The organism is Micromonospora xinjiangensis, assembly GCF_056150165.1.
Map to the genome: position 1 here is coordinate 262,718 of NZ_JAXCFO010000005.1, position 115,343 is coordinate 378,060.

Consider the following 115,343-nt stretch of genomic DNA (forward strand, 5'->3'; position numbering starts at 1 on the left):
CGTCGTGGTCTTCGCCGTCGCCGAGCCGCCCGGCTGAGTCACCGCGCCCGCTCTCTGGCGATCGGCGGCCGCTCACACCGGCCGGCGGCCGGCGAAGCCGCACTCGACGCGGTGGTACCAGCGCACGTCGGAGTCGCCCTCCAGCCAGCACCAGAGCACCGGCCGGCCGTCCCGCTCGCCGGGGAAGTCGAGCAGCACCGGGGCGATGCCCTTGACCTGGATGTCGTGCTGGTGCAGCTCCTCCAGGACGGCGTGCAGCCGCGCCTCCAGCCCCTTGACCTCGGCCCGGCCCCCGAGCGCGCTCACCCCGTGCGCCGCGAGGTCGGCTCGCAGCTCGGCCAGGTCGGCGCGGAGCCGGATCAACTCGTCGATGCGCGGCCGCAGGGTGGCCACCAGGTGCCGGGCCTGGGCGAGGGTGAACACCGGGCCAGTATGGCCGACGCCGGCCGGCGGTGGCGCCCGCCGACACTCCGGCCCGGTCGCCACTCCTGTAGCTATCCTTCCTTGACGGACCATCGATGTGTAGCTAAGTTTCACTCCATCGATGGGAGGTGGACCGTGGAGCGCAGACGATTCCTGGCCGGTGCGGGTGCGGTGACCGCAGGGGCGGTCGCGACGACCGGCGTCGGGTCGCCGGCCGTGGCGGAGCCCGGCGTCCGGCGGGTGGAGACCGGTCTCGATGTGCTCGTCCGCTCCCGGTTCGCGGAGTTGTCCGGCCAGCGGGTCGGCGTGATCTCCAACCCGACGGGGGTGGACTCCGAATACCGGCACCTGGTCGACCTCATGCACGCCTCCGGCGCGGTCCGGCTCGCCGCGGCGTTCGGCCCCGAGCACGGCTTCCGGGGCTCGGCGCAGGCCGGCGGGAGTGAGGGCACCGGCATCGACGCCCGCACGGGAGTCACCGTCTACGACGCGTACGGCGCCTCGCGGGCGAAGTGGGAGAGCATGTTCGCCGAGGCCGGCGTCGACACGGTGGTCTTCGACATCCAGGACGTGGGCGCCCGCTTCTACACCTACATCTGGACGATGTACACCTCGATGGCCGCCGCGGCGCGGGTGGGCAAGCGCTACGTGGTGCTGGACCGGCCCAACCCGGTCGGCGGGCGGGCGCGCGGGCCCATGATGACCACCCCCTACACCTCCGGCGTGGGGCTCAAGGAGATCGTCCAGCAGCACGGCATGACCGTGGGCGAGCTGGCCCGCTACTTCAACGCGGAGTTCCTCCCCGCCGAGGTCGGCCGCCGGGTCGACCTGCACGTGGTGAAGTGCCGGCACTGGAAGCGCGGTGTGCTGGCCCAGGACACCGACCTGCCCTGGGTGATGCCCAGCCCCAACATGCCCACCCCGGACACGGCGCTGGTCTATCCCGGCACCGGCCTGTTCGAGGGGGTCGCCTCGATCACCGAGGGGCGCGGCACCTGCCGGCCCTTCGAGCTGATCGGCGGGCTGGCCGAGGACTTCGACTACCACTGGTCCGACCGGCTCAACGCCCGTGACCTGCCCGGGGTCGAGTTCCGCGAGGCGTACTTCACGCCGACCTCCGCGGGGCAGAAGCCGGCGCTGCTCAACAAGCTCTGCGCCGGTGTGGAGGTGAAGGTCGTCGACCGCGACGCGTACGACCCGATCCGGACGGCGGTCGCGATGCTCGTGGAGGCCCGCCGCTACCCGGCGTTCGCCTGGCGTCAGGACTCCTGGGACGCGGCCCGGCCGTACTGGGTGGACAAGCTCACGGGCTCGCCGCGGCTGCGCACGATGATCGACGCGGGGGCCGACGTGGACGACGTGGTGGGCGCGTGGGCCGACGAGCTGGCCGCGTTCGAGCGGCGCCGCCGCCCGCACCTGCTCTACTAGGGACGGGCGCTCGGCTGACCCACGGGTCAGCCGACGGGTCGCGTGGCGCGCCGGTCCGGCCGGTTGCGCGGAAAACGGCGCGCGTCGACGGGCCGGTCACTACCCTCGGCGGCGGACCCTCGCGATAGGAGCCGCCATGCCAGGGAAGTCACGATCCCCTGTCCTGCACCTCGTCGTCTGCGGCGCCGAGCCGGCCGCCGACCTCGCACCGTTCATCGAGACCTGCCACGAGCTGAGCTGGCAGGTCCACGTCATCGCCGCCCCCGACGCGCTCGACCCCGACAGCCGGGCCGGGCTCACCGACCTCACCCACCACCCGGTCCGCGAGGACGACCGGACGGAGGCGCTGCACCCGCTGCCGCCGGCCGACGCCGTCGCCGTCGCGCCGGCCGGCTTCGAGCTGGTCAACAAGTGGGCGTACGGGCTCAACGACACCCTCGCCCTGCGGCTGCTCAACGAGGCGACCGCCGGCGGCCTGCCGGTGGTGGTCGTGCCCGCGCCGGACGCGGGTCTCGCCCGGCACCCCGCCTTCCGGGAGAGCCTGGAGCGGCTCCGGCACTGGGGTGTGACAGTCACCGGGCCCGCCGAGCCGGTCGACGACGCCGACCCGCTGCCCTGGCGGACCGCCGCACAGGTGGTCTCCGCCTGGACGCGGTTCGCGCACGTCCCGACCCAGGCCACCGCCGAGCGGGACCTGGAACCCCAGCCCAGCTGACGCCACCGGGCCCGACAGCCCCCTCAGTCGTTCTGGGCCGCCAGCTCGCGGGCGCGGTCCCGGGCGGCCTCGAGCGCGGCGAGCAGCGCCGCGCGGACACCGTGCTTCTCCAGCTCGCGCACCGCGGAGATGGTGGTGCCGGCGGGCGAGGTGACGGCCTCGCGCAGCTTCACCGGGTGCTCGCCGGAGTCGCGCAGCATCACCGCCGAGCCGATGGCGGTCTGCACGATCAGCTCGTGCGCCACCTGCCGGGGCAGCCCCAGCAGGATGCCCGCGTCGATCATCGCCTCCACGAGCAGGTAGAAGTAGGCGGGCCCGGAGCCGGAGAGCGCGGTGACCGCGTCCTGCTGGGACTCGGGCACGCGGATCGTCGCGCCGAGCGGCTTGAACATCTCCTCGGCCAGCGCCAGGTGCGCCCCGGTGGCGTGGGCGCCCGCGGAGATCGCGGTCATCGCCTCGTCGACGAGCGCCGGGGTGTTGGTCATGACCCGCACGACCGGGGTGCCCTCGGGCAACCGCCGGTTGAAGAAGCTGGTGGGCAGGCCGGCGCAGAGCGAGATGAGCAGCTTGTCGGCCGGCACCTTGGGGCCGATCTCGTCGAGCAGCGCCGCCGCGTCCTGCGGCTTGACCGCCACGGCCAGCACCTCGGCCTCGGCGACCGCCGTCAGGTTGTCGACCACGCGGACGCCGTAGCGGGTGGCCAGCTCCTCGGCCCGCGCCTGACGGCGGGCGGTGGCCAGCAGCCGGTCCGCCGGCCAGCCGGAGCGCAGCAGGCCGGAGAGCATGAGCTCCCCGATCTTGCCGGCGCCGATCACCGCGACCGTGTGCACCCCGGGTGACATCCCGCCCGTACCCCCTCCCTCGCCACGACCGGCGTCGCGGCGGGCCGTGCGGCCCGCCGCGACGCCGCGGTCGGTCAGCTGCCGAAGAAGACCTCGGCCTCGGCGTAGCGCTCCAGCGGCACGGTCTTCAGCTCGCGGGTGGCCTCGGCGAGCGGCACCCGGACGATGTCCGTGCTCTGCATCGCGACCATCTTGCCCCAGTCGCCCTCGTGCGCGGCGTCGATCGCCTGGAGGCCGAGGCGGGTGGCGAGGACCCGGTCGAAGGCGGTCGGGGTGCCACCGCGCTGGATGTGGCCCAGCACGACGGTGCGGGCCTCCTTGCCGGTCTTCGCCTCCAGCTGCTCGGCGAGCCACTGGCCGATGCCGCCGAGGCGGACGTGGCCGAACGCGTCGAGCTCCTGGTTCTGGAGGACCATCTGGCCCTCGAGCGGCTGGGCGCCCTCGGCGACGACCACGATCGGCGCGTACTGGTGCTGGAAGCGCTTCTCGACGTAGCCGGCGACCTGCTCGACGTCGAACTGCCGCTCGGGCAGCAGGATCACGTTCGCGCCACCGGCGAGGCCGGCGTGCAGGGCGATCCAGCCGGCGTGACGGCCCATGACCTCGACGACCAGGGTGCGGTGGTGGCTCTCCGCGGTGGTGTGCAGCCGGTCGATCGCCTCCATGGCGATGTTGACGGCGGTGTCGAAGCCGAAGGTGTAGTCGGTGGCGCCCAGGTCGTTGTCGATGGTCTTCGGCACACCGACCACGTTTACACCCAGCTCGTGCAGCTTGGTGGCGACACCGAGGGTGTCCTCGCCGCCGATCGCGATCAGCGCGTCCACGCCCTGCGCGGCGAGGTTCTCCTTGATCCGCTCGACGCCGTTCTCGATCTTGAACGGGTTGGTCCGGGACGAGCCGAGGATCGTGCCGCCGCGCGGCAGGATGCCGCGGACCTCCGCGATGCCCAGGGGCTTGGACAGACCCTCCAGCGGGCCCTTCCAGCCGTCCTGGAAGCCCACGAACTCGTGACCGTACGTGGCCACGCCCTTGCGGACCACCGCCCGGATGACCGCGTTGAGACCGGGGCAGTCGCCACCGCCGGTGAGCACGCCGATACGCATGATCTGCTCATCCTCCTGGAGCATCAGGTGAAGCCCGGTTAAGCCCCAGGGATGTGTCGGATCAGACATCGGCGCCGTTGCCGGCCCGGGGCGGGCCGTCACTGCGCACTGTAGTCCGCCGGCCCGACCAGCGACACCGCACCCCGGGCAGTTCCACCCGGGTGCGAACGTTCAGTACCGGATCTCCCGGTTCTCCCCGGGCTGCGGCGGCCGGCCGGTGACCGCCGCCCTGGCGAGGCCGAGCAGCTGCACCACGCTGCTCCCGGGCGAGTCCCAGTACTCGGCCGAGCTGGCGTGGACCTTGATCAGGGTGAGGCCCGGGGTGCCCGGCCCGTCCGGGAACCAGGTCTTCAGCACCGGGTTCCACAGCCGCTCCGCCCGCGCCGGGTCGTGACCCTCGGTAGCGGTTCCCGAGATCGAGACCCAGGCGTGGCGCCGCTGGTCGGAGAAGGCGACGTTGACCTCCGGGTTGACCCGGATCTGGCGCACCTTCGCCGAGCCGGCGTACGCGAAGAACCAGAGGTCGCCGTCGAACTCGGCCTCCTGGAGAGCCATCGGCCGGCTCACCTGCCGGCCGTCCACCGCGATCGTGGTGAGCATGCAGATCCGCGCGGCCCGGATCAGCTCGGTGACCCGGCGGTGGGTGTCGGCGGTGCTGGGCGACTCCTGGCTCATGGCGGTCCTCCTCGCGGGCTCGTCCGACGCGGTGCCCCCGAACGAACCGGTCAAACCTCCGGAACGCTCGCTTTTCGACTGCTCCGGGAGCCGGGCGGCGCCGGGGTCAACGCGAGGTCATCGCTCGCCACCGGGCCAGGTTGTGCCGGGCGTCGACCAGCGCGTCGTGCCGGGCCGACTCGGCCTCCGGCAGCGGCGGGCGGCCCCGCTCGTCCCAGAGCTGGCGCAGCTCCTTGGTGAACCGGGGGATCTCCCGGGGCAGCGCCGGCATGGCACCCCACAGCTGGGCGAGGACCACGTGGTCGTACGCGGCGTACCAGGCCCACAGCTCGAGCTGCTCCCCGGCGCGGCCCCGGATCGGCTCCACCAGGAAGTCGTACAGCTCGTCGCGGATGCGTTCCCGGGAGCGCCAGGCCCGGTCGGCCGGCGACGGCAGCTTGTCCAGCACGTTGCGCCGCACCCACGGCACCGCGCGGGAGTCGTCGAACTCGGTGGAGACCGCGTAGAACTCGCGGCCGTACTCGTCGACCACGCCGATCGAGACGAGGTCGATGACGAGCCCGTCCTCGATGAACTCGCAGTCGTAGAAGTAGCGGTAGACCATCACCGCCATCCTCGCCCACCGCCGGTCGGCCGCGCCCGCCGGGGCCTCGACTCCGCCCGCCGGGGCATCGACCGTCGCCCGCCGGGGCATCGACCGCCGCCCGCCCGCGGCGCGGCCGGCGGCGGCGAGGGACGCGCCGGGCCGCCGGCCGCGAGCGGATGCACCCTCCCCAGGCCCCACCGGGTGGATCCGCCACCTCACCTTGCCGTTTGCCGCAGCTCGGGAGTGTCACGGAAGTGAATTGAGGGGTGTACAGCAAGCGACAGGACCGTCATGATCTGATGTGTACCGCTACCGGCGCCGAACCGGTGTCAGTTCACCTGCCGTAGGGGGCCCGTCAGGTTCACCGGTGTGCGAGTTGTGGTCCTTGACCGGGGAGGGGTTGGGCCGTGGAGGGGGTACGCCTTCCGGAGCCGGGCGACGCGCTCACAGGTGTGGAGATGTTCGCCGGGCTGGAGCCTGAGGTGCGGCAGCGCGTCATCGCCGCCGCCGTGCCGCGCACGTACCGCAAGGGCCAACTGCTCTTCGTGGAGAACGACCCGGGTGAGTCGCTGATCGTGCTGCGCCGGGGCGCCGTCGCGGTGTTCCGCACCGCCCCGACGGGCGAACGCGCCGTGCTGTCGGTGATCCGACCGCCGGACGTGCTCGGCGAGGTCTCCCTGCTCGACGCCTCCACCCGCTCGGCCTCCGCGGAGGCCATCGAGGACTGCACCGCCCTCGCGCTGTCCCGGGGCGCCTTCATGGAGCTGGTGCACTCCAACCCGCGCATCCTCGACGCCGTGATGCGGTCGCTGGGCGCGCTGATCCGCCGGCTCACCGAGCAGAACGCCGACCACGTCTTCCTCGACCTGCCCGGGCGGGTCGCCAAGACGCTGGTCCGGCTGGCCGGCGAGAGCCAGGCACCGATGATCACGATCGAGCTCAACCAGAGCCAGCTCGCGGAGATGGCCGGCGGCTCCCGGCAGAGCGTCAACCAGGCGATCGGGTCGTTCGCCAACCGGGGTTGGCTGCGCACCGAGGGGCGGCGCATCGTCGTGACCGACGTGGCCGCGCTGCGCCGCCGCGCCGGCATGAACGACCGCTGACACACCAACGGGGCCGGCGGGCGCTCGCCCACCGGCCCCGCCGGGCTGCTCAGTTGTCGTTGTCGTCGGCCGGCGGGGCACCGGGCCCCGGGCCGATCTTGGTCGGGTCGGTCGGCTTGGTCGTGGACGTGGTCGTGCTCTGCCCCGACCCGCTCGTCTGCCCCTCGGGCTCTTCCACCATGCCCTGCTCCTCCAGCTCGGCGAGAATGACCGCGTCGACGTCGACCGTGTCCCCCGGAACCCACTCCCTGCCAGCCGGATCGGTCCACGGGGCGGACAGTCGCACCTGCACGGCACTCTCCCTGACGTGAAACTTCCTGGTACGGAAGACTAGTGCCGGCCGATCGGTCGCGATGCCCGCCCGCACGTCGGGTACCCGACTGGCGCCGTCCGCCGCGATACTGAGTTCTCTCGCGTACGGAGTTGGACATCGACCTCAAGTGTGGACACTGCGCGCGCGCAGCCGGTCCGGACGACCGCTTCTGCGGCGGGTGCGGCCAGCCGCTCGCCGTGAGCTGCGCGCAGTGCGGGCACGCCAACAGCACCGAGGCCAACTTCTGCACCGGGTGCGGGCATCCCCTGCGCGAGCACGTGGTGGCGATCCAGGAGGACCGGCGGCAGGTCAGCGTCCTCTTCGTGGACATCGTGGACTTCACCGCGTACGCCGAGCGGGCCGACCCGGAGCAGGCGCGCGGCCTGCAGCAGGCCTACTTCGCCACGGTGCGACGGGTCGTGAACCAGTACGGCGGGGTGGTCGAGAAGTACATCGGCGACGCCGTGATGGCGCTGTTCGGCGCCCCCGTGGCGACCGACAACGACGCGCTGCGCTGCGTCCGCGCCGGCCTGGAGCTCCAGCGCAACCTGGCCCGCCAGCCGGCCGGCCCGCAGCCACCGCTCGGGTTCCGGGTCGGCATCGCGAGCGGCGAGGCGCTGGTCGACCTGTCGGCGGCCCGGGACGGCGGCCAGGCGTTCGTCACCGGTGACGTGGTGAACACCGCGTCCCGGTTGCAGGCGTTCGCCCCGCCCGGCGGTGTGGTGGTCGACGAGGCGACGTGGTCGGCCACCCGCCACGAACTCGAGTACGCCGACCAGCCGCCGGTCACGCTGCGGGGCCGCTCGGCGGTGAGCCGGATCTGGCTGGCCGTACGGGCCCGGCCGCACCGCGACCCCCGGACGGCCGAGCTGACCCCGATGGTGGACCGGGAGCACGAGCGCGGCCTGCTGGTCAACGCGCTGCACCGGATGGTGAGTGAGCGGACGTCGCAGCTGGTCACGGTGTTCGGCCCGGCCGGGGTGGGCAAGAGCCGCCTGCTGCGCGAACTCTCCCGGCACGCCGGCAGCCTGCCGGGGCCGCCGATCACCTGGCTCGTCGGGCAGTGCCCGCCGTTCGGGGAGAACGTCACCTGGGCGGCGCTGACCGACATCGTGAAGGCCTGGGTGGGCATGCCCGAGGCCGACGACCCGGTCGCCCTGCGCGACCGGCTACGGGGCCGGCTGGGGCAGCTCGCCGATCCGCACGCCGTACGGCTGGCCGAGGCGCTCGGTCCGCTGATCGGTGTGCCGGGCGAGCGGCTCACGCTCGCCGAGACCGAGGCGGCGTGGCGGCGGTTCCTGCTCGCGCTGGCCTCCGCCGGGCCGACCGTGCTGGTCTTCGAGGACATGCACTGGGCGGACCAGACGATGCTCGCCTTCGTCGAGCAGCTGGGTGCCACGGCCCGCAACGTGCCGCTGCTGGTGGTCGCCACCGCCCGGCCCGAGCTGCGGGAGCGGCACCCAGCGTGGACCGGCACGATCAGCGGCGCCATGTCCATCTCGGTGCCGCCCATGCACGACTCGGACATCGACACCCTGTACTCGCTGCTGCTCGGCAAGACAGCCCTGCCGGCGACGCAGCGCGTCCCGCTCATCGAGTTCGCCGACGGCAACCCGCTCTACGCCCAGGAGTACGCGCGGATGCTGCTCGACGGCGGCCTGCTCGACGGGGTGGGCTCGACGGGCCAGGTCGGCGCCGCCGAGATGCCCCGCACCGTGCAGGCGGTCATCGGCAACCGGCTCGACCTGCTGGATCCGGCCGACCGGGCGGTCCTGCAGGCCGCCGCGGTGGTCGGCGTGCAGTTCTGGGCCGGCCCGGTGGCGACCGCGCTGGGGCGGCCGGTGGAGTGGGTGGAGCGCGCGCTGGACCGGCTGCAACGCCGCGACCTCGTGTACGAGCAGGCCACCTCGACGATGCCCGGCCAATCCGAGTACCGGTTCCGGCACGTGCTGGTGCGGGACGTCTGCTATCAGCGGTTGCCCCGGGCGGAGCGGGTGCTGCGGCACCAGCGCACCGCCGACTGGCTGGAGCAGCTCGCCGACGGCCGGCAGCACGACCTGGCCGAGGTGCTCGCCAACCACCGCTGGGCGGCACACGAGATCGCCCGGACGGTGGGCCTGGACCTCACCCCGTACGTCCGGCCGGCGCGGGAGGCCCTGCACCGGGCGGCCCGGCGGGCGTACGAGCTGCACGCGCTCGACACGGCCGCGACGCTGGTCGGGCGGGCGCTCACGCTGGACCTCGCGCCGGATCCGGCACTGGAGCTGTTCGACGCCGAGCTGGCGCTCTACCGCGACGGCGACGCGTTCCTGGTCGCCGGTGGCACGGACCGGCTCAGCCGGCTGGCCGAGCGGCTCACGGCGGCCGGTGACCGCACGGGCGCCGCCCGGGCCTGGACCCTGCTGGCCACCGCCGCGTGGAGCCGGGCCGACCGCACGGCGACGCTGCGCTTCCTGGACCAGGCGATCGGCATCTACACCGACCTTCCGGACAGTCAGGAGAAGGCGGGGGCGCTGCTGGAGCTGGCGCGGGTGCACATGCTCAACGCGGAGACCGACCCGGCGTGCCACGCGGCCCGGACGGCGGCCGCCCTCGCCGAGCGCCTCCAGCTGCGCGAGGCGCAGGCCAACGCCCGGATCACCCTCGCGGTCGCGCGCTACATGGCGGGCTCCGCCGAGGCGTACGCGGAGCTGGCCGAGGTCACCGAGCACTGCCGCGTGGAACGGCTGACGAGCCGTCGCCGCGCGGTGCAGAACCTGGCGTGGGCGTTGCAGGAGGAGGGTGACCTCGCCGGGTCGGCGCGCCTCGTCGACGAGCAGCGGACCCTCGACCTGGGCGGCGAGCACAGTCTCGCCACGAGCTTCGAGGACCAGTGGGCCCGGGCGTACTACGCGGGCGAGTGGACCTCCGCCCTGGCCATGGCGGCGGAGTCCACCCGCCGGCCGACCGCCGAGTGGGACCTGCACATCGTGGCGGTGTCGGGGTGGATGCGCGGGCTGCGCGGCGGGCCGCCCGCCCCCCACGCCCCGGTCGCCGCCGTCGCCGGCCCCGGTGATCGCACCCGGACGACGTCCGACGGCGGGTCGGGCGACGCGTCGGCGCACCCGGAAGGAGACGGCCCGGACCTGGTCGAGCAGGCGATCGTCGCCGCCCGCCGCAGCGGGTTCCACCGGGTGCTGCGCTCCACCCTGGCGCACGCCGCGCTCTGCCGGGCCGTGGAGGGCCGCCGGAACGAGGCCATGCGGCTGCTGAGCGAGCTGGACGAGGACTGGCGGCGCACCCGCATGATCCCGTTCGCCGAGTGGGTGCCGGCCGTCGGGCACGTCGCCGGGGTGCTGGGCGCCGACGCGGCCCGGCTGGTGCGGGGCCTGCTGGAGCGGTCGCCCCGGATGACGCCGTGGGCCCGGGCCGCCGGCCAGGTCGCCGAGGCCGTGCTGGCGCGCGACGCCGGCGACGACCGCACCGCCGCCGAGCTGCTGAGCGCGGCGGCGGCGAGCTACGCCCGCATGGCGGACGTGACGGACGAGATCATCACGACGGCCCTGTCGGTCGGGCCGCTGGACGCGACCGATCCGGCCGCCGCGGCCGCCGCCCGGCACCGGCTGCGGGAGTTCGCGGTACGCCACGACGCCACCGGCCTGCTGCGCCTGGCGGAGGCCTAGTCACGGTCGCGCGCTCAGGCGGTCACCGGGGTGGGCGCGGCGGGCTGGTTCTTGACCTTCTGGGCGTACACGTCGACGTACTCGCGCCCGGATAGCTCCATCAGCTCGTACATGATCTCGTCGGTGACCGCGCGCTCGACGAACCGGTCACCGGCCATGCCCCGGTAGCGGGAGAAGTCCAGTGGCGCGCCGAACCGGATCCGCACCCGGGCGATCTTCGGGATCAGCTTGCCCGGCGGCTGGATCTCGTCGGCGTTGAGCATCACGACCGGCACCACGGGCGCGCCGCTCTCCAGGGCCAGCCGGGCCACCCCGGTCTTGCCCCGGTAGAGCCGCCCGTCCGGGGAGCGGGTGCCCTCCGGGTAGATGCCGGCGATTCCGCCCCGCCGCAGCACCTCGAGCTGCGTGTCGAGCGCCGCGCGGGCGGCGCGCCCGCCGGAACGGTCGACCGGGATGGTGCCGGTGCTGACGAAGAACATCCTGGTCAGCCAGCCCTTGATTCCCTTGCCGGTGAAGTACTCGGCCTTCGCCACGAACGTGACCCTCCGCTTGACCATCAACGGTGTGAAGATCGAGTCGGAGAAGGAGAGGTGATTGCTCGCCAGGATCACCGGGCCGGTGGCCGGCACGTGGTGCAGCCCCTCCACCTGCGGACGGAAGACCACCCTCAGCAGCGGGCCGAGGAGGACGTACTTCATCAGCCAGTAGAACACCGGCGTCCTTTCCCAGTGGCGGTCACGACAGCACCGGTGCACCCCCGCCCCGCGAGCGGCACCGTCGTCGATCACGAGCCTACGAAGCGGAGACGTTCGCCACAATGGACGCCCGGTGGCGGCGGAGCTGACCGACCGCGGTTCCCGGAGATCGGGGTGACGCGCGACCCGGGTCACGCCTCGGGCGGGCGCCCGGTGGGTCGCCGGCGGGACAGGTGCCGGGCGACGCGCCGCAGGGTGGCCGGCTGCGAGTGCAGGGCGGCGTTGATCGTCCCGAACGCCACCCCGGGGGCGCGTTGCGCCCGGTCGGGGTCGGCGGCGACCCGCGCGATCAGCGCCAGCCGGCACCGCAGGTCGAACACCTCCCGGCGCGAGCCCAGCAGCGCGTTCTCCAGCCCCTTGACCCGCTCCCGCAACCACGCCAGCTCGACCGCCTCGTCCACACCCTGCTCCCCTCCGTGCCCCCGGCGGCCGCCCTGTCGACCGCCTCCGGAGCGACTGTGCGCCACTCCCGTCCCTCTTGTCAATCGGGTACCCCCTATCGGGGACCCCCGATCGGGAAGATGCGAATGTGCCTACCGTCAGGGCGTGGAGGATCGAGGGCCGGGCGAGCTGATGGGGCCGTGGGAGATCTGCCAGCGGCTGAACGTCTCGCGCACCCGGTTTCAGCAGATCGCCATGCGGCCGAGCTTCCCGAAGCCCTACCAGCGCCTTCACGGGATGAAGGTCTGGCTGCGCGCCGACGTCGAGGCGTGGATCGCCGAGCACCGGCCGCCGCGGGTCACCGACGGCGACGAGCCCGCGTAGCCGCGCTCGTACACCTGTCCGCCGCCGGGCGGTCCCGGCGGGCGCACCGCCTGACGCCCTGCGCACAAACAGACATACAGCCCCCGCTTCCACCAGCGGAACGGCCGCTGACTTTGGAAGACGCGACACAACGCACTCCCGCAACCGGCCCGTAACGTGTCACGATTCAAGGCACGGCGTGCGTGTCGCGTCGAGGGGCTGGGGCGTCGCGCCGATCAGGCGCGTTGAGGAGGGTGTCCGGTGTCAGCGGGTGGGGCCCGCCGGGGGCGGCGGGACAACGGGCTCGACGCGAGCGAGTACGCCGTCGCCGGCGACGTCGATCCGCGCGTCGGCGAACACCTGCTGGACGTGCTGGCCGCCGGCGGCATCGCCGCCTACCTCCAGCCGTCCGCCGACCTCAACCCGGTCACCCGCACCACGACGGTGCCGGCCCGGCCGGTCGACCGGCTCTACGTCGACCGGTCCCACCTGACGACCGCGCGCGACTACCTCAACCAGCTCGCCGACGAGGTCTCCCCGGAGCAGCCCCGCCCCGACGAGCCGGACGTCGACGCCGAGTGGGCGCGGATCGTGGCGGGTTTCCACACCACCCCCACCGGCGGCACCAACCCCTGGCCCGCCGCCGAGGACATCGACGACGAGCCCACCGAGCCGGCCGCCGGCCCGCTCGCCCGGGCGGGCGCCGACGAGGCCGCCCCGACCGCGACCGACGTCCGCCGCCTGCCCTACGCGGCCGACGTCTCGGGTGTCTCGGTGGGGCGTACGGACCGGGACGACGAGCCGTCCCTGCTGGACGGGCTGGACACGTTCGGCGCCGACCTGCCGGACGACGAGGAGGAGCGCTACACCCCGCCTCCCCCGCCGCCACTGCCCCGGATCTCCAAGTACGCCGCGGTGGGTGTGCTCGCCGTGGTGGTCGGCTTCGTGCTGTTCCTCTTCCCGTCGCTGCTGCCGGTGGACCGCTCGATCGTCACGCTGCTGGGCTTCACCGGCATCCTCGCCGGTTTCGTCACGCTCATCTGGCGGCTGCGCCCGGGCGGTGACGAGGACGACCGCGACCCCGACGACGGCGCGGTCGTCTGAGACCTCCCCCGACCCCCGACCCCTGCCGGCCGGTTTCACCCGTACCCTGTGCGCGAACCGGACGTCGGGGACCGGATGTCGGGACGACCGAGGCCTGTCGTCGGCGTGACAGTGGTGTAACTTACGGTCAGTAGGAATACCGCCGTACGTCACTTCCCCCGCTGACTGACCGGTTGTTCCTTGCTCGTGGCGGTCAGTCCTCTGCTGATCGGAATGCCCGAGATGCGCCAGAGTTCTCTCGTGGTGGTGGCCAACCGCCTGCCCATCGACGACAGCGTCGCGCTCGACGGCGCCTGCGAGTGGCGACGCAGCCCCGGTGGGCTGGTGAGCGCGCTGCACCCGCTGCTGCGACATACGCCCGCGACCTGGGTCGGCTGGGCCGGTGGCACCGGTCCCGCACCCGCCCTGCCCGACGTGGACGGCGTACGCATGCGCGCCGTGCCGTTCACCCCCGACGACCTCCGCGACCACTACGAGGGGTTCGCCAACTCGACGCTGTGGCCGCTCTACCACGACGCCGTCGAGCAGCCGGAGCACCATCGCCGCTGGTGGGAGGCGTACCAGCGGGTCAACCGGCGGTTCGCCGAGGCCGCGGCGGACGTCGCCGAGCCGGGCGCGCTGGTCTGGGTGCAGGACTACCACCTGCACCTCGTGCCGGCGCTGCTGCGGGAGATGCGGCCGGACCTGCGCATCGGGTTCTTCCTGCACGTGCCGTTCCCGCCGCCGGAGCTGTTCATGCAACTCCCCCGACGGGCCGAACTGCTGCGCGGGATGCTCGGCGCCGACCTCGTCGGGTTCCAGCGGGTCCAGGCCGCGCACAACTTCGCCCAGCTCGTGACCAAGGTGCTGGAGCTGCCCGCCACCGACCGGCGGATCGGCGTCGACGACCGGGTGGTGCGCATCGGCGCGTTCCCCGTCTCCATCGACACCGCCGAGATGGCCGCCCTGGCCGCCCGCCCCGACGTGGCCGCCCGCGCCCAGCGGCTGCGCCAGGATCTCGGCCGCCCCGAGCGCGTGATCCTCAGCGTCGACCGGATGGACTACACCAAGGGCATCGAGCAGCGGCTCAAGGCGTACAGCGAGCTGCTGGCCAGCGGGCACGTCAAGGTCCGTGACACGGTGCTGGTGCAGGTCGCCGTGCCGAGCCGGGAACGGGTCGGGCAGTACCAGATCCTGCGGGAACGGGTGGAGCGCGAGGTCGGCCGCATCAACGGCGAGTTCGGCCGGGTCGGCGAACCGGCGATCCACTACCTGACCCAGCCGTTCGACCGCGCCGAACTCGCCGCGCTCTACCGGGTCGCCGACGTGATGGCCGTGACGCCGCTGCGCGACGGGATGAACCTGGTGGCCAAGGAGTACGTGGCCGCCCGGGTCGACGACACCGGGGCGCTGCTGCTCAGCGAGTTCGCCGGCGCCGCCGCCGAGCTGTCGCAGGCGTACCTGGTCAACCCGCACGACCTGGAGGGGTTGAAGGAGGGCCTGCTCGCCGCCCTGCACGCCGCCCCGGCCGACGTCACCGAGCGGATGCGGGCCATGCGCGCGCACCTGCACCAGCACGACATCCGCGCCTGGGCGCGCTCGTACCTCAGCGCGCTGGACCAGACCGGCCCCCTGGTGGAACGCCTCGCCGGCGGCGAGGTGGCCGGGCTGCCCACCCAGCCCGACCGGTCCGCCGCCCGGGCCGACCGGCCCGCGGGCGGCTGACCCACGGGACGCGTCCGCGCTCCCGTCCGGTACGCCGCCGTTCGGCAGGGCTCAGCGCGCCGCCGGCTCCTTCTCCAGCCAGTCGAGCAGGGCGTCGATCGGCTCCCGCCAGCGCGCGTCGAGCATCAGGTCGTGCCCCATGCCCGGGAAAAGCAGCGGCGCGGAGCCGTAGCGGCGGGCCACCCGGTTGAGCACACCGGTCGGCACCACCCGGTCATCCGGGCTGCCCAGCACCAGCACCTGCGGTTCACCGACCGCCGGCTCCGGCTCGGGCGGGGCCAGCAGTTGCCACTGGGCACGCCTGCTCGCCCGCCCCAGCGCCGAGACGTACCGCCGGGCCTCGCCGTCGGGCAGCTCCCGGCTGAACAGCTGGGCGCGGCTCAGCCGCAGCCGCCCGCCGACCACCGCCGGCAGCGTGCCGGCCGGGTTGCGGCGCAGCGCCGCGCCGAACGTCCCCCAACCGCCGAAGACCGGCGCGACCAGCACCGCCGCCCGCGCCGGATAGCGGGCCAGCGCGTGCGCCACCACCAGCGCCCCGGCGCCGTGCCCCACCAGCACCGCCTGGCGGGGCAGGCCGGCCGCCACCTGGACCACGTCGTGCACGTACGCCCGAAGCGACGCCCGCGACGCGGGCTCGCTGCCGCCGTGCCCCCGCAGGCTCACGGCGTGCGCCGGGAAACCCCGGGAAGCCGCGTGCCCCAGCCAGTGCTCGGCGAACGCCCACGCCCCGTGCCCGAACCCCGGCACGAACAGCAGCGGCGGCCGCCCCTCCTCCTGCTGCGGGGTGGCGCTGAGCACCTCGCGCCGGGCCGGCCGGACCGGCCGCGCCCACTCCCGCCCGCGCACGATCCGCGTCCTGCTCACGGCGTCAGCCCTCCGTCCGCGACCACGGGACCCGTCAGCTCGCGCCGGTGACTCACTTGCCCTCCAGGGAGTCGAGGGCGCGCTGGACGGCGCGCAGGTAGTCCACGTGGCCGACCTCGAACCAGTGCCGGGTGCTCTCCTTCACCGGCCCCGAGTAGCGCTCCCCCGCCCTGGCCCGCACCGTCGCGGCGAACGCGGCAGCCCGGTCGGGGCGGACCCGGCGCGTGCGCAGCAGCCGCGCGAAGAGCACGGCCTGCCAGTGGGCCAGCGTGAAGACGCCGGAGTCCGGCTGGAGCAGGCCCACCACGGCCAGCGTCGGATGCCCCGGCGCGAACGCGTTGAGCCAGAGGGTGGGGCGGCCCGTGCCCCCGTCGTCGCCGAGCACCTTCGCGTCGAGGAACTCGAAGCGCGGCAGATAGCCGGTGGCGAAGATGACCAGCTCGGGGTCGATCCGCCGGCCGTCGGCCAGCTCCACCCCGTACGGGCCGAAGCGGGCGACGTCCGGCACCGGCGTGATCGCGCCGTGCCCCACGTGGTAGACGAGCTGGCTGTTCGCGATCGGGTGGGTCTCGTAGACCCGGTGGTCGGGCTTCGGCAGGCCGAACCGGGTCAGGTCGCCCACGGTGAGCCGCAGGGTCGAGTGGTAGAGCCACTGCCGCACCCGCAGCGGCACCCGCAGCGCGAGCAGCGCGTCGTTGACCTGGTCCGCGGGCCGGCCGAGGACGTACTTCGGGGCGTACCAGTAGCCGCGCCGGGTGGAGTGCCAGCAGTGCGACGCCTGCTGGGCGGCCTCGACGGCGATGTCGCAGCCGGTGTTGCCGGCGCCGACCACCAGGACCCGCTTGCCGCGCAGCTGCGCCGGGTCCTTGTAGGACGAGGCGTGCATGACCTCGCCACGGAACTCCTCCAGGCCCTCGTAGCGGGGCAGCTTCGGCGACCAGTTGTGCCCGTTGGCGACCACCACCGCCGCGTAGCGCGAGGTGCGCTCCGGGCCGTAGCCCCCGGTGCTGCGGGTGGTCACGTCCCACCGGTCCCCCTCGACCGGCTCGACGCGGATCACCTCGGTGCCGAACCAGATGTGCGAGCGCAGGTCGAAGTGGTCGGCGTACCGCTCGAAGTAGGCCAGCAGCTGGCCGTGGTGCGGGTAGTCCGGCCAGGAGTCCGGCATCGGGAAGTCGGGGAACTGCGTGAACGGCCGCGACGAGATCAGGTGCGTGCTGGCGTAGACCGGGCTGCGGTCGTGGCGCCAGTTCCACGCCCCGCCCACGCCCGTCTCCCGCTCGTAGCAGTCGACCCCGAAGCCGTGCTCCTTGAGGTTCTTCACGGCGGTCAGACCGCTGGCCCCGGCGCCGATGACGCAGACCGTGTCGCCCCGGTCGGAGACCGGGCGGCCGTCGCGGCTCTGGGCGAGCGTGCTCGCCCCCGGATCGGGCCGGTCGGTGGAGGTGGACACCGGAAAATCTCCTTATGTGCGGCACGGGTGCCGGTCGCCGCGAAATCCTCTCCACATCGGAGCCGGTTGTCCAGCCCCGGCGCGCCCCGGTTCAGTCGGTGACCGGCAGCAGCAGATCGACCAGGACCGGGAAGTGGTCGCTGGCCCGGCGGGTCTGCGGCGTGTCCACCACGTCGTAGTCCACCACCGTGATCCGCGGGTCGACGAAGACCGCGTCGATGCGCCGCCGGGGGTCGGCGCAGGAGTAGGTGAGCCGGTCGGCCCGGTCCGCCGCGACCGCCGCGTCGGTCAGCCCCCGCGCGACGGTGGCCCACGCCGGGCCGTCCGGCCCCTCGTTGAGGTCGGCGCCGGCCACCACGGGCGTGACGGCCGCGTCCAGCTCGCGCTTGAACAGGGTGGCCTGCCCGGGACGCTCGGCCGGGTCGGTCGACAGGTGCGAGCCGGCCAGCGTGAACCGCGCCCCACCGGCGACCACGCAATCGGCGTACGCGGCGCCGCGCAGGTGCCGGCCGGGGGTGAGCGGGAAGCGCTGGCACCGGGTGGCCAGCACCCGCACCCGCAGGCTGGTCAGCAGCAGGTTGCCCAGCGCGGGGAGCCCGCCGCCGGCCACCACCAGGCCGAACGACTCGGCGAGCGCGGCCGACTTCCGCCGCCAGCGGAACCGACGCGGCCCCTCCTGCACGATCACCACGTCCGGGGCCGCGGCCCGGACCACGGCGGCCAGCGCCGCCGTGTCGTCACGCTGGCCGTGGACGTTGTAGGACACCACCCGCAGCGGCACGCCGGAGCTTCGCGTCACGGGGCCGGCCCGTCAGATCCGGCGGGCCAGGTCGGCGGCGCCGATGACCCCGGCGCGGTTGCCCAGCTCCGCCGGAAGGATCTCGGCGACGGGGAGCCGGCTGCGCTGGGCGAGCGAATCGGCGTAGGAGCGCCGGGTCGGGCCCATCAGCAGCTCACCGGCGTCGATCACACCGCCGCCGACGACGAGCACCTGCGGGTCGAGGATCTGGGCCATGTCCGCGAGGCTGGTGCCGAGCCAGCGGCCGACCTGGGCGAAGGCCTCGGTCGAGACCGGGTCACCGCTCTTGGCCGCCGCGGTCACCATCGGGCCGGTGATCGCCTCGGCCTCCCCGCCGGCCAGTTCGAGCAGCGCCGCGGCCCGGTGCGGGTCCTGGCGGGCGGCGGCCCGGGCGAACCGGACCAGGGCGCTGCCGCTGGCGTACTGCTCGATGCAGCCGAGCCGGCCGCAGCCGCACTGGTGGCCGTCCGGCACGGTCAGCATGTGACCCAGCTCCGCGGCGATGCCGTGCGCGCCGCGGACCAGCTCGCCGCCGAGCACGATGCCGCCGCCCACGCCGGTGCCGATGGTGAACATGACCATGGAGTCGTCGGCGTGCCGGGCCGCGCCGTGGCGGAACTCCGCCCAGGCGGCCACGTTGCCGTCGTTCTCCACGATCACCGGCAGGCCGACCTTGTTGCTCACGTAGTCGCGCAGCGGCTCGTCACGCCAGGCCAGGTTCGGGGCGAAGAGCACCGTGGAGCGGCTGGCGTCGATCCAGCCGGCCGCGCCGATGCCGACCGCCTCGATGTCGCGCCCGGCGGACAGCTCGCTGACCAGGTCGGTGATGACGTCCCGGGTCTTGGCCACGTCATCGGCGGGAGTGTCCCGTCGGGCCTGCACGAGCACCGCGCCGGTGTCGTCCACGACACCGCCGGCGACCTTCGTGCCACCGACGTCCACTCCGATGGTCAGCGTCACCGCTGCCACTCCCCTCTGCTGTGCTGTCCCGTGCGCGCCGGCACGTCCGGCCGATACGAGATGTCCGTGGTCAGGCGCCCTCGCCCGGTACGTCCGCGGCCACGTCGCCGGGTGCACGCGAGGCGGGCACCACGGGTCGGTCGCCCGGTGTCGGGGCGACCGTCGGCACGGCCGGCCCGGCGTCGTCGACGGGCGGCGCGGTGGCGGGCGGGACGGCCGTGTCGTCCGCCCGGGTCGCGGCGGACCACACGTCCCCCTCCGACGCCGGCTGAGAATCATGCCCGCTCCGGGTGGCCTCGCGCCAGACGAGATCACTGTCTGACGCGCCACCCGCCGGCTCGCCGGCCGGCGGCGCGGGCGGCGTCGCGGAGGCGAAGGCGCGCAGCAGGCTCGCCACCCCGGCGGCCAGATCGCCCGCTCCGGTGGCGAGCCGCTCCGCGAATTCCGGACTCGGGTCGCGTAACGCCGCGATTCCCCGACAGACCGGGCAGATGCAGCACTCGGCCGAGCCCGTGGCGAGACCCGCCCCGTCCGGGTGGGCCGCCCCGCCCGGTCCCGCACTGTGACCCAGGACACCGGCGACGATCCCGCCCAGCGGACCCCAGTTCACCGCCGAACGGTTGGCCGTGGCCAGCCGCGCGGTCGCCAGCAGCGTGGCGACGAGCCGCTCCGCCTCCTCCCGGGCCGAGCCCGGATCCGTTGCCACCATGGTCGACTCCTCTACCGTGGCGGCCGGGCCGCCGGACGCGTCACTGCGCCGCACCGGGTGCTTCTACCCGGCGCTTCAGCTGCTTCAACGCCGTATCCATGATCATTTTCTCGGCCTTGCGGCGAAACATCCCGAGCATCCCCACGGAGAGCTCCACCTCCAGCGTGTAGGTCACCGTGGTCGTGCCGTCCGGGTTGCCCACCAGGTCGTACGAGCCCCGCTGCGACCGCTGCATCTTCGACGGCGCCACCAGGTGCCACTCGATGCGGGTCAGGTCCTCCGCGTACTCGTAGGCGAGGACGTACTCGTCGGCCATCACCCCGGCGTCGATGGTGAACCGGACCTGGCTCGCGTAGCCGTCCTCGTACTCCTCGATCACCTCCACCCGCCGCATGGCCTCGGTCCATTCCGGGTAGCGCGCGAAGTCGGAGATGACCGCCGCCACCTGCTCCGGTGCCGCGTCGATGACGATCGACTGCGTGGAGGAGTCCGCCATGGGGGGAGGCTACCCGGCACGCCGCGCGCCCGGGCCGACCCGCCCCCCGCCACGCCCCACGGTCCACCTGGCTGGCACCCCTCATCGGCCGGACGGGTAGGTTTCGACAGAGCCGACCCGTGGTGGCGGCCGGTCCGACCAGTGCGAGCACGAGGGAGTGCAGGTGCGCGAGTTCTCCGTCCCGCCGATCGTCACCGTTGGCGACTCCGCCAACCTGACCGACCCCGTCTGGGACAACGCCGAGTCCGCGCCCGACACCGTGCAGTTCGTCCGCCCCACCGGCGCCGCCGACGGTCCGGCCTGGGCCGACGTCACCTGCCGGCAGTTCCGCGACGAGGTCGTCGCGGTCGCCCGGGGCCTGGTCGCCGCCGGGGTGCGCCCCGGCGACCGGATCGGGTTGATGAGCCGCACCCGCTACGAGTGGACCCTGGTCGACTACGCCGTCTGGGCCGCCGGTGGCGTCACCGTGCCGATCTACGAGACCTCCAGCGCCGACCAGGCCGCCTGGATCCTCGCCGACTCCGGGGCGGTCGCCTGCGTGGTCGAGACCACCGCCCACGCCACCCTGCTGGCCGGCGTACGGGACCGGCTGCCCGAGCTGGGCCAGGTCTGGCAGATCGACCTCGGCGCGGTCGACGAGCTGGTCGCCGCCGGCGCGTCGGTCGACCCGGAGGAGATCGAGCGGCGCCGGACCGCGGTGCGCTCCGGCGACGTCGCCACCATCATCTACACCAGCGGCACCACCGGCCGCCCCAAGGGCTGCGTGCTCACCCACCGCAACATCTACGCCGACATCGCCAACGCGGTGCCGGTGCTGCCGAACCTGTTCAACCCCGGCGCGTCCACGCTGCTCTTCCTCCCGCTGGCGCACGCCTTCGCCCGGCTCATCCAGGTCGGCGTCGTGTACGCCCGCGCCACCATGCGGCACTGCGCCGACACCCGGAACCTGGTGGCGGAGCTGCAGGAGTTCCGCCCCACCTTCGTGCTCAGCGTCCCCCGCGTCTTCGAGAAGGTCTACAACGCCGCCAAGCAGAAGGCCGAGGCCGACGGCAAGGGCGGCATCTTCGCCCGGGCCGAGCAGGTCGCCATCTCGTACAGCGAGGCGCTGGAGACCCCGGGCGGGCCGGGCCTGCTGCTGCGGGCCCAGCACGCCGTCTTCGACCGGCTGGTCTACCGCAAGCTGCGGGCCGCGCTCGGCGGCCGCTGCCGGGACGCGATCTCCGGCGGCGCGCCGCTCGGCGCGCGCCTCGGCCACTTCTTCCGGGGCATCGGCGTGACGGTCCTGGAGGGCTACGGGTTGACCGAGACCGCCCCGGCCGCCGCCGCGAACCTGCCCTCGGCCACCCGGATCGGCACCGTCGGCCGCCCGCTGCCCGGCGTGAGCATCCGGATCGAGGACGACGGCGAGATCCTCATCTCCGGTGACCTGATCTTCCAGGGCTACTGGCACAACGACGAGGCCACCGCCGACGTGCTGACCTCCGACGGCTGGTTCCGCACGGGCGACCTCGGCCAGCTCGACAACGACGGCTACCTCAGCATCACCGGCCGGAAGAAGGAGATCATCGTGACGGCGGGCGGCAAGAACGTCGCGCCGGCCGTGCTGGAGGACCAGGTCCGGGCCCACCCGCTGGTCAGCCAGTGTGTGGTGGTCGGCGACCGGAAGCCGTTCATCGCCGCGCTGGTCACCCTCGACGAGGAGGCGCTGCCGAGGTGGCTGGAGGCCGCCGGGCTGCCCGCCGACACGCCGGTGGAGGAGCTGCGCGGGCACGAGGGGCTCCGCGGCGAGATCCAGAAGGCCGTCGACGTGGCGAACTCCGCCGTCTCCAAGGCCGAGGCGATCAGGGTGTTCCGGATCCTGCCGAAGGACTTCACCGAGGAGACCGGCGAGCTGACCCCGTCGCTCAAGGTCAAGCGCCAGGTCGTCCACAAGACGTACGCGGCGGAGATCGCGGATATCTATCGAGGCTGACTACCATCCGTCACGTGCCCGCCTCCACAACCGCCCGACCCCACCCGCATCCCCTCGCCGCGGCCGCGCGCCTGGTGATGCTGGCGCTGGTCGCCGTCCTGACCCTCTTCGCCACGCGCGAGCTGACCCAGCTCTGGTGGATCGCGCTGCTCGGCGTCGCCGGGCTGCCCGCCCTGCTCGCGCCGCAGCACCGGCTGATCGGCCCGCTCAGCCGGGTGGCCGAGGTGGTGGTGCTGGGGCTCGCGGCGAGCCAGGTCGCGGCGGTGTCGCTGGTCGGCGGGTCGATCGACGGTCTCGGCGCCTCCGCCGTGCTGCCCTACCTCGCGGTGCCGGTGACCGTCACCGCGCTGCGCCGCCGCTTCCGCGAGGGCGCCGGGCTGCTCGGGGTGGCGGCGGCCACGCTCCTGGTCAGCGGCGCGCTCACCGTGGTCGACGGCGTCCGGCAGGTCACCCAGCCCGGCTACCTGGCGGTCTGCGCGCAGTGGCTGATCCTGGCCGTGCTCGGGCTCTACGCCGCCCGCACCCTGCACCGGGTGATGCAGGCCCGGGGCGACGGCAAGCCGCAGCCGTACGCCGAGGCGACCCGGCTGCTCACCCAGCTGCGGACGGTCGCCCGGCAGCTGCCCGGCGCGACCCTGGACCCGGGCGGCATCGCCGAGCACCTGCTGGAGGAGCTGCGCCCGGTCGCGCCGAGCGCGCGGGCGGCGGTCCTGTCCGCCAGCGGCGGCGGCCGGCTGGTGGTGCTCGCCCAGGTCGGCGTGGACCGGGTCGACTGGGAGACGACCCTCGACGCGGACTCGGCGATCGCCGACGCGTGGGCCAGCCAGCAGCCGCAGACCGCGGCCCGCTCGCAGGCCCGCTCCCACCCGGGCGGGGACGTTTCCGCGCTGATCGTGCCGCTGGTCGCGGGGGTCCGCACGGTCGGCCTCGTGGTGCTGGAGGCCGACGCGGCGCACGCCTACCCGTCGGCCGTCGTGTCCCGGGTGACCGCGCTGACCGGCCCCGCCGCGCTGCGGCTGGAGGCGGCGCTGCTCTTCGACGAGGTCCGCTCGCTGGCGACGAACGAGGAGCGCCAGCGCCTGGCCCGGGAGATCCACGACGGGGTCGCCCAGGAGCTGGTGATGGTCGGCTACGGCATCGACAACGCCCTGGCCACCGTCTTCGACGACGCCGAGGAGACCGCCGAGGCGCTGCGCACCCTGCGCGGCGAGGTGACCCGGGTGATCACGGAGCTGCGGCTCAGCCTCTTCGAGCTGCGCAGCGAGGTGGACCGCCACGGCGGGCTGGCCGCCGCGATCGCCGAGTACGCCCGCACCGTCGGGGCGTCCGGCGGGCTGCGGGTGCACCTGTCGCTGGACGAGTCGACAGCCCGGCTCCCCGCCGCCACCGAGGCCGAACTCCTGCGCATCGCCCAGGAGGCGGTGACCAACGCGCGCAAGCACGCCGGGGCGTCCAACCTCTGGGTCACCTGCGAGGTCGACCCGCCGTACGCGCAGATCGAAGTGTCGGATGACGGTCAGGGGATCGCTGACCAGCGGCCCGACGGACGGTACGGTCTTGCGATCATGGCCGAGAGGGCGGAACGTATCCGGGGCCGGCTGGAGATCAGACCCCGGCAACCGAGCGGTACGACCGTGGCGGTGGTTCTCGGCACCTCGCCCCGGCGCGATAACCTGCGCGGTAGCGCAGCAGCAGAAGGGGAGTAACCCGAGGATGACCACAAGCCCGACACCGGCCACCCGTACCAAGGTCCTCCTTGTCGACGATCATGACCTGATCCGGAAGGGCCTGCGGCACGCCTTCGAGCGCGACCGGCAGTTCGAGGTCGTGGGCGAGGCCGCCACGGCGGCGGAGGGGGTCCGCCAGGCCGGGGCGCTCCAGCCGGATGTGGTGATCATGGATCTCCGCCTGCCCGACGGCAGCGGCCTCGAGGCCACCCGGGCGCTGCGCAAGTCCAGCGCCTCGATGGGCATCGTGGTGTTGACCATGTACGCGGGCGACGACCAGCTCTTCGGCGCCCTGGAGGCCGGCGCCAGCGCGTTCGTGCCGAAGACCGCGCCGGCCGACGAGGTGGTGGCCGCCGCCCGGCACGCCGCCTCCTCCCCCAGCGCGTTCACGGCGGCCGACCTCGCCGAGGCGATGAAGCGCCGGCTGGCACCGTCCGGCCCGCAGCTCTCCCCGCGTGAGGGGCAGGTGCTGCGCCTGCTCGCCGACGGCATGAGCGTCGCCGGCATCGCCAAGCAGCTCTTCGTCAGCGAGTCCACCGCCAAGACCCACATCTCGAAGCTCTACGAGAAGCTGGGCGCGGCCAACCGGGCGCAGGCGCTGATGACCGCCCTGCGGCTCGGTCTGCTCGAGGCTCCGGACGCCCCGAAGTTCTGACGCCCGACCCGCCCCGGGGCTGCGCACCCGTGACTCCGCGTCGGCCGCCCGGCCGGCGCGGGGTCCGCGCATAGACCGACGTCGGCGGCGATCTGCCCGCTCACTATGGTCACCCGGGCACTCGGGGGGGCAGAATACCGCGGTGGTTGCGGGCAACGGCGCCCGCGCCACCGACGGTGAGGGGTGGAGCATGCAGCGGCCGGACTGGGCACCCGAGACGATCGACATCGAGCGCCCCAGCGTGGCCCGCATGTACGACTACTACCTCGGCGGGTCGCACAACTTCGCCGCCGACCGGGCCGCCGCGCAGGCGATGGTGGCCGCGGTGCCGGAGGCGCCGCTGATGGCCCAGGCCAACCGCGCCTTCCTCCGCCGGGCGGTGCAGTTCCTCACCGAGGCGGGCGTACGCCAGTTCCTCGACATCGGCTCCGGCATCCCGACCGTGGGCAACGTGCACGAGATCGCCCAGCGCAGCGCCCCGGACTCCCGCGTGGTCTACGTGGACGTCGACCCGGTGGCGGTGGCGCACAGCCGGGAGATCCTCGCCGGCAACGAGCGGGCCGTCGTGGTGCAGGAGGACCTGCGCAATCCCGAGCGGATCCTCGCCCACCCGGACGTCCGCCGCCTGATCGACTTCGACCGGCCGGTCGCCGTGATGATCGTGGCGGTCCTGCACTTCATCTCCGACGACGACCGCCCCGCGGAGATCCTCCGTACGCTGCGGGAGGCGCTGGCCCCCGGCAGCCACCTCGTGGTCTCGCAGGCCAGCGACGACGGGCGCAGCGAGCAGGAGCGGGCCGAGGCGGAGCGCGTCTACCGGCGCACCGACAACCCGCTCTGGGTGCGCAACCGCGCCGAGCTGACCGCGTTCTTCGACGGGTTCACGCTCCTCGACCCGGGAGTGGTGTGGGTGCCGCAGTGGCGCCCGGAGTCGCCGGAGAGCGCGGAGGACGCCGAGCGGGCGGTCTTCATGGGCGGCGTCGGGCGGCTCGGTGGCTGACGCCGCCGCACTGACCGCCCCGGCCCGTCCCGGGGCGTTCGCCCGGGCCTGGGCCAAGGCGGTCTCCGGCACCAGCTACCTGCCGATGACGCAGGCGCACCTGGAGTCGCTGCTGCAACGGCTCACCGACCGGCTGGCCGCGGCGCTGCTCGCCGAGCCGTTCGACCCCCGCCCCGGCTACCGGGTCGGCACCGAGCTGGTCGCCAACCACATCGCCTCCGCCGAGGGGCTCGGCCGCACCGTGGAGGTGTTCCAGCTGCGGCTGATCCGCGACCTCGGGCTCGTCGGCGACGACGTCGAGGACCGGCTGGCCCGGCTGCTCGCGGCGGTCTCCACCGGCTACGCCCGGGCGCTGCGCGACCGCACGCTCGACGAGCAGGAGTCGATCCGCCGGGCCGCCATGATGGCCCGCACGCAGGCCGAGCGCGCGCTGCGCGAGAGCGAGGCGCGCTTCCGCCACCAGGCCACCCACGACCCGCTCACCGACCTGCCCAACCGGGCGCTCTTCACCGAACGGCTCACCGCCGCGCTCAACGAGCCCGGCCGGGGCGCGCAGCGCATCGGGCTCTGCTTCCTGGACCTGGACCGGTTCAAGGTGGTCAACGACTCGCTCGGCCACCAGATCGGCGACCGGCTGCTGGTCACCGTCGCCGACCGGCTCCGCCGCGCCCTCGACGGGCACCTGGTGGCCCGGCTCGGCGGCGACGAGTTCGTCATCCTGGTCGAGCGGACCGGCGGCACGGACGACGTGGTCGCCGCTGCCGACGCCGCCCTCGCGGCCGTACGGGAGCCGGCGGAGGTGGACGGCAACGAGCTGACCGTCACGGCGAGCATCGGCATCGTGGAACGGCAGATCGCCGGCACCACGCCGGGCGACCTGATGCGCGCCGCGGACAGCACCCTGCACTGGGCCAAGGCGGCCGGCGGCGCCCGCTGGGAGCTCTTCGACGCCGACCGCAACCGCCGCGAGCTGGCCCGCTACGCCCTCTCCGCGGCCATCCCCACCGCCCTGGAACGCGGCGAGTTCTACCTGGACTACCAGCCGCTGACCTCGCTGCGCGACGGCCACCTGCTCGGTGTGGAGGCGCTCGTGCGGTGGCGCCACCCGGAGCTGGGCGTCCTTCGGCCGGACAGCTTCATCGGGCTGGCCGAGGAGACGGGCCTCATCGTGCCGCTCGGCGCGTGGGTGCTGGCCGAGGCCTGCCGCGAGGCGGAGAGCTGGTCGGGTGCCCGCCGCGCGCCGTTCGTGAGCGTCAACCTGGCCGTGCGGCAGGTGCACCGGCCCGGGCTGGTGCAGGAGGTGCGCGGCCTGTTGCGGCGCACCGGCCTGCCGCCGGAACGCCTGCAGTTGGAGATCACCGAGAGCACCATGATGAGCACGACGGAGGAACCGGTGCGGGCCCTGCGGGTCCTCGCCGACCTCGGCGTCCGCATCGCCATCGACGACTTCGGCACCGGCTACTGCAATCTCGCGTACCTGCGGGACCTGCCGGTGACCGAGCTGAAGGTGGCCGGCGAGTTCGTGTCCGGCCTGCGCGCCCCGGCGACCGAGGCGTCCAGCCGCACCGACGAGCGGATCCTCGCCTCGCTGGTGTCGCTGGCGCACGCGCTGGACCTCACGGTCACCGCCGAGGGGGTGGAGACCGCCGGGCAGGCCGAGCGGCTGCGGGCGATCGGCTGCGACGCCGGGCAGGGCTGGCACTTCGGTCGCCCCACGTCGGCGGACCGCATCCTCGAACGCCTCGGCTGACCCGCGTACGCTTCGACGCCCGGCGGTGCCGCGCCGTCGGGCGGTCGAAACGCGTGTTTTCCCGTCCCGGGCGACACGGGTCCGGATTGGACGGCCCCGGGCGCTAGGCTCCCAGGATCCAGCCACAGTTACGGGGGTAAATGTGCGCGTCTGGCGAAGCGGCCTCGTGGTCGCGACAGTCCTCACCGTCCTGCTGGCGACCGCCGGCGTCAGCTCGGCAGCCACCACCAACACCTACCACGTCTGGACCTGGAACGTCGCCGGGTGGACGATGCATCGCGGCTCCACGAGCAACGGCCTGATCGAGGTCATCTCCAACTCCATCCGCAACCGGGGCAGCCACTTCGCCGCGCTCAACGAGCTCTGCTGGGGCCAGTACAAGGCGGTGCAGTGGAATCTCCGCGCGACCGGTTGGGGCGAGGACGAAGAGAACTACTCGCGGTTCACGAGCACCAACGACACGGGCTGCGGTGGGGAGAAGTCCGGCATCGCCATCTTCAGCAAGGCGCCGCTGGGCAAGGCCAGCGAGTTCACCTTGCCCGACGACGGCCGGGTGGAGAAGCGGAAGCTGTTCTGCGCCCCGCTCGAGGCGAAACCGCACATGCGGTTCTGCACGACACACATCACGACCTCGCAGGAGGTCATCGGGGACACCCCGATCAACCAGCAGCAGCTCGACGCCGTCCGTGCCCACGTCGACGCGTACTACGCCGCCGGTGACACGGTGATCATCGCGGGCGACTTCAACGCCCAGCCGAGCTACAACCGCCTGGACAAGTGGTACTCGTCGAACGTCGACACGCCGAACAACCCCGGCAACAGCGGGAAGCACCGGGAGCTGGACGACCTCGATTCGCGCTGCCTCGGATACGGCGAGAACACCCAGGACGACGGCACCCCCGCCGGCCCGTGCGGGCCCGGCAAGAAGATCGACCTGATCTTCGTACGGGAGGAAAAGATCGTCGGCACCTACGACGGCGACTCGCTGAGCATCTCGGACAGCTGCGGCGGCCCCTGCTCCGACCACCGGATCCTCATCGGCACGGTGACGGTGACGGTCGCGGACTGAGGGATCCGCGCAGAACCCGCCAGGTAGGCGTAGACAACGTCTACGCCTACCTGGTAGACACTGTCTATGGCTGACGCGGAGGCGGACGTCCGCACCCGGCTGGTGACCGCCGGTGTGGAGCTCGTTCGGCGCGAGGGGCACGCGGCGGTTTCCCTGCGGGAGATCGCCCGCCGCGCCGGTGTCTCCCACGGTGCACCGCGCCGCTACTTCCCGACCCATTTGGACCTGCTCTCCGCGATCGCCCGCCAGGGCTACGCCGACCTCGCCGCCCGGGTGGCCGAGACCGTGCGCGACGCCGGGCCCGACCCGCGCGACCAACTCCTGGCACTCGGCCGCGCCTACCTCGACCACGCCGCCGCCGACCGCGGCATGTTCGAGCTGATGTTCCGGCACGACCTGCTGAACAGCGGCCGGCTCGGGCTGCGCGACACCAGCCTGCCGCTCTTCACCCAGCTGGTCGACCTCGTGGCACGGGTACGCCGACCGTCCGACGCCGCCGCCCCCGTCCTCGCCGGCGCGCTCTGGGCCAACCTGCACGGCCTCGCCCAGCTCTGGGCCTGGGGCAGCCTCCAGCTCGCGACCGGCGAAACCACCGACGACAGCCTGCTGCGAGCGGCCCTCGACGCGCACCTCGGCCCCGCCCGCGACGCGCACCTCGCCCCCGCCCGCAACGCGCACCTCGGCCCCGGCCGCGGCTGACCGACGCCACCGATCGGAGGAGACAGTGCCCCTGTTGTACGACCTCGGCAAGCTGACCGTGGGCAACGCCCTACGGTTGGGCTGGCGTCCACGCGTGGAAGGGTTGGCGCACGTGCCCCGGCACGGCGGCGCGATCCTCGCCGGCAACCACCTCTCGGTCGCCGACGAGCTGTTCCTGGGCGCCGTCACGCCCCGGCGCATCGCGTTCTGGGCCAAGTCCGAGTACTTCTCCGGCCGGGGCCCGCGCGGCTGGCTCAGCCGCCGGATCGTGAGCGGCATGGGCGCCATCCCGGTGGCCCGCGGTGGTGGCCGGGCCGCGCTCTCCGCCTTCGACGCCGCGGTGCCGGTGCTGCGCGCCGGCGGCCTCGTCGCCGTCTACCCGGAGGGCACCCGCTCACCGGACGGGCGGCTGCACCGCGGGCGTACCGGAGTGGTCCGGCTGGCCCGCGACGCCGGCGTGCCGATCATCCCGGTCGGCGTGCTCGGCACCGCGGAGGTGCTGCCGATCGACGCCCGCCTGCCCCGCCGGCACCCGGTGATGCTGCGGTTCGGCCCGCCGATCCCGGTCGCCGGGCGCATCCACGGCCCGCGCGACATCCGCGCCCTCACCGACGAGCTGATGGCGGCCATCCAACGGCTGACCGGCCAGGAGTACGTCCCCCACTACGCCCCGAAGCGCGAGACCCTCGCCGCCTGACCCGCACCCCGCACCCCGCACCCCGATGATCGTGCTTCATCCTTGATGTAGTGGGATCCCGCGGCGCGGGAGGCCACGACATCAAGGATCGAGCGTGATCTCGCGGGCGGACGTCAGCCGGCGAGCAGTGCGCTCATGCGCTGGGCCTGCGTCTCCCAACGCCACTCGCGCTCCACCCAGGCCCGCCCGGCGGCGCCGAGCTGGCGGGCGAGGTCCCGGTCGGCGAGCAGTCGGGAGACCCGCTCGGCGAGCTGGGCGACGTCCCGCCCGTCCACCACGTAGCCGGTCTCCCCCTCGCGGACGGCGTCCGGTGCGCCGCCGGAGTCGCCGGCCACCACGGGCAGGCCGGTCGCGGAGGCCTCCAGGTAGACGATGCCGAGCCCCTCCACGTCCAGGCCGCGGTTGCGGGTGCGGCACGGCATCGCGTAGACGTCGCCGGCCGCGTAGTGCGCCGGCAACTCGGCCGAGGGCACGGAGCCGGTGAAGACCACGTCCTGGTCGACGCCGAGCTGTCGGGCCAGCTTCTCCAGCGCCGCGCGGTACGGCCCACCGCCCACCACGAGCAGCGCGGCGTCGGGCACTCGCTCGCGGATCTGCGGCATGGCGCGGATGAGCATGTCCTGCCCCTTGCGCGGCACGAGCCGGGACACGCAGACCACCACCGGCCGGTCGGAGAGCCCGAGCCGTTTCCGCACCGGCTCGCCGTCGACGTCCGGATGGTACGTGTCCACGTCCACCCCGGGCGCGAGCCGCTGCAGGTCGGTCAGCCCGTCCAGTGCGCGGGCCAGCCGGATCCGCGTGTACTCACCGAGGTAGGTCGTCACGTCGGCGCCGCTCCCGATGCGGCGCAGCGCGGCCCGGGCGCCGGGCAGCGCGGCCCAGCCGATCTCGTGCCCGTGTGTCTGCGCCACCACCCGGCGGATGCCCGCCCGGCGGCGCAGCCCGGCGGCGAGCAGGCCGAGGGGGGCCGCGGCGCCGAACCACACCGTGTCGCAGTCGTACGCCCGGGCGAGCCGGGCGGCCCGGCGGGCGACCAGCGGGGTGGGCAGCAGTACGCGGGTGCGTTCCCGGATCACCTCGAACGGCTGGTCGGCGTCGAACTTGTCCGCGCCGCGCCAGCTCGACGCGTAGACCACGACGGAGCCGGTGGGCTGGCGTACCGCCAGGTTGTGCACGAAGGACTGGATCCCGCCCGGGCGCGGTGGGAAGTCGTTCGTGATCAGCAGCGTCCGGCTCATCTGCCGGCCTCCCTGGCGTAGGCGCGGGCGGCGGCCATCCGCTCGACGGTGGACGGGTGGGTCGCGGAGTAGAGGTACTCCCAGCGGGGCGGGTCGGGATCGGAGAGGTTGACCGTGGACAACCGGCGCTGCATGGACTCGAACGCGGCCGGGTCGTCGGTGAGGGCGAGCGCGTGCGCGTCGGCCCGCGCCTCGACCCGCCGGGAGATCAGCGCCTGGACCGGCGCGCTGACCAGCCCGACCACGGTGACCAGGGCGACCAGCAGCGGGAACGCGCGCGGCTGGGCGACCGAGTCGACGCCGGCCAGTCGCAGCAGCGGGCCCCACGAGCCGATCAGGTAGAGCGCCACGACCGCCGCCGCCGCGCCGAGCGCACCGGTCAACGTGCCGACGGTGACGTCGCGGTCCCGGGCGTGCCCCAGCTCGTGGGCGACCACCGCGGTCACCTCTTCGGGCGGGGCCTCGCGCAGCAGGGTGTCGTAGACCACGACCCGACGGGTGGGCCCGATGCCCGAGACGTACGCGTTGACCGCGCGGGTCCGTCGGGACGCGTCGGCGACCAGCACATCCCGCACCGGTACGCCGTCGCGGGCCGCCATCGCCATGAGTTCGGTGCGCAGCGGGCCCTGCTCCATCGGCGTGAACCGGTTGAAGACCGGCTCCACCAGGACCGGCAGGACGAAGGACAGGAGCACCACCAATCCGGCGGCGCCGGCCGCGCCGAACGCCCACCACCAGCGCGGCGCGAGCCGGATGACGGTGTAGAAGCCGAGCAGGGCCACGCCGCCGATCACAGCGCTCACCGCGTACGACTTGAGCAGGTCCACGGCCCAGCCGCCCCAGCCGTTGGTGCTCAGCCCGTAGCGGGTGAGCACGGCCTGGCGCCACGCGGCGAACGGCAGGGTGACGAGGTCGGCGACCAGCACGACGGCGAGCCCGCCGACGACCGCCTGCGCGATCCAGTGCCCCCCGAACGGCCGCCCGGCCAGCTCGATCAGCCGGCTGCCCAGCGGGGTGAGCCCGAGCGCGAGGGCGACCAGCAGCCCCACGACGAGGCTCGCGTAGCCGCCGGGGCGCAGCGCGGCCCGGAACTCCCGGCCGCGGGCCACCTGGTCGGCCGGAAGGTCGCGCAGCGCGGCGAGCTGGTCGGCGCGGGGCGCGGGCGGACGGTGCCAGGGAATCAGGAGCGCCACGGCGACGATCAGCGCGGCGGCCAGGCCGGCCAGGGTCAGCAACGCCCAGCCACGCGGGCTCATGCCGGCGCCCCACGCGCCGGCGAGCCGTCACCACGCCGCGTCATGCCGCCGCTCCTCCCGCCGTGAGCGCCCATCCTATTGCCCAGCCGGTGGCCGCACCTACCGCCTCCGCCCGGCCCCGACCGGCACCGCACCGTCGGCCGGCGACGCCCCGGCAGTCGGTGGGCGCACCCGGTGCCACCCCCTCGCGCGTACGCCCGACGGCCGAGGGCGGCGCGTCCGGCTCACGCGCGCGGCCACCGCCGCGTGCCGCTCGCCTGCACTGGCGAGGCCGGCGCGTCCGGCTCAGGCCGCGCGGCCACGCCGCCGGTATCGGGGGCGGGCGGCGGGAATCGGCGCGCCGGGCAGCACCTGCACCTCGAAGCCGGCCCGGGCGAACACCTCGATCGCCCGGCGCTCGGCGGGCCCGACGTCGGCGCCCGGGGACCGGTCGTCGAGCAGGGCGGTCACCAGGCAGTCGGAACAACCGGCTCCCCGGATCTCGCACCGGTCGCAGTCGATGAGCATCAACGCCTCCTGAAACGGGCTGCGGCGACGGGCGCGACCGGAACGTCGCCACCCGACCACCGTCGGTATACAGACCATAGGCCCGGGGTACGACAGAACCGGACAACGGGCATCCAGCCCTCCCGAATCTGATCAAGCCAGCCATCGCCGCGCCGATCCGCGCACCCGACCTCCGCCCCGGACCGGCTGGCACGGCCCGGGGATGGCACGGCACGCCGGCGCGCCCGCGGCAACCAGCCGCGGCGAGACCGGCCGGCGTGGGCGGGCGAGGAGTCTCCTTCGGACGCTGTCGAGCTGCCCCAGATATGAGACCTTCGCCTCGACGTCGACGACCCGTTGTCCGCCGCCGTCTCGCAGAGAGAGTCGCGTCAGATCACGATCGGCAGAGCGCTACCTGAGAGCGCGATCGGCAGAGCGCCGCCCGAAAGCGCGATCGGCAGAGCGCCGCCCCAGAGCGCGATCGGCAGAGCTGCCTCAGATCACGATCGGCAGAGCCCTGCCTCAGATCACGATCGGCGAAGTGGTGCGTCAGTTGTGGGACCAGGGAGCTGTCTCAGACGTACGACCAGCGGGCACGCTCGAAGCTCTCCCGGCTCCCCTCCCCTCCTGCCCTCGAACCAGCCACGCGGTGCTTCCAAGCGTCTTCGGTGGTCTCATTCGCGGGGCAGCTCGACAGTGGCGAAGCCCCATTGCCCCGCCCCCGAGCCCACCTTCGTCTGCCGGCCGGCCGGGACGCCACCGCCGGCCGCCCCTCGAGGATCTCCGTGGCTGGGTTCCAGGCCCGGGCGTCGGCTGCCAGGTCGAGAACGTCCGTGAGTGGAGGCCGACGGCAGCAGCAGCCGCCCCGTCGCAGGAGCGGGCCCACCGGGCGGGGGCGCCCGTCGTGACCGCCGAGCGGAAGCGCAGCGCGGAAGCGCCGAGCACGAGCGCCAAGCCGGAGCGCAGGCGGAAGCGCCGAGCACGAACGCCAAGCCGGAGCGCAGAGCGGAAGGCAGCGCGAAGCGCAGGGCGCGGAAGCAAAGCGGGAGCGCAGGGCGGGAGTACCGAGAGGAAGGGAAACGCGGAAAGGGAGCCCGGGGGGCCGGTCAGGAGCGGGCGAGGCGGCGCAGCAGGGAGTCGGCGCCGAGCGGGTACGCGCCGTGGCGGCGTACGCCGTCGGCGACCTCGCGGTCGGAGGAGATCACGACCACCGGCCGGCCCGGCGGCTCGGCTCGGACGAGGCGCCGGATCAGCTCGTCGGCGGTCTCCCCCTTGCGGGAGAAGAGCACCCGCACGCCGCGCGGGGTGGGCGGCAGCCCCGGGATGCGGTCGGCGCCGTCGAACACCACGGTCACCTCGTCGCCGGTCTGCGCGGCGATACCGCCCAGCCCGGTGATGAGGCGCTTGCGCTGCTGCTCCAGGGACATCTCGCCGAAGCCGCGCTTGGTGACGTTGTAGCCGTCGACCACCAGGTGCGCCCGCGGCAGCGCCAGCAGCTGGTCCAACCGGGCCGGGTCGTCCGTGTCCCGGGCGCGGGTGGCGGCGCCGGTCGCGGCGCCGGGCTGGTCGGCGAACGCCTCGGCCACGAAGTCGGCCGGCAGCGTGTCGACGGGGTCGAGCGCCAGCTCCCGCCGGAGCCCCACGGAGGCCTGGCTGATCGTCTCCAGCAGCAGCCAGAGCCGCGCCTCGTCGACGGAGCGGGACTCCTTGGCGCTCGCCCGTGCGGCGCCCGCCGCGGCCTCGGCCTCGGCGAGTCGGGCCCGCGCCCGACGCAGCTCGGCGTCGGCGTCGGCGGCCGCGCGGGCGGCCCGCCCCCGCTCCGTGGCGAGCAGCTCGTTGGCCCGCCGCTCCCGGGCCTGCGTCTCGCGCAGCGACCGCGCCAGCTGGCGGGCCTCCTCGCGGAGCTGGCCCAGCTCCTCGCGGACCCGGGCCAGCTCGTCGCGGAGCTTCTCGGCCTCGACGCGGGCCACCGCCCGATCGTGCTCGGCCCGGGTGGCCCGCTGCTCCGCCTCGCGGACCAGCTCGGCGACGACGGCGCTGTCCGCCTCGGCGCGCACCGCCGCACCGCTCGCCTCGATGAGATCCCGCCAGCCCCGCGGCCGCGCCAGATAGGCCAGCGCGGCCACCTCGACCGGGTCGGCGGCGGCCGGCGCGGTGCCGTCGATCACGGCGGCGCCCAGGTCACCCGCGTCGGCGAGCACCCGGGCGCTGACCCGCTGCCGGAAGAGCGGATCGGCGGTGAGCTGGGCGGCGATCGCCGGAGCGCCGAGCCGCGCGCGCCGGTTGGGCGCGAACTTCGCCACCCGGCGCAGCGGCACCGGCACCTCGTCGGAGGGAAGGCCGGGCAGCACCGTGGCGGTCAGCGCCACGATGCGCTGGCGCACCGGCTCGGGCAGGACCGGCTCCGGTTCGCCCGTGGCGGTGTCACCGTCCCGGGCGTCCCCGCCGCCCCGGATCGTCCCGTCGTCGATCGGCCCGCCGTCGCCGGCCCGGGCATCGTCGGCCGGACCATCATCGGCCCGGACGTCATCGGTCGGGGCGTCACCAGGCCGGACGCCATCGGCCGGGGCGTCACCAGGCCGGACGTCACCAGGCCGGACGTCATCGGCCGGGGCGTCGACGGGCCCGCCGACCTCACCGGCAGTGCGCGCAGCGGCGGACCGGTCCTCCGGAGGGAGGTGGTCGTCGTACGGCTCGGTGAGGGGCATGTGGCAAGTCTCCCACCGTTACCGGGCCCACCGCCCGGTGAGTGAGCCGATCTCTCATCCTAGCCCTGTGGTGAGCGTTGGGGCTGCTGGGACGGGAGTGTCGGACCGGGGCGCTAGCGTGCCGCGGATGGCACAGGCGGAGTACGTCCAGCAGACGCTGGCCGGCCTCGACCCCACCTCCGGCGGCGGGGTCGACCCGGCCCTGCCGCTCTACGCGACGACGTTCGTCGTCGTCGACCTGGAGACGACCGGCGGCGCCCCGGACGGGGGCGGGATCACCGAGATCGGCGCGGTCAAGGTGCGCGGCGGCGAGGAGCTGGGCGTGCTCGCCACCCTGGTCAACCCGGGGCAGCCGATCCCGCCGTTCATCACCGTGCTGACCGGCATCACCCAGGCCATGGTGGTGCCGGCGCCCCCGATCGAGCAGGTGTTGCCGAGCTTCCTGGAGTTCATCGCCGACGCCGTGCTGGTCGCCCACAACGCGCCGTACGACGTCGGCTTCCTCAAGGCCGCCTGCGCCCGCCACGGCTACCGCTGGCCCAACCCCCGGGTACTCGACACCGCCGCGCTGGCCCGCCGGGTGCTGATCCGGGACGAGGTGCCCAACCGCAAGCTGGGCACGCTCGCCGCCTACTTCCGCACCGCCACCCAGCCCAACCACCGGGCCCTGGACGACGCCAAGGCCACCGTCGACGTGCTGCACGCGCTCATCGGCCGGCTCGGAAGCCACCGGGTGGACACGATCGGCGACGCCATCGAGTTCGCGAAGGCGGTCACCCCCACCCAGCGCCGCAAGCGGCACCTGGCCGACGGGCTGCCGAAGGCGCCCGGTGTCTACATCTTCCGGGCCGCCGACGACCGGCCCCTCTACGTCGGCACCTCCGGCGACATCGCCACCCGGGTGCGCAGCTACTTCACGGCGGCCGAGAAGAGGGCCCGGATCTCCGAGATGCTCAACGCCGCCGAGCGCGTCGAGGCGGTGGAGTGCGCGCACTCCCTGGAGGCGGAGGTGCGCGAGCTGCGGCTCATCGCCGCACACGCGCCGCCGTACAACCGGAGGTCGAAGTTTCCCGAGCGGATGCTCTGGCTGAAGCTCACCGACGAGCACTACCCGCGACTGTCCGTGGTCCGCGACCTCTCCCCCACCGACCAGGCCTACCTCGGTCCGTTCACCTCGCGTCGCACCGCGGAGCTGGCCGCCGCGGGTTTCTACGACGCCCTGCCGCTGCGCCAGTGCACGCACCGGCTCTCCCTGCGCACCGTCACGCCGGCCTGCGCGCTGGCCGAGCTGGGTCGCTGCCCGGCGCCCTGCGAGCACCGGATCACCCCGGAGGAGTACGACCACCGCGCCGCCGCTCCGTTCCGCTCGGCCACCGCCGACGACCCGCAGGAGGTGGTGGAGGCCCTGCTGACCCGGATAGAGGCGCTCTCCCGCGACCAGCGCTACGAGGAGGCGGCGGTGGTCCGCGCCCGGCTGGCCGCGGTGCTGCGGGCCGCCGTACGCATGCAGCGGTTGGCCGCCCTCAGCGGCATCGCGGAGCTGGCCGCGGCACGGCCGGCCGCCCGGGGTGGCTGGGAGCTGGCACTGGTCCGGCACGGCCGGCTGGCCGGCGCCGGGGTCTCCCCGCCCGGTGTCCACCCACGACCGACGATCGCCGCGATCCGCGCCACGGCGGAGACCGTCCCGGCCGGGCACGGGCCGGTCCCCCGGGCCTCGGCCGAGGAGTCCGAGCGGATCCTGTCCTGGTTGGAGCGGCCGGAGACCCGGCTGGTGGAGATCTCCTCCGGATGGTCCTCGCCGATCCGTGGTGCGGCCCGGTTCCGTGACCTCCTGGCGAAGGCGGAGGCCGCCGCGTCCCACCAACTCTCGACCGAACGCTCATGACCAACTGACCGATCGGACTACGTCGACTCCCTTAGTCTGTTAGAGAAGTGCAGTCCTGCCCGTTTCGTGGGCCTGCTCCCGGTTGCCGGTCGTACGGTGGTCGCGGGGCCGGGGTGAGGAGGTGTCCCTCGTGGACGTCGACGCCGGACACGGCGCCGCCCTGGGGGGCGCCCTTCCGACCCGGCCGGGCGAGCTGCCACTGACCCGGCGACTACGGTCGCTGCTCGCGTGGCCGACCGCCGAGACCGACCCGGTCAACCATCTCGTCCGCACCCACCGCACCATCCACGCCGGCGCCGATCCCTCCGTGCTGCGCCGGGCCTACACGATCGCCGACAACATGCACCGGGGTCAGTTCCGCAAGAGCGGCGAGCCCTACATCACCCATCCGCTGGCGGTCGCCCAGATCTGCGCCGACCTCGGGATGGACACGACCACCCTGGTGGCGGCGCTGCTGCACGACACGGTGGAGGACACCCGCTACACGCTCCAGGCCCTCGCGGAGGACTTCGGGCCGGAGGTCGCCCACCTCGTCGACGGGGTCACGAAGTTCGACAAGGCGTTCTACGGCAAGGCCGCCGAGGCCGAGACGATCCGCAAGATGATCATCGCGGCGGGGAAGGACGTCCGCGTCCTGATCATCAAGCTGGCCGACCGGCTGCACAACATGCGCACCCTGGGCGTCCGGTCCGCCGCCTCCCGCGAGCGGATCGCCCGCAAGACCGAGGAGGTGCTCATCCCGCTCTGCGACCGTCTGGGCATCCAGACGCTCAAGCGGGAGCTGGACGACGTGGTGCTGCTGCACCTGCACCCCGAGGAGCACGCCCGCATCGCCCGGCACGTGCACGACCGGCCCGGCTGGGACGCGTACCTCGCGGAGGTGGTCGCCCGCGCCAAGACGGCGCTGCGCCGCAGCCGGGTCGACGCGGAGGTGAGCCCGCGTCCCCGGCACCTCTACTCGATCTGGAAGGACACCGTCGCGGGCGGGCACGGCACCCCCTACGACCTGCCCCGCATCGCGGTGGTGGTGGACGGGCCGGCCACCGACTGTTACGCCGCGCTCGGCGCCATCCACGGCACCTGGCGGCCGATCCCGGGCCGCTTCAAGGACTACATCGCCTCCCCCAAGAACAACCTCTACCGGTCCCTGCACACCAGCGTCCGGGGGCCGAAGGACCGCACCGTCGAGGTGCTCATCCGCACCGAGGAGATGCACCGCTCCGCCGAGTACGGCATCGCCGCCGACTACCGCTTCCCCCGCGCCGGGGGCGGCGCGACGGCCCACGCCGACCAGTTGGCCTGGCTGCACCGGGTGCTCGACTGGGAGCAGGACGCCGCCGACCCGGCCCAGTTCCTGGAGTCGCTGCGCTGCGACCTGGCCGAAGCGCAGATCCAGGTCTTCGCCGAGGGGCGGCAGATCGTGCTGCCGGCCGGCGCGACCCCGGTCGACCTCGCCTACGAGTTGGGCACCGAGCGGGGCGACCACTGCCTCGCGGCGCGCATCAACGGCCGGCTCGTCCCGCTCTCCTCCGAGCTGGAGGAGGGCGACGTGGTGGAGATCTTCACCGAGAGCGACGCCGACAACGGCTTCGAGGCGGAGACCGCGCCGCGCGGGCCGCGCCGGGAGTGGCTCGGCTTCGTGAAGTCCCCGCACGCGCAGATGCAGATCAACCGCTGGTTCGCCGAGCACACCGAGCCGGGCATCTCCATCACCGACAAGGTCCGGCTCGGCCGGGCCACCATCGGGCTCACCCTGCGCCAGCACAACCGGGGCCTCGCGAGCGACCTGCCGCTGCTGCGGCTCGCCGAGGAGCTCGGCTACCCCGACCTGGAGACCCTGCTGGTCGCGGTCTTCGACCGGGTGATCGAGCCGGACGCCGTGGTCCGCCAGCTCATCGACCTCGTGGACCACCGCCAGTGACCGCTGGGCCCCGCCGGGCACGAGCGGCATTCGCGACCACTAGCCTGGAGTCATGATCCCCCGCTCGCGCGCCACCGGCAGGGCCGTCGCGTACCAGGTCTTCTACCGGCTGCCACTGCCGCTGCGCCGGCGTCTGGTGCGGCTGGCCGTGCCGAAGTACATCGTCGGCGCGGTCACCCTGGTCCGCGACTCCGAGGCGGAGGGGGCGGGCCGGCTGCTGCTGCTGCGGCAGCCGCCGGGGCGCGGCTGGACGCTCCCGGCCGGGCTGTTGCAGCGCGGCGAGGCCCCGGTGGTGGGCGCGGCCCGCGAGCTGTACGAGGAGTCCGGCATCCGCCTCCCGCCCACCCGGCTGAGCCCCGCCGTGCCGAACGCCATCGTGCACGCCAAGGGGTGGGTGGACGTCGTGTTCACCGCGGAGGTGCCGGCGTCCACCACGGAGCTGAAGGTCGACGGCGCGGAGGTCTTCGAGGCCGCCTGGCATCCGCTGGACGACCTCCCGCAGCTCAGTTGGCCCACGGCGCGGCTGCTTGCCTACTACGACATCGGCCCGCTGGCGGGGCAGTTCCCCCCACCGGTGCCCGACGCGGAGCAGTGACGTGCCGCCGGGCGGCGTGGCCGACCTCTGCGCCGTGGTGCTCGCCGCCGGCGAGGGTACCCGGCTGCGGCCGCTGACCGGACGGCTGCCCAAGGCGCTCTGCCCGGTGGGGAACGTGCCGCTGCTGGACCGGGCGCTGGCCCGGCTCGCCGGGCTCGGGCTGACCGGCCCGGCCCGCGTCGCGGTGAACGCCTGCTACCTCGGCGGGCAGGTGGTCGCGCACGTCGGCGACCGGGCCCACCTGTCGGTCGAGCCGGGCGACCCGCTCGGCACCGCCGGTGGGATCGCGAACCTGAAGGACTGGATCGGCGGGCGGCCGGTGCTGGTCGGCAACGCGGACGCGTACCTCAGCGACCCGGCCGCCGAACCGGGGCCGGACATCGCGGCCCTGCTGGCGGGATGGGACGGCCACGAGGTGCGGCTGCTGGGCCGGCCCGCCGCCGACCCGGCCGCGCCCGGCACGTTCGACGGGCACGCCTTCACCGGGTTCTCGTTGCTGCCGTGGCGGCTGGTACGCGACCTGCCGGTGGAGTTCGGTGACCTGGTGCGCGCGGTGTGGCGGCCGGCCGAGGCGGCGGGAGCGCTGCGGGTGGTGCCGTACCGCGGCACGTTCTACGACACCGGCACCCCGGCCGACTACCTCGCGGCCAACCTGCACGCCGCCGCCGGCGGCCTGGTCGACCGGACCGCCACGGTCACCGGCACCTGCCGGGAGTCGGTGGTCGGGGCGGGAGCCACGGTGGACGGCGAGGTCACCCGGTCGGTGATCTGGCCCGGCGCGACGGTGCGGGCCGGCGAGCGGCTGCACGAGGTCATCCGGGCCGGCGACGACCTCACCGTGCCGGCCGCCCCGGCATCCGCCAGGATCTAGCATGAGCGACGACGCCGACGAACGGAGAACGACCCCGTGATCACCGCGATCGTGCTGATCGACTGCGCCACCGACTCCATCCCCGAGGTCGCCGAGACCCTCGCCAACCTTCCCGGCGTCAGCGAGGTCTACTCGGTCGCCGGGCACGTCGACCTGATCGCCATGGTCCGGGTCCGCGAGTTCGAGCAGATCGCCCAGGTGATCGCGGGCAGCATCTCGAAGGTCCCCGGCGTGCTCAACACCGAGTCGCACATCGCGTTCCGGGCCTACTCCCAGCACGACCTGGAGGAGGCGTTCGCGATCGGTCTGGCCAACGCCGACTGACGTTCCGCCCCGGCGCCGCGCGCCGGCCCGGCTGGACGAGCCCGGGGCCACGGACAGGCGTCGGTCGCCCGTCCGGCCCCCGGACAGGCGTCGGCCGGCCCGTCTGGCGACGGGCCGGCCGTTGGTGCCTGCCGAGGTCAGCTCACGCCCGGAGCCGGGGCCTCGGTCTCGGTGCCGCCCGGAGCCGGCGACTCGGTGTCGGTGCCGCCCGGAGCCGGCGACTCGGTCTCCGTGCCGCCCGGAGCCGGCGACTCGGTGGTGGCGCCGGGGCTCGGCGTACCGCTGGCGCTGGCCTGCGGAACCGGGATGCCCAGCTGCTCAGCCAGCTGGACCAGCTCGTCGTAGTGCGCCTGGAGCGCCGGCAGCGCCGTCTGCGCCAGCTGGATCACCGACTGCTCGGAGCCCTGCGAGATCTCCGTCTGGGTGGCCTGGATGGCCTGCAGGTGGCCGGCGAGCTGTGCGGTCACCCACTCCCGGTCGAAGTTCTGGCCGCTGGCGTTGTTGAGCCGGTCGATCACGGCCTGCTGGTCCTGGTTCGGACCGTTGGGCAGCTGCACGTTGAGCTGGGAGGCGGTCTGCTGCACCGTCTGGTCCAGCTGGGTGTGGTCGGTCACGAACATCTTGCCGAGGTCCTTGACCCGCTGGTTCTGGCCCTTCTGCTGGGCCAGCTCACCCGTGGTGATCTCGAACAGGTTGACCTGGTGGATCGCCTGCAGGTACTGCGTGTCCTGCGACGACGGCTGCGCCTGGGCCTGTGCCGCGGCGGCGGGCGCGACCCCGACCACCACCAGCGCGGCCAGCAGGCCGAGGCGTTTGATACCCAACATGCTTCCCTCCCCCTGAGACGTTGGACCGCACGGATACCCGGCTCACGGGGGTTATTCCTGCGAGCGCCGCACGCGAGGGGACGGCCCGGTCGGACGCCGGCGTCCGGCTTGGCGCACCTCGGGTCACCCGGGCCCGTCGGGCATCAGTGGCACCACCCGGCCACGGATCCCAGGCGCGCGGCGCGGCGCCGTCGGGAGGCGGAAACGGACGTGGGGCCCGCCCCCGGAGCGGCGGGGCCCCCCACCCCGGGGAGGCGTGGGTGTGGCCCCCCCGGGCCACGGTGCCCTGGCGGGGGGCGGGGCGCCGGGGGGTGGGGGAAAGGGCGGGGGCGCCCGCGGGTGGTCCGGCGGGCCCCACGTCGAGGTGAGTCAGGGTCAGCGGCCCGACTCGCGGCCGCTGCTGATCTCCTCACGCTCCGGTCGGGGCTCGACCGGCGGGTGCCCCGGCGAGACCGGCGCCTCGGCCGGCTTCTCGATCGGGTAGAAGAAGCCCCGGATGGCCGGGCCGAGCGCCCCGAGCCGGTTCATCTTCTTCGGCACCACCCAGCCGGTGTACTCCAGCGCGCCGTGCCCGTCGCCGTGCGCCTGCGAGGCGCTCAGCGGCTGGTGCACCTCGACGAACCGGCCGTCCGGCAGGCGCCGGATGATGCCGGTCTCCACGCCGTGCGCCAGCACCTCACGGTCGTGCTGCTGCAGACCGAGGCAGAGCCGGTAGGTGACGTAGTACGCCAGCGGGGGCGCGATGAGCAGGCCGATACGGCCGGCCCAGGTCATCGCGTTCAGGCTGATCTGGAACTTGTCCGCGATGACGTCGTTGGCACCGGAGAGGGTCAGCACCAGGTAGAAGGCCACGGCCATGGCGCCGACCGCCGTACGGGCCGGGACGTCCCGGGGCCGTTGCAGCAGGTTGTGGCTCTTGTAGTCCTTGAGCTGCCGCGCCTCCAGGAACGGGTACATCGTGGAGAGCCCCACGAGGATGCCGGGCAGCACGACCGTCGGCCAGAACAGCGGCGGGATCACATAGCCGTCGCCGATCGGGATGTTGATCTGCCAGGCCGGCATGAGCCGCGTCGAGCCGTCCAGGAACATGACGTACCAGTCCGGCTGGCTGGCGGCCGAGACCACCCACGCCTCGTACGGGCCGAAGAGCCAGATCGGGTTGATCTGGAACAGACCGCCCATCAGCGCGATCACGCCGAAGACGATCATGAAGAAGCCGCCCTGCTTGATCGCGTACCGCGGGAACATCCGCTCGCCGACCACGTTGCCGTTGGTCCGGCCGGGGCCGGGCCACTGGGTGTGCTTCTGCTTGAAGACCAGGCCCAGGTGGGCGCTGATCAGGGCGAGCAGCAGAGCCGGGATGAGCAGCACGTGGGCGATGAAGAACCGGCTGATGATGATGGTGCCCGGGAACTCCCCGCCGAAGATCGACGAGGTGAGCCAGGAACCGATCACCGGGATGGAGAGCATGATCGCCGAGGCGATCCGCAGGCCGGTGCCGGAGAGGCCGTCGTCCGGCAGCGAGTAGCCGGTGAAGCCGGCCAGGAAGCCGACCCAGAACAGCAGCGAACCGATGATCCAGTTCGTCTCACGCGGCTTGCGGAACGCGCCGGTGAAGAAGACCCGCAGCATGTGCACGACGATCGCGGCCATGAACAGCAGCGCCGCCCAGTGGTGCATCTGCCGCATGATCAGACCGCCGCGGACCTCGAAGGAGAGGTCCAGGCTGGAGGCGTACGCGGCCGACATCGGGGTGCCCCGCAGCGGCGCGTAGCTGCCGTTGTAGACGACCTCGGTCATCGACGGCTCGAAGAAGAAGGTCAGGAAGACCCCGGTGAGCAGCAGCACGATGAACGAGAAGAGCGCGATCTCGCCGAGCAGGAAGGACCAGTGGTCCGGGAAGACCTTGTTCAGCAGCCGGCGCAGCGGGGTCGCCACCTGGAAGCGGTCGTCCACCCCCGCCGCGGCCTTGCCCGGCGCCGCCGCCAGGTCGAACTTACGACGCTTCATGGCCGCTCCCAGAAGTCTGGCCCGACGGTCTCGGTGAAGTCGGACTTCGCCACGAAGAAGCCCTCGGAGTCCACCTCGATCGGCAGCTGCGGCAGCCGCCGGCTGGCGGGGCCGAAGACGGGCCGGGCGTTGTCGGTGATCAGGAACTGCGACTGGTGGCACGGGCAGAGCAGGCGGTTGGTCTGCTGCTCGTAGAGGCTCGCCGGGCAGCCCGCGTGCGTGCAGATCTTGGAGAACGCCGCGTAGTTGCCCCACATGTAGTCACCGTGGCCGACCCGCTCGTTGGCCTGGCGCGACTCCTGCGCGTCCTCGTCGCGCAGGTGGATCAGCAGGGTCGGCGAGTCCGCGTGCCGGTTGCTCACGCCGTGCTCGATGCCGGGGAACACGGTCAACTGACCGCCGGCGCTGATGTCGGCCGGGCGGACCGGCCGGCCGTCCTCGCGGACGAGCCGGATCTTCTCGCCGCCCTCGGCCGGGGCGAAGCCGGTGGTGAACATCTGGTTGTTCTTGTGCGGGTTGGAGATCAGCCCACCCACCAGCGGCGCGGCGGCGACCGCGCCGACCGGCGCGAGACCGGCCAGCAGCGAGATGCCGAGCAGCGGGCGGCGCTTCACGCCGAGCTCGTCGGCCATGTAGAGCATCGTCTGGCCGGTGATGGTGCGGTCGTCGGCGGCGACGGCGCCCTCGTGCCGGTCCTGGATCGACACCTCCTTGGGCAGCAGCTTCTTGCCCCAGGTCAGGATGCCGAAACCGATGGCCAGCAGGGACAGGCCGAGCGTGGCGCCGAGCAGCGGGGTGTACCACTTGTCGCCGCCCCGGCCCGGCGCGTACTCCCACGGCCACCAGATGTAGACGACCAGGAAGGCGGTCGCCGTCAGGCCGGCGATGAGGAAGAGCCAGGCGACCAGGCGGACCAGCCGGCGCTCGGCCTTGCTGCCCGGGGTGACCTGCGGCTCGTAGTGGACGATCTCGATGTCGTCCCGGCGGGCGCCCTCGCGGACGACGTCGAAGCGGGTGATCCCGGGGGTGTTCACGTCGAGCGGTTCCCGGCCCTGCTGGGCCTGGTGCTCGGTGTGCGTGCTCATGCCGTCACCTCGTTACGGGCGGTGCCGAACGGCGGCACCACAGCACTGAATCGAATGATCCGCTCGGTCACGACTTGCCCGCAATCCACAGGCTCGCGAAGACCAGCGCGACGATGCCGACCAGGAAGATCGCCAGGCCCTCGGTGGAGGGGCCGTACCGGCCGAGGTTGAAGCCGCCCGGGTCCTGGTCGTGCTTCAGGGTCTCCTGGATGTAGGCGATGATGTCGGCCTTCTGCTCCGGGCGGAGCTGGTTGTCGCCGAACACCGGCATGTTCTGCGGGCCGCTGAGCATCGCGGCGTAGATCTGCCGGTCGGTCGCCGGGCGCAGGCTCGGGGCGAACTTGCCCGAGGAGAGCGCGCCACCGCCACCGCCGAAGGCGTGGCACTGCGAGCAGTTGATCCGGAACAGCTCGCCGCCGGCCGCGACGTCGCCCTCCTGGTGCAGGTTCTCACCCTCGGGCAGCTGCGGGCCCCCGCCGAGTTCCTGGATGTACTGGGCGAGCTGTCGGGTCTGCTCGTCGGTGAAGAGCGGGGGCTTGCGGTGCGCCTGCGCCTCCTGGCGGGCCAGCGGCATCCGGCCGGTGCTGACCTGGAACTCGACCGAGGCGGCGCCGACACCGATCAGGCTCGGGCCGCGTCCCTCCACACCCTGCGCGTTGCGACCGTGGCAGGTCACGCAGCTAACGTCGAACAGCGCCTTGCCCTCGTTGGCCGCGCTGCTCAGCGTCGGGTTGTCCTGGGCCTGCGCGCCGGGGGCGAAGAGGGTGTAGGCGCCGCCGGCCAGCGTCAGCGCGGCGAGCAGCCGGACCGCGGCACCCAGCCGGCGGCGGCCCCTGCTGCGCGCCACGGGCCGCCCACGCAACCGCGCGAGCAGACCGCGTCGGCGGTCGTTGTCAGAAGTCATGACCTGTGTCCTTAACCGGTTGGACCTTCTCAGGGGACGGAGCAACGGCGCGGTTCGTGACGCGCCAAGATCACTGGAGCCAGTAGATCATGGCGTAGAGCCCGATCCACACGACGTCGACGAAGTGCCAGTAGTACGACACCACGATCGCCGAGGTCGCCTGCGCCGGGGTGAACCGGCCCATGGTGGTGCGGATCATGAAGATGATGAAGGCGATCAGACCGCCGGTCACGTGCAGACCGTGGAAGCCGGTGGTCAGGTAGAACATCGACCCGTAGCCGTCTTCGTTGATCTTCACGCCCTCGTGCACCAGCTCGCGGTACTCGTTCAGCTGACCGAGCACGAAGATCAGGCCCATCACGAAGGTGATCGTGAACCAGCGCCGCAGCGCGTGGACGTCACCCCGCTCCGCCGCGAAGACGCCGAGCTGGCAGGTCACCGAGGACAACACCAGGATCACCGTGAACGTGGTCGCGTAGGGGATGTTCAGGTGCTCGGTGTGCTTCGCCCACTGCTCCGGCGCCGCGGCGCGGATGGAGAAGTACATCGCGAACAGAGCCGCGAAGAACATGAGTTCGCTGGAGAGCCACACGATCGTCCCGACGCTGACCATGTTCGGACGGGTCAGGGAGTGGATCCGGCTCTTGTCAATGGCTGGGGCCGCAGTCACGCGGTCATTATTGCCCCTGACCGGCATCGGCGATCAGCGGGGGGCCAAACCAGCGGTCAGGGTGGCCCGATCGTGGTGGTCCGGTTCGCCTGGCCTAGCCTGAAAAGCGTGCTGCACGCCGATCCGATCTTCGCCGCCACCTCGGCCGTCCCGTCGGGCGTGACCGCCGTGGCCCAGGCCGCGGCGGCGAGCCCGGCCGCGGGCGGGGAGACGCCGCCGCCACCGTTCACCATCAGCGCCGTCCTGACCGAGACCAGGCTGGACAGCTGGCTCGCGTTCGGCCTGGTGCTCGCCGCCGGGCTCTACCTCTACGGCGTACACCGGCTGCGCGTGCGCGGCGACGCGTGGCCGGTCGCGCGGACCGTGTTCTTCCTCGGGCCCGGCCTCGGCGGGATCGCGCTGGTCACGGTCAGCGGCCTGCACGCCTACGACACGGCGCTGCTCAGCGTGCACATGGTCCAGCACATGATGCTGTCGATGGTGGCGCCGATCTTCCTGGCCCTCGGTGCGCCGATGACGCTGGCCCTGCGCACGCTGCCGACGCGGCCACGCAAGCGGCTGCTGGCGATCGTGCACAGCCGGATCGCCCGGATCTACAGCTTCCCGCTGGTGGCCTTCGCCATCTTCGTGGTGAACCCGTTCGTGCTCTACTTCACCGACCTCTACCGGTTCACCCTCGAACACGCGTGGGCGCACGAGCTGGTGCACGCGCACTTCATCATGACCGGCTGCGTGTTCTTCTGGCCGCTGCTCGGCCTGGACCCCCTGCCGGGCCGTTGGCCGTACCCGGCGCGGGCACTGCTGATGGTGCTCTCGGTGCCGTTCCACACCGTGCTCGGGCTCACCGTCATGCAGAGCAGCACCCTGTTCGGCGGCGACTGGTACCCCTCGCTGCGGCTCGGCTGGGCCGACCCCTGGGACGACCAGGTGCTCGCCGGCGGCATCCTCTGGGCCGGTGGCGAGTTCGTCAGTGTGACGATGCTCGCGGTGCTGGTCGTCCAGTGGATCAAGCAGTCGGAGCGCGAGGCCCGTCGCATCGACCGCGAGCTGGACCGCCAGGAGGCCCGCCAGCGCGCCGCGGAATCCGCGGCCTGAGCTGCGCCAGAGGGACGGCCCGAGCGCGACGGCGGGCGGGATGTCGGCTGTGTCACGTCGACCGGTACGATCGGCGGCAGCTACGAGGTGGGAGCCAGTCGAGCCATGAGCGCGCCGCGAGCGGATGAACGCCCGGTGCCTCACGGCAGCACGCAGCGAACCGGAGTGTCGGCATGAGCGATCGTCAGTGCACCGTCCTGCTCTACAGCGACGACCCGCAGGTCCGTGACCGCATGCGGCTCGCCGTCGGCACCCGGCCCGCGCCCGGCCTCCGGCTCGAGTTCGTCGAGGCGTCCTCCTACGAGGAGGTCGTCCGGCTGGTCGACGACTACGAGATCGACCTGCTGCTCCTCGACGGCGAGGCCAGCCCGGGCGGCGGCATCGGCATCGCCCGCCAGATCAAGGACGACCGGGACGACGCACCCCCGACCTGCGTGGTGATCGCCCGCGCCGCGGACCGATGGCTCGCGGCCTACGCCGAGGTCGACGCCACCCTGGTGCACCCGCTCGACCCGGTGACCACCGGCACCACGGTGGCCGAGCTGCTGCGGACGCACGCACCCGCCTGACGTCCCTCCGCTCCGGCACCGCCACGGCGCCGGACCGACCGGCGCCGGTTCATCCCACCCGCATCCGCACGCTCGGGAGGCCCGCGATGGGCGATCGGACCTGGCCGCACCTGCTCAACGCGCTGCTGCGCGGCGAGGAGCTCTCCACCGCCGACACCGCCTGGGCGATGGGCGAGATCATGGCCAGCTCGGCGACCGCGGCGCAGGTCGCCGGCTTCGCCGTCGGGCTCCGCGCCAAGGGCGAGACCTCGGCGGAGCTGGCCGGGCTGGTCGAGGCGATGCTCGACCGCGCCGTGCCCGTGGCGCTCACCGACGAGCTGCGCTCGACCGCCCTCGACGTGGTCGGCACCGGTGGAGACCTCGCCCACACCGTCAACATCTCCACCATGGCCGCGCTCGTGGTGGCCGGGGCCGGCGTGCGCGTCGTCAAGCACGGCAACCGTGCCGCCTCCTCGTCCTGCGGCACGGCCGACCTGCTGGAGTTCCTCGGCGTACCGCTGGATCTCGGCCCCGAGGGCGTCGCCCGCTGCGTGGAGGAGGCCGGCATCGGCTTCTGCTTCGCCGCCCGCTTCCACCCGGGGATGCGGCACACCGGCCCCGTCCGCCGCGAGCTGGGCGTACCCACGGTGTTCAACTTCCTCGGCCCGCTGACCAACCCGGCGCGTCCGCGGGCCGGGCTGGTCGGCTGCTTCGACGCCCGCATGGCCCCGGTGATGGCCGGGGTGTTCGCCGCCCGCGGCGACTCGGTGCTCGTGATGCGCGGTGAGGACGGGCTCGACGAGTTCAGCACCGCCGCGCCCACCCGCGTCTGGGTGGCGCAGGGCGGCAGCGTGCGCGAGGAGCTGATCGACGCCGCCGACCTCGGGGTGGCCCGGGCCACCCTCGCCGACCTGCGCGGCGGCGACGCCACCTTCAACGGTGCCGTGGCCCGCCGCGTGCTGGCCGGGGAGACCGGCCCCGTACGCGACGCCGTCCTGGTCAACGCGGCGGCCGCGCTGGCCACGCAGGGGCCGCTGGACGGCGACCTCGTGGCGGCGCTGCGGGCCGGCATGGCTCGGGCCGCCGAGTCGATCGACTCGGGCGCGGCGGCGGCCGCCCTGGAGCGCTGGATCGACGTCGCCCGGGCGCTCTGAGCGCTCCCCGCCCGCCGCCCGACGCCCCGCCGTCACGGGAGGTGTCGGAGGGGCGTGCCAAACTACACGGGAGTGATTCACCGTCCGCCCGGAACGGCACGCCGGCGGACCGGCGCGAAAGGAGACGCCCGTGTCGGACCGCGAGCTCTACTGCGACAGCTGCCAGGGTGTTGCGCCGTTCGAGGCGCCACCGTGCGTCGACGGGCACGGCCTCGACTGCCCCGAGCTGATCTGCGTCCGCTGCGGCACGGCCGTCCTCATCGCGCCGTTCACGTTCCACCCTCCCCGCCTCACCCGCACGCCTGACCGGCGGTCCGCGCACCGCCGCGCCGCCTGACCCGGATGCGCCCCGGCGGGGCCGGCGCCGCGGCGACCCGAGGCCGCAGCTCGTACACGCGCGAAGGCCCGCCTCCGACGGAGGCGGGCCTTCGCGCGTGGTCCGGGGTGTGCCGGGTCAGTGCTCGGCGGTGCGCCGGGTGCCGCTGTAGTACTCGAAGAGCAGCCCGCACGCGGCGAAGATGACCGCCACGAGGCCGGCGCCGACGAGCCAGAACTGCCAGAACACCAGGCCGAGGCCGGCGACGGCGGCGGCGAGCGCCAGCCCGAAGGGCCAGTAGCTGCCCGGGCTGAAGAAGCCGATCTCGCCCGCGCCGTCGGCGATCTCCGCGTCCGGCCGGTCCTCCGGGCGGAGGTCGATCCGACGGGAGACGAACCAGAAGAAGCCGCCGCACATCGAGCAGAGCAGGAAGGACAGCGCCAGGGCGGTGGTGCCGACCCACTCGACGCGGCCGCTCTCACCGGCGGTCCACGCGCCGTAGAGGACGGTCGCGCCGGCGAGGAAGACGGCGATGATCAGGAAGATGCGCCACTCGGTCTTCATGCCCGCTCCCTCAGCTTCCCGCACCGGCCGGTGCCGGGTTGAAGTTGCTCTCCGTACGCCGGGTCTCGAACGGCCGGGTGGTCTGCGCGTACGGGTCCTCACCGATGGCGCTCAGCGCCTCCTGGGTGGTCCGGCCGTCGCGCTTGGCCGCGAGGAACTGGTCGTACTTCTCCGGCGACACGACCCGCAGCTCGAAGTTCATGAACGCGTGGTACGTGCCGCAGAGCTCCGCGCACCGGCCGACGTAGGCGCCCTCGGTCTCCAGCCGGGAGACCTCGAACACGTTACGGATCTTGCCCGGCATGACGTCCCGCTTGAACAGCAGCTCCGGCACCCAGAACGAGTGGATGACGTCCCGGCTGGTCTCCTCGAACCGGATGGACCGGTCGGTCGGCAGCACCAGGATCGGGATGACCTCGCTGGTGCCGAGGGTCGAGGCGACCGTGTTGGCGTCCGGGCCCTGGCCGTCGCGGTAGTTGAACTGCCAGTTCCACTTGAAGGCGACGACCTCGACGGTGACGTCCGGGTTCCGGCTCGTCTTGTTCACGTCGGTCTGGACGATCGCCGTGTAGTAGAAGAGCACCGAGACGACCAGGATCGGCGCGATGGTGTAGAGGAACTCCATCGGCATGTTGTAACGGGTCTGGACCGGCAGGTCGTTGCCCCGCTTCCGGTAGCGCACCACGCACCAGAAGATCAGACCCCAGACGAACACGCCGACCGCGAGGGCCGCGATGCAGGAGGCGATCCACAGGTCGTACATCCGGTGGGACTCCGGCGTGATGCCGCCCTGCGGCCAGCCGAAGCCGGCGAAGGTCTTGCCGACGTCACAACCCGTGAGCAGGACCAGCAGCGCCACGCCGCCGAGACCGAGCCCGGCGAGCCGACCAGCACCACGCCGCCGGCCACCGCCGGCTCCTGGAGAAGCGCTGTGCCGTACGGCCGAGGGCCGTACCTCCGAACTCCTTGCGACCACCTGGTCCTGCCTCCCTAGCGCGCCGCGGTGTCTTCCTGCCGGTCTCCGACGGTCGGAGCGACAGCACCGGCGGCAAAGGCGTCACCGACGGTCGCAGATTACTCGACCATGACCGGCTGGACCGTGTTGGGGTGGCTGTCCGACCCCCAACGGGGGATCTTGGCTCGTTCGGCGCGCTAGCGTAGTCAGTCGTGAGCGCATCGCCGGTCTACCTGGACGCCGCGACCTCGACGCCGTCGCACCCCGTCGCCCGGCAGGCGTTGCTGGCCGCTCTCGACGACGGCTGGGCGGACCCGGGCAAGCTCTACACGCAAGCCCGTCGGGCACGCCAGCTGCTCGACGCGGCCCGGGCCGCGGCCGCCGAAACCCTGGGCGTACGCCCCGACGAACTCTCCTTCACCGCGAGCGGCACCGCCGCGGCGCACGCCGCCGTGCTGGGTGGCCTGGCCGGGCGGCGCCGGGTGGGCCGGACGCTTGTGCACTCGGCCATCGAGCACTCGGCGGTGCTGCACGCGGCCGAGCGGCACGTCGCCGACGGGGGTGACGCCGTGTCGGTGCCGGTGGACCGGCTGGGCGGGCTGGACGTCGACGTCTGGTCGGCCGCGGTCCGCGCGCCGGGTGTGGCGCTGGCCGCGCTGATCGCGGCGAGCCACGAGGTGGGCACCCTCCAGCCGGTCGCCGAGGCAGCCGCCGCGTGCGCCGACGCCGGGGTGCCGCTCTACGTCGACGCGGCCCAGGCGGTCGGCCGGGTGCCGGTGCCGCCGGGCTGGTCGGTGCTGACCGCCAGCGCCCACAAGTGGGGCGGGCCGCCCGGCGTGGGGCTGCTGGTGGTCCGCAAGGGCACCCGGTGGGAGTCGCCCTACCCGGCTGACGAGCGGGAGTCGGGCCGTACGCCCGGCGCGTTGAACCTGCCCGCGGTGGTGGCCGCCGCGGCGAGCCTGCGCGCGGTGGCCGCCGACGCCGCCGCGGAGGCCGCCCGGCTGGCGCCGCTGGTGGACCGGATCCGGGCGCGGGTGGCGGCGGAGGTGCCGGACGTCGAGGTGGTCGGCGACCCGCAGCGGCGGCTGCCGCACCTGGTGACGTTCTCGTGTCTCTACGTGGACGGCGAGGCGCTGCTGCACGCGCTGGACCGGCGCGGCTTCGCGGTGTCCTCCGGCTCCTCCTGCACCTCGTCGACGCTGCGCCCGTCACACGTGCTGGAGGCGATGGGTGTGCTCTCGCACGGCAACGTCCGCGTCTCGTTGCACCGGGAGACCACGGAGGCGGACGTCGAGCGGTTCCTGGCCGAGCTGCCGGGTATCGTCGCCGCGCTGCGGGCCGAGGCGGGGGTGGTCGGGCTGTGACGCTGCCGAACGAGCTGCTCGACTGCCGGGGCCAGCGCTGCCCGCTGCCGGTGATCGCGGTTGCCCGCCGGCTGCCGGAGCTGCCGGTCGGCACCGTGGTGCGGGTGCTCGCCGACGACCCGGCGGCGGCGGTGGACATCCCGGCCTGGTGCCGGATGCGGGGTCAGGAGTTCGTCGGTCGGGTCACCGGCCCGGACGGGCCCGCCTACGACGTCCGCCGCGTCCACTGACCCGTGCCCCGCGTGGTGGCGGGGCACGGGACGCGGGTCAGGGCAGCAGGTGGGGGCGGATCTCGTCGGCGGCCACGTCGCCGTACGACTCGCCGAGGCGCTTGATGAAGAGGTCCCGGCGCACCTGGTACTCCTGCGTGCCGACGGTCTCCAGCACGAGGGTGGCCAGCAGGGAGCCCACCTGGGCGGCCCGTTCGAGGCCGACGCCCCAGGACAGCGCGGTGAAGAAGCCGGCGCGGAAGCCGTCGCCGACGCCCGTCGGGTCGACAGCGCGGATCTCCCGGGCGATCGGCACGTGGATGGTGTCGAAGTCCCGGCCGGCGATCTCCACGCCGTGCTTGCCGAGCGTGGTGACCCGCACCTTGACCCGGTCGAGCAGCTGCTCGTCGCTGAGCCCGGCCTTGCTCTGCAGGAGCGACTTCTCGTAGTCGTTGGTCATCAGGTAGTCGGCGCCGTCGATCAGCGCGACGACGTCCTCACCGGGCATCCGGGCCAGCTGCTGGGACGGGTCGGCGGCGAAGGCGTAGCCGCGCTCCCGGCACTCGGCGGAGTGGCGCAGCATCGCCTCCGGGTCGTTGGCGCCGACCAGGACCAGGTCGAGCCCGCCGAGCCGGTCGGCGACCGGCGCGAGTTCGATGTTGCGGGCCTCGCTCATCGCCCCGGCGTAGAAGGAGGCGATCTGGCACATGTCGGTGTCGGTGGTGCAGACGAAGCGGGCGGTGTGGGCCACCTCGCTGACGTGCACCGAGCCGCAGTCGACCCCGTGCCGCTCCAGCCAGGAGCGGTAGTCGGCGAAGTCGGCGCCGACCGCGCCGACGAGCACGGGGTGCAGGCCGAGCTGCCCCATACCGAAGGCGATGTTCGCCGCCACGCCGCCGCGGCGCAGCACCAGGTCGTCCACCAGGAAGGAGAGGGACACCTTGTGCAGCTGGTCGGCGATGAGCTGGTCGGCGAAGCGGCCGGGGAAGCTCATCAGGTGGTCGGTGGCGATCGAACCGGTCACCGCGATCTTCATGTCAACCCTCGGGGTCGGGAGCAGGGCGCGGTCAGCCTACCGGGCCGGCAACCGGCATGTGTCCGCTCGGTGGACGCGCGTCACCCGCCGGTAACTTTGGACACCACGACGACGGGGCCGCCCTCATGGGCGGCCCCGTCGGGTTGACGCGGAGGTCGACTCAGCTGAACGAGTCACCGCAGGCGCAGGAGCTGCCCGCGTTCGGGTTGTCGATGGTGAAGCCCTGGGCGTCGATCCGGTCGGCGAAGTCGATGGTGGCGCCGGCCAGGTAGGGGGCGCTCATCCGGTCGACGACGACCTCGACGCCGTCGTAGTCGGTGACGACGTCACCGTCGAGCGAGCGCTCGTCGAAGAAGAGCTGGTACCGCAGGCCGGAGCAGCCACCGGGCTGCACCGCGACGCGGAGCCGCAGGTCGTCGCGGCCCTCCTGCTCGATCAGGGCCTTGACCTTCTGCGCCGCGACGTCGGTGAGGACGACGGTGGTAGGGGCCTTGGCCTCGGTCGACTCGGTCTGCGCTGGCGTGGTCACGTGGAATTCTCCCTGCGCGCTGATGGTGTGGTCGTCCCGACCAACGTCACCCGCCGGTCAGCGATTCCCACTGTTCTCCAATTTCTGATTGTAGGCCGCTTCGGCCGTCGGGGACCCCTCGACGTGACTCGGGGTCCGTCCGGGCGGTGTGGGTCACACCCGCAGCTCACCGGCTCCACTGCCGGGCCAGCCGTGCGCCCAGCTCGCGCAGCCCCTCCGCGGGCCGGCCGAGCGCCGCCGCGAGGCCGTGCTCGTCGCCCCCGAAGTGCTCCACCAGGCTGTACGCGTCGGTCACGCCCGCCGCGGCGGCCTCCCGCCGGCCGGTGCTCACCTGCCCGGCGAGCACCACGCAGGGCACCCCGCGGTCGCGGGCCGCCCCGGCCACCCCGGCCACCACCTTGCCGCGCAGGGACTGGTGGTCGAAGGAGCCCTCCCCCGTGATCACCAGGTCGACCCCGTCCAGCGCGGCGTCCAGGCCGATGGCCCGGGTGACGAGGCCGATGCCCGACTCGCAGCGCCCACCGAGGGCGAGGATCGCGGCGCCGATACCACCGGCCGCCCCGCCGCCCGGGAGCGTGCCCAACGACGGCGGGCAGCCCGGCAGCTCCCGCTCCAGCACCGCCGCGAAGCGCTCCAGCGCGGAGTCCAGCAGCAGCACGTCGGCCCGGTCGGCGCCCTTCTGCGGGCCGAACACGTTGCTGGCACCGTGCAGGCCGAGCAGCGGGTTGTCCACGTCCGTCGCGGCGACCAGCGCGGCACCGCGCAGCCGGGGCGCCCCGTCGAGGCCGGCCACCGCGGCCAGCGCGGCGCCCCCGTACGGCAGGGCCCGGCCGGTGTCGTCGAGCGGGGTGACGCCCAGCGCGGTGAGCATCCCCGCGCCGCCGTCGTTCGTGCCGGAGCCGCCCAGCCCGATCACCACGGTCCGCGCGCCGTGCTCGACCGCGGCGGCGACCAGCAGCCCGAGCCCGAAGGAGGTGGTCGACCTCGGGTCGCGCTCGTGCGGGGCGAGCAGGTGCAGCCCACAGGCCTGGGCGCTCTCCACGTACGCCGTGCGGTCGTCGGTGAGCAGGATCTCACCGGCCGTCGGGCGGCCGAGCGGGTCGACTGTCGGCACCGGCTGCCGGCGGCCGTCGAGCGCGCCGGCGAGCACGTCGACGAAGCCGGGACCGCCGTCGGCGAGCGGCCGGATCAGCAGATCGTCACCGTCGGCGACCTCGTGCCAACCGGCGGCGACGGCGGCGGCCACCTCCGGGGCGGACAGGGTGCCGGCGAACTTGTCCGGGCAGAGCAGCACGCGCATGCCGAGCAGTGTGGCAGCACACATCGGGGGAAGCTGCGCCGCGCCCGCGCTGTGGGACCATGGGGAACGTGACTTCCACCTGGGTAGAACCCTCCAACACGGCCACCGCACTGCTGCTGCTCGGTCGGGGAAGCGACCCGGCCACCGAGCGCGGAGTGGAGTGTCCGGGTGACCTCCCGGCGCCCAGCGACCCCGGTCTGGTGGCCCGGGCGGCGGCGGCGAAGGCCGCGTTGGGCAGCAAGGTGTTCGTGCTGGGGCACCACTACCAACGCGACGAGGTGATCCAGTTCGCCGACGTCACCGGCGACTCGTTCAAGCTGGCCCGGGAGGCGGCGGCCCGGCCGGACGCGGAGTACATCGTCTTCTGCGGCGTGCACTTCATGGCCGAGAGCGCCGACATCCTCACCTCCGACAGCCAGAAGGTGATCCTGCCCGACCTGGCCGCCGGCTGTTCGATGGCCGACATGGCGGTGCTGGGGCAGGTCGAGGCCGCGTGGGACGTGCTCACGGAGCTGGGCGTCGCGGAGCAGACCGTTCCCGTGACGTACATGAACTCCTCGGCCGACATCAAGGGCTTCGTCGGCCGGCGCGGTGGCGTGGTCTGCACCTCGTCCAACGCCAAGCGGGCGCTGGACTGGGCGTTCGAGCAGGGTTCGAAGGTGCTCTTCCTGCCCGACCAGCACCTGGGCCGCAACACGGCGGTGCTGGAGATGGGCTACTCGCTCGACGACTGCGTGCTCTACGACCCGCACAAGCCGAACGGCGGGCTGACCGCGGAGCAGCTGCGCGACGCGAAGATGATCCTGTGGCGCGGGCACTGCTCGGTGCACGGCCGGTTCACCCTCGACAGCGTCAACGACGTGCGGGAGCGGGTGCCCGGGGTGAACGTCCTCGTCCACCCGGAGTGCCGGCACGAGGTGGTCACCGCGGCCGACCACGTGGGCTCGACCGAGTACATCATCAAGACCATCGAGGCGGCCCCCGCGGGCTCGGCCTGGGCGGTCGGCACGGAGCTGAACCTGGTGCGCCGGCTCGCGCTGGCCCACCCGGACAAGCAGATCATGTTCCTGGACCGGGCGGTCTGCTACTGCTCGACCATGAACCGGATCGACCTGCCGCACCTGGTGTGGGCGTTGGAGGAGCTGGTGGCCGGCCGGGTGGTGAACCAGATCACCGTCGACCCGGACACCGCCCGTCACGCCCGCGCGGCGCTGGACCAGATGCTCGCGCTTCCCGGCGCGGTCACCCCGGCCCCGACCGCCAACTGATCACCGTACGTAAGCGTCGTTGCACCCATTAGTGCGGGATCACCGGTTTAACACTCTGCGGGTGGTGTGACCGGTTCCATTCTCGCCACCGAGGACTATGCTGCCGGAGCAACGACGCAGGCGGTCCGTTTCGATCCGACCGCATCCGGGGTAGCGGTGAGCATCGTGGGCCCCATCAATCAACACGGCAGCACCGACGCGCTGGAGGTTGCGTTGACCGACGACGTCCTGGTCGTGCACGGAGGCACTCCGCTCGAGGGGCGGATCCGCGTGCGCGGCGCGAAGAACCTGGTCTCCAAGGCGATGGTCGCCGCTCTGCTCGGCGACAGCCCGAGCCGGCTGTTCGACGTGCCGAAGATCCGTGACGTCGAGGTGGTCCGGGGGCTGCTCGGGCTGCACGGGGTCAAGGTGAGCGACGGCGAGGAGGACGGCGAGCTCGTCTTCGACCCGGCCAACGTCGAGAGCGCGAGCACCGACCAGATCAACGTGCACGCCGGGTCGAGCCGCATCCCGATCCTGTTCTGCGGGCCGCTGCTGCACCGCCTGGGGCACGCCTTCATCCCCGACCTCGGCGGCTGCCACATCGGGCCGCGCCCGATCGACTTCCACCTCCAGGCGCTGCGCGAGTTCGGCGCGACGGTCGACAAGCGCCCGGAGGGGCTGCACCTCTCCGCGCCGAACGGCCTGCGCGGCACGAAGTTCGCGCTGCCGTACCCGAGCGTGGGCGCCACCGAGCAGGTGCTGCTCACCGCGGTGATGGCCGAGGGCGTGACCGAGCTGCGCAACGCGGCCGTCGAGCCGGAGATCATCGACCTGATCTGCGTCCTGCAGAAGATGGGCGCGATCATCAAGGTGCACACCGACCGGGTGATCGAGATCCAGGGTGTGCCGAAGCTGCACGGCTACACCCACCGGCCGATCCCCGACCGGATCGAGGCGGCCAGCTGGGCGGCGGCGGCGCTGGCCACCCGCGGGCACGTCGAGGTGCTCGGCGCCCAGCAGGCCGACATGATGACCTTCCTCAACATCTTCCGGTCCGTCGGCGGCGAGTACGAGGTGACCGACCTGCGGCCGCCGCGCCACGGCGACCCGGGCCAGGAGGGTGGCATCCGGTTCTGGCACCCGGGCGGGGAGCTGAAGTCGGTCGCGCTGGAGACCGACGTGCACCCCGGTTTCATGACGGACTGGCAGCAGCCCCTCGTGGTGGCGCTCACCCAGGCCCGGGGCCTGTCCATCGTCCACGAGACGGTCTACGAGCAGCGGCTGGGCTACACCGAGGCGCTCAACTCGATGGGCGCCAACATCCAGGTCTACCGCGACTGCCTGGGCGGCACCCCGTGCCGCTTCGGGCGGCGCAACTTCAAGCACTCGGCCGTCATCGCCGGTCCGAGCAAGCTGCACGCCGCCGACCTGGTCATCCCCGACCTGCGGGCCGGGTTCAGCCACCTGATCGCGGCGCTCGCCGCCGAGGGCACCTCCCGGGTGTACGGCGTCGACCTGATCAACCGCGGCTACGAGGACTTCGAGGCGAAGCTCGCCGACCTGGGCGCGCACGTCGAGCGTCCGTGACGTCAGCCGAAGTTGGCGCCCGGTGCACCGCGATGTGCACCGGGCGCCGTCGTTTGGCTACCCTTTCCGCGTGCCGTCGCTGTTTCGCCGTAAGTCCGCCGACCTCGTCGACGAGGCCGTCACCCCGGTGACGCCCGACGAGGAGTCCTCGTCCGCCCGCCCCCGCGGCTACACGCCCGGCAAGGGGCGCGAGACCCCGAAGCGGCCGAGTGTCGGTCGGCGTCCGGGTGGGGCCCCCACCAAGCCCCTCACCAAGGAGGAGGCCCGGGAGCGCCGCCGGCAGATGCGCGCCGAGGCGGCGGCCGAGTTCCGCCGCGAGGGCGGCCCGCGCGACCGCGGCCCGGAGCGGCTGCTCGCCCGCAACGTGGTCGACTCCCGGCGCAACGTCGGCACCTGGTTCTTCGGCGGCGCCCTGATCGTGCTCATCGGCTCCAACGCCGCGATGCCGCCGGTGGTCCGGCTCGTCTCGAACCTGCTCTGGGGCGCGCTGGCGCTCGGCGTGGTGGTCGACTCGATCCTGATCTCGCGCAAGATCCGCAAGCTGGTCCGCGAGCGCTACCCCGACACGGGTCAGCGCATGGGCTCGCTCTACCTCTACGCGATCATGCGGTCGATCACGTTCCGCCGGATGCGCGCCCCCACCCCGCAGGTCAACATCGGCGACCGGGTCTGACCGACGCGCGTCGCCGGGTGCGGTGGCGGGTGGCCGAGCGACGTCCCGTCACGGGCCGTTCGGGGTAGCGTACGCATGGTCCACCTTGCGGAACGCGCCGCAGAGACGGAGTGACCATGCCCGCCGAACCGGCTCCCCCGCTGGCCGACATCGCCGCCGCGCTGCGGCGGGAACGGGCGCGGGCCGGGGTGCCGGCCGCCGAGCTGGCGCGCCGGGCGGGCCTCCAGGAGTCGACCCTCGTCCAGTTGGAGAGCGGTCAGGGCAACCCGAACGTGGAGACGCTCTGGGCGCTCGCCGACGCGCTCGGCGTGCCGCTGGGTCGACTGGTCGAACCGACCAAGCCCGAGGTGCGGGTCATCCGGTTCGGTCACGGCCCCGCCGTCCGGTCCGAGCAGGCTGACTTCGCCGGCACCCTGCTCAGCGCCGGGCGGCCCAACACCCGCCGGGACATCTACCTCGTCCGGATGGAGCCCGGCGCGGTGCGTACCGCGGACGCGCACGCGCCCCGCAGCGCGGAGCACGTCGTCGTGGCGGCCGGTCGGCTGCGGGTCGGCCCCGAGTCGGAGCTGGTCGAGCTGGGCCCGGGTGACTACGCCGTCTTCGCGGGTGACGCGCCGCACCGGTACGAGGCGCTGGCGCCGGGGACCTTCGCGGTGCTGGTGCTGGAGCACCCCTGACCGCTCACCCGCCGGAGCGCCCCACCCGGCGATCAAGAGGTTCACGTCGTCGTTGATCCCCCCTGACGCGAACCTCCTGATCACCGCGGGGACCGGGGGGCCGGGGGTTGCGGCACGGCCGGGTCGTCGGCCGGGGTCCGGTAGAGCCGGGTGACCACCTCCTCGATGTCCGGCTCGATCACCGAGATGTCCCGCAGGCTGGCGAGGCCGGCCAGGCCGGAGACCACCTCCGCCACGCCGGCCGACTCCAGCGCGTACACCAGCCGGCGGCCCTCCGCGGCCACCTCGTGCAGCGGCGCGCCGGCCAGCGCCGGCGGGTGCGGCAGCGGGGCGTCCAGGTCGGCGACGACCAGGCGGCGCGACCCGTAGCGGCGGTGCAGCTCGGCGATCGAACCGTCGTGCACGACCCGCCCGTGGTCGATCACCACGAGCCGGCGGCAGAGCCGCTCGATGTCGGCCAGGTCGTGGGTGGTGAGCACCAGGGTCGTGTCACCCGCCCGGTCCAGCTCGGCGAGGAAGCCCCGCACGGCCTGCCGGCTCACCACGTCCAGGCCGATGGTCGGCTCGTCCAGGAAGAGGACCTCCGGGCCGTGCAGCAGCGCGGCGGTCAGCTCGCCGCGCATCCGCTGACCGAGCGAGAGCTGCCGGACCGGCACGTCCAGGAAGCCGTCCAGGTCGAGCAGGGAGCGGCAGCGGCGCAGCCGGGCGGCGTGCTCGGCGGCCGGCACCCGGTACACGTGCCGCAGCAGGTCGAAGGAGTCCCGCAGCGGCAGGTCCCACCACAGCTGCGACCGCTGCCCGAAGACCACGCCGATGCGCAGGGCGAGGCGGGTGCGCTGGGCGACGGGGCGCAACCCGCAGACGCGGACCTCGCCGGCGCTGGGGGTCAGCACGCCGGTGAACATCTTGAGCGTCGTCGACTTGCCGGCCCCGTTCGGCCCGATGTAGCCGAGGGCCTCCCCGCGCTCGACCCGCAGGTCCAGCCCGTCGACCGCGGCCCGGACCCGCTTCTCGCGGCGCAGGCGGCCGGCCTTGACGCGTACCGTGAACTCCTTGCGCAGCCCGTGGGCGGCGATGACCTCTGTCATGAACCCGTACTCCGGTAGTGGCGGATGCCGAAACGCCAGGCCGCCGCGGCGAGTGCGGCGGCGACCACCGCGACGCCGGGCGCGGCCCAGCCCACCCAGGCCGGCAGGCCGAGCGGGTCGGCGCGGCCGAGCAGCGCCAGCGCCGGGTGGTAGCTCACGAAGGCGAACCCCAGGCCGTACGCGAAGAGCGCGCGGAACCAGCCCCCGTAGACGGTGACGGGGTACGAGGTGAAGTCCCGCCCGCCGTAGGTCAACGAGTTCGCCAGCTCGCCCGACTCGACCCAGAAGAACGAGACCGTCGCGGTGGCCACGAAGACCGAGCCGAAGAACACCACCCCGGCGACCGGGGCGAGCACGACGAGCAGGGCCCGGCCCGGCGTCCACTCGACGCCCGCGGCCGCGACCGCCGTGACCCAGACGGCGAGCCCGAACAGCGCCCGCGAGACCTTGCGCAGCGGAAGGTCCATGAGCAGCAGTTGGGGCAGCGCGCCGAGTGGCCGAAGCAGCACCGCGTCGAACAGACCGGTGCGGACGTACCGGGGGATCCGTTCGATGTTGCCGACCAGCAGGTCGGCGGTGGCGAACGCGACGGCGGAGAGACCGACGGTCACCAGCGCCTCGCGCAGCGTGAACCCGCCCAGCTCCCGCGTCACTCCGAAGAGGACCAGCACGGTGAGCACGTCGAACACGGTGGCGCCGACGTTGCCCACCAGGTCCACCACGAACGAGGTGCGGTACGCCGTCTGGGACCGGGCCTGCGCGCCGAGCAGCGCCCGGTACGCGGTCAGCGTGCCACCGGGCCGGTCAGCCACCGTGCACCACCAGTCGGCGCTCGGCGCGACGCTGCACCAGCCGGCAGGCGGTCAGCAGCAGCGCGACCCAGCCGAGCTGGACGGCGACGAGTGCCGACTGCGCGGGCAGCGGATCCCGTTCGACGAGCACGTCCAGCGGGGTCTGGAGGAGGCTCGGGAACGGGGTGAGGATCCACAGTGCCGTGTAGAGCGGCTCCGGCAGGAACCGCAGCGGAAAGTAGAGCCCGCAGAGCACGCCCGAGCCGAGCGTCCACAGGACCAGCGGCCCCCGCACGTCCGCCAGCCAGTACGCGGTGGCGTTGACGAGGTAGCGGCAGGCGAAGCAGAGCACCACCGCGGCGACGACGGAGCCGGCGAAGAGCGGCCCGGTCGGCCAGCGGGCCGGGAGGTAGAGGTCGAAGAAGAGCGGCGCGACGAGCACCGGCGGCAGCATCCGCACCAGCCCGGCGTAGCCGGCGCGGCCCAGGTCCGTGGCGAGGTAGGCGGTCACCGGGTGCACCGGCCGCAGCAGGTCGGCGGTGATCTCGCCGGTGCGGATCCGGTCGGACAGTTCCGTCCAGCCCCAGAGCAGGACCACGGTGAGCAGCCCCTGTCCGACCCAGACGAACGTGGCGAGTTGCCGGCGGTCGTACCCGGCGGCGGATCCGGCCGCGCCCGCCACCGCGAGCAGCACGTAGCAGCGGAGGAAACCGAACACGGTGTTGGTGACGATCCCGGCGAGCGCCGCCTGCCGATAGGTGGAGTATCGTCGGAAACCGGATGCGGATATTGCCCAGAATGTCCGGAACCATAGGATAACGTGTGAGGTGGTGAACGATGCCACAGTGGCGTTGACGGAGCCCACGCCGCTACCCTCCATCCGCAGCCACGCCCTGCCGGAACGGGCGACTCTACCGGCAGGTCGGGTGCCCAGCGCGACAATTGGCAACGAGGTGACAACGCCGTGAGCGAGCGGACGCGGGCCGGCCACCGGAGCGCGGTCCTCGGCGGCCGGGCGCCCGGCGGTCACCGGATCGCGACCGTGGCTGGGCGAGGCCGGGCGGGCACCGGCACACCCCCGGCGCGTGGCGACGGGCACGCCGGATGAGCAGCCGGTACCCGGACCGGTGGCAGGACCCGGCCGAACCGTCCTGGATGGTCGAACCGACCCACGAGTGGCACCCGCAGTTCCCCGGCCAGCGCTACCCCGGCGACATCGGCGCACAGTACGCCCCACCACCCCGCGGCCGGGCCTCCGTCGTCGGCCGCGCCGACGTGCCCCCGCTCGCCCCGACCCGCTCCGACGGCACCTACCTCGGCCGGTCCTGGGACGACGAGCCCCCGCCGGAGGAGGAGCCGTACGGTCGGGACCGCCCCCGGGACGGCTTCGACGGGCGGCGCCACGACGACGAGCCGTACCACCGCCCGCACGCCGAGCCGACGTGGCCCGACGAGCGGCCCCCGGCCCGGAACCACGCACCGGACGGCCGGACGGCGTGGGCCGACCGCCGCTCGCGGGGCGGCGAGCGGCCCGCCCGGCAGGACGAGCGGCACGATCCGCGCCGGTCCGAACGCGACACGTACCATCCGCCGTCCCCGCCGGTCTCGCCCGCCCCCCGGCCGGAGCCGGGCTGGCTGGCGGAGCCGGACGAGGAGCCGCCGCCCCGCCGCCGCGACGCCGGACGGCCCGCCGCCGCGTACGAGGAGCACCCGGCGGACGGCCGGCGCACCCGATACCCGTGGGGCCGCCCCGCCGAACGGGACCGCCACCCGGACGACCTCCGCTACGACGACGCGCCCCGGCACCCCGACCACACCCGGTACGGGGAGGACGCCCGTCGGCCGCGCCCCGCCGACCGGGGCCGCTACGACGACCGACCCCGCTACGACGACCGGCCGCAGCAGCACCCCGTCGTGCGACCGCGGTACGACGACGGCTACGGCCGCCACCCGGACCACGACCGTCACGGTCACCCGAGGTACGAGGACGACCGGGCGTACGACCGAGGCGCACCCCCGCGCCCCGAGGTCGAGCGGTACCGGCCCGCCCGCGAGGCGGCCGGCTACGCCGAGCCGTACGCCGACCGGCCCCCGCGCGACGACACGTACCGCGAGCCCGCCGGCCCCGCCGAGCGGCGTCCGCGCGGCGAGGCGTACCGCGAGGGACGGGCGTACCCGGATCACGACTCCGGTTCGACCTGGCCGCCGCGCCCCGACCGGGAGGCCGCGCGCCGCGCCGAGCCGCGGCCGGACCAGCGCCGGCCGGTCGATCCGGACGTGCCGCACCGCGGGGCCGGCCGCCCCGACCTGCCGCCGCGCCACGACGACGGCTACCGCGGGCCCGGCCGCCCCTACCCCCCGGCGGCCGCCGGCCCCGCCCGCGACGTGCCGATCTCGGGTCCGCCGGTCTCCCCCGCCCCGGCCGCCGGGCGGCCCGTGTCGCCGGCCCCCGCCGCCGGGCGGCCCGTGTCGCCGGCCCCCGCCGCCGGGCGGCCCGTGTCACCCGCCCCCGCCGACCGGCACCACCCGCCGGCCCCACCCGCGCCCCACCGCGCACCCGAGCCCCCCGTCACCTCCCGCCCGGTCTCCCCCGCCGCGACCTCGGGACGACCCGCGCCACCCACCCCCACCGACCGGCACCACCCGCCGGCCCCACCCGCGCACCCGGCCCCGCCCGGGCACCCGGCGCCGCCCGGGCGGCACGGCGTCCGGCCGCCGGACGCCCCGGTCTCCCCGAGCCCGGTCTCTCCCGCTCCGCCCCGACCCGTCTCATCCGCCCCGGTGTCCCCGGCCTCGGCCGGGCCCGTGTCGGGGGTGCCCGCCGGAGTCGACCGGCCGCCGTACGGTCCGGTCTCCGGACCACCGGAGGCCCGCCCCGCTCCGACGCGGCCGATCGGGCCGGACGTTCCCGGCCGCCCGGGACCGGTCCCCCCGGTCGACGAGCGGGCACCGGCCCGCCCAGTCCCACCCGACGCGGACGCCGCGACGCGCTCCCGCCCGGCCCCACCGGCCGACGCGGATCCCGGCCGGCGGGTGCCGGCCGGGCCGGAGGCCGCCGGCCGGGTCGCCCCACCCGCGCCCGGCGGGCGCTCCGCGCCCCCGCCCTATCCCGGGGTACGCGCCGACGACCGCCTCGCGGACCACGCGTCCGGCGGTCACCCGACTCCACCGCCGACCGCCGCACGGCCCGCGCCGGGGGAACCGGCCCTCCCGCCCAGCCCCGGTGCGCCGCGGGTGTACGTCCCGCCGCCCCCGTCGGACTCGGCCGCGCCCGTGCGCCCACCCCAGCCCTCGGGCGGGGCGGACGCCTGGTTCCGGCCCGCCGCCGAACCGGCGGGAACCGTCCCCGCCGAGCCGGAGGGAGCGGCCGGCACCGAGCCGGGACCGGCCGAGCCGACGGTGCCGTCCCGCCCGGCGGCGGACGGGACCACGACGCACGCCGGAGAGCCGGCGAACGCCGGTGCCGCCTCGGCGGCAAGGGCGGCCGACGCGCCTGCCCCCGCACCAGCGGTCGAGGAGCATCGCACGCCGTCCGCCGCACCCGAGCGGCCGCGCACGCCGTCCGCCGCGGTGGAGCAGCCGGTCGGGGCCGGGCCCCGCGAGGAGGAGCCGGCCCGGCCCGCCCAGGACCCGGTCGAGACGTCCGCACCGGGCCTCGCGGCGGCGGGCCCGTCCGCTCACGACCTCCCCGAAGCGGCCTCCGCCACACAGGACCTTCCGGAGGCGGCCCCGGCCACACAGGACCGCCCGGAGGCGGCCCCGGCCACGCAGGACCCCCCGGAGGCGGCCCCGGGCGCGCAGGACTCTCCGGACACGGGCCCGGCCGACGGGGACCTCGCCGCCGCGACCCGGCACGACGAGTTCACCGCGCCGGTCTCCGCGCTCCCGGCGGAGCCGACCCCCGTGCCGTCGGCCGACCCCGTGCCCGCACCGCCGACCGCCCACCGCTCGCCGTCCGTCCAGGGCGACTCCTGGGCGCCCCCGCCGGCCGCCGGATCGGGCGATGTCGCGGTGCCCGTGGCGGACGAGCGGGCCGTCGCGCCGACGTCGGATCGGACCCCGCGCGACCTCGATGAGGAGTCCGACGCGACCTGGCCGCCCGCCGACGCGGAGTTCGCCCGAGCCTCCGGGCCGGCGCGCCCGGCGTGGACGTCCGCCGAGCCGACGCCCGAGCCTCCCGCTGACGGAAGCGACGACACCGTCGGGGCCGAGGCCTCCGACGGTGGGCGGACGCCCGCGCCCGCCGCCGCACCGGTGCCCGGCTCGGCACCCGTGGCCGCTGAGCCCGACCACGCCGCGGCGCAGGCCGAGGGCGAGGATGCCCGCGCCGCCGCCCTCGTCGCGCCGGAGACCGTCGCCGCGCCGCCACCGCCCTTCGACCGGCTACCCGAGCCTTCCACGCCCGCGGACCCCGCGCCGCCGGTCCCCGCCGACCCGACGCCGGCGGTCCCCGGGCCCACCCCACCCGTTCCCGCACAGCTCGCGGCGGCGCACCCCGTGTCGGCACCGCCGGTTCCGATGCCACCCGAAGCGGCACCGCCGGTATCCGCACCGCCCGCAGCGGCACCGCCAGCGGCACAGCCCGTGTCTGCACCGCCCGTCTCCACACCGCCCGCAGCGGCACCGCCAGCGGCACAGCCCGTGTCTGCACCGCCGGTCTCCGCATCGCCCGCAGCGGCACCGCCGGTATCGGCACCGCCCGTGCCGCCGTTCGCGACGCAGGCGACCGGGGCCGACCGCGCCGACGTGGCGGACGCGCCGCGTCCAGCCTCCGGAGCCTCCGTCCCGGCCGAGGACGGCGCCGCGGGACCCGCATCGGCGGAGGCGCCGGCGGCCGGAGTCCCCTCGTCGGACGCGCGCCTGGTGTCCGCGCCGCCCGGCGACCCGCTGCCCGGGGAGCCGGCCGGCCCGGTCTCCGGACCACCCGCGACCCCCGTCGCCGGCCATCCGACCGCTCACGTGTCACCCGGGGAACCGGGGCGGGTGCCGTCGACCGCGGAGACCGCACCGGCGGCTCCGGTGCCCGCACCGCCGGCCGACACCGCTGCGCGGCCGGTCGAGGTGGAGTCCCCGGACGCCCCCGAGCACGGGTTCGCCGAGGACCTCCGAGCGACGAGTCCGGTCTCCGGCGAACCGGCCGCCGAGACGCCGACGCCGCCCTCCGCCTCCACCGGCTCCGGCGAGTCCGGAGTGGACGAGCCCGCGCTGATGGCCACGCCCACGGCGACCACGCCGGAACGCCCGGTGTCCGCGCCGCCGACCGCCGGGGCGGCGGCGCGACCGGTCACCGCACCGCCGCCCGGGCCGGACACCTCACCGGCAGGGCCGGTCTCCGCACCGCCCGCCGCCTCCGTCTCCGCACCGCCCGCGCCGCAGGCCCGGCCGGAGCCGTCGCCGGCCGCGTCGGTCTCCGCGCCTCCCGCCGCCGTCTCCCCACCGCCCGCCGGGCCGACGCCCGCGGAGCAGGGGGACCCCGAGCAGGTGTTGGCGAAGTACCGCTGGCGGATCGACCCCGCCACCCTGCGGGAGGTCGTCGACGACCCGGAGGAGCTGCGGGTCGTGCGGCGTCGGCTGACCGAGAAGCTGGCGTCGGCCGTCGACAACCGGGCCCGCGCCCGGCTGCTCAGCCTGCGCGCGGTCGTGTCACGGGTCCTCGGCGAGCTGGACGACGCGCTCGCCGACGCGCGGCTCGCGCTGACGTACGCGGAGGCGACCGGGGAACTGCGCCGGATCGCGCTCGCCCAGGCGCGGCTGGCGCACGTGCTGCGCTGGCGTGGCGAGTTCGTGGAGGCGGACCAGCTCTTCGCCCGGGCCACCTCGCCCGAGCTGCCCGACCGGCTGCGCGCCGCGCTGCACGAGCACGCCGGGCGGTCCTGCTTCGACCAGGGTCGGTTCATGGAGGCGTGCCAGCACTTCGAGCGGGCGCTCGACCTGCGCGGCGCGGGTGACGCCGAACTGCTGGCCCGGGTGCGCCTCTCGCTGGACGCGGTCGCCGAGCGGGTCACCGCGGAGGGCTTCGGGCCGTACCCCCGCAGCCGGGACGAGGTGCTGGAGCGGATCCAGCCCCCGGTGCCCACCCGCGACGGCGCGGTGTGGGGCTACGCCGACGCCGAGGGTGAGCTGGTCATCCCGGCCCGGTACGCCGACGCCCAGCCGTTCCGGGAGGGGCTGGCCTGGGTGCGCCGGCCGGACACCGACCGCTGGTCGCTGATCGCGCTCACCGGGACGACGGTGATCGGGCCGTCGTTCCTCGCGGTACGCGGGTTCTCCGACGGCCTGGCCTGGGTGGTGCGGGACGGCAACGAGGGCTGGCTGGCCATCGACCCGACCGGCGACGTGGTGATTCCGCCCGGCTTCGCCGACGTACGCCCGTTCCGGCGCGGCGTGGCCGCGGTCCGCCGGGAGGGCTGGGGCGCGGTCGACCGGACCGGCCGGATCGTGGTGCCCACCCGCTTCCACAGTTTCCGCACGCCGCTGGCCGACGGGCGGTACGTCGACGGCTTCACCGACGAGGGTCTGGCCGTCGTCGAGCTGGCCGGTCGGCACGGTGTGGTGGACCACACGGGGGCGGTGCTCGTGCCGCCGGTGCACCCGGTGCTGGTCATCCACCCGGTCGCCTTCCTGGTGGGCACCGGCACCGGCCGGTGGGGCGCGCTCGACCGGCGCGGGAACCGGCTCATCGACCCGATGCACGACACCCACGAGGCCGTGTTGGAGGAGATCGAGCGGTTGCTCGCCGACACCAACCCGGTGCTGTAGCGGGGCCCCCGCACCGAGCGGCGGGACGCCCGGATGATCATCACACCGACCACGGGACGGGGCCGGCCGAAGATCGGGGTTAGGGTCGAGGTCATGGAATTCCGTCACCTAGGCCGCTCCGGCCTGATGGTCAGCGAGATCTCGTACGGCAACTGGATCACCCACGGCTCGCAGGTCGAGGAGGACGCCGCGTTCGCCTGCGTACGGGCCGCCCTCGACGCCGGCATCACCACCTTCGACACCGCCGACGTGTACGCCGGCACCCGGGCCGAGGACGTGCTCGGCCGGGCGCTCGCCGACGAGCGCCGCGAAGGGCTTGAGATCTTCACCAAGGTGTACTGGCCCACCGGCCCGGGCCGCAACGACCGGGGCCTGTCCCGCAAGCACATCATGGAGTCGATCAACGGCTCGCTGCGCCGGCTGCGCACCGACTACGTGGATCTCTACCAGGCCCACCGCTACGACTACAGCACCCCGCTGGAAGAGACGATGGAGGCCTTCGCCGACGTCGTGCACTCCGGCAAGGCGCTCTACATCGGCGTCTCCGAGTGGAAGGCGTCGCAGATCCGCGAGGCCCACAAGCTCGCCCGCGAGCTGCACATCCCGCTGGTCTCCAACCAGCCGCAGTACTCGATGCTCTGGCGGGTCATCGAGGGCGAGGTCGTGCCCACCAGCGAGGAGCTGGGGGTCAGCCAGATCGTCTGGTCGCCGATGGCGCAGGGCGTGCTCTCCGGCAAGTACCTGCCGGGCCAGCCGCCGCCGGCCGGCTCCCGGGCCACCGACGAGAAGTCGGGCGCGAACTTCATCGCCCGGTTCCTCAACGACGACGTGCTGACCCGCGTGCAGCAGCTGCGGCCGCTGGCCGAGCAGGCCGGGCTCACCATGGCCCAGCTCGCCATCGCCTGGGTGCTGCAGAACCCGAACGTCGCCTCCGCGATCATCGGCGCGTCCCGCCCCGAGCAGGTGCAGGACAACGTCAAGGCGGCCGGCGTGAAGCTCGACGCCGACCTGCTCAAGGCGATCGACGACATCGTCGACCCGATCACCGAGCGCGACCCGGCGAAGACCGAGAGCCCGGCCCAGCGCCCCTGACGCTCTCTCCCGGGCCGGCGCGCACCGCGCCGGCCCGGGGTTTCCCGGGCGTACGCGCGCCGACGGCCACCCCGCCGCTGCGCGGCGGCTCCCGGCGCCCGGTCAGCTCCGCCAGAAGCGGATCAGGTCGAGACCGGTGGCGTAGAGCCACGACGGCAGCCCCAGCACGTCACCGACGGTGAAGACCACGTCGAAGAACCAGCCGCTGATCCGCGGGTTCCACAGCAGCGCGAAGAGCAGGATGAACCCGTACGGGGCGAACAGGTCGTACATCCGCCGCCACTGCTGGTTCAGCCAGGGCTGGATCATGTTGCCGCCGTCCAGGCCGGGCACCGGCAGCAGGTTGAGCACGCTCGCGGTGACCTGGAGGAACGCCAGCAGCGCCACCCCGGCCCAGAACTCGATCGACCCGCCCGTCCCGGTGCCGAGCCGCAGCACCAGCACGAGCACCAGCGCGAACAGCACGTTGGTGGCCGGCCCGGCGAGGCTCACCAGGGTGTGCCGCAGCCGCCCCGGGATCCGGTGCCGGTCGACCCAGACCGCCCCGCCCGGCAGGCCGATGCCGCCGAGCAGCACGACCAGCACCGGCAGCGCGATGGAGAGCAGCGGGTGGCTGTACTTCAGCGGGTTGAGCGTCAGGTAGCCGCGGTGGGCGACGCCGCGGTCGCCGGCCCGGAACGCGACGACCGCGTGCGCGTACTCGTGCAGGCAGAGCGAGACCAGCCACCCGGAGACCACGAACCCGAACACGTTCAGGCGGACGTTGCCGATCTGGTTCCAGGCCAGCACCCCGGTCGTCGCGAAGAGCGCGACCAGGGCGACGAAGACCGGGCTCGGCCGGAACGCCGCCCGGGGCACGCCGAGCACGAGCGGTTCCCCGCCCGCGCGCTCGTAGCCCATCACTCGGCCGTCGGCAGCAGGCTCATCCGGTACTCGACGCGGTCGTCCTCCACGAGCGCGACCGAGGTGACGCCGGACGCCGCGAGCTCGCGCCAGGTCTGACCGATCCAGGACTCGGCGTCGGCCTGGCTGCCGAACGACTCCGCCGGACCCTCCGCCGGCTGGCCGTCCGTGCCCTCGTATCGCCAGCTCCACGCCATGCCGCGTCTCCCCTCGCCGCTGTGGTCCCCACGGGACGAACCTCCGCAAGCGTAGTCGCCCCGGCGTGCGACGGCCGCGCGCTCGCCCTCCGGGCGACCGTACGGTCGTCGATCACACCGTCCGGGCCTGCCGGTACGGTGGCCCGGTGCTGACTCGGGGAGTGGTGCTCAGCGACCGGTACCGGCTGGGCGAGCGTGTCGCGACGGGCGGAATGGGGGCGGTCTGGCGCTGCACGGACCTCCTGCTGGAACGCGAGGTGGCGGTGAAGGTGCTGCTGTCGACGCTGGTCGAGGACGCGGAGTTCACCACCCGGTTCCGCGCCGAGGCGCGCATGCTGGCGGCCCTGCGGCACCCCGGCGTCGTCGCGGTGCACGACGTCGGTCAGGCCACCCTCGCCGACGGAAACCCGGTCGACTACCTGGTGATGGAGCTCGTCGACGGCGAGCCGCTCTCCGCCTGGGTGGGCCGCGCCGGCCGGCTGGACGCCGCGTCGACCATGTCGGTCGTGGCGCAGGCGGCGGACGCGCTGCACGCCGCGCACCTCGCCGGGATCGTCCACCGGGACGTGAAGCCGGGCAACCTGCTGGTCAAGCGGGACGGCCGCGTGGTGCTCGTCGACTTCGGCATCGCCCGCTCGCGGGCCCTGGCCGGCCTCACCGCCGCCAACATGGTCCTCGGCACCGCCTCCTACATGTCCCCCGAGCAGGCCACCGGTCAGCCGGTCTCCGCCGCCAGCGACGTGTACGCGCTCGGCGCCGTGGCGTACTACTGCCTCGCCGGCCAGCCCCCGTTCGTGGGCGAGAACCCGCTCGAGGTGGCGCTGCGCCACCAGCAGGACGAGCCGGCGGCCCTGCCGCCCGGCACCCCGCCGGCCGTGGTCGAGCTGGTGAGCCGGGCCATGGCGAAGCGACCCGCCGACCGGTTCGGCAGCGCGGCGGAGCTGGCCCGGGCCGCCGCGGACGCGCGGGACGTCACCCTGGCCAGCATCCCGCTCTCCGCGCGCCCGCCGTGGGCGCTGGCGGGGCCGGCGCCGGCCGGGCCCGCTCCGGCCGCCATCCCCGTACCGTCGCTGCCGACCCCGCCGGCCGGCCCCGCCGAGGCGAACCCGCCGGCCGTTCCCGGCGCCCACACCCCGCCCGCCGGCCCCGCCGCCCCCGCCCCGACCGGTGCAACCGGCCCCCACACCCCGCCGGTCAGCGGCCCACCCCTCGCCTCGCCCGGCGGGACGCCCGCGCCGGGCTTCGGCGGCGGCCGACCCACGCCGGCCGGCGCACCGCCGACCGGCCCTCGGGCACCGGCCGCCGGCCACCCCGGGGCCGGCGCCACCCCTTCCGCCGGCCTGTCGGCCGGGACCACCGGTCCCGGCGGCACGCCGCGGCCGGCCGGCGCGACCGGGCCGGACGGCTGGACGCCGGGCGTGGCGGCCGTGCCGGGGCCCCGACCCGCGGACACGCGCGAGGATCCGGTGTCCGCCGGATCCGACGGACGACGCCGGGGCGTCCTGATCGGCGCCGCCGCCTCGGTGGCGCTCGTGGCGGTGGCCGCGACGGTCGCCGTGGTGGCGTTGCGTCCGGGTGCCGACGCCGACGGCGGGAACCGCCCGCCCGCGCTGACCGGCGAGTCGGTCGCGGCGCCCCCGGTGCAGGCGTCGGTCGTGCCGGGAACCACCGCCACCGCGTCGCCGCGCCCCACCGGCAGGCCGAGCGGCAGCCGCTCCACGGTCCCCGATCCGACCGTGAGCGCCGCGCCGGGCCAGTCGGGCGGGCCGACCGGAGGCGGGCAGAGCGCCACGCCGACCGGCGGCACCGGCGGCCGGCCGACGCCGACGGCGACGAGCGCGAAGCCCGAGAAGCCGAACCCGTACACGGCGACCCAGGTCTGCGGCTCGGGCTACCAGGTGATCGACTCGGCGACGCTCACCGACGGGGACGGGCGGCGGCGCGGCCGGGTCTACCTGCTCTACCACTCGGGCAACGGCAACAACTGCGTGGTCACCCTCAAGGACACCGCCGTGGGCACGAAGACGGCGACCTCCGCGTACCTGGAGGTGAAGGGGCGCGCCCGCAGCACCGACAGCGGCTCGTTCACCTACTACGCGGGCCCGGTGCGCGCCGCCGCCGCCGGCACGTGCGTGAAGTGGGGCGGGTCGACCGGCGGAGCCAGCTACGCGAGCCCCTTCGAGCACTGCGGCTGACCGCCGGGCCGGGCGGCAGCCGCACCCCGGGCGGCCTTAAGGTACGGGCATGTCGGTTGACGGGTGGAAGACGGTCCTGGTGCTCGGCGGCATCCGGTCCGGGAAGTCCGAGTTCGCCGAGTCCCTGGTCGCCGACGCGCCGGTGGTCCGGTACGTCGCCACCGCGCCCGAGGGGGACCCGCAGGACACCGAGTGGGCCGCCCGCCTCGCGGCGCACCGCGCCCGCCGGCCGGGCAGCTGGACCACCGAGGAGACCGCGGACGACCCGCGTCGGCTGGCCGACGTGATCGCCTCCGCGGAGCCGAACGAGACCCTGCTCGTCGACGACCTCGGCGGCTGGGTGACGGTGCTGCTGGACCCGGCGCACCAGCCCGCGGACGACACGGAGACGGTGGCCGAGCTGGCGGCGGCCGTGGCCGGCTGCGCCGCTCGGCTGGTGCTGGTCAGCCCCGAGGTCGGGCTGTCCCTGGTGCCGACCACCCCGCTCGGCCGGGCCTTCACCGACGCCCTCGGCGCGACCAACCGGGCGGTCGCCGACGCCTGCGACGCCGTCGTGCTGGTGATCGCCGGGCAGCCGTCCTGGCTCAAGGGCGGGGACGCCCCGGCTGCCGCCGGGACCACCGCCGCCTCCGCGACGCCCGCGCCCGTCGTGGCGACGGCACCGGCGACGGTCAACGGGGTGCCCGCCGAGCCCACCCCCGACCTCGTCGACCTCTCGGGCGTGGTCGACGCCACGGCCCCACCGCCGCTGCCCGTCGAGCGCGGCGCCGACTGGTCGGCCCCCACCATGGCACTACCGATGGTCGCCACCGGGCTCGTGATCCAGCCCGGCATGGAGCTGCCGATGCCCGACGAGTACGCGGGCCCGCAGGCCGTCGAGCGGCTCGCCACCCTCGACGTGCCCGGCGCTGGGCTGGGCGTGCTGGAGCGGCTGGTCGGCTTCGCCGCCGCCACCCAGGGCACCGCGACCCCCGCCGCCTGGGGCTCGGTCCGCGTGCTGCTGATCAACGGCGACCACACGGGCGGGGCGGCCGCCGGCACCCGGCCCGGCGAGTCGGCGCGCCGCGCCGGGCAGGCCCGCTCGGGCCGGGGCGCGCTGGCCCGGTTGGCCGCCGAGTGCGGCGCCGGCCTCCAGGTGGTGGACGCCCCGACCGCCGCCCCGATCGAGGAGGAGCCGGCGCTCAGCGGCGAGCAGGTCGAGTCCGCCCTGCGCTACGGCTGGCGGTTGGCCGAGGAGGCCGCCGAGGCCGGCGTGCAGCTGCTGGTGCTCGCGGCGTGCGGGGCCGGCACGGAGGCCGCGGCCGCCGCGGTGCTCGCCGCCACGGCCGGCGCGGAGCCGCCGGCCGTGCTCGGACGGGTGATCACCGACTCGGGCGAGATCGACGACGCGGCCTGGATGCGGCGCTGCGCGGCGGTGCGCGACGCGCTGCACCGCAGCCGCCGCTCGTCGCTCGGCGCGAAGGAGGTGCTCGCCGAGCTCGGCGGCGGTGACATCGCCGTGGCCACCGGCGTGCTGCTCGGCGCGACGGCCCGGCGCGTCCCGGTGATGCTCGACGGCCCGGTCGGCGTGGCCGCCGGCCTGGTCAGTCGCGACCTCGCCGGGCAGGCCCGGCACTGGTGCCTGCTCGCCGACCACGGCGGCGACCCGGCCGTGACGCTGGCCGCCGACGTGCTCGGCCTCACCCCGCTGCTCGACCTGCGACTGGACCTCGGCGAGGGCGCCAACGCCCTGGTCGCCCTGCCGATGCTGCGTTCCGTGCTGGCGCTGGCCGCGGCAATGCCCGCGCACCCGTCGCTGGGCGGCGAGGACGAGCAGCCGTCGGAGGGCGAGGAGGACGAGGAGCCCGACTTCGCCGAGCCGGAGCCGGCCGGGCCGGGGCCGACGAGCACCGAGCCGGAGGAGCGGGTCGACCCGTCGGGCCGGCGTGCCGACTGACCGGTTGACCGCCGGGGCGCGGCTCGCGCTCACCACGTTCACCACGCTGCCGGTGCGGGCCGGCCGGATCGACCGGGCGGTGGCGGGCACGGCCATGGCGCTCGCGCCGGCGGTCGGCGCGCTGTTGGGCGCGCTGCTGGCCGGCGTGTTGCTGCTGCTGAACGCGGTCGCTCCCCCGCTGGTCGCCGCCGGGGTGACCGTCGGCGCGGCCGCGCTGCTCACCCGCGGGCTGCACCTAGACGGGCTGGCCGACACCGTCGACGCGCTGGGGTCGTACCGGAGCGGGCCGGCCGCGCTGGAGATCATGAAGAAGCCGGACGTCGGGCCGTTCGGGGTGGTCGCGCTGGTGGTCGTACTCCTGGTGCAGGCCGCGACGCTCGCGGAGCTGGCCGGGCGGTCGTGGCCGGCGTGCCTCGCCGCGGTGGTCGCCGCCACCGCGGCCGGCCGGCTCGGCGTGGCGCTCGCCTGCCGGCGCGGGGTGCCCGCGGCCCGCCCGGAAGGGCTCGGTGCGCTGGTCGCCGGCACGGTCGGCCCCGTGGCCCTGGCGCTGGGCGTGGCCGCCGTCGCGCTGCTGGCGGTCGCCGCCGTGCCCGGCCGGCCGTGGCAGGGGCCGCTCGCCGTCGGCGCCGCGCTCGCCGTCGCGGTGCCGCTGCTGGCCCACGTGGTACGCCGCCTCGGCGGGATCACCGGGGACGTGCTCGGCGCGACGGTGGAGGTGGTCACCACGCTCGTCTACCTGGGACTGGTGCTGTCCGCCTGAACGGGGCGCGCCGCGCCGGGTAGCGTTCGGCTCGACAGCACCGGCACCGCCAACCGGGGGAACGAGAATGCTCATCACGGACGACTTCCTGCCCGTACCGGTCCCGGAGTCGCTGAACGCGACGTACCTGGTGCCCGTCGCGGGTCTGCCGAGGGTCAGCACCAAGAGCGCGGTGGCGGCGCTGGCCGGGCGCATCGCCGAACCGGTGTACGGGCTCGCGAAGCAGATGCTGGACAGTCCGCTGATGAGCGTGGACACCCGCCCGATCGGCGAGTTCCCCGAGCTGCCGCCCGACCTGCTCACCGCGTTCGGCGCCAGCGAGTCACAGCTGGACCGGCTCGCCGCCGCCACCCACCTGGTGGTGGTGCAGGCCGAGTACCGGCCCGGCTGGCCACCGGCGCACGAGTGGGCGGCCCGGGCGGTGGCGGCGGCGGTCGCCGACTCGATCGGCGGGGACGTGGTGGACGTCTTCGGCCTGCAGTTCCTCGACCCGGCGCAGGCGCTGCGCTCCCTTCCCGACGACCACGGCCGGATCCGGCTGGTCGACTGGGTGTTGGTCCCCTACTCGTCCGACGCCGAGGGGCTCTGGTTCACCACGAAGGGGTTGCGCCGCTTCGGCCTGCTGGAGTTGCAGACCCAGGGCGTACCGGACCACCTGACCCGGGCGTGGGGTGCGGTGATGACCGGCGCGGCGCGGCGGCTGCTGCGGGACTGGACCGACGGGCTGTCCGGCGAGGAGGTGCCGGCGTTCGTGCAGCTGCCGGTGCTCGCCACCGTGACCGGGCACGACATCGCGGTCGCGTACGGCAACCCGGAGCAGCACGGCGCCACCGCCCCGGTGCTGCTGCGGCTGGAGCTGGACCCGGCGACCGACCCGGACGCCGACTCGTTCCTCAGCCTCCGGCCGCCCGCGGGCCACCCCGGCCCGGACGGCCGGTACTACGCCGCGGCCTGCGCCACCCTCTTCGCCGGCATCCAGCCGGACGTGCGCTACGCCCGGCCGGGGGACGCGATGAGCAAGGCGATCGCCACGGCCCGGGCGGGTCTGGAGGACGTCCGCGCCCGGTTCGTCGCCGGGAAGCTGCCGCGCGAGTCGCAGCTCGTGGTGAAGTACGGGCTGCCCGGCGAGGACGGCCCCGAGTACGTCTGGGCCGGGGTCACCGAGTGGGAGGTCCCGGAGCGGATCGTGGGCGTGAGCGCCAGCGACGCCGCGTCCGACCAGAGCGTGCGGATCGGCTCGCCGGTCGTGGTGGAGGCCGCCGACGTGGTCGACTGGGCGGTCCTGGACGGCACCGGCGTCATCGAGGGCGGCTGGACCCAGGCCGTCCTCGACGCCGGCGACCACCCGCACTGACCCCGGCCCCTCCCCCGCCGCGCCCCGGTGATCGAGGGGCTTCGCGTCGGGACCGGCGCGGTCCGTGACGGAAGCTCCCGACCACCGGGGAGATCGGCGGCGGGGCTGGTTACCTCACGGAGGGCTGGACGAAGGGGGGGCGGGTGACGCGCATCTGGGCGCGGCGGCCGCGGATGTCGACCTCGACCAGGTCGCCGTCGGCGAGGTTCGCCGCCGTGTCCAGCAGGGCGAGCGCGATGCCCTTCTTCAGCGTCGGCGAGAAGGTGCCGCTGGTGACCGTGCCCACCGTCGCGTCGCCGCTGAGCACCGTCATGCCGGGGCGCGGGATGGCGCGGTCGACGGCCTCCAGGCCGCGCAGCGTACGCCTCGGGCCGGCCGCCTTCTCCGCGCGCAGCGCGTCGCGGCCCCAGAACGCCGGCTTGTCCCAGCCGACCGCCCAACCCGAGCGGGCCTGCACCGGCGTGATCTCCAGCGACAGGTCCTGCCCGTGCAGCGGGTATCCCATCTCGGTGCGCAGCGTGTCGCGCGCCGCGAGCCCGCAGGCGCGCAGGTCGTACGCCTCGCCGGCGGCGAAGAGCGCGTCCCAGACCGCCACGGCGTGCTCGGCCGGCACGACCAGCTCGTAGCCCAGCTCGCCGGTGTAGCCCGTCCGGCAGACCGTCAGCTCGACCGGTACGCCGGCGGCGTCGAGGGTGGCCGTGGAGAAGCTCATGTAGTCGTGACCGGTGGGCAGGCCCAGCGAGCCGAGCAGCTCGGCAGAGCGCGGCCCCTGCACGGCCAGCACCGCGTACGCCTCGTGCTCGTCGGTGACGGTGAGCGACTCCGGCGCGGCGGCGCGCAGCCGCCGGACCACCTCCGCGGTGTTCGCGGCGTTCGGGATCAGGAAGACGTGGTCGTCGGCGTGCAGGTAGGCGATGATGTCGTCCACCACGCCGCCGGTCGCGTCGTCGCAGCAGAGGGTGTACTGCGCCCGGCCGGGCCCGATCCGGCCCAGGTCGTTGCTGAGGCAGGCGTTGACGAACTCCGCCGCCCCCGGTCCCGCCACCCGGGCCTTGCCGAGGTGGGAGACGTCGAACACGCCCACCCCGGTGCGGACGGCCGTGTGCTCCCGGAGCACGCCACCGCCGGCGTACTCCAGCGGCATCTCCCAGCCCCCGAAGGGAGCGAACTTGGCGCCGGCGGCGGTGTGCCGCTCGTGCAGCGGGGAACGGCGCAGCCGGGTCGCGGCGGCGTCGGTGGTCACCTCGGTCATGGGTGGCAACTTACCGGGGGCACACCCGCTGGTTAGCATCGGCGGGACCCGCCGATCCCGGTCGGCGGGACAGCCCACACGTCCGGCGGGTAGGTTGCCGCCGGAGACCTTCACCGCCGGTACGCGACGTCGCGACCGGCCCGGCCCGCCCGGAGTAGCTCAGTGACATCGTCCCGCACCACCCTCAGCCTGGTCGACACCGACCCCGCCGAGCTCGCCGTCGACGCCATCGTGATCGGCGTGCACAGCCAGACCGGGGAGCAGGCCGCCACCAGCGGCCTCGCCGGCACCCTGCTGCTCGCCAGCGGCGCGGAGAGCATCGCCGCCGCCTTCGACGGGAAGCTCACCGAGACGCTGGCGCTGCTCGGCGCGACCGGCGGGCCGGGTGAGGTGATCAAGCTGGCGACGCTGGGCACCATCACGGCTCCGGTCGTCGCCGCGGTCGGCCTCGGCCCCGAGCCGTCGGGCGCCGCGCCGGACCCGGAGGTGCTGCGCCGTGCCGCCGGTTCGGCCGTCCGCGCCCTCGCCGGCGCCGCGCGGGTGGCGGTGGCCCTGCCGCTGCCGGACGACGCCGACGCCCCGGCCGCGCTGCGCGCGGTCGCGGAGGGTTCGCTGCTCGGCGGCTACCGCTTCGCCGGCTACAAGACGCGCCCGCAGCCGGCGCGGCGCGAGCCGGTGAGCGAGGTCCTGGTCGCCGTGCCGGACGCCGACGACAGTGCCGCGCGGGCCGAGGTCGCCCGCGCCACGGCGGTCGTCGGTGCGGTCCTGACCAGCCGGGACTGGGTCAACACCGCGCCGAACGAGCTGCGCCCGCCGACCTTCGCCGAGGCCGTCGCGAACGCCGCCCGGGAGGCCGGTCTCGGCGTCGAGGTGCTCGACGAGGCGGCGCTGAAGGCGGGCGGCTACGGCGGCATCATCGCTGTCGGGCAGGGGTCGGAGGCCCCGCCGCGGCTGGTGAAGCTCACCTACACCCCGGAGGGCGGCGGCTCCGGCAAGCGGGTCGCGCTGGTCGGCAAGGGCATCACCTTCGACACCGGCGGCATCTCGATCAAGCCGGCCCAGGGCATGTGGGAGATGAAGTCCGACATGGCGGGCGCCGCGGCGGTCGGCGCCGCGATGCTGGCGGTGGCCGCGCTGAAGCCGTCCGTCGCGGTGACCGGCTACCTGCCGATGGCGGAGAACATGCCGTCGGGCACCTCGTACCGGCCGGGCGACGTGATCAGCATGTACAACGGCAAGAAGGTCGAGGTGCTCAACACCGACGCCGAGGGCCGGATGATCCTGGCCGACGCGATCGCCCGCGCCTGCGAGGACGGCTGCGACTACCTCTTCGAGACCTCCACCCTCACCGGCGGCCAGGTGATCTCGCTGGGCAAGCGGATCGCCGGTGTGATGGGCACGCCGGACCTCTGCGAGCGGGTCCGCACCGCCGGTGACGCCGTCGGCGAGCCGGCCTGGCCGATGCCGCTGCCGGACGACGTGCGCAAGGGCATGGACTCCGACGTGGCCGACATCTCCCAGGTGAACGCCGGCATGGACCGGGCCGGCCACATGCTCCAGGGCGGCGTGTTCCTGCGCGAGTTCGTCACCGAGGACGTGGCCTGGGCGCACATCGACATCGCCGGGCCGGGCTACCACTCGGGCGAGCCGACCGGCTACTGGACCAAGGGCGGCACGGGCGTGCCCGTCCGCACCCTCGTGCACCTGGTCGAGGACGTCGCCGCGAACGGCTGACGCGAGGACGTCGCCGCGAACAGCTGACGCGACCCGCCTGACCCGGGCCCCCTGCCGCCACCGCGGCAGGGGGCCCGGTCACGTCCGGCCCGGCGAAATCCGCCGCCGGCCCGGCAACCGCCTTCAGTACAGGTCGGGGCGGCGCTTGCGGCGCTCGTTGAAGTCGCGCATGCGCTGCGGGTAGCCCATGAGGCGCACGTCGTAGACCGGGATCCCCAGCCGGTAGGCGAAGCGCCGGGCCCCGTCCGGGCCGTCGATCCGGCGGCGCGTCCACTCCCCGTCGTCGGCGATGAGGATCACCGTGGTCTCGGTGACGGTGGTCCGGGGCTCGATGTACGCCTCCACCCCCCGCCGGGTGCGGACGAAGTTCTCAAGATGCTCCAGATCGGCACGGTCGGCCGCCCGATCCTGGCTCACCGCGCGCGGTTGCTTGCGGCGCCGGAACAATCCCACGGACCTCTCCCCCACAATCCGTCATCGAAGACGGTGCCAAGCGTACGTGTCGCGGACGTGTCGTTGGGCACCTCACTACGCGCCCTGTGCCCGGTGGTGACAAGATGACCGAGGTGGGGTCTGCCCAAGAGGCGTCCCGCCATGACCCCCCGAATGCATCGACGCGACCTGGGAGTTGGACGTGAGCGAGCCGAACGACGCAACCTTCGACATCGTCATCCTCGGAGGTGGCAGCGGCGGCTACGCGACCGCGCTGCGCGCCGCCCAGCTGGACCTGTCGGTCGCGCTGATCGAGAAGGGCAAGCTCGGCGGCACCTGCCTGCACAACGGCTGCATCCCGACCAAGGCCCTGCTGCACGCCGCCGAGATCGCCGACCAGACCCGCGAGTCGGAGCAGTTCGGGGTGAAGGCCGAGCTGGTCGGGATCGACATGGCGGCGGTCAACTCGTACAAGGACGGCGTGATCTCCCGGCTCTACAAGGGCCTCCAGGGTCTCGTGGGCAGCACCAAGAACATCACCTTCGTGGCCGGGGCCGGTCGGCTCGTCGGCCCGAACGTCGTCGAGGTCGACGGCAAGCGCTACACCGGCCGCAACGTCGTGCTCGCCTCCGGCTCGTACGCCAAGAGCCTGCCCGGCCTGGAGGTCGATGGTGAGCGGATCATCACCAGCGACCACGCGCTGACCCTGGACCGGGTCCCGTCCTCGGCGATCGTGCTGGGCGGCGGCGTGATCGGCGTGGAGTTCGCGAGCGTCTGGAAGTCCTTCGGCGTGGACGTCACGATCATCGAGGCGCTGCCCCGGCTGGTCGCGGCCGAGGACGAGGAGTCCTCGAAGGCGCTGGAGCGGGCCTTCCGCAAGCGGAAGATCAACTTCAAGGTCGGCAAGCCGTTCGAGAAGGTCGAGAAGACCGAGAACGGCGTCAAGGTGACCATCGCCGGCGGCGAGACCGTCGAGGCCGAGCTGCTGCTGGTCGCCGTCGGCCGCGGCCCGAACACCGCCAACCTCGGCTACGAGGAGCAGGGCGTCAAGATGGACCGCGGCTACGTGCTGACCGACGAGCGGCTGCGCACCAGCGTGCCGAACGTCTACGCCGTCGGCGACATCGTGCCCGGCCTCCAGCTCGCGCACCGTGGCTTCCAGCAGGGCATCTTCGTGGCCGAGGAGATCGCCGGTCAGACCCCGGCCGTGATCGACGAGGCGGGCATCCCGCGGGTCACCTACTGCGACCCGGAGCTGGCCTCGGTCGGCCTCACCGAGGCCAAGGCCAAGGAGCAGTACGGCGCCGACAAGGTCAAGACCTACAACTACAACCTGGGCGGCAACGGCAAGAGCCAGATCCTCAAGACCACCGGCTTCGTGAAGCTGGTGCGGGTCGAGGACGGTCCCGTCGTCGGCGTCCACATGGTCGGCGCCCGGGTGGGTGAGCTGATCGGTGAGGCGCAGCTCATCTACAACTGGGAGGCCTACCCGGCCGAGGTGGCGCAGCTCGTGCACGCCCACCCGACGCAGAACGAGGCCCTGGGCGAGGCGCACCTGGCCCTCGCCGGCAAGCCGCTGCACGCGCACGCCTGACCACGACAACCGGGGCGTCCGGCGACGGGCGATGATCCCACCAGGGGAATGAAGGAGTCTGGAGAACATGCCGGTATCGGTCACCATGCCTCGGCTCGGCGAGAGCGTCACCGAGGGCACCGTCACCCGCTGGCTCAAGCAGGAGGGTGAGACCGTCGAGGTCGACGAGCCCCTGCTGGAGGTCTCCACCGACAAGGTGGACACCGAGATCCCGTCGCCGGCGGCGGGCGTGCTGACCCGGATCGTGGTCGGGGAGGACGAGACCGCCGAGGTCGGCAGCGAGCTGGCCGTCATCTCCGGCGAGGGCGAGCAGGCGGGCGGCGCCGCGCCGCAGCAGGCGGCCCCGGCCGAGCAGGCCGCCCCGGCCCCGGAGCCGACGGCCGCCGCCGAGGGCACCGCGCCCGAGCCGGCCCCGCAGGCCGCGCCGGCCCCGCAGGCCGCGCCCGCGCCGTCGGGTCAGGGGACCCCGGTCACCATGCCGGCCCTCGGGGAGAGCGTCACCGAGGGTACGGTCACCCGCTGGCTCAAGCAGGTCGGCGAGACCGTCGAGGTCGACGAGCCGCTGCTGGAGGTCTCCACCGACAAGGTGGACACCGAGATCCCGTCGCCGGTGGCCGGCACCGTCCTGGAGATCAAGGTCGCCGAGGACGAGACCGCCGCGGTCGGCGCCGAGCTGGCCGTGATCGGCGCCGCGGGCGCGGCCCCGGCCGAGGCGAAGCCCGCGCCGCAGCCCGAGGCGAAGCCCGCGCCCGAGGTGAAGCCGGCGCCGCAGCCGCAGGCCGAGGCGAAGCCGGCCCCGGCGGCCGAGCCGACCCCGGGCATGTCCTACAACGAGCCCGCGCCGGAGGCGGAGACCTCGGCGCAGCCGACGCAGGCGGAGCAGCGTTCGGTGCCGCCGGCGCCGACCCCGGCCCCGCAGCGCCCGACCGCCCCGGCGCAGGGCGGCGGTGGGGAGGCGGCCGGCTACGTGACCCCGCTCGTCCGCAAGCTGGCCGCGGAGCACGGTGTCGACCTCTCCTCGGTCAACGGCACCGGCGTCGGCGGTCGCGTCCGCAAGCAGGACGTGCTGGAGGCGGCGGAGAAGGCGAAGGCCGCCAAGGCCGCACCGGCCCCGGCTGCCGCCGCGCCGGCCGCCCCGGCCCCGGCGAAGCCCGCCGCGAAGCCGCAGCCGAGCGCGAAGCGGGGTACCACCGAGAAGCTGCCCCGCATCCGCGCGGCCATCGCCAAGCGGATGCACGAGTCGCTGCACGAGATGGCGCAGCTGACCACCGTGATCGAGGTGGACGTCACCCGGGTCGCGAAGCTGCGCGCCCAGGCGAAGGACTCGTTCCAGCAGCGGCACGGCGTGAAGCTCTCCTTCCTGCCGTTCTTCGCGCTCGCGGCGATCGAGGCGCTCCAGACGTACCCGATCGTCAACGCCCGGATGGACCTGGCGGCCGGCACGATCACCTACCCGGACGCGGAGCACCTGGGCATCGCGGTGGACACCGAGCGGGGCCTGCTGGTGCCGGTCATCCACAACGCCGGTGACCTGAACCTGGGTGGGATCGCCAAGCGGATCGCCGACCTGGCGGAGCGGACGCGGACCAACAAGATCAGCCCCGACGAGATCGCCGGCGCGACCTTCACGCTGACCAACACCGGCAGCCGGGGTGCGCTGTTCGACACCCCGATCGTCCCGTCGCCGCAGTCGGCGATGCTCGGCACGGGCGCGGTCGTCAAGCGCCCGGTCGTCGTCAACGACCCGGAGCTGGGCGAGGTCGTCGCGATCCGGTCGATGGTCTACCTGGCGCTCTCCTACGACCACCGCCTGATCGACGGCGCCGACGCGGCCCGCTTCCTGGTGGCGGTCAAGGAGCGGCTGGAGGCCGGCAACTTCGAGGCGGAGCTGGGCCTGGCCTGATCCGACGCGTACCGGAGGGAGGTGCGCCCCGAGAGATCGGGGCGCACCTCCCTTCTCGTGTCCGGGGGTCTGCTGTCCGCCGGCCGCGTCCGGCGTCCCGGCGGCTCAGGCCCGGAGCATGTCCTCCGACACCTGCCACAGCCGCTCGGCGGCCGCCGGGTCCAGGGCGTACGGGGCGTACCCGGTGCGCGTGCCCGGCTCGTTCGGCCCCGCCTCCTGGCAGTCCTCGAAGTAGCGCCCGCCGACGCCGTCCAGCAGGGGTGAGGCCGCCACCAGCACCGAGGTCGCCGCCCCCTGCTCGGTGGTCTTCCAGTGGCCCGCCGAGACGCTGCCCGTCTCCGCGCGCATGCGCGCCAACTCCTCCTCGTCGACGTAGCGCTGGAGGTTGGTCCGGATCGCGCCGGGCATCAACGAGTTGGTGAGGATGCCGTCGTCGGCCCAGCGCCGGGTCGCCTCGACGGCGAAGAGCACGTTCGCGGTCTTGGACTGCCCGTACGCCAGCCACGGGTCGTACTCGCGGCGCGCGAAGTGGATGTCCTCGAAGACGACCGGCGAGCGCAGGTGCGCGGCCGAGCTGACCGAGACGACCCGCGCGCCGCCGGCCGCGGCCAGGGCGCGGTGCAGGCCGGTGGCGAGCGCGAAGTGCCCGAGGTGGTTGGTGGCGAACTGCATCTCCCAGCCCTGCGGCGTCCGCATCTCGGGTGACGCCATGATCCCGGCGTTGTTGACGAGGATGTGCAGCGGCCCGTCCCAGTCGGTCACGAACGCGGCGACCGACGCCGGGTCGGCCAGGTCCAGGGACGCCACGACGATCCGGTCGTTGCCGGTCGTGGCGGTGATGTCGGCGGCGGCCTCCCGGCCCGCGTCCGGTCGGCGTACGGCCAGGGTCACCTCGGCGCCGACCTGGGCGAGGGCCCGCGCGGTCTCGACGCCGATGCCGGAGGCGCCGCCGGTGACGACGGCGCGGCGGCCGGCGAGGTCGACGCCGCGCACCACCTCGAGCGCGGTGGTGTCGCGGGAGAACGGTGTGGTCACCCTGGCGCTGGTCATGATCCATCCTTTTCGGCGGCGGGCGTTCGCGGTCCGGCCGCGACGCCGTCGACGGCTGCCGACACGGCCGTACGGGCGCTTTCCCCGGGTGGCCCCCGGGTAACACGGGAATCCGCCGCCGGAGCCACGGGGGCGACGTATCACCTGCTCAACCCGCTGATCGTCGGACCGCTCCCCCGTGGCCGGTTTGATCCGATTCCGGCCCGGCGCGGGCGGGCGCGCTGGCAGACTCGTCCGGTGGGTGGTCACCGGTGGCGCGGACGGCTCGGGCCAGCCGTCTCGGTCGCGCCGGGCGCCCGGGTCGACAAGTTCGAGATCTTCTTCGACCTGGTCTTCGTCTTCTCGTTCTTCATCATCACCCGGGCCACCGCCATGGACATCAGTGGCCGCAGTCTGCTGCACGGCATGCTCGTGCTCGCCGTGCTCTGGTGGTGCTGGGTGATCCACAGCGTGGTCGCCACCCGGGTCCGGCTCGGCGAGGGCTTCGTACCGGTGCTCATGGTCGTCGGGATGGCCGCCCTGTTCTGCTTCGCGCTCTCCCTGCCGCAGGCGTTCGGCGACCCCCGGCAGACCGCCGCCGGGCCGATGGTGGTGGCGATCAGCTACCTGGTGATCCGGGCCGTGCACCTGCTGCTGTACTGGCACATCGCCAAGGAGAAGCCGGGCGAGCGGCGGCTGTTGCTGAGGTACTCGCCGGAGGTGATCGTCAGCACCCTGCTGCTGCTCGGCGCCGCGTTGATCCCGCCCTACGTCGACCACCAGGGCTCGGCGACGATGCTCCGCGACGCGCTCTGGATCGCCGTGGTGGTGATGCAGTACGGCAGCGGCCTGGTGGCCGGCGCCTGGGGCTGGACGGTGGCCTCCGCCGAACACTGGACCGAGCGGTACGACCTCATCCTGATCATCGCGCTCGGTGAGTCGATCATCTCGGTCGGCGTGGGCGGCAACCTGCTCGGCCAGCCCGTCACCTGGGGGGCCGTCGCCGCGGCGGTGTGCGGCGTCGTCTTCACCGCGGCGCTCTGGTGGGCGCACTTCGACGTGATCGGCCCGGCCGCGCGGATCGCCCAGCACGCGGCGCTGGGCCGGCCGCGGGTGGCCATGGCCCGGGACGCGTACGCCTACCTCTACCTCGTCATGATCGCGGGGATCATCATCTTCGCCCTCGGCGCCGAGGAGCTCGTCCGGCACATCAGCGATCCGCACGTCGGCCCCGACGAGCCGGCCCACGGCCCCGGGGTGCCGCTGCTGTTCGGCGGGGTGATCTGTTACATCGCGGGCGGGATGCTCTTCCAGGCGCGCACCCTGCACACGCTCTCCTGGACCCGGGTGGGCATGGTGGTGGTGCTCGCCGTGTGCATCCCGTTCGCCGACGACCTGCCGGCCCTCGCGGCGCTCGCGCTGCTGACCGTGATCTGCATCGGCCTGGTGGCCGTGGAGGTGGTGGTCCTGGCCAGCTCGCGGATGGCCCTGCGCGAGGCCGTCTTCAAGGAGAAGACGAGTCACGAGGAGCACGAGGTCGCGTTCCGCGCCATGTGGCACGAGCCATGGGAGAAGCCCGAGGAGAAGTGACCGCCGAGATGCCGGGTGGGTCTGCCGGTAGCAGAATCGGCCCGTCGCGGCTGGCCGCGGGCCGGTGCGGCCGGCAGGCTGTAGGTCATGGTCACCTTCTCGCTCCAGGCCAGCCCGTCCGACGCCGCCGGCTGGGTCGCGCTGGCCCGGCGCGCCGAGGCCGCCGGCTACGACGCCCTGCTCGCCGCCGACCACCCGGGCGCGGTGCCGACCCCGTTCGTCGCCCTGGCCGCCGCCGCGGCGGCGACCACCACCATCGGCCTCGGCTCGTACGTCGCGAACGCCGGCATCCGGGAGCCGATGCTGCTGGCGGCCGACGTGGCGACCCTGGACCTGGTCTCGGGCGGGCGGGCCCGGCTCGGCATCGGGGCCGGGCACACCCCCGCCGAGTGGCAGGCCGTCGGGCGGGAGCGGCCGGACGTGGCGGGCCGGGTCCGGCGCGCGGTGGCGGTGGCCGAGGCGGTCCGGGCGCTGCTCGACGGCGAGGAGGTCACCGTCGACACCCCCGACCTCGTCGTCCGGGCGGCCCGGCTGGACAGGCCCCGCCCGGTGCAGCGACGGATCCCGCTCACCGTCGGCACCGCCAACTCGCGGCTGCTGCGCTGGGCCGGCGCACACGCCGATGTCGTGGGCCTGGCCGGCCTGGGCCGTACGCTGCCCGACGGCTACCAGCACGACGTGCGCTGGCGGCAGGCCGACATCGAGGCGCAGCTCGCCCAGGTCGCGGCCGGCGCCGACGGTCGCGCGGAGCCGCCGGAGCTGGAGGCGCTCGTGCAGCGCGTGGTCGTGACCGACGACGCGGAGGCCGCCGCCGCGGAGACCGCCGCAGAGGTCGGCCTGAGCGTCGAGGAGCTGCTCGCCACCCCGTTCGTGCTGATCGGCAGCGCGGACGAGATCGTGACGGCCATCGCCGGGCACCGGCGCCGCTGGGGCGTCACCCGCTATGTCGTACGGGCCGACGCGCTCGACGCCCTCGCACCGGTGCTGCCCCGGGTCGCCACGCCGCGGTGACGTCCGAGCCGCCCGGCCGAGTCGGGTAACCCCCCACCTCGACCGGCGAAGCGGGTGTGGAGCCTCAGCCCTCGGCGCGCTCCGCCACGAACACCCCGACGCCGTGCACGCCTTCGACCAGCCCCTGCGTCTGAAGGACGAGGATCGCCTGACGCACGACGGTCTGCGACACGCCGTGCTCCTCCTTGAGTTGGGCGGTCGACGGCAACTTGTCTCCGGGCGCCCACTCCCCTGACTCGATCCGCGCGCGGATGTGGTCGGCGAGCAGCGCCCACTTCGGCTTGGCGGGCATGCACACTCCCAGGTCTGCGCCGCCATTCGACCATGAACAACTAGTCAGGACAAGTAGGGCCAAGCCGCTCCTTGCTTTGTACAACATGGTGTGTAAAGCTTTCGATGACCGGTTCCCAGGTCTGCAAACCGTGGGCTGGTCACCCCCGAGAGCGCGCCCGGCCGGCGTATCCCCCGGTCGTCGGCCGGGTGCGCCCACACGCCCACGGCTGTCCCCCACCGGCGCGGACGGCACGGCGGGCAGGAGCAGATGGAGGCGCCCATGTGGCCGATCCGGCGGCGCGACCTGCCGCGCGTACCCCTGGCTCCCCGCCACCGACCCACCTGGCGCGGCCTGCGGCGCTGGTGCTCGTGCGGGCTGCGCTGGGCCACGTGCCCGGACCGGCACGGGCGCGGGCGGGCGTGGCGCGGCGACGGCGGCCCGTGGTGAGCGCGGCCCGCGCCGACGGCCCCGGCGCGCCGCACCTGCCGCTCCGACCACTGTGGCTGTGCCGCGGCTGCGCCGCCGCGTGGCCGTGCGCGCCCGCCAAGCTCCGCCTGGCCCGCGAGTACGCCGGCAGCCGGGTGGCGCTCTGCCTCTACCTCAGCAGCCTGCTGCACGACGCGGCCACCGACCTGCACCTGCTCGACCCGCACGGCGCTCCCGGCGCGCGGCAGCTCTTCGACCGCTTCGTCGGGTGGGCCCTGGCCCGATCGTCGCCGGCCGGCTCACCCGCGGATCAGGCGGAGTCGGCAAGCCCCTCGTAGTAGCGGATCTTCTCCCGGAGGTGGTCGTACCGGCTGCGGAGCAGGCGCATCTGCTCCTCCACCCGCACCGCGTGCTCCTCCAGCAGCGCCTTGCGTTCGGCGGCGGTGTGTTCACCCTCGCGGGCCAGCTCGGCGTAGCGGCACATCTGCGCGATCGGCATCCCGGTGTCGCGCAGGCAGCGGAACAGCTCCAACCAGCTCAGGTCGTCGTCGGTGAAGACCCGCCGCCCGCCGGAGGTGCGGCCCACGCCGCTGAGCAGGCCGATCTTCTCGTAGTAGCGGAGGGTGTCGAGGCTGAAGCCGCTGCGGCGGGCGGCCTCCGAGGGCGCGTACATGCCGGAATCGTAGGACTTGACCTGGAGCGCGCTCCAGGTTGAAGGCTGTGTGCCATGACGATGACACGGAGACTGGGCCGCAGCGGCATCGAGGTCAGCGCGATCGGCATGGGCTGCTGGGCCATCGGCGGGCCACTGTGGGGAGACGGCGGGCAGCCGTTCGGGTGGGGCGAGGTCGACGACGACGAGTCCGTCCGCACCATCCACGCGGCGCTCGACGCGGGCGTGACCCTGTTCGACACGGCCAGCAACTACGGCGCCGGGCACAGCGAACGCGTCCTCGGCCGGGCGCTCGCCGGCCGCCGCGACCGGGCGGTGATCGCCACCAAGTTCGGCAACCGCGCCGAGGAGGCCACCCGCCGGTGGACCGGCACCGACGCGAGCCCCGCCTACGCCGTGCAGAGCCTGGAGGAGTCGCTGCGCCGGCTCGGCACCGACCACGTCGACCTCTACCAGCTGCACATCAACGACCTGCCGGCTCCCGTCGCGCTCGACCTCGTCGACACGCTGGAGGGCCTCGTCACGCAGGGCAAGATCCGGGCGTACGGCTGGAGCACCGACCACCCGGACTCCGCCGAGGCGTTCGCGAAGGCCGGTACGCACTGCGCCGCCATCCAGCACGACCAGTCGGTGCTGCTCGACAACGCCGCGATGCTCGCGGTCTGCGACGCGCACGACCTGGCCAGCCTCAACCGCGGGCCGCTGGCGATGGGCCTGCTCACCGGCTCGCAGCGCGCGGTCGGCCGCGACGACGTACGCGGGGTCGCGCCCGACTGGCTGCACTGGTTCACCGACGGGCGGCCGACGCCGGAGTGGGCGGCCCGCGTCGAGCAGATCCGCGCCGCGCTCACCGCCGACGGCCGTACGCTCGCCCAGGGCGCGCTGGGATGGCTGCTCGCCCGCAGCCCGCGGACGGTGCCGATCCCCGGCGCCCGCACGGTGCCACAGGCACGGGAGAACTTCGCGACCCTCACGCTCGGGCCGCTCCCCGCCGACGCGTTCGCCGAGATCGAGCGGCTCCTGGCCGACCTGCGCCCCGACCCGGTGGCGTGACCGACCGACGTGCCGGCCGAACGTGTGGGGCCCGCCGCCCGTACCGGAAGATATGAGCATGCGGATCCTCATGGCCGGCGCGTCCGGCTTCCTCGGCGCCCGGCTCGTCGACCGGTTCGTCGCCGACGGGCACCAGGTCACCCGGCTGGTCCGCCGCCCGGCGCGCACCCCGGACGAGCGGCAGTGGAACCCGTCCGCCGCGCAGCTCGACCCGGCGGTGGTGGCCGACGCCGACGCGGTGGTCAACCTGGCCGGCGCGGGCGTGGGCGACCGGCGGTGGACCGCCGAGTACCGGCGTGTGCTCCGGTCCAGCCGGGTGGACACCACCACGACGCTGGCCATCACGATCGCCGGCCTGGCCGCCGAGGACCGGCCGAAGGTGCTGCTCAACTCCTCGGCCGTCGGCTGGTACGGCGACACGGGCGACCGTGCCGTGGCGGAGGACGCGCCGGCCGGCGAGGGCTTCCTGTCCGACGTGTGCCGGGTGTGGGAGGCGGCCACCCGACCGGCCGAGGACGCCGACGTGCGGGTGGTCCGCCTGCGTACCGGCCTGCCGCTGCACCGCGACGGCGGGATGTTGAAGCCGCAGCTGCTGCCGATGCGGCTGGGCATCTCCGGCAAGCTCGGCGGCGGCCGGCAGTGGTGGCCGTGGATCTCGATGGCGGACTTCCTCGACGCCACGGCGTTCCTGCTGAGCCGCGACGACGTCGCGGGCCCGGTCAACGTGGTCGGCCCGGCCCCGGTCACCAACGCCGAGTTCACCCGGGAGCTGGCCCGGCAGCTGCACCGGCCGGCGTTCATGCCGATCCCGGCCGTGGCGTTGAAGATCGCGCTCGGCGGCTTCTCGGTGGAGGTCCTGTCCAGCTCACGGGTGCTCCCCGGCGTCCTGACCCGGGCCGGCTTCCGCTACCGCCACCCCGACCTCCGCACCGCCCTCCACGCCGCCCTGACCGCCTGACCCCCGCCCCCCTCTCGCACGGTGATCAAGAGGCTCGCGTCATGCCGGAGCGGAACCCGACGCGAACCTCTTGGTCACCCGAGCGTGGGCCGGAGGGCGGGGGTCGGGGGTCGGGGTCAGCAGCCGACGACCCAGTGGTTGGGGGCGGTCTGCTTGAGGCTGCTCGTGTAGAAGGTGTTGTAGAGGCCCATCCGCTGGTTGGAGCCGTTGGCGTAGGCGTACCCGCCGGACTGGTAGGCGCGGCCGGCCGCCACGTGCGCGTAGTTGCTCGCCGTCACGCAGATCGGCGTCGGGTCGGGCGTCGGGTCGGGGTCGGGCGTCGGCTCGCCGCCGCCGCCGTTCAGGCCGAAGAAGACCGCGTCCCGGTACGCCGAGCAGATGGTGTCCAGGAAGTACGCCCCGGCGGTGCCGCACTGCTCGGCGCCGCTGCCCGGGTCGACCGGCGTGCCGTGACCCATGCCGGAGACCCGGTAGACGCGGACGACGTCGTTGCCGTACACCTCCAGGCTGGTGCCGCCGGGCAGGGAGCTGGTGCTGGTGGGGGTCTGCGAGACCCCGCGCACGTTCGTCCACTGGTCCCGCGCCTCCGTGGCGTTGAGCGGGGCGACGGTGGTGTCCGAGGTGCCGTGCCAGACGGCCACCCGCGGGCGGGGCCCGGTGTAGCCGGGGTACGCGTTGCGCACCAGGTCGCCCCAGGCCGCCGGGCTCTTGTCGGAGCCGGGGTTCATGCAGCTGAACGCGTTGACCATGCTGGTGGCGCAGCGGTAGGGGATGCCCGCGACGATGGAGCCGGCGGCGAACACGTCGGGGTAGGTGGCGAGCATGACGGCGCTCATCGCGGCCCCGGCCGAGAGGCCGCTCACGAAGACGCGGCTGCCGTCGACGCCGAAGTTGGCCTTGGCGTGGTCCACCATCTGCTTGATCGACAGCGCCTCGCCCTGACCCCGGGCGGTGTCGCCGGTCTCGAACCAGTTGAAGCAGCTGGTGGCGTTGTTGGCGGACTTCTGCTCCGCGACGATCAGCGCGAACCGCCACTGGTCGGCGTACTTGCGCCAGCCCGAGTTGGTGAAGTAGGCGGACGCGTTCTGGGTGCAGCCGTGCAGCAGCACGACGGCCGGGGCGTTGGCCGGGAGGTTGTCCGGCCGGTAGGCGTACATGGTGAGGTTGCCGGGGTTCGAGCCGAAGCTGCTGACCTGGGTCAGGGTCGCCGCCTGGGCGGGCGCGGCGAGGGTGACCGCACCCGCGGCGGCGAGGACGAGCCCGGCGGCCACACTGGCCAGCCGGGTGAGGAGGGACGAGGAGCGGCGCACGGCGGCCTCCGAGGGGCGAATGTGAACTGGGTCACCTTCGAATTGCCGCGACGTTACGACGCGATGACAGACCTGTGACATGTCGCCCGCTCACACATTCACGGTCGCCGTTGTGTTCCCCGAGCGCGGGCCGGGTGGCGCGCCCGGATCGGCCCACCCGCTCCCGCCGAGGGCCGCGACGACCGGGCGGGGCACGCCGCAACCCGGTCGCCGACCACAAGGCGACAAGAACCTCCCCTCCTCGCATGTATGACCGGCACGTCCAGATCCGATTGGTAACGTCCGCTGCGTGCCGACCTCCCCGTCCCTGGCCACCGGGCCCGCACCCGCCTCACCGCCCCGCGCCGTCCGGGGGCGCCGCGCCGACCTGATCGTGGTGCTGGTCGCGCTCGCGCTCGCGGTCTGGGTGACCAGCGGCCTCTGGCGGGACCCGAACGTCCGGACGATCACGGTCAACTCCAGCGACCAGGCGCTCTTCGAGTGGCTGCTGGCGTTCGGCGGGCACGCGCTGACCCACGGGCAGGACCCGTTCTTCACCCACCTCATCAACGTCCCGGACGGGGTGAACCTCGCGGTCAACACCTCGATCACGGTGTACGCGGTGATCTTCGCGCCACTGACGTACCTGGTCGGACCACCCGTGACGTTCCTGGTGATCCTCACCCTCAACCTCGCCGCCACCGCGGTCGCCTGGTACCTGCTCCTCTCCCGGCAAATGGTCCGCAGCCGGCTCGCCGCCGCCGTCGGGGGCCTCTTCGTGGCGTACTCCCCCGGCATGGTCTCGCACGCCAACGCCCACCTGAACTGGACGGCCGGTTGGCTGGTGCCGCTGCTCATCTGGCGCCTGTTCGCGCTGCGCCGACCCGGGCACTGGCTGCGCGACGGCGTCATCTTCGGCGTGCTCGTGGCCGTCGCGTTCTCCATCGCCGCCGAAGGGCTCTTCTTCACCGCCCTCGCGCTCGGCGTCTTCGTCGTCGTCTGGGCGTCGCACCCGGCCCGGCGGGCCGAGGCGCGGGCCGCCCTGCCGAACTTCCTCCGCGGGCTCGCCGTGACCACGGTCGTGGCCGGGGCGTTGCTCGCGTACCCGCTGTGGCTGCACTTCGCCGGCCCGCAGCGGTTCCACGGCACCGGATTCGATCCCGTGATCCACTCGGAGGACATCGCGGCGTTCGGGGCGTACCCGCGCCGCTCCCTCGCCGGCGAGGCCGGGCTCGGCACCTCGCTGGCACCCAACCCGACCGAGGAGAACTCGTTCTTCGGGGTGCCGCTGCTGCTGCTCACCGTGGCCTGCTTCGTGGCGCTGTGGCGACGCGCCGACCCGGCCCGCCGCGCCACGCTCTGGGCGCTCGGCGCCGTCGCGATCGTCTTCACCGTCCTCTCGTGGGGGCCGGAGGCGAAGGTCGACGGCGACCGCACCGACGTGCCCATGCCCTTCGACCTGCTCGGGCACCTGCCGGTGGTGAACGCGGCGCTGCCCGCGCGGCTCGCGCTCGTGGTCGCGCCGGTGCTCGGGCTGCTGCTGGCGTACACCGTGGACCGGCTCCGGGCGACGCCGGCCCGGCACCGCTCCGTCGACGCCGCCTGGACGCTCGGCTTCGTGGTGGCGCTGCTGCCGCTGGTGCCCACGCCGCTGCTCACCGACGAGCGGGAACCGATTCCGCGGTTCATCACCGCCGGCACCTGGCGGGAGTACGTGTCGCCCGGCGGCGTGCTCACCCCGGTGCCGGTGGCCGTCGACATCTACCCGGACGGGCAGCGCTGGCAGGCGTACGCTCTGGCCCACCGGCAGGGTGAGTTCCGCATCCCGGCGGGCTTCTTCCTCGGCCCCGGCGGACCGGACGGCCGGGGCCGGATCGGGCCCGTGCCGCGCCCGTTCAGCGCGCTGATGGACCAGGCGGCCCGGACCGGCCTCGTGCCGATCGTCACCGACGGGACGCTGCGGGAGGTGCGGGCCGACCTGGCGTACTGGCGGGTCGAGGCCGTGGTGCTCCCCGACCAGGTGCACGGGGCGAAGTTCGAGGTCGACGAGGAGGCGGTGCGGCGCACGGCCACCGCCCTGCTCGGCCCGCCGCAGCGGGTCGACGACGTGTGGCTGTGGCGGATCCCGCCGGCGTGAGCCCGTGTGCGGCGTGACCGCGCGGGTGCCCCGGCCGGGCCCACCCGGACGACCGCTCACGCGGGCCCCCGGTGAGGCGGCTCACGAGCGCCGTACGGCCGCCGCGGGACTACGCTGAACGGCGTGAGCACGATGACCTCCGGCCTCACGGCCGTCCGCGCCGGTCTCCTCGACTACCAGGCCGCCTGGGACGAGCAGCGCCGGCTGCACGAAGCGGTGGTGACCGGCGAGCAGGGCGACACGGTCCTGCTGCTGGAGCACCCGAGCGTCTACACGGCGGGCAAGCGCACCGAGCCGTGGGACCGGCCGATGGACGGCACGCCGGTCATCGACGTGGACCGGGGCGGCAAGATCACCTGGCACGGTCCGGGCCAGCTCGTCGGCTACCCGATCGTGCGGCTGCCCGACCCGGTGGACGTCGTGGCATACGTGCGGCGCACCGAGCAGATGCTGATCGACGTCTGCGCCGAGTTCGGGCTGGCCGCGGGCCGGGTCGAGGGGCGCAGCGGCGTCTGGGTGCCGGAGGACGACCGGGGGCCGGCCCGCAAGGTCGCCGCCATCGGCATCCGGGTCGCCCGGGGGGTGACCCTGCACGGCTTCTCGATCAACTGCGACTGCGACCTGGCCTTCTTCGACCGGATCGTGCCGTGCGGCATCCGCGACGCGGGGGTCACCTCGCTGACCGCCGAGCTGGGCCGGCCCGTCACCGTCGCCGACGTGCTGCCGGTGGTGGAGCGCCACCTGAAGACCATCGTCGCGGCCGAGTCCTGACCCGGATGCGGATCGACCTCGTCACCCTCGTCGTCGCCGAGTACGACCCGGCGATCGCCTTCTTCACCGAGATCCTCGGCTTCGAGCTGGTCGAGGACTACCCGTCGCTCACCAACGACGGCCGGCCGAAGCGCTGGGTCGTGGTCCGCCCGCCCGGCGGCGGCACCGGCCTGCTGCTCGCCCGCGCCGACGGGGAGCGGCAGGAGGCCGCCGTCGGCGGTCAGACCGGCGGCCGGGTCGGCTTCTTCCTCCACGTCGACGACTTCGACGCCACCTACCGCCGGATGGTCGACGCCGGCGTCGAGATCGTCCGGCCGCCCCGCACCGAGCCGTACGGCCGGGTCGCCGTCTTCCACGACCTGGCCGGCAACAGCTGGGACCTCCTCGGCCCCGCCTGACCCGGCCCCTCCCCCGGCCCGCCGGGCCGCCTCGTGGTGAGAAGGCGGCCCGGAACAGGGGTCAGGGGGTCAGGCGGTGCAGGTCGCGGGGGAAGGCGGTCACCTCCCGGACGTTGGCGGCCCCGGTGAGGCGGGCGACGAAGCGTTCCAGGCCGATCGCGAAGCCCCCGTGCGGCGGCATCCCGTGCCGGAACGCGTCGAGGTAACCGGCGTACGGCTCGACCGGCTCGCCCCGCTGCGCCAGCGCCGCGAGGTAGTCGGCGTGCCGGTGCAGCCGCTGCCCGCCGGTGACCAGCTCCAGCCCCCGGAAGAGCAGGTCGAAACCGTTGCTGTGGCCCGGCCGGGCCGGGTCCGGGTGGGTGTAGAAGGGCCGCTTGGCCATCGGGTAGCCGGTGACGAAGAGGAAGTCCGACGCGTGCTCGCGCCGCGCCCACTCCCCCAGCGCCCGCTCGTGCGCCGGCGCCAGGTCGGGTTCGTCCGCCGGGGCGCCCGCGATCTTCAGCGCCTCGGTGAAGTGCACGGCCGGGATCTGCGCCGGCACGGCCGGCAGCGTGATCCCCAGCGTCTCCACCGCACCCGCGGCCCGCTCCGCGACGCCGCCCACCATCCCGGCCAGCACGTCGCGCAGCACCCGCATGACGTCCCGGTGATCGGCGATGAAGCCCAGCTCGACGTCGAGCGAGGTGTACTGCGCCAGGTGGCGCACGGTGTCGTGCGGCTCGGCCCGGAACACCGGCCCCACCTCGTACACCCTCTCGAAGACACCCACCATGAGCTGCTTGTAGAACTGCGGCGACTGGGCCAGGTAGGCGGGCCGGCCGAACCAGTCCAGCGCGAACACGTTCGCACCGGACTCGGTGGACGAACTCACCACCTTCGGCGTGTGCACCTCGACGAAGTCCCGCGCGTCCAGCGTCGGTGCGGAAACCGGCCACGGCCGCCGCCGAGACACGCAGCGCCGCCGAGCGCACCGGGTGCCGCAGCGAGGTGGGCGCGTGGTCGAGCTGGGTGGGCAGGTTCGCCGTGAGCGCCGGCCGGTAGAGGTCGAACGGCGGCGGGACCGCGGGCGGGCCGAGCGGACGTACCACCGGGGCGGTCAGCTCGACCCCGGCGGGCGCGACGGCGTTCGCGACCACCGTGGCGGTGACCTCGACGACGGTCTCCTCGGGCAGCGCCTCGACCTCGGCGCGGACGGCCGGGTCGGCCACCACCACCTGCGCCAGGCCGGCGGCGTCCCGGACGATCAGGAAGGCCACCGACTTGAGCAGCCGGCGGCGGTGCACCCAGCCGGCGATCCGGACGGTCTCGCCGACGTGGGCGGGGAGCTGGGCGGAGAGGATGCGTTGCACGTCGTACCTCCTCGTCAATCGCAACGCGATCCCGGGAGGTGCGGGCGAGCGGGTCCTCGCGGTGCCACCACACCTTCGCCCCCGCCTCGGCGGGGGCCTCTCTCGTCGCCCGTGACGTGGGCCAGCCGGCGGGCTCTACTGGGCGCGCCCGCCGCTGCCGCGACGGTCGACGCCGTTCTTCCCGCTGCTCGGGAGGGTCTTCGCGGGCCCGGCGCCAGACCGCCTCTCAGCAACCGGCGGCTCTCTGCACTGGCGGGTCGGGCCGCTACTCGGCTCCGTCGTCGCAGTTGCCGGGGAGCCTAGCACCGGGAACCGGCGAATGTGACGGCGTTTCTCCTCCGGCCGGTGTCCGTCGTCACAAGCCCGGGGACGTGACGCCGGTCGCCCAAGCTACATCGACAGGCACCGTCGGGCGTACGCTCGGTTTCGTGACGATCGAGCACTCCGCGCCGACGACCGGCCAGGCCGCGCGAACCGCGACGCCCGCCCCCGAGGGGCGGCGCCTGCTGCGGATCGAGGCCCGCAACGCCGAGACGCCGATCGAGCGCAAGCCACCGTGGATCAAGGTCACGGCCAAGATGGGGCCGGAGTACACCCAGCTGCGCGGGCTCGTCTCGCGCGAGGGGCTGCACACCGTCTGCCAGGAGGCCGGCTGTCCCAACATCTACGAATGCTGGGAGGACCGCGAGGCCACCTTCCTCATCGGCGGCGACCAGTGCACCCGCCGCTGCGACTTCTGCCAGATCGACACGGGCAAGCCGGCCGAGTTCGACGCGGACGAGCCGCGCCGGGTCGCCGAGTCCGTGGTCTCGATGGGCCTGCGCTACGCCACCGTCACCGGCGTGGCCCGTGACGACCTGCCCGACGGCGGCGCCTGGCTCTACGCCGAGACCGTCCGGCAGATCCACGCGCTCCAGCCCGGCTGCGGTGTCGAGCTGCTGATCCCCGACTTCAACGCGGTGCCCGAGCAGCTCGCCGAGGTCTTCGGAGCCCGGCCCGAGGTGCTGGCACACAACGTCGAGACCGTGCCGCGGATCTTCAAGCGGATCCGGCCGGGCTTCCGCTACGAGCGGTCGCTGGACGTCATCCGGCAGGCCCGCGCCGCCGGCCTGGTCACCAAGAGCAACCTCATCCTGGGGATGGGCGAGGAGCGGGCCGAGATCTCGCAGGCGCTGCGGGACCTGCACGAGGCCGGCTGCGAGCTGATCACCATCACGCAGTACCTGCGCCCCAGCGCCCGCCACCACCCCGTGGAGCGGTGGGTCAAGCCGGAGGAGTTCGTCGAGCTGCGCGAGGAGGCCGAGCAGATCGGCTTCGCCGGGGTGATGAGCGGGCCGCTGGTGCGCTCCTCGTACCGGGCGGGCCGGCTCTACCGGCAGGCCCTCGAGGCCCGCGACGCGCACGTGGTCGCCAGCGCCGGCTGATCCGCCCCGCTGCCCGGTTCACCGGCCGTCAGGTGCCATGATCAGGCCATGACGGCCGGTGTACGCCAGGAGCCCCGCGACACGCGGGGCACGCTGCCGGGCTCCCGGTGGGCTCGACCGGCCGTCGGACTCACCGTGCTGGCGCTGCTGGCCGGGGTCGGCTACCGGCTCGCCCTGCTGGCCTGGGACGCCCCGCCCACGAACAGCGACGAGGCCACCATGGGTCTGGCCGCGCTGCACATCGCGCGCGGGCAGGAGTTCCCCGTGTGGTTCTACGGCCAGGGGTACATGGGGGCGCTGGAGGCGTACCTCGCGGCGCCGGTGCTCGCGCTGACCGGGCCGTCGGTGTTCGGGTTGCGCCTCACCACGCTGGCGCTCTACGCGCTCTTCGTGCTGCTCGCGTGGCGGCTCACCCTGCGCCTCACCGGTGACCGGTGGTTCGCGCTCCTCGTCGTGGCGCTGCTCGCGCTCGGCTCGGACCGGATCGTCAAGAACCAGCTGATCGCCGGTGGCGGCTATCCCGAGATGAACCCGGCCGGGGCGGCGCTCGCCCTGCTCGCGTTCCACCTAGCCGCCGACCGTCCCGGCCGGCGGCTGCCCCGCTGGGCCGCCTGGGGTTTCGTCGCCGGGCTCATGATCTGGGTGGATCCGCTGGTGCTGCCGTACGTCGTCGCCACCGGGGCGGTGCTGGTCGCCTTCCGGTGGCGGGAGCTGCGCGGGTGGGCGGGCGGGCTGCTCGCCGTCGCCGCCGTGGCCGGCGCCGCACCGCTGCTCGGGCACAGCCTGCTCGCCGGCCGCAACCCGCTCGCCGCCGTGCTCGCCGCCGGGGGCGGCGACGTGCCGGCCGGCTGGGCGGAGCGCCTGCACGGCGGGCTGCTGCTCGGGCCCCCGCTGGGCATGGGCTTCTGCTCGCCGGGTCACTGCGCGACCTGGCAGCTCTGGTGGGCGTACGCCCTGCCGGTGCTGCTCGTCGTGGGTGCCGCCAGCGCCTGGCGTACGCTGCGCGCCCCCGCCGGCTCGGCCGCCGACCAGGAGGGGCGGGTCCGGGCCGCGGTGCGGCTCGCGCTCGTCGGGGCCGGGGCCGCGACCCTCGCCGCCTACGTGCTGAGCAGCTCGTCGGGGCGCACCCCGGTGGAGAGTTCCCGCTACCTGTCCTGCCTGCTCATCTCGCTGCCCGCGCTGCTCTGGCCGCTGTGGCGGGCCGCCCGGAACCTGCCGCGGCGACCGGCGCGGGAAGCGGTCGGTGGGCGGCCGGCGGAGCCGGCCCGGCGCACGGTCGGCCTCCTCGCGGCCGCCGTCCTCACCGCGACCTTCGCCAGCAGCGCCTACGCGACGTACCGGGCGGCCGGCACGGCTCCCGCCGCCCGCGCCGCCGAGGCCCGGCACGCCGAGCTGATCACCACGCTGCGTGGCCTGGGCGTCCGGCACGTCTACGGCGGCTACTGGACCTGCAACCGGCTCACCTTCACCAGCGGCGAGGACGTGGTCTGCGCGGTGGTCGACGACCGGCTTCGCCCCGGCTTCGACCGCTACGCCCCGTACCGCCGGGCGGTGGCCGCGTCGGCGGCCCCCGCCTGGGTCGCGCCGACCGGCTCCCCGCTGGCGGCCCGGCTGGACGAGCGGATGAGCGCCGCTGCGGGCAGCCTCGACCTGGTCACGATCGACGGCTACCGCATCTACCTGCCCCGCGCCTGAGCCCGACCCGGCCTGCCCGCGGGGAGAGCGGCTGGCCGGCGGCCCGTCAGCGCGGGTCGGCGAGCAGGTTGAGCCGGTGAGCCAGCGCGGCGGCCTCGACACGGTTCGTGACGTCCAGCTTCGCGATGATCCGGGAGACGTGCACGCTGGCCGTCTTCGGTGAGATGAAGAGCCGCTGGGCGATGCGGCTGTTGCTGTGCCCCTCGGCCACCAGCCGGAGCACCTCCCGTTCCCGCTCGGTGAGCCGGTCCGCGCCCGGCCGCCCGTGGGTCGCGCCGCGGAGGCCGACCCGGCGGGCCAGCGTGGCGGCCTGTTCGGCGAGCGGTGTCGCGCCGAGCCGCCCGGCGATCGCGGCCGCCTCCTGGACGGCCTCGGCCACCTCGTCCCGCTCCCCCGCCGACGCCGCCGCCTCGGCCAGCGACAGCAGCGCCCGCGCGAGCGGATAGGGCTGCCCCCCGATCCGCCACTGCGCGACGGCGGCCCGCCACTCGGCCAGCGGCTCGGCACCGGGCGCGACGGTCGCGCGTACCACGGCGGCGTGCGCCCGCTCCGCCGGGAACCGTACCGGCAGCGTCGCCGCCAGCGCCCCGACGCGAGCCGCGAGCCCGTCGTCGTCGAACCGGCGGGCGGCCCGGGCGAGGACGGTGAGCAGCGGCCAGCCGTACCGGGGGAAGGCGGCGACCGCGTCGTCGGCCAGGGCGGCCTCCGCCGCGCGTCGCGCCTCCGCGGCGTCGTCGGCCGCGAGCGCCGCCTCCAGCCGCAGCTCCTGCAGCGGCAACCGGTGGTGCGGGTGCAGGTAGGGCCGGGTCAGGAAGCTCAGTGCGCGGCCGACCGTCTCGTCCGCGGCGGGGTCCCGCCGGGCGAGCCGCAGCCCCGCCCGGAGCTGGAGCCAGTGCAGCCCCGTGACCCCGGGCGGGTCGATCCGCACCGCCTCCGCGCAGGCCTGCTCGGCCTCCGACCACCGGCCCAGGGCGAGCAGCGCCTCGGCGCGGTTCGACAGCAGGTACGCCCCCGTGGAGCGGCTGATGCCGACCCGGCGCGCGTCGGTCACGCCGTCGGCGGCGGCCTGCGCCGACTCCTCGTACCGGCCCAGCTCGAAGAGCACGTCGGACAGGTAGACCAGCGTGCCGACCAGCGCCGGCACGTTGCCGGTGGCCCGGGCGGCCGCCTCGGCGCGGCGCAGGTCGCCCAGGCCGAGGTCCGGCGAGTCGTCACGGCGGCAGAGCACCACCAGGTGGATCGGCAGCAGTGTCGTGTCGACGCCGGCGGCCTCGGCCGCCGCGAGCACCTCCCTGGCCGTCCGGACGCCGTCCAGCGGATCGATCTTCACGAGCTGGGCGGCGACGTCGGCGACCAGGCGCAGCCGCTCCGGACCGTCCGGCACCCCCGCCGCCAGCCGGTACGCCTCCCGCAGGTCCGCGACCCCGTCGCTCTTGCCGAGCATCGCCATCATCGACGCGCGGCGGTGCAGCAGCCGGGCCGCGCGCAGCGGTTCGGCGGCGCTGTCGACCTCGGCCAGCGCGGCGCGGGCCAGGGTGAGCGCCCGGTGGTAGTCGCCGGCCGTGATCGCCGCGGCCAGCGTCTCCTCCAGCACGGCCAGGTGGTCCATGCCGAGCCGCTCTCTCGCGTCGGGCACCAGCTCCCACAGCTCCAGCACCCGTTCCAGCAGCCGGCTCTGCTCCGCGTACGCGTACCGCTCGGCCGCCGCGCAGGCCGCCGCGCGGGCGCTGACCAGGGCGCGGGGGTGGTCGTGCGCCGCGTACCAGTGGTGGGCGACCTCGGCCGGCGCGCGGCCGGCGGCGACCAGGTGCGGCTGGGCCTCGATGGCGGCGGCGAACCGGGCGTGCAGGCGCGCGTGCTCGCCGGGCAGCAGCTCGTCGTGCACGGCCTCCCGCACGAGCGCGTGCCGGAACTCGTAGTCGCCGTCGGGGTCGGCCACCACGAGCTGGGCCGCGACCGCCGCGCGCAGCGCGTCCTCCAGCTCCGGCTCGGGCAGGCCGGCCACCTCGGCGAGCAGCTGGTGGGCGAAGCGGGTGCCGCCGGCCGCGGCGATCCGCAGCACCCGCTGGGCCGGGTCGGGCAGCCGCTCGACCCGGGCGAGCAGCAGGTCGCGCAGGGTGTCCGGCAACGCCGCGCAGCCGATCGGGTCGCCGGCGGCGGCCAGCTCCTCGATGAAGAACGGGTTGCCCTGGGACCGGTCGTGCACGTCGTCGACGGCGCGACCGGCCGGCTCGACGCCGAGCAGGTCGGCCAGGATCGCCGCGGTGCCGTCCCGGTCGAGACGCCCCAGCTCGATCCGGTCGACACCCCGGGCGCGGTCCAGCTCGGCGAGGAAGGGACGCAGCGGGTGACCGCGTTGCAGCTCGTCGGTGCGGTACGTGCAGACCAGCAGCAGCCGGCCGGGACGGGCCGCCCGCACCAGGAAACCGATCAGGTCCCGGGTCGAGCGGTCGGCCCAGTGCAGGTCCTCGATCATCAGCACCAGCGGCCGCGCCTGCGCGAGCCGGTGGAACAGGTCGGCCACCAGGTCGAAGAGGTAGCCGCGCGGGGCGTCGGACAGCGGGGCCGCCAGCGGGGCGCCGACGACGGACGGCACCCGCGCGAGCTCCGGCAGGAGCCGGGCGAACTCCGCCTCGTACCCGGCGAACGCGTCGACGCCGTCGCGGCGCAGCACCTCGCGCAGGGCGGCGGCGAACGGGGCGAACGGCAGACCGGCCTCGCCGAGTTCCAGGCACTGGCCGATTAACAGCCGGGCCCCGGCCTCGGTGGCCGCCCGGCCGAACTCCTCCAGCAGCCGGGTCTTGCCCACCCCCGCCTCGCCACCGACGAGGACCGTGGTGGGGTCACCCGCGCCGGCCCGGCCCAGTGCGTCCCGGAGGGTCGCGAGCTCGGGCTGGCGACCGACGAGGACGGTGCTGGCGGCGCGTGCGGTCACGGCACCGAGCATGCCACGCGCCGCGCCGGTGCCGGCCCCACCGGTCGGCCGGTGCTCGGACGCCGGGCCGGGGGCGGGGCCCGGCCGGCGGTCCCGCGCCGCGCCACCATTGGCCGGAGCGGGCGCCGCCACCGGGACGGGCGTCGCCGCCGGGGCAGCGGGAACGGCGGTCACCAGCGGGCGTCGACGGTACGGCCGGCCCGGCGCCGGAGGCCCCGCCACCCGCGTACGCCTCGGCGCGGCAGCGACCGGGCGAACCGGTCGGCGGCCGCCTCGGCACGCAGTTCGGCGGCGTGGGTGCGGTGAAGGGAGAGGAGGAACTCTGCGTCGGTGCCGAACATGTCGGGCTCCTGTCGTGCGGTTCTGGCCATCTGCTGACGTCGACTCTCCGCGCGAAGGTGCCCCCGGGGCATGGGCACGGCGCCCGATCTTCGGCCGCCACCCCCTCCTTACCCGGCCCGCCCGGCCGGCCCGGGCGGCGTAAGGTACTCAGCCAGCCCGGCCCGCGGATCAACGGAACCGGCGGTGACCACTAGACTCTGCGACATGGCAAAGCCCCAGGAGAAGGTCTCGTTCGGCCAGCGGCTGAAGCAGATCGGGATGGTGTTCCAGTTCACCGCCAAGCAGGACCGGTGGTTCGCGCCGCTGGTCGCCGGCGCCGTGCTGATCCCGCTCGCGCTCACCGTGGTCGCGGTGATCCTCTGGGGCTGGATCTGGCTGCCGCTGGGCATCCTGTTCACGCTGCTCGCGGTGCTGATCGTGCTCAACCTGCGCTCCAACAAGGCGATGATGAACGCCGCCGAGGGGCAGCCGGGCGCGGCGGCCCAGATCATCGAGAGCATGCGCGGCGACTGGCGCGTCACGCCCGCCGTCAGCTCCACCACGCAGATGGACATGGTCCACCTGGTCATCGGCCGGCCGGGCGTGATCCTGCTGGCCGAGGGCAACCCGCAGCGGATCCGCGGCCTGCTCGGCCAGGAGAAGCGCCGGCTGGCCAAGGTGATCGGCACCGCGCCGCTGCACGACTACGTGATCGGCCAGGGCGAGGGCGAGCTGCCGGTCCGCAAGCTGCGGATGACGCTGATGCGGCTGCCCCGCGCCCTGAGCGGCAAGGACGTCAACGCGCTGGACAAGCGGCTCAAGGCGCTCAGCGCCCGTCCGCAGATGCCGAAGGGCGCGATCCCGAAGAACATGCGGCCGCCGCGCGGCGCGTTCCGGCAGACGCGGGGCCGCTGACCCGAGCCGTACGCCACGAAGAGCCGGGCCCGCGCGGGCCCGGCTCTTCGTCGCTGCGCCCGCCGCCTGACGGGTGGCGGTTCAGGCCGCGGTGATGACGGAGTTCGCGGCGCGGTCGTGCACGCCGCGGCGGTTCGCGTCCATGATCAGGGCAGGCACGACCAGGGCGAGGAGCAGGCCGCGCACGAGGCCCCGGAGCACTCCGATCCGGCCGCCGTCGCTCCAGGACAGGCAGCGGACGCGGGTGATGTACATGCCGGGGGTCTGGGCGAAGAGGCCGAGGAAGACGGCGTACAGGAGAACCAGCACGAGCACGGGGGCCCAGCCGTCGCGGACCGGGTCGGCGAAGATCCTCGACGCCAGGAGGCAGAGCACCCAGTCGATGACCAGGGCGCCGAACCGCCGGCCCAGGCTGGGCGGGGTGAAGGAGGGGTCGGAGGCGGGCGGCAGCGGGTGCTGGTCACGCGGGTTGGTCACAGCGGTCAAGGGTATCCAGGGGCACCGCGGCACCGGGACGCAGCACCGCTCTCTGGACGCGAATTCGGGCCAATGACCATATCCGTCACTAGAATGACCCAGACCGGCGCCGTGAGCAGCCGGGCCCAGCGCGGAAGACCAGCGTCGATGACGCTCCGCTAGGGACGTAACACGGCAGAAACACTCAAGACATGGCCGAGCAACCGCCCGGCCATAGCGTCGCCAGGAGCCTAGCCAACGAGTGGACGTGCCAGGAGGACGTGTGTTCGCCAACCCCGAGGAACTTCTGCGCTACCTCAAGAACGAGGACGTGAAGTTCGTCGACGTACGGTTCTGTGACCTGCCCGGCGTGATGCAGCACTTCAACCTGCCGGTCGAGTCCGTCGACGACGACATCTTCACCGAAGGCCTCGCGTTCGACGGCTCGTCGATCCGCGGCTTCCAGGCGATCCACGAGTCGGACATGCTCCTGCTCCCCGACGTCGCCACCGCCTTCATCGACCCGTTCCGCGCGCAGAAGACTCTCGCGCTGAACTTCTTCATCCACGACCCGTTCACGCGCGAGCCCTACACCCGCGACCCGCGCAACGTGGCGAAGAAGGCCGAGGCGTACCTGGAGGCCAGCGGTATCGCCGACACCGCGTACTTCGGCCCCGAGGCGGAGTTCTACATCTTCGACTCGATCCGCCACGAGACCTCCCCGCACCAGGCGTTCTACTACATCGACTCGATCGAGGGCGCGTGGAACACCGGCCGCGAGGAGGAGGGCGGCAACCGCGGTTACAAGACCGCGTACAAGGGTGGCTACTTCCCGGTGCCGCCGGTCGACCACTACGCCGACCTGCGTGACAAGATCGTGCGCCGGCTGGTCGACGCCGGTTTCAGCGTCGAGCGTTCGCACCACGAGGTGGGCACCGCCGGCCAGGCCGAGATCAACTACAGGTTCTCGACCCTGCTGCACGCCGGTGACCAGCTCCAGCTCTTCAAGTACATCGTGAAGAACGAGGCCTGGGCGAACGGCAAGACCGCCACCTTCATGCCGAAGCCGCTCTTCGGCGACAACGGCTCCGGCATGCACACCCACCAGAGCCTCTGGCTGAACGGCGAGCCGCTGTTCTACGACGAGACCGGCTACGCCGGCCTGTCCGACACCGCCCGCTGGTACATCGGCGGCCTGCTGCACCACGCGCCGTCGCTGCTGGCCTTCACCAACCCGACGGTCAACTCGTACCGCCGGCTGGTGCCGGGCTTCGAGGCCCCGGTCAACCTGGTCTACTCGCAGCGCAACCGCTCCGCGTGCACCCGCATCCCGGTGACCGGCAGCAACCCGAAGGCGAAGCGGGTCGAGTTCCGCGTGCCGGACCCGTCGGCCAACGTCTACCTGGCCTTCTCGGCGATGCTGATGGCCGGCCTGGACGGCATCAAGAACAAGATCGAGCCGCCAGCCCCGATCGACAAGGACCTGTACGACCTGCCGCCGGAAGAGTGGGGCGACGTCAAGCAGGTGCCGGGCTCGCTGCCGGCGGTGCTCGACCGGCTGGAGGGCGACCACGACTACCTGCTGGAGGGCGGCGTGTTCACGCCGGACCTGATCTCGACGTGGATCGAGTGGAAGCGGGCCAACGAGGTCGACCCGATCCGTCTGCGTCCGACCCCGCACGAGTTCGCGCTCTACTTCGACTGCTGAGTCACTCCGTTCGTCCCGGCCGGGCCGGTTCCGTTCCCGCGGAACCGGCCCGGTTCGTCGTGTGTAACGGGCAGCGGTATATCTTCGTGTCCGATATATTGGGACGGTGGACACACCGCTGCGCGAACCCACCTTCCTGATCCTCACCGCCCTGGCCGCCGGGCCCCTGCACGGCTACGGCCTGATCCGCGAGGTCGACGCCCTCTCCGAGGGCCGCGTCTCGCTGCGCCCCGGCACCCTCTACGGCGCGCTCGACCGGCTCGTCGACGCGGGCCTGGTCGGCGTCGACCGGGAGGAGGTGGTGGACGGCCGGCTGCGCCGCTACTACCGCCTCACCCCCGACGGCGAGGCCACGCTGAGTGCCGAGACCGAGCGGTTGCGCCGCAACGTCGAGGCGGCCACCACCCGACTGCGGTCCCGGGCCGCTCGCACCAGCACGCCCCGCCTCGCGGGAGGGGCGGCATGAGTGACCTGGAGCGCCGCTACCTGCGCCTGCTGCGGGCGTACCCCGCCGACTACCGGCGCTCCCGCGGCGCCGAGATCGTCGGGACGTACCTCGACCTCGCCGACCCGGGCCGCCGCTGGCCGTCCGCCGCGGACGCCGCGGACCTGATCCGCGGCGGCCTGCGCCAGCGGCTGCGGGCCGCCGGCGCCGCCGACCTGGTTCCGGGCGTACGCCTCGCCGCCGTGCTCGCCTTCCTCACCGCCAGCGCCCTCGCGGCGGCCTGGTCGGTGCTGGAGCTGCGCCCGCCGTCGGCCGAGTGGGGCGTGCCGACCGCCGGGCCGTTCGTGTCGCTCGGCATCGTCGTGTGGGCCGCCTGGCTGCTCACCGCGCTCGCGCACCTCGCCGCACCGGCCCGCTGGGCGCGGCGCGGCATCGCCCTCGCCACGCTGCTCACCCTCGCGGTCGTGCCGGCCGCCGCGCTCGCGGGCCTGCCGCGTCCGCCCCTGTTCGTGCTGCTGCCCCAGGTCGCGTTGGGGCTGGTGGCGCTCGGCCTGCCGGACCGGCTGCCCGCCACACTGCGTGCGCTGCCCCTGGTCGCCGTCGTCGCCGCCGGGGCGGCACAGCTCAACCTCCAACCCCCGGTCGACTTCGTCACGACGTCCTACCAGTGGGTCGCGAGCCAGGTCCTGCCCTGGGCCGCGGCGGCGGTGATCGCCGTGGTGGTGCTGGTCGGGGGCGGCCTGAGGCTGCGCGCGGACCACCGGGGCGGCTGGGCCCTGCTGGTCCTGCTCACGCCGATCGGCCTGCTCGCCCTGCACATCCTGGCCGGCGCGGCCGACGGCCTCCTGAACGGCGCCCCCCGCCCCACCTGGGCCGCGTACGCCGGGACCGCCGTCGTGGTGGGCCTGGTCGGTCCGGCGCTGCTCCCGCTGACGCTCGCGCTACGCCGACGCACAGCCCGCCCGTCGGCCCCAGCCTCCACCCCCTGCCCCACCTGCGGCACCCCGCGCTGACCCGCCGTCCCCACCCCCTCCTCCCCCGCTTGCACCGCGTCGATCGAGAGGTTCGCGGCGTTCCCGATCTCCCATACCGCCGCCAACCTGTCGATCAACGAGGTGACGGGGGGCGGGGGCGGAGGCGGGGGGTCAGGGCCGGGAGGGTCAGCAGGATCAGGAGCAGGGCGGTCACGGCGATCGCGCCGGGGGCCTTGGTGAAGCGGGCCAGGTTGGTGCCGTCCGGCAGGGTGAGGAACGAGACGACCGCGCAGGGCAGCACGACCCAGGTGGTCCGCGCCCCGAGGCGGGGTGTCCGCTCGCCCGGACCGACGGCGGTGACGGCCAGCAACGCCAGCGGCCAGGTGGCGTACCAGGGGTGGAACACCGGGGCGAGCACCACGGTGGCGGTGAGCGCCAGCGCCGCCGCCCGCAGCGTCACGCGCGGGCGGGCCGCGGCCAGCCGGAGCATCCGCCGCCGCGCGTCGCCCAGCCGCCGCAGCGCCGTCCAGGCCCGCCACCAGAGCGCCACCAGCAGCGCGGCGAGCAGCAGCAACGCCACCGCCCGCGCCACGCCGACGGCGTCCGGAGACCGACCGGCGAGCGCACCGACGTAGTCGACGACGAAGCCGACGGCGGTCGGCGGGGACGTCCACTGCGCGGAGTCCCCGCTGCGGCTCAGCCCGCCCACCCAGCCCAGCCCGAGACCCGACGCCAGGGAGCCGCCCAGCAGCGCGGCGAGCACCCCGCCGGCCAGCAGGCCGCCGTCGCGCAGCAACGCCCGCACGGTGTAGCGGCCCCGCACCGCCGCCAGCGCCGCGTACGGGAGCACCACCACCGCGGTGGCCTTCACCGCGACCGCCAGCCCCAGCAGCACGCCGGCGACCAGCAGCGCGCGGGGCCGACCCGGGAGCCGCACCAGCACCAGCAGGCCGAGCAGGAGCAGCCCCACCATCATGGCGTCGTTGTGCGCGCCGGCCAGCAGGTGCACCCCGACCAGCGGGCAGGCCAGCAGCAGCCACGCGGCGCGGCGAGTCGGCACCCCGGCGGCCCGGGCCAGGCCCGGCAGGCAGAGCGCGGCCAGCAGCACCCCGGCCAACGCGAAGAGCCGCAGCAGCACGATCGTGCCGGTCAACCCACCGCCCAGCACCACCGCCACGGCGGCGACCAGCACGAAGAGCGGGCCGTACGGTGCCGGGGTGTCCCGCCAGATCGGCGCGACACTGTCCAGCCACGGGCAGCCCGCCTCGGCCACCCCGACGGCGTACGGGTCGACGCCGTGCGCGTACGCCCAGCCCTGGCAGGCGTACGAGTAGACGTCGCGGCTGCCCAGCGGCGCGGTGACCAGCAGCGGCAGCGCCCAGAGCCCGGCCGTGCGGTACGCCCACCCGGTGGACGGGGCGCCCCGGCGCAGCGACCACCAGGCGCCGACCAGCAGCGCCGTCCCGACGAGCCACGCGCCGAGGATCAGCGGCCCGTGCCTGCCCTGCCAGATGCTCACCGGTGTGACGCCCGGCCGCACGGTCGGCAACGCCCCGCCCAGGTACCCGGCGACGGCGAGCAGCACCGACCCGGCGAGTCCGGCGTACCGGGCACGGGCCGGGAGCGGCCCGGTGGGGGGCGACGGGGTGCCGGCTGCGGTCACCGGCGTGCCCTCCCTACTCGACGGCGACCGGCCGGCGGGCCGCCCGAGCCGAACGTATCAAGCGGACCGCCACCACGATCACCAACAGCGTCATCAGCGGCGCCCCGACGGTCTTGGTGTAGCGGGGCAGGCCCGTGCCGTCCGGGAGCACCAGGAACGCCGAAGCGATCGCGACCGCCGTGAACCAGCCGGTGCGGTGCCGGGAGGTGGCCGCGAGCACGGCCAGCGGCCACGTCCAGTACCAGGGATGGAACAGCGGAGCGAGCGCGACCGTGGCGGTGAGCGCCAGCGCCGCGTGCCAGAGGGGGTCGCGGGTGCGGGCCCGGAACCAGAGCCAGATCAGCAGGACCGCCAGCACCGCCATCCCGATGCCCCGGGTGAGCGGCAGCGGGTCGCCGTGCCAGCCGAACGGGAGCGCCAGGTAGCCGACCGTCTGCCCGACCGCGGTGGGCGGCGACGTCCAGGCCACCACCAGGCCGCCCTGTTCGAGGCCGCTGATCCAGCCGAAGTCGAGGCCGGCGGCGAAGGTCGCGCCCACCACGGTCGCGAGCGCGCCCCCGACGACCCAGCCGCCGTCGCGCACCAACGCGCGGATCGAGTAGCCGCCCGCGATCGCGGCCAACGCCGCGAACGGCACCACGACCAGGGCTGTCGCCTTGACCCCACCGGCCAGCCCGAGGAGCACCCCGCCGGCGAGCAGCGGGCCGGGGCGGCCCGGCCGGGCGGCCACCACGGCCAGCCCGGCGACGAGCAGCCCCACCATGAGGGCGTCGTTGTGCGCGCCGGAGATCAGGTGCACCCCGATCACCGGGCCGCCCAGCGCCAGCCAGACCGCCCGGCCGGCCGGCACGCCGCAGCGGCGGGCCAGCACCGGCAGGCAGGTGGCGGCCAGCGCCACACCGGCCACCGCGAGCAGCCGGAACAGCGCGATGCTGCCGACCAGCGAACCGGTCACCTTGACGATCGCCCCGGCGAGCATCACGAAGAGCGGCCCGTACGGGGCGGGAGTGTCCCGCCAGATGTAGGAGATGCTGTCCAGCCAGGGGCAGGGCAGCGTGGAGACACCCTGCTCGTACGGGTTGATCCCGGCGGCGTAGCTGGCGCCCTGGCAGGCGTACGCGTACACGTCCCGGCTGCCCAGCGGTGGCGTGACCAGCATCGGCAGCAGCCAGAGCCCGACGGTGAGCAGCGCCCACCGGGTCGACGGCACCCGGTCGCGCAGCGACCACCACGCGTACGCCAGCACCCCGGTCCCGACCGCCCAGCCGATGACGATCAGCGGCCCGTACGGGCCCTGCCAGATGCTGAGCGGGGTGGGGCGCAGGTCGCCGTGGGGCATCGCGCCGCCGAGGTAGGCGACGACGGCGAGCAGCGCCGAACCGGCCAGACCGATCCAGCGCGCGAGGTGGGAAGGCACCCGGTCATGCTGCCAGGACCCGGTCGGGCCACCCCGGGTGGGCCGTCCACGACTACGAACAGTGACCGTCGGGTGACAGGCTGCTGGTGAGCGTGTACGGGCCGGCGGTTCGCACGCGGACGGTGGTCCAGTCGTCCGGGCCGGGTGCCAGGCACCCGTCGGCGCCCTCCAGCGACAGCCAGCGGGACCAGCGCACCCGGACCAGCACGTCGGCCGGGGTGTCGACGGTGAACCGGACCCCGGCCGGGGTGGAGCCGGCGAGCGCGGCCGGCGGGGAGACCAGCGGCGTCGGGTCGAGCACCTCGTAGAGCCGCCACCGCCCCGGCCGGGCCACCTCCCGCAGGAACGGCTGGCCGGCGAGCACGAGCGCCGCCTCGTCCCGCGCGTACCGGTCGGGGGCCTCGTCCGGGGCGACGGCCACCAGGCCGACCGCGTTGCGGCGCAGCCAGTCGCGGTACTCGGCCGCGTCGAGGCGGGAGCCGTAGAAGAGCGGGTTGCGCGCCACGTCCACCTGCCGCTCCCAGCCCCGGGCCAGCGGCACGGCCGCCGCGACGTACGCGCTCTCCCAGTGGTCGCGCAGCGGCACCACCTCGACCCGCCCGACCGGCGCCCGCCGGGCGATCTCGTCGAGCAGCGGCCGGTGGAAGGCCGCGTACGCGGGCGCGGAGCCCATCCGCGTCACGTCGCCGGTCACCACCGGCGACTGCCACCAGAGCAGGGCGGCGAGCAGGGCGGCCAGGGCGCGCGCGCCGAACGGCGCGAAGGCCGCGACGACGGGGAGCGCGAAGAGCATCGGCAGGCGGAGCGCGTTCGAGCCGACGGGACTCGGCACGTGGTAGGCCCCGACGAGCAGCAGCGCGGCCAGCACCGCCCCGACCCGCAGCACCCGCACCGGCACCAGCGCGAGGACCACCACGGCCAGGGCCACGTTGATCCGCATGGACTCGGCGGTGAACGGCTGCCGGCCGCCGTTGCCGAACAGCAGCGCCATCGGCGCCACCGCCACCAGCGGGGCGAGGCAGAGCACCAGGCTCTCCGCGCGCACCCGCCGCGGGGACCGGCCCCGCCAGGCCTCGGTGACCAGCAGCGCTCCCCCGGCCAGACCGAGGAAGAGGCCCGCGACCGGGCTGCCCCAGGTGGTTAGCGCCGCCAGCACCGCGCCCAGCACCAGGCGCGCCCCCCGTGGCGGGCGGGACGCGTGGACGGCGGCGAGGGCGAGCAGCCCGAACATCAGGCCGACGGCGAAGGTGATCCGCCCGCTGGCCAGGTTGCCCACCAGCACGACCGCCCCGAGCACCGCGCCGAGCAGCGGCCGGCGGGCGCCGCCGCGCCGCAGCAGCCGGGCCAGCACCACCGCCGACACCACCGCCGCCACGGCGCCGACCAGGCGTACGCCGACCGCCGCGCCGAGCAGCTGGGTGAAGAGGCTGTAACCGAACTGGTTGTCCCCGCCGTACCAGGAGAGGTCGACCGGGAGGAGGCCGTGGTCGGCCGCGAAGCCGGCCCGCGCCACCTGCGCCGACAGGTCGGTGCCCATCGGCGGGGCGAGCAGGAACGCGGCGGCCAGCACCAGCGACACGAGCAGCGCGGCGAGCGGGGTGCGCCGGGGCTCAGCCGTCCAGGACCCGCTCCATCGCCGCCCGCGAGCGGCGGGTGGTGCGGAGGTAGTCGTCGAGGAACTGGCCCGGGTCGTCGGCACCGAGCAGTCGTACCACGCCGGCCAGCTCCACGCCGTGCCGGGGCAGCTGGTCACCGGCCCGGCCACGCACCAGCATCAGCGCGTTGCGCACCTGCGCGGCGAGCGTCCAGCCGGCCGCCATGGCGGCCGCGTCCGCCGCGTCGACCAGGCCGGCGTCCCGGGCGGCGGCGAGCGCGTCGAGGGTACGCGTGCCGCGTACCGCGGGCACGGCGCCACCGTGGCGCAGCTGGAGGAGCTGCACGGCCCACTCGACGTCGGCGAGCCCGCCCCGGCCCAGCTTCGTGTGGGTGGCCGGGTCGGCGCCCCGCGGCAGCCGCTCGTGCTCCACCCGCGCCTTGATCCGGCGGATCTCGACGACCTGCTCCCGGGTCAGCCCGTCGGCCGGGTACCGGACCGGGTCGACCAGCGCCTCGAACTCGGCACCCAGGTCGGCGTCGCCGCAGACGAACCGGGCCCGCAGCAGCGCCTGCGCCTCCCACACCCGCGACCAGCGGGCGTAGTACTGCGCGTACGCGGCGAGGCTGCGCACCAGCGGGCCCTGCCGCCCCTCGGGGCGCAGGTCGGCGTCGACACCGAGCGGCGGATCCGGTGCGGGCATGCCGAGCAGCCGGCGCAGCTCCTCGGCGACCGCGTGCGCGGCGGCGCTGGCCGCGCTCTCGTCGCCGCCGGGCGGCGGGTCGTAGACGAAGAGCACGTCGGCGTCGGAGAGGTAGTTCGACTCGTACCCGCCGAGGCGGCCCATGCCGATCACCGCGAAGCGCAGCCCGGGCGGGGTCGGCTGGGCGGCGCGGGCGGCGCGCAGCGCGGCGGCCAGGGTGGCGTCGGTGACGTCGGCCAGCGCCGTGCCCACCGCCGTGACGTCGGTCAGCCCGGGGACGCGGCGGCCGGTGCCGTCGGGACCGGGCACCGTGGGGGCGAGCGACCCGGCCCGGCAGAGCACGTCGGCGCAGGCGATGCGGACCAGCTCGCGGCGGCGCAGGGCGCGGATCGCCCGGGTCGCCTCGACCGGGTCGGCGTGCCGGGCGGCCGCCGCGACGAAGCCCTCGTGCAGCACCTCCCGGGGCCGGGGCGCCAGCTCCTGCTCCTCGGCCAGCAGGCGCAGCGCCTCCGGCTCGCGGGCCAGCAGGTCGGCCGCGTACCGGGAGGTGGAGAGCACGCGGGCCAGCCGGCGGGCCACCGGCCCCGAATCCCGCAGCAGGCGCAGATACCAGGGGGTGCTGCCGAGCTTGTCGGAGACCTGCCGGTAGTTCAGCAGACCTCGGTCCGGCTCCGGAGCGTCGGCGAACTCGCTGAGCAGCACCGGCAGGAGGGTGCGCTGGATGGCCGCCGTGCGGCTCACCCCGCCGGTGAGCGCCTGGAGGTGACGCAGCGCCCCGGCCGGGTCGGCGAAGCCGAGGATCTCCAGGCGGTGCCGGGCCGCCTCCGGGGTGAGCCGCAGACCGTCGGCGGGCACCCGGGCGACCGCCTCCAGCAGCGGCCGGTAGAGCAGCTTGGCGTGCAGCCGGCGTACCTCGGAGGCGTGGGTGACCCACTCGGCGCGGAACGCCTCGACGGCGCTGCGCCCCGGCGCGGCCGTGTAGCCGAGCGCGGCGGCGAGCCAGCGCAGGGCGGCCGGGTCGGTCGGTACGGTGTGGGTGCGGCGCAGGCCTTGGAGCTGGAGCCGGTGCTCGACACCGCGCAGGAAGCGGTAGCCGCGCAGCAGCGCCTCGCCGTCGGCGCGGCCCACGTAGCCGCCGGCGACCAGCGCCCGCAGCGCGGGGATGGTGCCCGGCACGCGCAGCGACTCGTCACCCCGGCCGTGCACGAGCTGCAGCAGCTGGACGGCGAACTCGATGTCGCGCAGGCCGCCCGGCCCCCGCTTGATCTCGCGCTCCAGCTCCTTCGGCGGGATGTTGTCGATGATCTTCCGCCGCATGGCCCGGACGTCCTCGACGGCCTCGGGCCGCTCGGCCGCCCGCCACACCAGCGGGCCGAGCTGGTCGATCCACTCCCGGCCGAGCGCCAGGTCCCCGGCGGCCGGGCGGGCCTTCAGCAGCGCCTGGAACTCCCACGTGCGGGCCCAGCGCCGGTAGTAGGCGAGGTGGCTGGCGAGCGTACGCACCAGCGGCCCGCGGTTGCCCTCCGGGCGCAGCGCGGCGTCCACCGGCCAGGCCACCAGCCCGCAGACGTGGATGAGCCGGGTGGCGATCGTGGTGGCCGCCGTGAGGTCGTCGTCGGTGGCGGCGACGAAGATGACGTCGACGTCGGAGACGTAGTTCAGCTCGTCCCCACCGCACTTGCCCATCGCCACCACGGCGAGCCGCGGCGGCTCGGTGCCCTCCGGCAGCTCCCCCACCGCGATGTCGTACGCCGCCCGCAACGTGTCGTCGGCCAGCGCGGAGAGCGCCGCCATCGTCTGTTCGAGCCCCCGGCCGCCGGTCAGGTCCGCCGCCGCGATCCGCAGCAGCGCCAGCCGGTACGCCTGCCGCAGGGCGGCGACCGGGTTGCCGTCGCCGAGCCGCCCCAGCCGCCCGTCCGCCGTCGGGGCGAGCCCGTCCGGCGCGGTCCGCAGCACCGTCCACTGGTCGGGGTTGGCCACCAGGTGGTCGCCGAGCGCCGAGGAGGCACCCAGCACGGCGACCAGTCTCCGGCGCAGCCCCGCGTCGGCGTACAGCTCGCCGAGCACGGCCGAGCCGGCGCCGATGCCGCCCTCGGGCGGC

Annotated in this window: 100 protein-coding genes and 1 pseudogene (2 of these 101 running past the window's edge); 54 read left to right on the top strand and 47 right to left on the bottom strand. The window is 74.4% G+C overall.

The annotated features are described in order from the left end of the window. Positions 1-37, top strand: the end of a protein-coding gene (locus tag SM573_RS20075) for a class F sortase (RefSeq protein WP_474613150.1). The gene continues 656 nt to the left of window position 1, outside the view; the window shows 37 of its 693 coding nt (coding positions 657-693); its start codon lies off the left edge, out of view; the stop codon is at positions 35-37. A 35-nt stretch (positions 38-72) separates the two neighbouring features. Here SM573_RS20075 and SM573_RS20080 read toward each other — a convergent pair whose 3' ends face one another. Beyond that, the gene (locus SM573_RS20080) at positions 73-423 is read right to left on the bottom strand and encodes a DUF2203 family protein (protein WP_474613149.1); all 351 of its coding nucleotides are present in this window, start codon (positions 421-423) and stop codon (positions 73-75) included. Between the two features lie 135 nt (positions 424-558). On the opposite strand from SM573_RS20080, the gene SM573_RS20085 reads away from it, so the two are divergent. Beyond that, the gene (locus SM573_RS20085; protein WP_474616796.1) at positions 559-1,851 is read left to right on the top strand and encodes an exo-beta-N-acetylmuramidase NamZ family protein; all 1,293 of its coding nucleotides are present in this window, start codon (positions 559-561) and stop codon (positions 1,849-1,851) included. A 136-nt stretch (positions 1,852-1,987) separates the two neighbouring features. Further along, the gene (locus SM573_RS20090; protein WP_474613147.1) at positions 1,988-2,566 is read left to right on the top strand and encodes a flavoprotein; all 579 of its coding nucleotides are present in this window, start codon (positions 1,988-1,990) and stop codon (positions 2,564-2,566) included. A gap of 23 nt (positions 2,567-2,589) precedes the next feature. Here the strand turns inward: SM573_RS20090 and proC are convergent, their stop codons facing one another. The 4 genes from proC to SM573_RS20110 all read right to left on the bottom strand — a co-directional run bounded on the left by proC (position 2,590) and on the right by SM573_RS20110 (position 5,790). Beyond that, positions 2,590-3,408 carry a pyrroline-5-carboxylate reductase gene (gene proC / locus SM573_RS20095; protein WP_474613146.1) on the bottom strand — a complete coding sequence of 273 codons (819 nt, stop codon included), beginning with the start codon at positions 3,406-3,408 and terminating at the stop codon, positions 2,590-2,592. Between the two features lie 74 nt (positions 3,409-3,482). Continuing rightward, positions 3,483-4,511 carry a 6-phosphofructokinase gene (locus tag SM573_RS20100; protein WP_474613283.1) on the bottom strand — a complete coding sequence of 343 codons (1,029 nt, stop codon included), beginning with the start codon at positions 4,509-4,511 and terminating at the stop codon, positions 3,483-3,485. Between the two features lie 171 nt (positions 4,512-4,682). Next, positions 4,683-5,186: a pyridoxamine 5'-phosphate oxidase family protein gene (locus SM573_RS20105; RefSeq protein WP_474613145.1), complete on the bottom strand. Its 504-nt coding sequence runs from the start codon at positions 5,184-5,186 to the stop codon at positions 4,683-4,685. Positions 5,187-5,292: 106 nt separating this feature from the next. Next, positions 5,293-5,790 carry a polyadenylate-specific 3'-exoribonuclease AS gene (locus SM573_RS20110; RefSeq protein WP_474613282.1) on the bottom strand — a complete coding sequence of 166 codons (498 nt, stop codon included), beginning with the start codon at positions 5,788-5,790 and terminating at the stop codon, positions 5,293-5,295. A gap of 440 nt (positions 5,791-6,230) precedes the next feature. On the opposite strand from SM573_RS20110, the gene SM573_RS20115 reads away from it, so the two are divergent. Next, positions 6,231-6,875: a Crp/Fnr family transcriptional regulator gene (locus SM573_RS20115; protein WP_120678910.1), complete on the top strand. Its 645-nt coding sequence runs from the start codon at positions 6,231-6,233 to the stop codon at positions 6,873-6,875. A 49-nt stretch (positions 6,876-6,924) separates the two neighbouring features. Here SM573_RS20115 and SM573_RS20120 read toward each other — a convergent pair whose 3' ends face one another. Further along, the gene (locus tag SM573_RS20120; protein ID WP_474613144.1) at positions 6,925-7,167 is read right to left on the bottom strand and encodes a hypothetical protein; all 243 of its coding nucleotides are present in this window, start codon (positions 7,165-7,167) and stop codon (positions 6,925-6,927) included. Positions 7,168-7,298: 131 nt separating this feature from the next. Between SM573_RS20120 and SM573_RS20125 the strand changes: the two genes are divergently transcribed. Then, positions 7,299-10,850: an ATP-binding protein gene (locus SM573_RS20125; RefSeq protein WP_474616797.1), complete on the top strand. Its 3,552-nt coding sequence runs from the start codon at positions 7,299-7,301 to the stop codon at positions 10,848-10,850. 14 nt (positions 10,851-10,864) lie between these two features. Here the strand turns inward: SM573_RS20125 and SM573_RS20130 are convergent, their stop codons facing one another. Together SM573_RS20130 and SM573_RS20135 are read right to left on the bottom strand one after the other, a co-directional pair. After that, a complete protein-coding gene (locus tag SM573_RS20130; protein WP_474613142.1) occupies positions 10,865-11,563 on the bottom strand; it encodes a lysophospholipid acyltransferase family protein in 699 nt (232 codons plus the stop codon). Between the two features lie 173 nt (positions 11,564-11,736). Then, positions 11,737-12,006 (bottom strand): hypothetical protein, encoded by a 270-nt coding sequence (locus SM573_RS20135; RefSeq protein WP_474616798.1) that lies wholly within the window; start codon positions 12,004-12,006, stop codon positions 11,737-11,739. A gap of 145 nt (positions 12,007-12,151) precedes the next feature. On the opposite strand from SM573_RS20135, the gene SM573_RS20140 reads away from it, so the two are divergent. The 3 genes from SM573_RS20140 (at position 12,152) to SM573_RS20150 (ending at position 15,157) form a co-directional block, all read left to right on the top strand. Beyond that, on the top strand, positions 12,152-12,370 hold the full coding sequence (locus tag SM573_RS20140) for a helix-turn-helix transcriptional regulator (protein WP_474613140.1): 219 nt from the start codon (positions 12,152-12,154) through the stop codon (positions 12,368-12,370). 240 nt (positions 12,371-12,610) lie between these two features. Next, positions 12,611-13,453 (top strand): DUF308 domain-containing protein, encoded by an 843-nt coding sequence (locus SM573_RS20145; RefSeq protein ID WP_474613139.1) that lies wholly within the window; start codon positions 12,611-12,613, stop codon positions 13,451-13,453. A 222-nt stretch (positions 13,454-13,675) separates the two neighbouring features. After that, positions 13,676-15,157, top strand: a complete 1,482-nt coding sequence (locus SM573_RS20150; RefSeq protein ID WP_474613138.1) for an alpha,alpha-trehalose-phosphate synthase (UDP-forming) — start codon at positions 13,676-13,678, stop codon at positions 15,155-15,157. A gap of 51 nt (positions 15,158-15,208) precedes the next feature. Here the strand turns inward: SM573_RS20150 and SM573_RS20155 are convergent, their stop codons facing one another. The 6 genes from SM573_RS20155 to SM573_RS20180 all read right to left on the bottom strand — a co-directional run bounded on the left by SM573_RS20155 (position 15,209) and on the right by SM573_RS20180 (position 20,438). Beyond that, on the bottom strand, positions 15,209-16,021 hold the full coding sequence (locus SM573_RS20155; RefSeq protein ID WP_474613137.1) for an alpha/beta hydrolase: 813 nt from the start codon (positions 16,019-16,021) through the stop codon (positions 15,209-15,211). 52 nt (positions 16,022-16,073) lie between these two features. After that, positions 16,074-17,474, bottom strand: a complete 1,401-nt coding sequence (locus tag SM573_RS20160) for a flavin-containing monooxygenase (protein WP_474613136.1) — start codon at positions 17,472-17,474, stop codon at positions 16,074-16,076. 91 nt (positions 17,475-17,565) lie between these two features. Further along, positions 17,566-18,273 carry an endonuclease/exonuclease/phosphatase family protein gene (locus SM573_RS20165; protein ID WP_474613135.1) on the bottom strand — a complete coding sequence of 236 codons (708 nt, stop codon included), beginning with the start codon at positions 18,271-18,273 and terminating at the stop codon, positions 17,566-17,568. A gap of 12 nt (positions 18,274-18,285) precedes the next feature. Next, entirely contained in the window at positions 18,286-19,242 is a 957-nt protein-coding gene (locus tag SM573_RS20170; RefSeq protein ID WP_474616799.1) for an ROK family glucokinase, read from the bottom strand. Positions 19,243-19,303: 61 nt separating this feature from the next. Then, positions 19,304-19,942 (bottom strand): hypothetical protein, encoded by a 639-nt coding sequence (locus SM573_RS20175; protein ID WP_474616800.1) that lies wholly within the window; start codon positions 19,940-19,942, stop codon positions 19,304-19,306. Positions 19,943-19,982: 40 nt separating this feature from the next. Continuing rightward, positions 19,983-20,438 (bottom strand): SRPBCC family protein, encoded by a 456-nt coding sequence (locus SM573_RS20180; RefSeq protein ID WP_474613132.1) that lies wholly within the window; start codon positions 20,436-20,438, stop codon positions 19,983-19,985. A 163-nt stretch (positions 20,439-20,601) separates the two neighbouring features. Between SM573_RS20180 and SM573_RS20185 the strand changes: the two genes are divergently transcribed. The 8 genes from SM573_RS20185 to SM573_RS20220 all read left to right on the top strand — a co-directional run bounded on the left by SM573_RS20185 (position 20,602) and on the right by SM573_RS20220 (position 30,007). Further along, positions 20,602-22,410: an AMP-dependent synthetase/ligase gene (locus tag SM573_RS20185; protein ID WP_474613131.1), complete on the top strand. Its 1,809-nt coding sequence runs from the start codon at positions 20,602-20,604 to the stop codon at positions 22,408-22,410. A gap of 14 nt (positions 22,411-22,424) precedes the next feature. Then, positions 22,425-24,116: a sensor histidine kinase gene (locus SM573_RS20190; RefSeq protein ID WP_474616801.1), complete on the top strand. Its 1,692-nt coding sequence runs from the start codon at positions 22,425-22,427 to the stop codon at positions 24,114-24,116. Between the two features lie 7 nt (positions 24,117-24,123). Next, the gene (locus SM573_RS20195) at positions 24,124-24,792 is read left to right on the top strand and encodes a response regulator transcription factor (protein WP_007072219.1); all 669 of its coding nucleotides are present in this window, start codon (positions 24,124-24,126) and stop codon (positions 24,790-24,792) included. Positions 24,793-24,982: 190 nt separating this feature from the next. Then, on the top strand, positions 24,983-25,792 hold the full coding sequence (locus tag SM573_RS20200) for an SAM-dependent methyltransferase (protein WP_474616905.1): 810 nt from the start codon (positions 24,983-24,985) through the stop codon (positions 25,790-25,792). An 85-nt stretch (positions 25,793-25,877) separates the two neighbouring features. Then, complete coding sequence (locus SM573_RS20205; protein ID WP_474616906.1) at positions 25,878-27,542, top strand: putative bifunctional diguanylate cyclase/phosphodiesterase; 1,665 nt, start codon at positions 25,878-25,880, stop codon at positions 27,540-27,542. Between the two features lie 142 nt (positions 27,543-27,684). Continuing rightward, positions 27,685-28,611: an endonuclease/exonuclease/phosphatase family protein gene (locus SM573_RS20210; RefSeq protein WP_474613129.1), complete on the top strand. Its 927-nt coding sequence runs from the start codon at positions 27,685-27,687 to the stop codon at positions 28,609-28,611. Between the two features lie 66 nt (positions 28,612-28,677). After that, on the top strand, positions 28,678-29,310 hold the full coding sequence (locus SM573_RS20215) for a TetR/AcrR family transcriptional regulator (protein ID WP_474616802.1): 633 nt from the start codon (positions 28,678-28,680) through the stop codon (positions 29,308-29,310). A 25-nt stretch (positions 29,311-29,335) separates the two neighbouring features. Continuing rightward, entirely contained in the window at positions 29,336-30,007 is a 672-nt protein-coding gene (locus SM573_RS20220; RefSeq protein WP_474616803.1) for a lysophospholipid acyltransferase family protein, read from the top strand. 113 nt (positions 30,008-30,120) lie between these two features. Here SM573_RS20220 and SM573_RS20225 read toward each other — a convergent pair whose 3' ends face one another. The 4 genes from SM573_RS20225 to SM573_RS20240 all read right to left on the bottom strand — a co-directional run bounded on the left by SM573_RS20225 (position 30,121) and on the right by SM573_RS20240 (position 35,695). Further along, the gene (locus SM573_RS20225; protein ID WP_474613126.1) at positions 30,121-31,245 is read right to left on the bottom strand and encodes a glycosyltransferase family 4 protein; all 1,125 of its coding nucleotides are present in this window, start codon (positions 31,243-31,245) and stop codon (positions 30,121-30,123) included. Continuing rightward, positions 31,242-32,501: a M48 family metallopeptidase gene (locus tag SM573_RS20230; RefSeq protein WP_474613125.1), complete on the bottom strand. Its 1,260-nt coding sequence runs from the start codon at positions 32,499-32,501 to the stop codon at positions 31,242-31,244. The genes SM573_RS20225 and SM573_RS20230 overlap by 4 nt, the downstream gene beginning before the upstream one ends. Before the next feature lie 285 nt (positions 32,502-32,786). Further along, complete coding sequence (locus tag SM573_RS20235; protein ID WP_474613124.1) at positions 32,787-33,008, bottom strand: hypothetical protein; 222 nt, start codon at positions 33,006-33,008, stop codon at positions 32,787-32,789. 1,085 nt (positions 33,009-34,093) lie between these two features. Then, positions 34,094-35,695, bottom strand: coding sequence for an NYN domain-containing protein (locus SM573_RS20240; protein WP_474616804.1), 1,602 nt, complete (start codon positions 35,693-35,695; stop codon positions 34,094-34,096). A gap of 127 nt (positions 35,696-35,822) precedes the next feature. Here SM573_RS20240 and SM573_RS20245 point away from each other — a divergent pair, with 127 nt between their 5' ends. The 5 genes from SM573_RS20245 to SM573_RS20265 all read left to right on the top strand — a co-directional run bounded on the left by SM573_RS20245 (position 35,823) and on the right by SM573_RS20265 (position 41,291). Further along, positions 35,823-37,580 carry a DEDD exonuclease domain-containing protein gene (locus SM573_RS20245; protein ID WP_474613122.1) on the top strand — a complete coding sequence of 586 codons (1,758 nt, stop codon included), beginning with the start codon at positions 35,823-35,825 and terminating at the stop codon, positions 37,578-37,580. A 130-nt stretch (positions 37,581-37,710) separates the two neighbouring features. After that, entirely contained in the window at positions 37,711-39,501 is a 1,791-nt protein-coding gene (locus tag SM573_RS20250; protein WP_474613279.1) for a RelA/SpoT family protein, read from the top strand. Between the two features lie 52 nt (positions 39,502-39,553). Further along, the gene (locus tag SM573_RS20255; RefSeq protein WP_474613121.1) at positions 39,554-40,096 is read left to right on the top strand and encodes an NUDIX hydrolase; all 543 of its coding nucleotides are present in this window, start codon (positions 39,554-39,556) and stop codon (positions 40,094-40,096) included. A 1-nt stretch (position 40,097) separates the two neighbouring features. Then, positions 40,098-40,967: a nucleotidyltransferase family protein gene (locus SM573_RS20260; RefSeq protein ID WP_474613120.1), complete on the top strand. Its 870-nt coding sequence runs from the start codon at positions 40,098-40,100 to the stop codon at positions 40,965-40,967. A 36-nt stretch (positions 40,968-41,003) separates the two neighbouring features. Next, positions 41,004-41,291, top strand: a complete 288-nt coding sequence (locus tag SM573_RS20265; RefSeq protein ID WP_013287689.1) for an Lrp/AsnC family transcriptional regulator — start codon at positions 41,004-41,006, stop codon at positions 41,289-41,291. A gap of 137 nt (positions 41,292-41,428) precedes the next feature. Here SM573_RS20265 and SM573_RS20270 read toward each other — a convergent pair whose 3' ends face one another. From SM573_RS20270 to ctaE, 5 genes are all read right to left on the bottom strand, one after another. Beyond that, on the bottom strand, positions 41,429-42,118 hold the full coding sequence (locus tag SM573_RS20270; RefSeq protein WP_474613119.1) for a DUF4142 domain-containing protein: 690 nt from the start codon (positions 42,116-42,118) through the stop codon (positions 41,429-41,431). 375 nt (positions 42,119-42,493) lie between these two features. Beyond that, positions 42,494-44,128 carry a cytochrome bc1 complex cytochrome b subunit gene (gene qcrB, locus SM573_RS20275; protein ID WP_474613118.1) on the bottom strand — a complete coding sequence of 545 codons (1,635 nt, stop codon included), beginning with the start codon at positions 44,126-44,128 and terminating at the stop codon, positions 42,494-42,496. Further along, positions 44,125-45,213: a cytochrome bc1 complex Rieske iron-sulfur subunit gene (qcrA, locus tag SM573_RS20280; RefSeq protein WP_474613117.1), complete on the bottom strand. Its 1,089-nt coding sequence runs from the start codon at positions 45,211-45,213 to the stop codon at positions 44,125-44,127. The genes qcrB and qcrA overlap by 4 nt, the downstream gene beginning before the upstream one ends. A gap of 67 nt (positions 45,214-45,280) precedes the next feature. After that, positions 45,281-46,117: a cytochrome bc1 complex diheme cytochrome c subunit gene (gene qcrC / locus SM573_RS20285; protein ID WP_474613116.1), complete on the bottom strand. Its 837-nt coding sequence runs from the start codon at positions 46,115-46,117 to the stop codon at positions 45,281-45,283. Between the two features lie 70 nt (positions 46,118-46,187). After that, positions 46,188-46,787: an aa3-type cytochrome oxidase subunit III gene (ctaE, locus tag SM573_RS20290; RefSeq protein ID WP_474613115.1), complete on the bottom strand. Its 600-nt coding sequence runs from the start codon at positions 46,785-46,787 to the stop codon at positions 46,188-46,190. 108 nt (positions 46,788-46,895) lie between these two features. Between ctaE and SM573_RS20295 the strand changes: the two genes are divergently transcribed. From SM573_RS20295 to SM573_RS20310, 4 genes are all read left to right on the top strand, one after another. Continuing rightward, on the top strand, positions 46,896-47,882 hold the full coding sequence (locus SM573_RS20295; RefSeq protein WP_474613114.1) for a cytochrome c oxidase assembly protein: 987 nt from the start codon (positions 46,896-46,898) through the stop codon (positions 47,880-47,882). Between the two features lie 173 nt (positions 47,883-48,055). Continuing rightward, on the top strand, positions 48,056-48,451 hold the full coding sequence (locus SM573_RS20300; RefSeq protein ID WP_474613113.1) for a response regulator: 396 nt from the start codon (positions 48,056-48,058) through the stop codon (positions 48,449-48,451). Positions 48,452-48,537: 86 nt separating this feature from the next. Then, a complete protein-coding gene (trpD, locus tag SM573_RS20305) occupies positions 48,538-49,584 on the top strand; it encodes an anthranilate phosphoribosyltransferase (protein WP_474616805.1) in 1,047 nt (348 codons plus the stop codon). Positions 49,585-49,714: 130 nt separating this feature from the next. Continuing rightward, positions 49,715-49,921 (top strand): hypothetical protein, encoded by a 207-nt coding sequence (locus tag SM573_RS20310; RefSeq protein WP_474613111.1) that lies wholly within the window; start codon positions 49,715-49,717, stop codon positions 49,919-49,921. Between the two features lie 117 nt (positions 49,922-50,038). Here the strand turns inward: SM573_RS20310 and SM573_RS20315 are convergent, their stop codons facing one another. Together SM573_RS20315 and ctaC are read right to left on the bottom strand one after the other, a co-directional pair. Next, the gene (locus tag SM573_RS20315) at positions 50,039-50,464 is read right to left on the bottom strand and encodes a cytochrome c oxidase subunit 4 (protein WP_474613110.1); all 426 of its coding nucleotides are present in this window, start codon (positions 50,462-50,464) and stop codon (positions 50,039-50,041) included. Positions 50,465-50,474: 10 nt separating this feature from the next. Then, entirely contained in the window at positions 50,475-51,440 is a 966-nt protein-coding gene (ctaC, locus tag SM573_RS20320) for an aa3-type cytochrome oxidase subunit II (protein ID WP_474613109.1), read from the bottom strand. Positions 51,441-51,631: 191 nt separating this feature from the next. Between ctaC and SM573_RS20325 the strand changes: the two genes are divergently transcribed. Together SM573_RS20325 and SM573_RS20330 are read left to right on the top strand one after the other, a co-directional pair. Further along, positions 51,632-52,783 (top strand): cysteine desulfurase family protein, encoded by a 1,152-nt coding sequence (locus SM573_RS20325; protein WP_474613108.1) that lies wholly within the window; start codon positions 51,632-51,634, stop codon positions 52,781-52,783. Further along, on the top strand, positions 52,780-53,013 hold the full coding sequence (locus SM573_RS20330) for a sulfurtransferase TusA family protein (RefSeq protein WP_474613107.1): 234 nt from the start codon (positions 52,780-52,782) through the stop codon (positions 53,011-53,013). Before SM573_RS20325 ends, SM573_RS20330 begins: the two co-directional genes overlap by 4 nt. Positions 53,014-53,050: 37 nt before the next feature. Here the strand turns inward: SM573_RS20330 and SM573_RS20335 are convergent, their stop codons facing one another. The 3 genes from SM573_RS20335 to SM573_RS20345 all read right to left on the bottom strand — a co-directional run bounded on the left by SM573_RS20335 (position 53,051) and on the right by SM573_RS20345 (position 55,881). Beyond that, positions 53,051-54,028, bottom strand: coding sequence for a carbohydrate kinase family protein (locus SM573_RS20335; protein ID WP_474613106.1), 978 nt, complete (start codon positions 54,026-54,028; stop codon positions 53,051-53,053). Between the two features lie 160 nt (positions 54,029-54,188). Continuing rightward, on the bottom strand, positions 54,189-54,557 hold the full coding sequence (gene erpA / locus SM573_RS20340) for an iron-sulfur cluster insertion protein ErpA (RefSeq protein ID WP_132349169.1): 369 nt from the start codon (positions 54,555-54,557) through the stop codon (positions 54,189-54,191). Between the two features lie 166 nt (positions 54,558-54,723). Then, entirely contained in the window at positions 54,724-55,881 is a 1,158-nt protein-coding gene (locus SM573_RS20345; protein ID WP_474613105.1) for a glycerate kinase family protein, read from the bottom strand. Between the two features lie 44 nt (positions 55,882-55,925). On the opposite strand from SM573_RS20345, the gene nadA reads away from it, so the two are divergent. The 4 genes from nadA (at position 55,926) to SM573_RS20365 (ending at position 60,044) form a co-directional block, all read left to right on the top strand. Continuing rightward, positions 55,926-57,125 carry a quinolinate synthase NadA gene (gene nadA / locus SM573_RS20350; RefSeq protein WP_474613104.1) on the top strand — a complete coding sequence of 400 codons (1,200 nt, stop codon included), beginning with the start codon at positions 55,926-55,928 and terminating at the stop codon, positions 57,123-57,125. Positions 57,126-57,290: 165 nt separating this feature from the next. Then, a complete protein-coding gene (gene murA / locus SM573_RS20355; RefSeq protein ID WP_474616806.1) occupies positions 57,291-58,694 on the top strand; it encodes a UDP-N-acetylglucosamine 1-carboxyvinyltransferase in 1,404 nt (467 codons plus the stop codon). 70 nt (positions 58,695-58,764) lie between these two features. Further along, complete coding sequence (locus tag SM573_RS20360) at positions 58,765-59,367, top strand: DUF3043 domain-containing protein (protein WP_474616807.1); 603 nt, start codon at positions 58,765-58,767, stop codon at positions 59,365-59,367. A 116-nt stretch (positions 59,368-59,483) separates the two neighbouring features. Next, entirely contained in the window at positions 59,484-60,044 is a 561-nt protein-coding gene (locus SM573_RS20365) for a helix-turn-helix domain-containing protein (RefSeq protein WP_474616808.1), read from the top strand. A gap of 80 nt (positions 60,045-60,124) precedes the next feature. Here the strand turns inward: SM573_RS20365 and SM573_RS20370 are convergent, their stop codons facing one another. The 3 genes from SM573_RS20370 to SM573_RS20380 are packed head-to-tail and all read right to left on the bottom strand — an operon-like array spanning position 60,125 to position 62,788. After that, positions 60,125-61,132 (bottom strand): ABC transporter ATP-binding protein, encoded by a 1,008-nt coding sequence (locus SM573_RS20370; RefSeq protein ID WP_474613101.1) that lies wholly within the window; start codon positions 61,130-61,132, stop codon positions 60,125-60,127. Next, a complete protein-coding gene (locus SM573_RS20375) occupies positions 61,129-61,944 on the bottom strand; it encodes an ABC transporter permease (protein WP_474616809.1) in 816 nt (271 codons plus the stop codon). Before SM573_RS20375 ends, SM573_RS20370 begins: the two co-directional genes overlap by 4 nt. Next, complete coding sequence (locus SM573_RS20380; protein ID WP_474616810.1) at positions 61,937-62,788, bottom strand: ABC transporter permease; 852 nt, start codon at positions 62,786-62,788, stop codon at positions 61,937-61,939. Before SM573_RS20380 ends, SM573_RS20375 begins: the two co-directional genes overlap by 8 nt. Positions 62,789-63,027: 239 nt before the next feature. Here SM573_RS20380 and SM573_RS20385 point away from each other — a divergent pair, with 239 nt between their 5' ends. Together SM573_RS20385 and SM573_RS20390 are read left to right on the top strand one after the other, a co-directional pair. Continuing rightward, positions 63,028-68,682, top strand: coding sequence for a WG repeat-containing protein (locus SM573_RS20385; RefSeq protein ID WP_474616811.1), 5,655 nt, complete (start codon positions 63,028-63,030; stop codon positions 68,680-68,682). A gap of 93 nt (positions 68,683-68,775) precedes the next feature. Beyond that, positions 68,776-69,774 (top strand): aldo/keto reductase family protein, encoded by a 999-nt coding sequence (locus SM573_RS20390; protein WP_474613097.1) that lies wholly within the window; start codon positions 68,776-68,778, stop codon positions 69,772-69,774. A 102-nt stretch (positions 69,775-69,876) separates the two neighbouring features. On the opposite strand, the gene SM573_RS20395 is transcribed toward SM573_RS20390, so the two are convergent. Next, positions 69,877-70,674 (bottom strand): site-2 protease family protein, encoded by a 798-nt coding sequence (locus SM573_RS20395; protein ID WP_474613096.1) that lies wholly within the window; start codon positions 70,672-70,674, stop codon positions 69,877-69,879. Continuing rightward, positions 70,674-70,874, bottom strand: a complete 201-nt coding sequence (locus SM573_RS20400; protein WP_474613095.1) for a hypothetical protein — start codon at positions 70,872-70,874, stop codon at positions 70,674-70,676. Before SM573_RS20400 ends, SM573_RS20395 begins: the two co-directional genes overlap by 1 nt. 146 nt (positions 70,875-71,020) lie before the next feature. Between SM573_RS20400 and SM573_RS20405 the strand changes: the two genes are divergently transcribed. From SM573_RS20405 to SM573_RS20420, 4 genes are all read left to right on the top strand, one after another. Next, positions 71,021-73,069 carry a serine/threonine-protein kinase gene (locus SM573_RS20405; protein WP_474616812.1) on the top strand — a complete coding sequence of 683 codons (2,049 nt, stop codon included), beginning with the start codon at positions 71,021-71,023 and terminating at the stop codon, positions 73,067-73,069. 49 nt (positions 73,070-73,118) lie between these two features. Beyond that, positions 73,119-75,005 (top strand): bifunctional adenosylcobinamide kinase/adenosylcobinamide-phosphate guanylyltransferase, encoded by a 1,887-nt coding sequence (locus tag SM573_RS20410; protein ID WP_474613093.1) that lies wholly within the window; start codon positions 73,119-73,121, stop codon positions 75,003-75,005. Further along, positions 74,995-75,765: an adenosylcobinamide-GDP ribazoletransferase gene (gene cobS / locus SM573_RS20415; RefSeq protein WP_474613092.1), complete on the top strand. Its 771-nt coding sequence runs from the start codon at positions 74,995-74,997 to the stop codon at positions 75,763-75,765. The genes SM573_RS20410 and cobS overlap by 11 nt, the downstream gene beginning before the upstream one ends. Positions 75,766-75,832: 67 nt before the next feature. Further along, entirely contained in the window at positions 75,833-77,119 is a 1,287-nt protein-coding gene (locus tag SM573_RS20420; protein WP_474616813.1) for a DUF2314 domain-containing protein, read from the top strand. Between the two features lie 109 nt (positions 77,120-77,228). Here SM573_RS20420 and gcvT read toward each other — a convergent pair whose 3' ends face one another. Continuing rightward, a complete protein-coding gene (gene gcvT / locus SM573_RS20425; protein ID WP_474613090.1) occupies positions 77,229-78,371 on the bottom strand; it encodes a glycine cleavage system aminomethyltransferase GcvT in 1,143 nt (380 codons plus the stop codon). Between the two features lie 162 nt (positions 78,372-78,533). On the opposite strand from gcvT, the gene SM573_RS20430 reads away from it, so the two are divergent. Beyond that, on the top strand, positions 78,534-80,105 hold the full coding sequence (locus SM573_RS20430) for a leucyl aminopeptidase (RefSeq protein WP_474613089.1): 1,572 nt from the start codon (positions 78,534-78,536) through the stop codon (positions 80,103-80,105). Between the two features lie 123 nt (positions 80,106-80,228). On the opposite strand, the gene SM573_RS20435 is transcribed toward SM573_RS20430, so the two are convergent. After that, on the bottom strand, positions 80,229-80,558 hold the full coding sequence (locus tag SM573_RS20435; protein ID WP_474613088.1) for a hypothetical protein: 330 nt from the start codon (positions 80,556-80,558) through the stop codon (positions 80,229-80,231). Positions 80,559-80,739: 181 nt separating this feature from the next. On the opposite strand from SM573_RS20435, the gene lpdA reads away from it, so the two are divergent. Beyond that, positions 80,740-82,131, top strand: coding sequence for a dihydrolipoyl dehydrogenase (gene lpdA, locus SM573_RS20440; protein WP_474613087.1), 1,392 nt, complete (start codon positions 80,740-80,742; stop codon positions 82,129-82,131). Between the two features lie 67 nt (positions 82,132-82,198). Further along, positions 82,199-84,034 (top strand): 2-oxoglutarate dehydrogenase, E2 component, dihydrolipoamide succinyltransferase, encoded by a 1,836-nt coding sequence (gene sucB / locus SM573_RS20445; RefSeq protein WP_474616814.1) that lies wholly within the window; start codon positions 82,199-82,201, stop codon positions 84,032-84,034. Between the two features lie 105 nt (positions 84,035-84,139). Here the strand turns inward: sucB and SM573_RS20450 are convergent, their stop codons facing one another. Next, a complete protein-coding gene (locus SM573_RS20450; RefSeq protein WP_474616815.1) occupies positions 84,140-85,084 on the bottom strand; it encodes an SDR family NAD(P)-dependent oxidoreductase in 945 nt (314 codons plus the stop codon). 237 nt (positions 85,085-85,321) lie between these two features. On the opposite strand from SM573_RS20450, the gene SM573_RS20455 reads away from it, so the two are divergent. Beyond that, entirely contained in the window at positions 85,322-86,653 is a 1,332-nt protein-coding gene (locus SM573_RS20455; RefSeq protein WP_474613084.1) for a low temperature requirement protein A, read from the top strand. 87 nt (positions 86,654-86,740) lie between these two features. Next, positions 86,741-87,664 (top strand): TIGR03621 family F420-dependent LLM class oxidoreductase, encoded by a 924-nt coding sequence (locus SM573_RS20460; RefSeq protein WP_474616816.1) that lies wholly within the window; start codon positions 86,741-86,743, stop codon positions 87,662-87,664. 64 nt (positions 87,665-87,728) lie between these two features. On the opposite strand, the gene SM573_RS20465 is transcribed toward SM573_RS20460, so the two are convergent. Beyond that, the gene (locus SM573_RS20465) at positions 87,729-87,962 is read right to left on the bottom strand and encodes a GntR family transcriptional regulator (RefSeq protein WP_474613082.1); all 234 of its coding nucleotides are present in this window, start codon (positions 87,960-87,962) and stop codon (positions 87,729-87,731) included. A 395-nt stretch (positions 87,963-88,357) separates the two neighbouring features. On the opposite strand from SM573_RS20465, the gene SM573_RS20470 reads away from it, so the two are divergent. Beyond that, a complete protein-coding gene (locus SM573_RS20470; protein WP_474613277.1) occupies positions 88,358-88,702 on the top strand; it encodes a hypothetical protein in 345 nt (114 codons plus the stop codon). On the opposite strand, the gene SM573_RS20475 is transcribed toward SM573_RS20470, so the two are convergent. Further along, on the bottom strand, positions 88,675-89,037 hold the full coding sequence (locus SM573_RS20475; RefSeq protein ID WP_474613081.1) for a MerR family transcriptional regulator: 363 nt from the start codon (positions 89,035-89,037) through the stop codon (positions 88,675-88,677). The genes SM573_RS20470 and SM573_RS20475 overlap by 28 nt on opposite strands. A gap of 54 nt (positions 89,038-89,091) precedes the next feature. Here SM573_RS20475 and SM573_RS20480 point away from each other — a divergent pair, with 54 nt between their 5' ends. Then, the gene (locus SM573_RS20480; RefSeq protein ID WP_474613080.1) at positions 89,092-90,090 is read left to right on the top strand and encodes an aldo/keto reductase; all 999 of its coding nucleotides are present in this window, start codon (positions 89,092-89,094) and stop codon (positions 90,088-90,090) included. 58 nt (positions 90,091-90,148) lie between these two features. Further along, complete coding sequence (locus SM573_RS20485) at positions 90,149-91,048, top strand: TIGR01777 family oxidoreductase (RefSeq protein WP_474613079.1); 900 nt, start codon at positions 90,149-90,151, stop codon at positions 91,046-91,048. A 116-nt stretch (positions 91,049-91,164) separates the two neighbouring features. Here SM573_RS20485 and SM573_RS20490 read toward each other — a convergent pair whose 3' ends face one another. Beyond that, on the bottom strand, positions 91,165-92,358 hold the full coding sequence (locus SM573_RS20490) for an extracellular catalytic domain type 1 short-chain-length polyhydroxyalkanoate depolymerase (protein WP_474613078.1): 1,194 nt from the start codon (positions 92,356-92,358) through the stop codon (positions 91,165-91,167). 289 nt (positions 92,359-92,647) lie between these two features. Between SM573_RS20490 and SM573_RS20495 the strand changes: the two genes are divergently transcribed. The 3 genes from SM573_RS20495 (at position 92,648) to SM573_RS20505 (ending at position 95,643) form a co-directional block, all read left to right on the top strand. Next, positions 92,648-94,474: a DUF6311 domain-containing protein gene (locus tag SM573_RS20495; RefSeq protein WP_474616817.1), complete on the top strand. Its 1,827-nt coding sequence runs from the start codon at positions 92,648-92,650 to the stop codon at positions 94,472-94,474. Between the two features lie 132 nt (positions 94,475-94,606). After that, on the top strand, positions 94,607-95,245 hold the full coding sequence (gene lipB, locus SM573_RS20500; RefSeq protein ID WP_474613276.1) for a lipoyl(octanoyl) transferase LipB: 639 nt from the start codon (positions 94,607-94,609) through the stop codon (positions 95,243-95,245). A 5-nt stretch (positions 95,246-95,250) separates the two neighbouring features. Beyond that, positions 95,251-95,643 carry a VOC family protein gene (locus SM573_RS20505; RefSeq protein WP_474616818.1) on the top strand — a complete coding sequence of 131 codons (393 nt, stop codon included), beginning with the start codon at positions 95,251-95,253 and terminating at the stop codon, positions 95,641-95,643. A 61-nt stretch (positions 95,644-95,704) separates the two neighbouring features. On the opposite strand, the pseudogene aspS reads toward SM573_RS20505, so the two are convergent. Beyond that, a pseudogene (aspS, locus tag SM573_RS20510) lies at positions 95,705-96,992 on the bottom strand (aspartate--tRNA(Asn) ligase). A 428-nt stretch (positions 96,993-97,420) separates the two neighbouring features. Here aspS and lipA point away from each other — a divergent pair. Beyond that, positions 97,421-98,416, top strand: a complete 996-nt coding sequence (gene lipA, locus SM573_RS20515) for a lipoyl synthase (RefSeq protein WP_474613074.1) — start codon at positions 97,421-97,423, stop codon at positions 98,414-98,416. 48 nt (positions 98,417-98,464) lie between these two features. Next, positions 98,465-100,111, top strand: a complete 1,647-nt coding sequence (locus SM573_RS20520) for a hypothetical protein (protein ID WP_474616819.1) — start codon at positions 98,465-98,467, stop codon at positions 100,109-100,111. A gap of 46 nt (positions 100,112-100,157) precedes the next feature. Here the strand turns inward: SM573_RS20520 and SM573_RS20525 are convergent, their stop codons facing one another. Both SM573_RS20525 and SM573_RS20530 read right to left on the bottom strand, forming a co-directional pair. Further along, positions 100,158-103,046: a helix-turn-helix transcriptional regulator gene (locus SM573_RS20525; RefSeq protein ID WP_474616820.1), complete on the bottom strand. Its 2,889-nt coding sequence runs from the start codon at positions 103,044-103,046 to the stop codon at positions 100,158-100,160. A 170-nt stretch (positions 103,047-103,216) separates the two neighbouring features. After that, positions 103,217-103,387, bottom strand: coding sequence for a hypothetical protein (locus SM573_RS20530; RefSeq protein WP_474616821.1), 171 nt, complete (start codon positions 103,385-103,387; stop codon positions 103,217-103,219). Positions 103,388-103,592: 205 nt separating this feature from the next. On the opposite strand from SM573_RS20530, the gene SM573_RS20535 reads away from it, so the two are divergent. Continuing rightward, positions 103,593-104,282, top strand: coding sequence for a DUF4191 domain-containing protein (locus SM573_RS20535; RefSeq protein ID WP_474613070.1), 690 nt, complete (start codon positions 103,593-103,595; stop codon positions 104,280-104,282). Positions 104,283-104,363: 81 nt separating this feature from the next. Here SM573_RS20535 and SM573_RS20540 read toward each other — a convergent pair whose 3' ends face one another. Beyond that, the gene (locus tag SM573_RS20540) at positions 104,364-104,759 is read right to left on the bottom strand and encodes an RDD family protein (RefSeq protein ID WP_474613069.1); all 396 of its coding nucleotides are present in this window, start codon (positions 104,757-104,759) and stop codon (positions 104,364-104,366) included. A 262-nt stretch (positions 104,760-105,021) separates the two neighbouring features. On the opposite strand from SM573_RS20540, the gene glnA reads away from it, so the two are divergent. The 3 genes from glnA to SM573_RS20555 all read left to right on the top strand — a co-directional run bounded on the left by glnA (position 105,022) and on the right by SM573_RS20555 (position 107,904). Then, positions 105,022-106,446, top strand: coding sequence for a type I glutamate--ammonia ligase (gene glnA / locus SM573_RS20545; protein ID WP_474613275.1), 1,425 nt, complete (start codon positions 105,022-105,024; stop codon positions 106,444-106,446). 106 nt (positions 106,447-106,552) lie between these two features. Further along, the gene (locus SM573_RS20550) at positions 106,553-106,912 is read left to right on the top strand and encodes a PadR family transcriptional regulator (RefSeq protein WP_474613068.1); all 360 of its coding nucleotides are present in this window, start codon (positions 106,553-106,555) and stop codon (positions 106,910-106,912) included. After that, a complete protein-coding gene (locus SM573_RS20555; protein ID WP_474616822.1) occupies positions 106,909-107,904 on the top strand; it encodes a serine/threonine-protein kinase in 996 nt (331 codons plus the stop codon). The genes SM573_RS20550 and SM573_RS20555 overlap by 4 nt, the downstream gene beginning before the upstream one ends. A 94-nt stretch (positions 107,905-107,998) precedes the next feature. On the opposite strand, the gene mptB (SM573_RS20560) is transcribed toward SM573_RS20555, so the two are convergent. The 4 genes in view from mptB (SM573_RS20560) to SM573_RS20575 are tightly spaced (at most 52 nt apart) and all read right to left on the bottom strand, a layout consistent with a single transcriptional unit that may run on beyond the window. Next, the gene (gene mptB / locus SM573_RS20560) at positions 107,999-109,528 is read right to left on the bottom strand and encodes a polyprenol phosphomannose-dependent alpha 1,6 mannosyltransferase MptB (RefSeq protein ID WP_474616823.1); all 1,530 of its coding nucleotides are present in this window, start codon (positions 109,526-109,528) and stop codon (positions 107,999-108,001) included. Between the two features lie 13 nt (positions 109,529-109,541). Further along, complete coding sequence (gene mptB / locus SM573_RS20565) at positions 109,542-110,945, bottom strand: polyprenol phosphomannose-dependent alpha 1,6 mannosyltransferase MptB (RefSeq protein WP_474613065.1); 1,404 nt, start codon at positions 110,943-110,945, stop codon at positions 109,542-109,544. A 52-nt stretch (positions 110,946-110,997) separates the two neighbouring features. Further along, on the bottom strand, positions 110,998-112,644 hold the full coding sequence (locus tag SM573_RS20570; protein ID WP_474616824.1) for a hypothetical protein: 1,647 nt from the start codon (positions 112,642-112,644) through the stop codon (positions 110,998-111,000). Beyond that, positions 112,556-115,343, bottom strand: the 3' portion of a protein-coding gene (locus SM573_RS20575; protein WP_474613063.1) for a bifunctional [glutamine synthetase] adenylyltransferase/[glutamine synthetase]-adenylyl-L-tyrosine phosphorylase. The gene runs 260 nt beyond the window's last position; 2,788 of the gene's 3,048 nt are visible here — the last part of the coding sequence; the start codon falls outside the window, past its right edge; it ends in the stop codon at positions 112,556-112,558. The genes SM573_RS20570 and SM573_RS20575 overlap by 89 nt, the downstream gene beginning before the upstream one ends.

Bases quoted from the DNA above. Each gene is read 5' to 3' on its own strand.
- SM573_RS20090 (WP_474613147.1), top strand. From the start codon at position 1,988: ATGCCAGGGAAGTCACGATCCCCTGTCCTGCACCTCGTCGTCTGCGGC.
- proC (WP_474613146.1), bottom strand. From the start codon at position 3,408: ATGTCACCCGGGGTGCACACGGTCGCGGTGATCGGCGCCGGCAAGATC.
- SM573_RS20100 (WP_474613283.1), bottom strand. From the start codon at position 4,511: ATGCGTATCGGCGTGCTCACCGGCGGTGGCGACTGCCCCGGTCTCAAC.
- SM573_RS20105 (WP_474613145.1), bottom strand. From the start codon at position 5,186: ATGAGCCAGGAGTCGCCCAGCACCGCCGACACCCACCGCCGGGTCACC.
- SM573_RS20110 (WP_474613282.1), bottom strand. From the start codon at position 5,790: ATGGTCTACCGCTACTTCTACGACTGCGAGTTCATCGAGGACGGGCTC.
- SM573_RS20115 (WP_120678910.1), top strand. From the start codon at position 6,231: ATGTTCGCCGGGCTGGAGCCTGAGGTGCGGCAGCGCGTCATCGCCGCC.
- SM573_RS20150 (WP_474613138.1), top strand. From the start codon at position 13,676: ATGCGCCAGAGTTCTCTCGTGGTGGTGGCCAACCGCCTGCCCATCGAC.
- SM573_RS20175 (WP_474616800.1), bottom strand. From the start codon at position 19,942: ATGGTGGCAACGGATCCGGGCTCGGCCCGGGAGGAGGCGGAGCGGCTC.
- SM573_RS20180 (WP_474613132.1), bottom strand. From the start codon at position 20,438: ATGGCGGACTCCTCCACGCAGTCGATCGTCATCGACGCGGCACCGGAG.
- SM573_RS20195 (WP_007072219.1), top strand. From the start codon at position 24,124: ATGACCACAAGCCCGACACCGGCCACCCGTACCAAGGTCCTCCTTGTC.
- SM573_RS20200 (WP_474616905.1), top strand. From the start codon at position 24,983: ATGCAGCGGCCGGACTGGGCACCCGAGACGATCGACATCGAGCGCCCC.
- SM573_RS20205 (WP_474616906.1), top strand. From the start codon at position 25,878: ATGACGCAGGCGCACCTGGAGTCGCTGCTGCAACGGCTCACCGACCGG.
- SM573_RS20215 (WP_474616802.1), top strand. From the start codon at position 28,678: ATGGCTGACGCGGAGGCGGACGTCCGCACCCGGCTGGTGACCGCCGGT.
- SM573_RS20225 (WP_474613126.1), bottom strand. From the start codon at position 31,245: ATGAGCCGGACGCTGCTGATCACGAACGACTTCCCACCGCGCCCGGGC.
- SM573_RS20230 (WP_474613125.1), bottom strand. From the start codon at position 32,501: ATGAGCCCGCGTGGCTGGGCGTTGCTGACCCTGGCCGGCCTGGCCGCC.
- SM573_RS20235 (WP_474613124.1), bottom strand. From the start codon at position 33,008: ATGCTCATCGACTGCGACCGGTGCGAGATCCGGGGAGCCGGTTGTTCC.
- SM573_RS20240 (WP_474616804.1), bottom strand. From the start codon at position 35,695: ATGCCCCTCACCGAGCCGTACGACGACCACCTCCCTCCGGAGGACCGG.
- SM573_RS20245 (WP_474613122.1), top strand. From the start codon at position 35,823: ATGGCACAGGCGGAGTACGTCCAGCAGACGCTGGCCGGCCTCGACCCC.
- SM573_RS20255 (WP_474613121.1), top strand. From the start codon at position 39,554: ATGATCCCCCGCTCGCGCGCCACCGGCAGGGCCGTCGCGTACCAGGTC.
- SM573_RS20270 (WP_474613119.1), bottom strand. From the start codon at position 42,118: ATGTTGGGTATCAAACGCCTCGGCCTGCTGGCCGCGCTGGTGGTGGTC.
- qcrB (WP_474613118.1), bottom strand. From the start codon at position 44,128: ATGAAGCGTCGTAAGTTCGACCTGGCGGCGGCGCCGGGCAAGGCCGCG.
- qcrA (WP_474613117.1), bottom strand. From the start codon at position 45,213: ATGAGCACGCACACCGAGCACCAGGCCCAGCAGGGCCGGGAACCGCTC.
- qcrC (WP_474613116.1), bottom strand. From the start codon at position 46,117: ATGACTTCTGACAACGACCGCCGACGCGGTCTGCTCGCGCGGTTGCGT.
- SM573_RS20300 (WP_474613113.1), top strand. From the start codon at position 48,056: ATGAGCGATCGTCAGTGCACCGTCCTGCTCTACAGCGACGACCCGCAG.
- trpD (WP_474616805.1), top strand. From the start codon at position 48,538: ATGGGCGATCGGACCTGGCCGCACCTGCTCAACGCGCTGCTGCGCGGC.
- SM573_RS20315 (WP_474613110.1), bottom strand. From the start codon at position 50,464: ATGAAGACCGAGTGGCGCATCTTCCTGATCATCGCCGTCTTCCTCGCC.
- SM573_RS20335 (WP_474613106.1), bottom strand. From the start codon at position 54,028: ATGAAGATCGCGGTGACCGGTTCGATCGCCACCGACCACCTGATGAGC.
- SM573_RS20345 (WP_474613105.1), bottom strand. From the start codon at position 55,881: ATGTGTGCTGCCACACTGCTCGGCATGCGCGTGCTGCTCTGCCCGGAC.
- SM573_RS20365 (WP_474616808.1), top strand. From the start codon at position 59,484: ATGCCCGCCGAACCGGCTCCCCCGCTGGCCGACATCGCCGCCGCGCTG.
- SM573_RS20370 (WP_474613101.1), bottom strand. From the start codon at position 61,132: ATGACAGAGGTCATCGCCGCCCACGGGCTGCGCAAGGAGTTCACGGTA.
- SM573_RS20385 (WP_474616811.1), top strand. From the start codon at position 63,028: ATGAGCAGCCGGTACCCGGACCGGTGGCAGGACCCGGCCGAACCGTCC.
- SM573_RS20390 (WP_474613097.1), top strand. From the start codon at position 68,776: ATGGAATTCCGTCACCTAGGCCGCTCCGGCCTGATGGTCAGCGAGATC.
- SM573_RS20395 (WP_474613096.1), bottom strand. From the start codon at position 70,674: ATGGGCTACGAGCGCGCGGGCGGGGAACCGCTCGTGCTCGGCGTGCCC.
- SM573_RS20400 (WP_474613095.1), bottom strand. From the start codon at position 70,874: ATGGCGTGGAGCTGGCGATACGAGGGCACGGACGGCCAGCCGGCGGAG.
- SM573_RS20410 (WP_474613093.1), top strand. From the start codon at position 73,119: ATGTCGGTTGACGGGTGGAAGACGGTCCTGGTGCTCGGCGGCATCCGG.
- SM573_RS20420 (WP_474616813.1), top strand. From the start codon at position 75,833: ATGCTCATCACGGACGACTTCCTGCCCGTACCGGTCCCGGAGTCGCTG.
- gcvT (WP_474613090.1), bottom strand. From the start codon at position 78,371: ATGACCGAGGTGACCACCGACGCCGCCGCGACCCGGCTGCGCCGTTCC.
- sucB (WP_474616814.1), top strand. From the start codon at position 82,199: ATGCCGGTATCGGTCACCATGCCTCGGCTCGGCGAGAGCGTCACCGAG.
- SM573_RS20450 (WP_474616815.1), bottom strand. From the start codon at position 85,084: ATGACCAGCGCCAGGGTGACCACACCGTTCTCCCGCGACACCACCGCG.
- SM573_RS20460 (WP_474616816.1), top strand. From the start codon at position 86,741: ATGGTCACCTTCTCGCTCCAGGCCAGCCCGTCCGACGCCGCCGGCTGG.
- SM573_RS20475 (WP_474613081.1), bottom strand. From the start codon at position 89,037: ATGTACGCGCCCTCGGAGGCCGCCCGCCGCAGCGGCTTCAGCCTCGAC.
- SM573_RS20480 (WP_474613080.1), top strand. From the start codon at position 89,092: ATGACGATGACACGGAGACTGGGCCGCAGCGGCATCGAGGTCAGCGCG.
- SM573_RS20485 (WP_474613079.1), top strand. From the start codon at position 90,149: ATGCGGATCCTCATGGCCGGCGCGTCCGGCTTCCTCGGCGCCCGGCTC.
- lipB (WP_474613276.1), top strand. From the start codon at position 94,607: ATGACCTCCGGCCTCACGGCCGTCCGCGCCGGTCTCCTCGACTACCAG.
- SM573_RS20505 (WP_474616818.1), top strand. From the start codon at position 95,251: ATGCGGATCGACCTCGTCACCCTCGTCGTCGCCGAGTACGACCCGGCG.
- SM573_RS20520 (WP_474616819.1), top strand. From the start codon at position 98,465: ATGACGGCCGGTGTACGCCAGGAGCCCCGCGACACGCGGGGCACGCTG.
- SM573_RS20530 (WP_474616821.1), bottom strand. From the start codon at position 103,387: ATGTTCGGCACCGACGCAGAGTTCCTCCTCTCCCTTCACCGCACCCAC.
- SM573_RS20535 (WP_474613070.1), top strand. From the start codon at position 103,593: ATGGCAAAGCCCCAGGAGAAGGTCTCGTTCGGCCAGCGGCTGAAGCAG.
- SM573_RS20555 (WP_474616822.1), top strand. From the start codon at position 106,909: ATGAGTGACCTGGAGCGCCGCTACCTGCGCCTGCTGCGGGCGTACCCC.